This is a genomic window from Vibrio sp. PNB23_22_6, from assembly GCF_052877535.1.
In genome coordinates, this window is record NZ_JBNFXP010000001.1 from 288,357 (window position 1) to 403,699 (window position 115,343).

Consider the following 115,343-nt stretch of genomic DNA (forward strand, 5'->3'; position numbering starts at 1 on the left):
AATCAAGGCCTGAATTTTTTCCCCCATCGTTCGTATATCTAATATCGACACCGTCGGATGAGATCGAGCCATAGAAGTCAGTAAGGTTTGATTGTCTTCATTAATACGATAACTGATGAGATATGAGCCAGGTAAACTCGCCATCACGTCCTTTGAGAAAATGAAATAGAAGTTCGGCTTCATATCTCGCCACTCCACATGGCGGATCGTATCAACCTTCGCCTCAAAGGTTTGGCTATTAATGACAAACGTTAAGCGATCACCGAGTTCAATGCCTAAATCTTGGGCCACCTCAGCTTCTACAGAGACACTGGCTTGATTTGTCCACGTACCGGAAATCACATCGTTGTACTCTGGGAGTTTATCACCCCAAGTTAGATTCAACTCTCGACGAATCGCGTCAGAGCCTTGACCTCCATAGTCTATCTCTTTCACGTTATCGCCATTTATTTCAGTCAAGCGGCCTCGAATGATTGGATAAGCTTGGGAACGTATTACATTATTTTTGTCTAACGTTTCCAAATAGCTACCAAGCTCGTAATCCCCAATGTTCAGTGCAAACACGTTAGGCGCATCAGCAGGAAGTGTTCTCGACCAGTCGGCCAAAATATCGCTACGAACGAGCCAAATGATGGACAATAACATTAACGAAAGCGCAAGCGCACCAAACTGTAAACCGCTCGTCACAGGAGTACGGTTGATTCGACTAAGCGCAAGGTTTAGTGCTGGGTGATTAGACACTCCAGCAAATAATTTCGTCAATGCGACACTCATTGCAGCCAAAACAACAAACAGCACGGCAATTCCACCAAGAACTATCCAGACTAACGTGTTGTTAGCATATAGCAACAGTAACGGCACTAAGGGGACGAGTATCAAAAGCATCCGTTTCCAAGAACGTTGGCTCCCCCCCTGCTGAAGGACTTCTATTGCAGGCGTTTTTATCAATCCAAGTAAAGGAATCCCAAGTGCAGGCACGGTAATTAATACCGCAGAGGCGACCGCCACCAAAAGCGGGGTGACGCCGTAACCTGGCAGCGGATTAGGCAGCAAATCTTTAAGTGGAATTCTAAGTAAGAACTCCAAGCCACTGCCAAGCAACAAGCCGGTAAGACTCCCACTTAACAATAATATCGTGACTTGAATGAACAGCCATTTCTCTATCCAGCGCCGGCTTGCACCGAGGCTTTTCAGCATCGCTATCGTTTGAGTACGGCTGCTAACGTAACTTTGACAGGTTAATACCAAGGTTGTTGCCGCCATAATGATGACAATCGCAACGGTCAAAGAAAGGTACTGAATAGTGCGTTCAAAGACTTCATTACTGCGACTGGCGGTATCTTGTGTGCGCCAACGATCACTTGGAGTCAGTTCTATGTTGTCCTGCAATTGGGCCAACGTTGGGTCGTCAACCTTTAAGAACAGCCGATATTGTACTCGACTACCAACTTGGATTGCTCCGGTCTTTTCCACATCACTCTTGTGAATATAAGCCGAAGGCATTTGTTGGAAAGGATTAAAGCTGAGCCCTGGTTCCATCAGTACCGCACCTGACACTGTAAAGTCAGCATCGCCAATCGTGACAATGTCACCAACATCTACTTCCAATTGCGCCATAATTCGTTCATCAAGCCACAACTGCTGTGGTTTCACGTGCCCAGCAGTTTCATTGCCTAGAACCAAATCGCCCATCAGTGGGTACGCTTCATCCACAGCTCGAACCGAAATTAGCTGCATACCACTTTCGCTAAATGCCATCGACGCGAAGCGGATCATCAATGAACGTTCTAGTTCAGCAGTAGACTCTAACAAGGGGGCAGGAATCGGATTGGCAGACACAAATACGGCGTCGGCCGTGAGAGCATCCTTCCCCTGCTTAACGATGACTTGCTCCATACGTTCAGCCAGTGCAGAAAGCGCAAAAATGCTAGCGATGACCAAGACCAATGCGATAATGATAGGCCAAAGATTTCCTTGACGGATTTCGCCCCAACTCCAACGAATTAAGCTTAGATTGGGGGAGCACTTTGTTTGGCCCCCACGCTTAGGGGATGTGGATTCGCTCGATGACACTATGGACATACCACTTCCTCCTTAATTTCACCCGCTTCCATTCGATAAATACGATCACAACGGCTTGCTAAATGGCTATCGTGAGTGACGAGAATCAGTGTCGTGCCATGCTGCTCATTAAGCTCAAACAGCAATTCAATCACTTTTTCTGCCGTCTGATGATCTAAATTTCCAGTCGGCTCGTCGGCAAATAGAAGTTCAGGCTGGGTCATAAATGCCCGAGCGAGTGCAACACGTTGTTGTTCTCCACCTGAAAGCTGACTTGGTAAATGGTTAAGACGCTTTTCTAACCCAACGGCACTCAACAATTGTCTTGCTCTTGCGTCATCTTCAGCCTCTCCACGTAAAAGACAAGGTAGAGTGACATTACTCAGCGCGCTGAGACTAGGTATTAATAAAAAGCTCTGAAACACGAAGCCAAGAGAGTCTGCACGAATCTTTGCCCGCGCTTCGTCATCCAGTTTAGACAGTGGGTGACCGAGCAATGTAATTTCACCTTCCGAAGGTGTATCAAGGCCAGATAGCAACGTCATCAACGTTGACTTACCTGCTCCTGATGTCCCTACAATGGCAATCTTTTCTCCCTTTCTAATGTCAACATTTACATTTTTAAGGATTGTTAATTGTTCTTGATTAGTAGAGACTTGTTTAGAAACTAAATTCGCTTGAACAATAGGCGCTTTGAGTACAGGTGTTTGCATGATTCGTATACTTTCCTTAGTTCTCGTTTTTTTTCTTTCCGCTACAGCACAAGCGAGCGAGAAACTTCTTGTATTAGGCGATAGCTTAAGTGCTGGCTATCAAATGTCGATTGAAGAGAGTTGGCCTAGCTTACTCCCAGATGCATTGTTAGAACATGGCCAAGATGTAACCGTTGTTAATGGCAGTATCTCCGGAGATACCACCGGCAATGGCTTAGCGCGTTTACCTCAACTCCTTGAACAGCACTCTCCAGACCTCGTCCTTATTGAGCTAGGAGCCAATGATGGTCTTCGAGGCTTCCCTCCTAAACTTATTACGTCAAACCTGTCGAAAATGATTACGATGATCAAAGATTCCGGTGCGAATGTGATCATGATGCAAATTCGTGTCCCACCTAACTATGGTAAGCGCTACAGCGAGATGTTTTATAACATATACCCTACATTAGCTGAGCATCAGAAAATCACATTAATGCCATTTTTCTTAGAGCAACTTGTCATAAAACCAGAGTGGATGATGCCAGATGGTTTACACCCTAAATCGGAAGCACAACCCTGGATCGCTGATTTTGTTGCGCAAGAACTGATTAAACATCTCTAATTTTAATGGTCTAGCTCAATAAGTTTTACTTAATTTTACGTTAATCTCATCCTATTCCACTCACCAGGGTCAGATAATAAAAATGCAAATAGAACCAATAATTCAAGGTGTTGTCGCTCGTTCAGCGCATCCATATGGTTGCCACGCTGCTATTAAAGAGCAAATTAATTTCGTAAAACAAGCCCCACAAATCAAACAAGGCCCTAAGCGTGTTTTGATCATTGGTGCTTCTTCAGGCTTCGGATTGGCCGCTCGTATCGCCCTTACCTTCGGGGGTGCTGCAGCCGATACTATCGGTGTTTCATTTGAACGTGGCCCCTCAGACAAAGGGGTTGGCAGTGCTGGTTGGTACAATAATATCTACTTCAAAGAAGAAGCGATTCATCACGGCCGCACTGCAATAAATATCGTCGGAGATGCATTCTCAGATTCAGTTCGCAATCAAGTCATTGAAGCGATTGAAACCTACTTTGAAGGTGAAGTCGATTTGGTGATTTATAGTTTGGCGACCGGCGTTCGTCCAAAACCAAATTCAGACACGTTTTGGCGCAGCGTTATCAAACCAATTGGCGAGTCGATTTCAGGTGCTTCTATTATTTTAGAAAATGACCAGTGGGTTGAGTCAACGTTAGAACCTGCAACCGAAGAAGAAGCTGAGGCCACTGTTAAAGTAATGGGTGGTGATGATTGGGAGAGCTGGATCGATACCTTGATTAACTCTGAATCCATTGCTCAAGGTTGTAAGACGATTGCTTTCTCCTATATGGGGCCTGAAGTGACCCATCCTATCTACCTAGACGGTACACTTGGCCGCGCAAAGGTTGACCTACACCAAACAAGCCATGCGTTGAATCTAAAGCTTGCCAACTTTGATGGTGGCGCCTACGCCACTGTATGTAAGGCATTGGTAACTAAAGCGAGTGTGTTTATTCCTGCATTGAGCCCTTATCTACTCGCTCTGTACCGTGTTATGAAGAAAAAAGGCACCCACGAAGGCTGCATTGAACAGATGCAGCGATTGTTTACCACCAAACTATATGGACAAGAAAAAATCCCAGTTGACAGCGAACGTCTGATACGAATCGATGAGTTAGAACTTGCTAGCGATGTTCAACTAGAAGTAAGCCACCTACTTGATGAAATGAACGAGTGCAATTTTAAACAAATCGGTGACTACGAAGGATTTAAAGACGAATTCATGAAACTGAATGGGTTCAACTTTGAAAACGTTGATTACTCGCAAGAAATATCTTTGAAATCCTTGAAAACGCTTAAGCCATAGTCGAAGACAATCACCGTCTCAGCAAAGAGAAAATGTCTAACATTAAGAAGTCCTGAAAGGTTTTCAGGACTTTTTTTTGTCACATAACCACCTCACCCTATACTTAAGCTAAATGAACGGTTAAATATTAAGTTTTTTCATCACTCAGAATGTGTTTTGTTTTCACTGGAAGTGAATTTTCGGGAAAGGATACCTACATGGGTACATTTCAAACTTTGGATTATAAAATCCCAGAATCGATGCAAAAAAGTTGGCAAAATATCGTGAATCTCATTGCCACGATTGCGGACGTTCCTACGTGTTTGATTATGCGAATTCATAAAAATCACATCGAGGTGAGTACAAGTAGCGAAACGAAAAATAATCCATATACGGTTGGAGATACTGAGGAACTAGGCCACGGTTTATACTGTGAATATGTCATTGAACACAAACAAGAACTCATCGTTACAAATGCTGTATCAGATAAGTTCTGGTTTAATAACCCCGACATTAAGCTCGGTATGATTTCCTACTGCGGCTTACCTCTATACTGGCCAAATGGTGAAACGTTTGGAACCATTTGTATGCTGGACTCAAAAGAGAATCACTATACAGACACTTACCGACAACTTCTCAACACGTTTAAATACTCGATAGAGGCTCAATTAGCCGTAGTTTTTCAGCAGCATAAATTATTGCGGCTAAACAATGAGTTAAAAAATCGTGTTGAAAATCGTACCTCAGACCTTGCTCAAATGAGTTATTCGTTAACCAAAGAGATAGACCGCAGAAAAGCCGCCGAACGGCAGGTCAACTACCAGAAGACACACGACCAAGGGACTGGCTTTTTAAATCGAGCCGCGTTGGAAGCCATACTTGATGAAACTCTCGAATCCTTTGGCAATAACACTCAATCCCTCGTTATTATCAACATTGGCTTTAGTAACGCGCGCACTATTCAGACTAAATATGGCTTTGAAGCATTTGACGATGTCCTTAAAGAGTTCCGATTTCGTCTCGGTCACAGCGAATCAAGCTACTTTGTTACCGGACGTCCAAGTTCTAATGATTTAGTAATATTGATTTGGGGAGAGGAGATCGAATCCAAGGTACAAAATTTATTAGACGACATTACCCATGTCAGTGTCGGCAATTTCTATATAGATAACACTGAAGTTCACTTACATTCGTATATAGGCATTGTACAAACACAAGAATGGAGTTGTGCGAAACAGTTACTACAAAACGCCTGCTACGCAATGCTACTGTGTAAAGAGTCCGGTGAGCCCTACTGTTATTTCAATGAAAACCATACCCACGAGTTACATAACCATAACCAATTAGAGAGCTATCTTCTTCAAGCTGTACGTAATGACGATTTAATGCTGTATTTTCAACCTAAAGTCCTTCCTCATACTCACAAATGGATTGGAGCAGAAGCATTGATCCGCTGGCGTCACCCTGTTCTTGGTGACATTTCTAACGAAGCATTGATCCATATGGCAGAACAAAATGGGTTAATATTCGAAGTTGGATCATTTGTATTACGCAATGCTATCGACAAAGCAAAACAATGGTCCGAGTTGGTGGATAACTTTAAAATGGCTGTAAATATATCACCGATACAATTGCAAAATGTAAACTTCGCTGAGCAGATCGAACACCTGTTAGAAACATTTCACCTTCCGGCAAAATTTCTAGAGTTGGAGGTGACTGAAAGTGCGTTAATAGCGGATGAGATGATTGCTCGCAATACATTGAATAAGCTGCATGAAATCGGAGTGACACTGTCGCTTGATGATTTTGGTACGGGTTATGCCTCGTTTAGTTATTTGAAGAAATACCCTTTTGATGCCATAAAAATCGACAAGAGTTTTGTTCACCAAATGGACAACTCCGATGACGATCGTGCCATTATCTGTTCCATTATTCATATTGCTAAAAAGCTGGACTTACAAGTTGTAGTTGAGGGAATAGAATCCACGCAACAAGAGCAATTTCTAATTAAGGAAGGGTGTGACATTGGGCAAGGGTATCTTTATGGGAAACCTATGCCATGCAATGAATTCGAACAAAGTTTGTTTAATCAAAACCTATTAGGTGGTCAATATACTTATTCTCCCTAAGCATTTTCTTTACTCTGCTTGCGGTGGTTCCTATAATCGCCGCCCGCTTCCAATAAAAAGGCCAATATCTTAATGGATCAGTTGACTGCCACGCTAAAAAAAATCGAAAAGCAGAACTATCGCGCTTATCAGCAAATCAAGGGGCAATACGACTTTGATGATTTCAACCTGTACATCGATTATGTGCAAGGTGACCCATACGCTTCTGCTTCTCGCCTGCGTGCGACACGAGCTTGGTCATTGACTGGCCTTGAATGGCTGAAAGACGAATCACCTGCATTCCAACGCGCAGCACGTGATTTCATTGCACGTAGCTTCAATCAATTCGCTAAGCAAGAAAACTCGGTGTCTATCGCATTAAGTGGTCAAACCGTTTTAGATAACACATCTGTGCTTTTTACAGAAGAAGGCATAGAGCTTCGTTTTCGTGTTAACCTACCAGCAGATGGCCGCTCTGTTCTTGGGAAAAAAGCCAATAACATTCTAACCTTCCACCTACCTAAGTTTATTCGCCGCGCAACGATTGAACGTGAGCTAGATAAAGAAGCACTGATCAAACACTGCCAAGTAATAGAAGATCAAGCGGCGCTACGTGAGCAACTTGAAGTTAATAACCTGGTTGCTTTCGTTGCTAATGGCAGCATTCTTCCACGCATTGCAGGTAACTGTGACCTACCAATGAAAGAAGCGGTAGAATTTATAGCGCCAGAGTCTTTGCAAGTCACGCTACACGCGCCAAATAAAGGCTATGTAACTGGCTTGGGGATTCCAAAAGGCATTACGTTGATCGTTGGTGGCGGTTTCCATGGTAAATCCACGCTATTAAATGCGATTGAGCGTTCTATCTACGACCACATCCCTGGAGATGGTCGCGAGTACATCGTCACTGACGGTGATGCAATGAAGATCCGTGCTGAAGATGGTCGCTGTGTACACCACTTAAATCTGTCAAACTACATTAACCACCTGCCAATGGGCAAAGATACCGCCGATTTCTCTACGCAGGATGCTTCAGGCTCCACGTCTCAAGCGGCATGGTTACAAGAATCAATCGAAGCTGGCGCAAGCTCGCTGCTGATTGACGAAGACACCTCTGCAACCAACTTTATGATTCGTGACGAACGTATGCAGGCATTGGTAGCCAAAGGCGACGAACCAATCACACCACTGGTTGATCGTATTGGTCAACTACGTGATGAGTTAGAAATCTCTACCATTATTGTTATGGGTGGTTCAGGTGATTACCTAGACGTAGCAGACACTGTGATTCAAATGCATGACTACCAAGCGGTAGACGTGACTGAAAAAGCGAAACAGGTGATTGCTCAGCACCCTACTCAACGTCACAACGAGTCAGAGGAAAGCCTACAAACATTCCGCCCTCGAGCACTGAATCGTGTAGCGTTGATGAACATCCTGACTGATGGTAAGTTCCGTGTCAGTGCAAAAGGTAAAGACTCTCTTCGATTCGGTAAAGAGTTTACCGATTTGAGTGCTCTTGAGCAGTTAGAGTCTGCAGATGAAGTCAATGCGATTGGCTGGCTGTGGTTCCAGCTAGCACAGCTTCCTGGTTGGTGTAATAACCCAGCGAAAGAGATCGAAGAAATGCTTGCTGGTGAGTGGCATGCAAGCTTGCCAAAACAAGGTGACTTGGCGAAACCACGAACACTAGATGTAATGGCTGCGTTAAGCCGTATGCGTAAATCTCAATTTAAGCCATCACACTAATTGATGTCGCATTGAAGAGTGAACAGAGGCAGTCCAGAGTGGCTGCCTCTGTTCACTCGATCCATTAAGTATTTCTCAACACGTTCCATGCTTCACACAACACTCTGAAACGCTCTGCATCGCCATTTTGTCGGTCAGGATGCCAGCGCAGTGCGAGCTTTCGCCATTGTTTACGAATATCACCTGTTGACGCATCTTTGTTAAGTTCAAACAAACCCAGCGCTTTACTACGGTCGATATCGGAAGCAGACTCGCCACCAATAAATCGTTGGTATCGACGCCAAAAATCATTCAGCAACCGACGCACTTCCCCTTGCTCTGCTTCATAGTGTCGCCAGTCAAGATAGTAATCGCGTAGCGGATCCCTTTCATCAATAACATGGTGAGAGGCTTCAGTGGCTCGCATCAACACAATATGCATCGCTTCGACTTGTAACCACCTATCAGGATGCAAAATGCCTTGAAGCTGGTATAACCCATTCATCAACAGAAAATTTCGTTTAAAAAGATCTATGTCTGGCGACTCGTCCAGCGATGTGATGTAGCCTTGCTCACTGAGTTTATGCGCCAAGGTATGCACTTTCCAACCAGATGGTTGTTTGCGTAGAATTTCAAGAATCGGCCACAGTAGTGGATTTTCCAACTCATACTGTTGGCTCAGGCAAACATCATTCCGTTCGTCCATGTGTCCTCGTGCGATGTGTTTTGTATAAAACGAGTTAACCATAAAAACAAAAAGGCCGATAGTCATCAACTATCGGCCTTGGCGGTATGAACACGTTAGGTTAAATGACGCCTAATTCTCTCAGGCGTTCCATTAGATAGCTATCTGCTGTATAGCGTTCTGAAAGCACCGTCTCTGGTTTCGGGTGCAGAAACAACGGAAGTGAGATACGTGAGTTTTCCTGACGTTCACCGGTTGGGTTGATCACACGGTGAGTGGTCGATGGAAAATAGCCACCGGATGCTTCTTGTAACATATCACCGATATTGATGATCAAGTTGCCAAAGTCACAAGGTACATCTAGCCAGTCTCCTTCTTTGCTCATCACTTGAAGGCCCGGCTCATTGGCAGCAGGAAGAACCGTCAGTAAGTTAATGTCTTCATGCGCAGCTGCACGAATTGCACCTGGTTCTTCTTCCCCCGTCATTGGTGGGTAATGAAGTACACGCAGCAACGTTTTATCACTGTTATTGATCATTTCAGACAGCGCAACTGAGAACTTCTCTTGAACCTCTTTTGGTGCGTATTCTTCTACCCAACCAAGTAATTCTTGAGCAAACGCATTGGCACGCTCATAGTATTCCATGATTTCCGCTTTTAGCTGTTCAGGCATTTGTCCCCATGGGTACACATGGAAGTATTCTTTGATGTCTTTTACTGAGTGACCTTTCGCGACTTCAGAAACGGATGGTGGAAAATAACCATCTTGTGTTTCAACATTGAAGTAGAAATCGCTCTTTTGCTCTGAGCAAAAAACGCGTACCAGTTTTTATAAATAGACTCAACCAGCTCTTGTGGGATTGGGTGGTTCTTAAGAACACCAAAACCCGTTTCGCGCAATGAGGTAACGAACTGTTGAGCAGCATCGTCAGCGAGATAATCGACCGTTTCCAGTTTCATGACTTTACTTCTTTATTGTTAGACTGAGCCGTAAATTCTATGGACGGCCATGTTGTAAATCAAACTTTAATGAAATGTTTACATGCAAACGTTTTATTGTTGCGCAGTTTACCAATGTATCAACATAAAAAGTGAGCATCACATCGATAAAAGAAACAATTCACACTGTACAATTAAGTGTAATCATAACCGCAGCATTCAATTGAAGGATCAATGTTTCTATGGGAAGTACTTCGACTTTATTAGGTTTAACGATCATCTACGCTATCGTGTTTCTATACTCTGCGCTAGAGCCAAGTTCACGCGCGGTTTGGTTTGCTGAGATTGTTCCTGCCATTGGCATTCTAATCGCGATTTGGGTGTTATCTATCCGTTATCATTTCAGTCATACCGCCTACGTGCTGATGTTCATCTGGCTTTGTCTTCATACCATTGGCGCAAAATACACCTTTGCCGAGGTTCCGTTTGATTGGTTTAACAACCTGATTGGCTCTGAGCGTAATAACTTCGACCGTGTCGCACACTTTTCTATTGGTCTGTATGCATACCCTATTGCCGAATACTTAATTAATAAGAAGAAAGTGAGTGCAAGTCTAGCGTGTTGGTTTGCACTGTTCGCGATCATGTCGCTGGCAGCAGGTTATGAGATTATTGAATGGTGGTATGCGGAGCTTGTAGGCGGAGATGAAGGGATTGCCTTTCTGGGAGCGCAAGACGATATTTGGGATGCCCAGAAAGACATGTTGTGTGACACCATAGGGGCGATATTGTCGCTGTTTCTACTGACAACTCAGCGTCGACTGGCGAAGCCATTCTAGATACGGGTTAAAACCTTCTACAAATGGGACCTGCACGATTTGAGCGACTTCATATTCGTGTAGGTCTTTTATTTTGTCTTCGACTAACGCATACAAATCTTTTCGGGTTTTAATAATCAATAGCCATTCGTTATCGCTACAGATCTGCTCTTTCCACACGTAGTGGCTTTCAATCGGCATCGTTTGAATGCAAGCCGCAAGCTGTTCGTCTAGTAAGCCTTTGATGATTTCATCTCGGTTCTGCTGAGTACCCGCGGTACTCAAGACCATGCAGTATTCGTGTTGTTCGCTCATTTCGGACTCTATTTCATCGTAACCTTGCCACCTATCATTTTATAGGCAGGGGTTCCTCTCACTAACGTATCTCGTGCAAACTCTTGTCCACAACTCGGGCAAATGCAAGGCTCTTGGGTGCAATCTTCAACAATGCGTTCTTTGAAGCATTTAACCAGCGCGCCTTTGCCCCCTTTTCGGTACTTAAAAAGCTGCGTTTTACATTTGGCACAGTATACCTCGACCGTTCTCGTCGGCTGTTTGTTATTCGGTTTTGCCATCGTACTCTATTTCGGGCTTCACCCACACATTACTGAAATCAAACCAACCTAGCGCATTGCACTTGGCATTTTGTAGTGCGCCACTGTGGTCCTTGTTCACACCAAGCCAACAATGGAACATGGGTATAACTTGACAGCTCTTCACCAATTGCTTGCCTAACTCACGTGCAGGAAAATCGCTGTGTTTTCCGGCACGCCATTGATCCACCAGCGTCGACCAACGAGAAAAATCGTATTCAGCACTAAATTTGTCAATATCACTATAGTCTAATAGCCATCCTGCCAATGCGTCATTACGATTGGTCGCAATTCCCATGGCTTTGATCCAAATATCGACATCTTCTGGGGATGGCGGTTGGGTATCGTAACGAATAAACGCCACATCAACACCATGAGGTTTGAGTAAAGTCTTAATGGCCTTTGCAATGACAGGAAACATTGGGTGTTTCTTTTGGTATGCCACACAAATGCACTTCTCGCGTTGTGGCGCATCCCCAGCACTCACCGGCCTAAGGTCTATCCAGCCCGGCTTTAATCCGAATGCTTGCAGCACCCCTAACTCAATGACTTTATCTTGAGGAACGAGTGAGTAAACTTGATAACTGTTTAACGCCTGGCTTAAAAACTCTGCCCAGCGAGGATCTTTTGCGATCCCTGTATTTTTATTTAGCAATAAAAATGTACAACCAGGATCCAGTTCTACCTCATCGCTGGATGCTTGCTTATCCATCTGTGGCTTAGATAAGCTCGGATAGACCATAGATGAATAGGCTTCATCGATCACCCAGACTTCCACTTGATCCAGTAACGGACGAAAGCCAAAATAACCATCAAAGGCAGTAAGAATTAAGCGTTTATCGTCGTTCACTTTGACTAAAAACGGCCCTGTGCCAATGGGTTTTCTATCAAATTCTTCTGAACGCAGCGCTGTTGGCAACAACACTTTTGCTTGTGACTCACTCAATGCTAATGGCAGGTATTTATCAGGGCGTACAAGGTGAATATCAATCGTCCAAGGCTCTGGAGTGAGCACTTTTTCGATGTGTGAGAACAGATTTAAACTGCCGAGCGCTGAGAGACTCTCAATGACGCAATCCGTAGTGAGCAATTCACCATTATGAAAACGTACCCCTCGACGTAAATAAAAACGCCAATGGGTATCAGAAAGCGCTTCCCAGGTATGAGCTAAATCTGGCTGAAGTTGCTCGCTATCATCCAATTTGGTTAACCCGCTAAAGACTTGGCGTGCGATGTGCTGTTCAGAGCGACGCATTGGCTTTTGTGGGTTGAGCATCGCAAGCGGACGATAATAAGGCAGACGCACGACTTGTTCACCTTGACTGTGTCGCAAACCAAGATAACCTTGGATAACCTGAGTCAGTTTACCAGTGTCATTATCTAGTGCTTCTAATGCTTGACCAATCTTGCCCTCATCCAGATAACGACGAGCAAGGTTCTCGCTTACATCACTACGATTACGTTTAAAGACAAGCTTGGATAACTTACCTCGACCGGCAGCAGGGTGCCACTCAATCCACCCCTCTTCTTCCAGTTTATTTAGAACGATTCGGGCATTTCGGCGGGTACAGAATAACGCTTCGGTTATATCTTCGAGTTGAACTTCTGTATCATTACCAGAAAATTTTTCAAAAAGTGTTTCGAATTGAACACGTAAACGTGGGCTACTCATAAAGAGGAAATTTAGTTTTCTGAACGATAAACCAAGTTTCCTCATTTTTGGCAAAAAGTGCAAACATCGATAGCTAAATTATTGAATATCGATACCAATTTCTTGTGCTATTTGGCGTAATTGCGCTTCATCATCAAGCTTAATTGACCATTTACTCTCTGCGCCATGCGCTAGCACAACGTTGGCCCCACGCCCTAGTAACTGAATCGCATCCGTTTGCGCTTGCAACGTCACCATGCTATTGCCTGACAACTTGATGACAATTTCTCGTTGTGTTGCAATGATTTTTCCAATTGAGAATTCGATAACCATCTGTCTTTATTCAGCCTTTGTCTTTTGTTGCTTAACGGCAATGGTCAGGCGACTAGTACAAACCAAACGCTCTCGCTCATCCGTGATATTGATTTGCCAAACTTGGGTCGACACCCCTAAATGAACGGGTCTTGCGGTACCAACCACTTTACCGCTTCGCATCGCACGAACGTGGTTCGCGTTAATATCCAATCCCACACAGTAACTGCCCTCACCAACACAGAAATTCGCCGCTAAAGAGCCAAGCGTTTCCGCTAAAACGACGGACGCTCCGCCATGCAGCATGCCAAGTGGTTGATGGGTAAAACTACAAACCGGCATCGTGGCGGTGAGTGAGTCGTTCGTAAAATCGGTATAAACAATTTGTAGATGTTCCATCATTGTATTCTTGGACGTCGCGTTAAGAATGTCCAAGTTTATTGGCTTTTTCCAAATACTCATTTTTGTTTGCTCTTATCAAACTTAGTTGTGGACTGGCGGTTTCACCCTTATCAAGCGTGCTCAGGATAGTCTTTCTTCTAGATAGGCTTCAAGCTAAAGTGATATATTGACCTACTCAATTTAAATACCTTAACATCTCACTTGTTAACGCTATTCTACTGTAACAACACAGAAAATATATAGGGAGCCGATTATGAGGACATGGATTAAAGCCTCGACATTGTTGACCATTGCCGGGCTTACTGCATGCAGTGCTTCACCCACTGGACGTAACCAAATCTTGATGTTTTCCGATCAAGAGATGTCATCACTGGGCGCAAATTCTTTCGAGCAAATGAAGAAAGAAATCCCAATAAACAAAGACAAAAAAGTGAACGCTTATGTTCAATGCGTCGCGAAACGGATCACCAATACCATTCCTCCTCAAGCGGGGTTTAAAGATTGGGAGGTTGTCGTGTTTGACAGTAACCAGGTCAATGCCTTTGCTCTTCCCGGCGGAAAAATCGGTGTTTATACTGGTCTACTAAACGTTGCCAAAAACCAAGATCAACTAGCAACAGTTATCGGCCATGAGGTAGCGCACGTCTTGGCTGATCATAGTAACGAGCGTCTTTCTCAAAGCCAACTGGCGAACGCGGGTCTATCCCTAGCAAACGTTGCGTTAGGCGCTTCAGAATACAAAGAGTACCAACAGCTGACCATGTCTGCACTTGGCTTAGGTGTCCAATACGGAGTCATCCTGCCATATGGACGAACGCAAGAGTCAGAAGCGGACATTGTCGGCCTTGAGTTCATGGCAAAAGCGGGCTTCGACCCAAATCAAAGTGTGGACTTATGGAAAAATATGGGTAAAGCCTCTGGTGGCTCACAACCACCTGAATTCTTTTCAACTCACCCATCCCACAACACGCGCATCAAAGATTTGCAAGCAACGATCAAAACATTACCAGCTTACAATGTAAAAGCACCTAAATGCGGTTAGTTTTTGGGGTGATTTTGGTTGATAAACAAAGACCGATTAAGATAAAAAGAAGCGCCATAATGGCGCTTTTCATTTTTCTTAGGTACCAAGAATTTGCAATGGCAAGCTGAGTAAGCTGTCTCCTAAGCCCGCAAAATACCAGATGATGGCAATAAACCCACCCACAGAGAATAGGTACCAAGCAAAAGAGAACAGTTGACCATATCGCGTTAACGGCAGTAAATGACTATGGTGCCGCGTTCGCCACTCCATCACAACTTCTAGCATCCCCATCATCAATAAGAAGCCTAGCAGCGTTAAACCAAAGGTATAACTGATATAGATACCAAGCAGAGCAGCAACAATGCTTCCAGCCAGCCCTACCCATGTATTCATCGAGAACGTGATGCTCTTAAGTACATGACCACCATCCAAAGGCAGGATTGGCAAGAGATTGAAGAGGTTTAGCAAAGCATTAAATACCGCAAGGCCAGCAAAGATCATCTCACCAGTCATCCAGTACAACACGGTAAAGACAATACTTAACACCAAACCAAAAAACGGTCCCATGATGGAGATAACCACATCTTGCCAACGCGTATTTATCTTCTCATCACTCAAGGCTAAACCACCTAAAAACGGAATAAGGTAGATGCCCTTGGTTTTCATGCCAAAATACTTCATCGCCCGAATGTGGCCGTATTCATGAAAGACTAAACACGCCACAAGCGCTAATGCGAACTCAATAGAAAACAGCCATGAGTAGGCGGCTAAGCTAGCAGATGCCAACGCCACCTTTATTACTTTGGCACTTTTTAGCGCCTTCATTCCAAGGGAAACGAGTCCAATTAAGCTGAACCGCTTTTCTGCTGGTGGCGCTTCAACTGGTACTTGGCGTTCGATGTCTTTTTCATTGCGCACCCCTTCTGTTACCGGAACATCGTTGACTGATACTTGATATGAAAAGTCAAAGGGTTGCCAATTTAGTTCACAGTCAAGCTGACAGTGTAAAACCTCTTCGCCTGCTGACAATGTAAACTGATGACGAGTAACACCTGACTCATCGTCACTGGCATCGATTTGGGACACCAGAGTGTTATCCCAAAAAAGTTGTTGCCACCCCGCCATTGAGCCTTCCAGCCTAAGCGATCTTCCTAAAAATTCTATGTGTAGTAGTTCCAACGCGGTTTCCAATGCGACAAACACAAAGTGCGAATTATGCCTGCAATAAAAAAGAACACAAAGCATGTTAACTCGACGTGTTTTAACTTCATTTCTCGTTAAAGTGTCAAAATAAATCTGGTCTAACCAATCTAGATAAAAAATTCACTTAAAAACAGAACATTAAAAATCATCACTTGACCTATGCATCATATTTAAAACATAAAAGGTGTGCAATCTTTGACAAAATAGCATATGGACAATTAACATATCCGTTACATTAGAGTTGTAAGTCTATTCCATAAACGCTGATGTACTCGCCACCCAATAATTACAAAGACTTCGGTCTAGCATAATGACACCCTAGGAGGGTCAAGGATGAACAAGAAGCACTGCTCTCTGCTTACAATTTCAATATTGTTAGCGTGTAAAGCCCATGCTGCAGGTTTTCAGGTTGCTGAGCACTCAGCATCAGGTCTTGGTCGGGCATTTTCCGGTGAAGGTTCGGTCGCCGATAATGCAAGCGTTCTAGCGCGTAACCCTGCTGCAATGACTCTTTTTAAAGAAGCTCAGTTCTCTGGAGCGCTTTCTATCGTCGATCCGGAAGTAAACGTTTATGATACTTTTCATGACGAACACGCTGATGACGTTGCCCCTCTACAAGTTGTCCCTGCTGGCTATTACATCAGCCCAATCAATGACCAGTGGGCTTGGGGTATTGGCATGTTCACCACCTATGGAGTAGCTACCGACTACCCGGATGATATCTCTGCTGGTGACATGGCAGGCGATACCGCCCTACTTTCTGTCAACATCAACCCGAACGTTGCATACCGTATCAACGAGCAATTCAGCATCGGTGGTGGTATTAATCTTGTTTATGCACATGCAGAACTCACTCGTCACAAAGGCGTACTCGCTGGTGTCTTGGGTGGGAAAAAATCAGACAAATTGATTGGCATGGTCGGTGATACATTTGCTTGGGGCTGGAATATTGGTGCTCTCTTCGAGCTCAACGAAAGCAACCGATTCGGGTTTGGTTATCGTTCACAAGTTGACCTTGACTTCGATAACGGTGAGTTCAGTAGCTATGACTCCGGCATTGCTACCGCACCAAAAGTTGATGGACGTTTACAAATCTCTCTCCCATCGATCATCGAATTGTCCGCATTCCACCAACTCAATGAGCAATGGGCTATCCACTACGGTTGGCAACAAACCGATTGGAGCACCTTTAAAGAACTCAAAGCAACGAGTTCAGATTGTGCTGACGGCGTTTGTTTCTACAAGCCTGAAAAATATGAAGACAACAACCGTTACTCATTTGGTGGCACTTACACCCTGAATAGCGAATGGACACTGCGCGCAGGTATCGCTTATGACGAGCAAGCGGGTAAAGCGACATTGAGCATCCCTGACAGCGATCGCTTCTGGTACAGCGCAGGCGTGACTTATGCAATGCGTGAAAACCTCACTTTTGATGCCGGTTTTGCGTTCGTTAAGAGTAAATCAGGGTCATTTACTGAAACAAATGCTCTGGATCAAGAAATTACCTTTAATTCAGAAGGAGCGGCATACATCAGTGCTGTACAGATGAACTACACATTCAAGTAATTGGATTAATGGAGTAAGCCAATGAAACATACATTTAAACTATCACTGCTTTGTTCTGCGATCCTACTTGCTGGTTGTGGTGACAATACCTCTAGCTCTGGCACTTCTGATACCGTAACGTTTGAGCCTGCGGTTCAGGCACTGCTTGATCGCAACACGTCGATTAGCTTTACACTGCAAGGGGCGAATGCCGATGTACCAGTTCCATCATACTTATTAATGGATTCATCAGACGGAACGCTTGGCCTCCCAACTAATGGCGATGACGCACTAACTAACCCAGCCGCGGCAATGAATACGATGGACGGCTGGTCGACCTCAATGCCAATTGTGCTCAACTTTAATGGTGACGGTTTTGCAGATGGCCTTGTGACTTCTGGCGTCAGTGTTATCAAGATCAATCAGCGCTTAACAGACTGGGACGGCACTTCTAATCCAATCGAAAAAGTTCTAACGCTAGGTACGGATTTTGTTGTTCAAGCACGCGGTAACTCGTTATACATTCAGTTCATGAACTCTCTCGATGAATCTGGTGAATATATCTTCGCCGCAACTCAGGCAATCTCGGATGTAAATGGTAATCCAATTGGCACTTCCAACAGCTATGCGACTGGCAAGTCTAACGAGATTATTTACGAGAGTGGCGATTTAGCTTCAGTCCAAGCAGTGACGAAGGCGGTAGAAGGGATCTTTGGTCTTGCAAGCGTTAACCCGGCAGACATCGTTTACTCTTCATGGTTTAGTACTCAGTCAGTGGGTGACACGCTTGCCGCAGTAAAAGGTGTGACCGCGACGGGCTTCGCAACAGGTGCTAATACGCTGAACGCCGTTTACAAGAACGATGAAAGTGATGGTGCTGTTGACCTCGCGACTGCATACACTATGTCGCTGGGTACGACTCAAGATTTCGTTACAGCACTTGATGCAGACGAAGACTTCAACAAGTACATCAGTGACTTGGATGCAGCTAAAACAGCGATTAAAGGTCTCTATGCTGGCTCAGCGGTAAACGTCAATGTCACTCAAGGTGTGGTAAGGCTTCCACATTACCTTGATAAAGGTGCGGATTGGAACATGCAGCCTATGGTATCTGCAATGCCTAGCCTTGCGAAACTGAGCGCTGCATTGGCCGATCCTAATGAGCAAGCAAACATGGTCCAACAGCTATCTACTGGTATCTTCGCTGATGATCCTGTTGATGTAACGAAACTTGCTACTGACCCAACAGAACAACTAAAATTGGTAGGCTCTGAGTTGTTTCTATCGAGCGGCACCCGGTTAGACAGCGAGCGTATTATTACTCGCTACTCGCCAGTCCCTGTTGTTAAGTCATTAGAAGACGTTGAGTTTCTTCTATTTACGCCAGAAACAGGAACGCCAACAGACGTTGTGATTTACCAACACGGTATTACTTCGGCAAAAGAGAACGCCTATTCTTTCGCGTTTAACATGGTGAAAGCAGGCGTTGCGGTTATCGCTATCGACCTACCAATCCATGGTACTCGTAGTCTAGACGAACAACGCTCTGCTAACGCGGATGTATTGGCTTACTTGAACCTGTCTAACCTAGCTGTGGCACGTGACAACCTTCGTCAAAGCGTGCTTGATGTACTGGGTCTTCGTGCGAGTTTAGTGGTTTCAGCACAAGCGGGCCTTCTAGCGAGCACCCCTCTTCAAGCCTTTAACCCAATGGCAGGCTCAAAAGTGAAGATGCTTGGTCACTCACTGGGCGGTATCGTTGGAACTTCAGCGGTTGCAGCTGCAAACAACACATTGGGTAGCCCAACGGCAGACGCGTTGTACACATTTAGTGGTGCATCAATCCAAAACGCAGGTGGCCAAATTGGTAACCTACTGCTTGGTTCGTCTAACTTTGGCCCGCAGATCAAACATAACCTAGCTTACGTAGCATCAGCAGACTACGCGAGCTACGCAGATGCATCTTGTGCAGAGCTATCAGATAAAGCGTGTTACGAGGCGTTTGAACAAATGGCAACTGAAGATCAGCTTAGAGCACTTCACTCTGGCTTCTCTAGCTTTATCTATGCTGCACAAACAACGCTTGATACCGTTGATCCATTCACCAATGCAAGTGACCTGATGTCTACTGGCTCACTATCAACACCGTTCTTCATGACAGAAGTAGATGGTGACGATACGGTTCCGAATAACGTTGCCAATGCACCATTTGCCGGCACTGAGCCTCTAGCAGCGAAGCTGGGCCTAACCACGGTAAACCGTTCTAACACAGCTGTGTCCCCATCTGCTAGCTTTGTTCAGTTTAACGCGACGGCAACGCACAGCACGTTTGCTTCTCCAGCAGGAACACTGGCTGACTTTGATCATCACGTAGAAATGCAGATGGAAAATACGGACTTCCTAGTGGATGACGCGCTCTCAGGTGTAACAAGCACGTCTGTGTTGAAGTAATCCTTCATTGAATACAAAGCCCAGTTTCGATTGGGCTTTTTGCTTTCTGTATCACCAAAGCCCACTCATACTTCCTCTGCTATAGTTAAATCGTTGTCTTTATATATCTAACTCACTCGTTTAAAAAAGGAAGCGATATGCGCATATTGACCGTTATTGTTACTGCACTACTCCTCGCCGCATGCGGCAGCAGCCAATATCTTATGTCAACAAATGAAGGAAAGGTCATCACCTCTTATGGAAAGCCTGATCTTAATGAAGAGACTGGGATGTATGAGTATGAGGATGTAGACGGTAAAGAAATGAGCATTGCTAAAGACGAAATTGTGCAAATTATAGAACGTTAATGATATGCCTAAATTGCCTTAAGATTTTGGGGGTACCGCATGCCTTCTGCTGATGTGGAAGGTATTCTTAGGCTGCTCGCAAGCCAATGGTTGGCTCATGACTGGAGAAAGTGGCGATGAAATCAATTCGTCATTCAAAGTAATTGGCTGTCTTATTTATATTCTTGGCATTAATTGTTTAGCCAATAATTTACATCTTAAACCTATTCAGGTTGGAATATTGTAAAATCTAGTCTTTAATTCGCTAACACGCTTTTATTTCTCAAGATAAAGTGGATAATACCGCCACGAAATAACATTACTAAGGTGAGTCCTTATGTCTATCGAAGCTACTCTGCTTGCTCGCTGCGAGTCAAAATGTGAACTGTGTTCTTCTGAATCTCCATTAACCGCATACGCGGTACCACCACACGACCACGTCACCGTTGATACCGCTATCATGGTTTGTGACAAGTGCCACGGTGAGATCGAAGAACCTAAAGACATTAACCACTGGCGTTGTCTAAACGACAGCATGTGGAGTCAGGTTCCTGCTGTTCAAGTAACGGCATGGCGCCAATTAACTCGCCTAAACACCGAAAGCTGGGCTCAAGACGCTCTTGACATGATGTACATGGAAGAAGAGCTAATGAACTGGGCGATGAAAGGTATGTCTGCTGACGATAAAACGGTTGACTGCAACGGCACTGAACTGAAAAAAGGTGACGACGTAACAGTAATCAAAGACCTACCAGTTAAAGGGACAAACCAAGTAATTAAGCAAGGTACTGTTATTCGCGGTATCAGCCTTGGTGATGATCCTAAACTTGTTTCAGGTAAGGCAAACGGTGGTCAGTCTATGTACGTGATCGCTGAGTACTGCCGTAAGAAGTAATCTCAACATTATTTTCGATATTAAACGGGGTTCCAATTGGAACCCCGTTTTCGTTTTTGCATCCTCTCTTTTTCTCCTTATCCAATTAATCTACGTGATTCGCCGCTTTCGCTCGTAACCATTTTCGATTAAGGTTCTAAAAGGAAAAAATAAGATGGATTGTAGTATGAAGAAGTTAACTATCCTTGATGGCGGCATGGGACGAGAGCTCAAACGCATGGGCGCCCCATTCTCTCAACCGCTTTGGAGCGCGCAAGCTCTGATTGAATCGCCAGAATTTGTTTACCAAGCACACAACAACTTTATCCAGGCTGGTGCAGAGATCGTTATCGCCAACAGTTACGCTTGTGTACCATTTCATCTAGGACAACTCCTTTACGCTCAACAAGGCAGAGAGCTAGCACGCTTTGCCGCCCAAATCGCACGTGAATGTGCAGATAAGTCGCCGAACTCTGTTCAAGTGGCAGGTTGTATTCCACCAGTATTTGGTAGTTACCGCCCTGACCTCTTCGAACCAGTGGAAGGCGAAGCAATCTTCCGCTCTTTACTTAATGCTCAAGACGAGTTCGTCGACATCTGGATAGCAGAGACCATTTGCAGCATAGAAGAACTAAAATGCTTACAAAAGGTATTCAAAGATAACAACAAGCCTGTAGCGTACGCCTTCTCTCTTAGTGATGACGCATTGGAGACGGCGCTTCTACGCTCAGGAGAAACTGTCACACTCGCAATCGAGCATATTGCACAAAGCTTGGCAAATCAGAATACGTTTGGGATTTACTTCAACTGCTCTGTACCAGAAGTGATGGCAAAAGCCGTCAGCGAAACTCAAGCGGTTTTGCAGAAACATGGGAGCGATATAGCGATTGGCGTTTATGCGAATAACTTTACGGCAATCAAATCTGACCACGAAGCCAACAGCGCATTGCAATCGATGCGAGAACTGTCACCAGTGGAATACCTAGCTTTCGCGCAAGAATGGCACCTGCGCGGAGCAAGCGTTGTTGGAGGATGCTGCGGCATTGGTCCAGAACACATCAAAGCTCTGTCTGATTGGAAACGCTCCCTTTAAGAGCAAAGGTAGCGGGCACGACTCCTTAGTGGAAGTGTAAATTGCAGATACAAAAATGCCGGCGATTCAGCCGGCATTTTTAATTCGCTTTTCATTCAGATTAACGGTACATACCGATGTCTTTCTGAATGTGTGCAGATAGGTCTTCTGCGTAGTAACTGCGAGGTGCAGAGTTATCTACGAAAAGAATATCCAGTAAGTGAGCAATCAATCCTTTGAAGTTAACCGCGTAGGTCTTCTTATCCATAGAGGTTGGTAAAGCTACATTTATCATTTGCATTGCTTGTGCCATGATTGCCTCTCTTAAAAGCAGTAATTTGTTTCGTTGGTTGTATATTAGTCATTTTTTCTCTGAGCAAAAAATGACAAATTTTGGTTATTCAGATTAGTTTTTCTAATCAAACAAATCATTTACAAACCGCACGAATACAAAAACAACTTTCATGCATATCCATTCACCAGGGCGAATCTTTAGTTGAATAACTTGGACTTACGTCTATAGAGCCAAGTTAAAAAGCAACATATTTTTAACCACAAACTTTTTTGAGGTTTTTGAATTCACAAAATCATTAAAGATTTTGATTAGTAATTTTAACGCTAGTGGTATTGGTTTCTTTGTTCTTATAGATAGAAGCAATAACTGCGGTTGTCATTACCGTTACCAAGAACGTTAGTGACCAAGCGGTTGGAATTTCGTAATGTGTGCCAACCAACAACATCTTCACCCCAATGAACATCATGATCACTGACAGTGCCGGTTTTAGATACACAAACTTATCCAGCATTGCTTGAAGTACAAAGTACAAAGAACGTAAGCCCAACAGTGCGAACACGTTCGCAGCCAACACGAGGAAAGGCTCACGAGTGACTGCAAAGATTGCAGGAATTGAGTCCAGTGCAAACATCACATCCATTACTGCAATCACACCAACCACGATCAGCATAGGTGTCGCTACCCACTTACCAGCTTGTTTCAAGATCATGTGTTTACCTTGATACTCTTCTGTTACTGGTAAGAATTTGCGGATGAACTGCTCTGGGTATGGGTTCACCTCTTCTTCTTCGCCTTTATCACGTGCCAGTTTGATACCAGTCCAAATTAGAAACACAGCAAATAGGTAAAGTACCCAGTGATATTGGGCTAGCAGTTGAGCGCCAACCGCAATCATGATTGCACGCAATACAAGTGCACCAATCACCCCCCATAGTAGAGCGCGAGGACGCAAATGTTCCGGCACCTTGTATTGAGCAAAGATAATCGCAAATACAAACAAGTTATCAACGCTCAGCGACTTTTCAAGTAAGTAGCCGGTTAAGAAAGAGACCGTTGCTTTTTCGTGAGTGTAACCGCTGTGAGGCGCGTAATAATCCCAAAAGAAGTAGATAGAGCCTGCAAAGACAAACGCTAGCAGGAACCAGAATACGCTCCATCCGATGGCCTTTTTCATGGTTACTGTGTCGCCGCGAGTTTGATAGATATCAAGGGCAACCAAAACTAAAGTAAATAGGCCGAATACACCGTACATCGTCAGTGATTCTTGCATTGCAACGGATTGGCTTAATTGGGTGGTATTTTCGATAAGAGACATGCTTCCTCCCAGGCGGAAGGACATATTCAGGTTGACCTTCCGCAGACAATAAAAACTAGCAGTCACATTAGCCATGTGCCCGCTGTTCAATGAATGCGTTGGTCTCGTTGAAGTGATCACCTGACGAATCAAATGACACCTTTACTTACCGGATAAGCTGACGCTTAACGAGATGACGATAAGTAAACTTGCGCTAACTACTCCCCAAACGCCGCCATCATACGCTTGCAAACCTCGATCTCCAACAAAAAATAGTTATCGATACCTAACGTGAATCCTTATCGTGCCCGTCAATTATTTCTATGAATTCATTGTTATAAAAAACAAAAAAGGAGCACTTTTGGTGCTCCTCATTTCACAATGACGTTAGCCAATTAAAAACCGTTAATAGGTACTAAATAAACTAACGTAGACCATACAGCAATCCAAGCAACGACCACTGCGGCATCTGCCCAATCTGAATTCCACATGCTCCCTTCCCTTCCATTCACGTTCCGCAACAACAAAGAAAGCAAAAATGGAACCAACTACATTGGTTATTTACTCTTCGAGTACAATTTATGATCTTGATTCAAACAATTTGGCTCATCAGTCAGTAACTCTATAAAGCAATCGGCCATAGAGAGATTGCTAATGACTCCTTCACCTCTCATATCAAGTAGTGCTTCGTAGCCCTCTTTACCTTTCATTGTATAGGCGGAAGATGCACCGCGATACCATTGCTCATCTTGAACATGATCCCAGTGTTGACCATCAAAGATTTGAAGGTTCTTTATACGCTCACCTCGTGGTGCCTCAGCATTATAATCAAAACTCAAATTATGCGTGTATGGGTAACTGCCGGACCCTGTCCCTTCAACACCGTTATTAAGCGCATTGTTGATTGCGCCCTCTAACGCATGTCGAATTGTACCACCTTGCACGTCATAACAACCGATCGGCACGGCAAATGGCAACAATCGACCGGCAACATCTGCCACGGTAATGTTACCTGGGTTCAGTGACGTTCGCACTCCACCTGCGTTATGAATGGCAAATTGCACCTGCTGACCACGTTTATTCAAACTATATAAAAAAGAACGTGCAACCGCTGGTGCTATATCGCTACCACCGAACGCATCTGGCACTCTCACGTGTCGCTTTTTAGCATCAACATGTGCAATCACTTGGGACTGCAATTGACGCACTCTAGGGATATATTTGTCGTTAAGAATTGCTTGGATCTGTGGGTGTTTTTTGCACACGACTACATTGGGTTGACCATGAATAAAATCGCAAGCAGTTTCAAACATGCCTCGGTCTAGTTGTTCGCTTAATGTTGAGTCCCAGAATATTCGACGTCCTAATAACAACTCATTTTGGCCGCTTAACATCGTCGCTTTACCATTTTCATCGAACTCCAGGACACAATGTCCGATGGTTAATGCGTGAAAGCCCGATTGCACAACGTAGGTGTCATTTACTCGTCTACCATAAGGGTCATCTTCGCCTAAACCGACCGCTGTAAAGTCACCCTGTAACTTATGGCTATGTCCACCAACAATGATCCCAATACCGTCGACTTGAGCAGCAAGCTCTAAATCTCCTTCGTAGCCCAAATGACTAAGTAGGATAATGTTTTTGATCCCTGCATTGTGAATCTGCTTCACTGTCCACTTTGCCGTTTCAATTGCCGAAACAAATGGCGTGTCGGCATCAGGATTTGCGATATCGCTCATTTTATCAATGGATAGGCCAAAGATAGCCACCTTTTCTCCACTGAACTCTTTCACCAGAAATTGCGCACTTTTCGTTTCCGCTTGATAGCTCAGGACGTTACTACAATTGTTGAGGCGATGGCTCTTCTGTTGACATTCATTCGAAAGATCCCAGTTACCGGCAAGCAATGGAAATTCAGTGCGTTTACAGAACAGCGCGACAGGCTCATTACCCATGTCAAGTTCGTGATTGCCCAATACCATGGCATCTATCTGTAAAGCATTGAGCAGATCTGCATTTGCGATTCCTTTAAACAATGAAAAGTAAAGCGTCCCCTGAAAACAGTCTCCAGCATGTAAAAACAGCATACCTTGTCCTTGCCGTTGAGCGTCATCTCGCAACTGCTCTACCCGAGTCGCAATACGAGAAAAGCCCCCCGCACTCACATATGGTTCAAGGAAATGATCGCTATTCACGTTTAGCTTTAACTGTAATGACGTTGGCTCAAAGTAGGAATGTGTGTCATTGATGTGTGCCAATTTCAGTCTGATTGGCTTATGATTTTTATTCATTATCATCTTCTCTCTTTTCATTCCTTATAATTATTAGAAGCGAATCATGACAGAATCATGAATTTTATGAAACATAGAAAATTTGATTTCATTTTTAAGTGATCTACCTAAGTGACTTAAGATGCTGGATTCAGATCATAGTTGCTATTTTCAAGTTGTATGACGATGCGATTTAACAAAGAAAGTGCTGTTGTAGTGACACGCTCCCTAATGGTGAGTTGCCTTGGTTTGCATACATCGTTAACACAATTTCAATTTAGAAACATTCGAGCTTCAAATCGCTACCTGCCTGCCAAATGATTCTCGCTGCACCAAGCACCTCGAGGTTCTTTGGTTATCATTATTACTTTGCTACACCATGATGAAAGTGGCACCCGGATAAAGCAGTCTTTGTTGTTAAATTGAGTGCTAATCATTTTGTGAACTGAACGTAACCCAGCAATATTAAATTCATATATGCTTAGGGAAGACTCAAGAAATCACAATAATTCAAATAATTGCAAGGAGAAGAGTGATGAGGTTAGAACGAGTTGAAATCTCTGGGTTTCGGGGAATTAAGCGCCTCGCACTCTCTTTTGACGAACTGACGACTTTAATTGGTGAAAATACTTGGGGTAAATCTTCACTTCTGGATGCGCTGTCTCTTGTTCTTCCCGCTGATGGCACTCTGTGTCAGTTCCAAATGACCGACTTCCACGTCGATTACTCCATTTCTCACCCACAAACTCAACATTTACAAATCATTTTGTGTTTCAAAGCTCAGGATAAACAAGAAGCAAACGCTGGTCGCTATCGCCGAATCAAGCCCACTTGGTGTATCAATGAAAACAATGAGCATGTGATCTACTATCGCATTAGTGCATCAAGAGAAGGCGCAAGTATAAAAACCAAATACGCATTTCTTGATTGTAACGGTGAGCCTAAATTACTGCATCACACTGAAAAACTGGCGGTAGAGTTGATGACATTGCATCCAGTGATCCGCTTGCGTGATTCTCGCCGCTTTACTCATCCAAAGCATGTCAATGGCGACAGTAAAAATACACGCATCGAGAAGCGCATTAGCAATACATGCCGCCGTTTGCTCGCGATGCCTGGGCACGTCAATAAAGGCGAGATCCGCAGCAGCCTTGACTCAATGCAAACCTTAGTTGAGCACTATTTCTCTTTTCGTTCAAACTATCGAGGCGATCCAAGAAAGCCACGCGATGGTATGTTTTACGCCAACCCCTCTTCAGAAACAGGGTTGCAGCAGTTTTTACAAGCAACGAATAATAAACAGACACGATTATTGTTGATGGGGTTACTCAACGCATTTCTTCAAGCAAAGGGGCCCACTGACTTGCGACGGTGCGCCCGCCCTCTTTTGATCATTGAAGATCCCGAAGGTCGCTTGCACCCCACTCATCTATCACGGGCTTGGGGATTGTTACAGCTCTTACCAATGCAGAAAATCTTAACAACAAACAGTGCACACTTGCTGGGTTCTGTTCCTTTGTCTTCGATACGTCGCCTTGTGCGTTTATCTGACAGAACAAACGCAACGTCGCTCAATCCATCAAGGTTTAGCGTTGATCAACTCCGTCGGATTGGCTTTCATATTCGATTCCATCGGGCTGGAGCGCTCTTCGCTCGCTGTTGGTTACTTGTCGAAGGCGAAACCGAAGTTTGGCTGTTTAACGAACTAGCACGTCAATGTGGCTACGATCTCGCCGCCGAAGGCGTTCAGATCGTCGAGTTTGCGCAATCAGGATTAAAATCTCTAATCAAAGTTGCAAAAGCATTTGATATTGATTGGCATGTGGTTACTGATGGTGACCAGGCAGGTAAAAAATACGCTCATACTGTAAGGTCAATGCTCGCTCATGACCAAGAGCGCCACCGCTTAACAGAGCTACCAGACAAAGACATCGAACATTTCTTGTACAACCATGGGTTCGAAATTTTCTTTAAGGACATCATCAAAGTTCCTCACGATCATCCAATACCGGCAAAGAAAGTTGTCAATCGAGTATTAAAGAAACAAGCAAAGCCTGATCTCGCCTTAGCCATCGTCTCTCATTGTGAAAAACAAGGCAAAGAGTGCATACCCGTCCTGTTACGTTGGACGCTCAAGCGGGTTGTCACAATGGCTAACGGCAACACATAAAAAACACACCATGTGGGTGTGCTCGTATCAAGAATCAGTAATTTTGATTACCAGTATTTAAGCGGGATAAACTCAAACTCCATACACGATAGATACAAATTATATCGGGGGTACTACTGAACTTGCTCGGAAAGCGAAGAAGTAGTCGCTGATTTCGCATGTAGCCAAAGCCCTGCGGCTTTCATGAGATAACCAAACACGCCTGTCATATTAATGATTAAGCTTTCAGCCAACCCTCTCAAACCACTCGTCGGGGATGCAAAATAGCTAGTACAGCCGAGAAAACCAGCCCAAGGCAGTAGGCCAAAGGTGATAGCAATCCAGCCCCAAACGCCGGACAGAATGCCTGTTGTAATTGCAATTGTTAAAAGTATTGTCATGGTATTCTTACCCGCTTGGTCAGTACCGTACCACTATGGTTCGAATACTGCCTTCATACATATAAAATCAGGCAGACAATACTAGGTCTATTATCCCATCAATTTGGTGACACTGCTGACACTGTTCACGCCAAGTGGCAGAATGCTTTATCATTTGCATGGATAATTTGACGCAATCGTTAAAACAACAGATTTTGGAAATAATAAAATCAAAACGAATCGAACCGAACCGAACAGGAAAACAAATGACAAAAAGGCCCTGCAAAAACACAGAGCCTTTAAAAAATCAGGTTGAAAATGACTTAAAACACGGAAGGTTTGCCCTTCATCATGCGTAAACCTTCACGTTTGATGCAATCTACTAGCGGGTTTTCCGCCATATCGGCTCGCCATATGAACGATAAAGTACGATCCATCTTTAGCTCAGGAACCTTTAACGCGACTAATTCACCCGCTTCAATGTAACGTTCTACATCTAAGTACGGTAAGCAAGTCAAATATTGTCCATTCGCAACTAAGCTACGGAGCACGGGTACGTGTTCGTATTCGCGCCATACATCTAAGTCTTCAATAAGATGATGAATAGAGCTATCAAAAATTTTTCGAGTACCAGAGCCATGTTCTCGCAGTACCCATTTCGCATGCTCTAACTGTGCTAGGCTGACAGAATCGTTACGGGCAAAGGGATGGTGAGACGCTGCAACTACAGTAAGGTGGTCACGACACCAAATCTCTTGGTGTAAACGGTTATCGTCACAGCGGCCTTCAATCACGCCCAAATCGTATTTGTAATCCAGTACACCATCAATAACTGCTTGCGTACTTTGCACACCTAACGAAATTCGCATCTCTGGAAAATCGTTATCAATGATACTGATAAGGTCAGGAACGAGGTGTTCTGCTGGTGTTTGACTTGCCCCTAGTCGGATGTGTCCACTGAGCAAATGCTGCTCGTAAAAGCCCATCTCAATTTGCAGCGCGTCTTGCAGCAAACGCTTCGCTTTTGGCCTTAACCACATCCCCCAATGCGTTAACGCCATTTGCTTGCCTTGCCGTTCAAATAAAGGCCTTCCAAGCATTTTTTCTAATTGCGCAAGCGACATACTTGTCGCTGATTGTGTCAGAGCCAGTTTATCCGCGGCCTGGCTTACACTGCCGGTGTCTGCAACTGCGTCAAAAACCGCTAATTGCTTAAGTGAGTAGCGCAAAGTGTCCTCCCTAATCAGCGAGTATTTTCCATACTCCTGTCCCCAAAAATTAACTGCGTTAATACGCAATAAAGTTCATTTTACCTAGCCTGAAAAACATATCAAATAATTTGATGAGGATTCTAAATATTATCAATTTTACCTCTACTGCTCAGCTGCGTAATCTGGATATGCGGTTCGGGAACACCGCAACAAAAACAAATAACACCTTCACTTTCGAGCGCAACAAACACCTCGATTTCATTAACCAAGGAGTTTCTATGAAACCACAAACTAAGGAGTCAACATGACGGTGACCAGCACTCAAAATCATCAATATTTCTCTCCAAAAGAAATGATGGCTGAAGCCGAGAAGTTTGCCCTTAGCAAAGCGAACAAAACCAGCAGCATGACACTGGGTTTAGCCATCATGGCTGGCGCATTCATCGGTCTAGCATTCTTGTTTTACATCACAGTGACAACAGGGAGTGCAGAAGCCAGTTGGGGCCTTAACCGTTTGGCCGGTGGCTTAGCATTCAGTATGGGGTTGATTCTCATCGTTATTTGCGGTGGTGAGTTGTTTACCAGCTCAGTACTTTCCAGTATCTCTTGGGCCAACAAACAAATTTCGTTTGGCAAGATGTTGTCGATTTGGGGCAAAGTTTATGTCGGTAACTTTATCGGGGCCATGTTCTTGCTCGCCCTAGTCAGCGCAGCAGGCTTATACCAAATGGATGCTGGTCAATGGGGTTTAAACGCACTAAATATTGCACAGCACAAATTACACCACACATTGGTACAAGCATTTGCCCTAGGGGTTCTATGTAACCTATTGGTTTGTCTAGCAATCTGGCTTACGTTCAGTGCTGCAAATGCAATGACCAAAGCAGCGATGACCATCATGCCTGTGGCAATGTTCGTCAGCAGTGGCTTTGAGCACTGTGTGGCCAACATGTTCATGGTACCGCTAGGTATCGTTATCGCGAATTTCGCACCGGAATCATTCTGGACTTCCGTTGGCGTGTCGGCTGCTCAGTACGCAGACCTCAATGTAGGACACTTTATCACTGCCAACCTAATTCCAGTGACGCTGGGCAACATTATTGGTGGCGGAGTATTAGTTGGCTTAGCTAACTGGTGTATCTATCGTCGACCAGAACTAAAAGCTGCAAAAATTTCATCCATCACAACCACTACAACACTCACGTCAGTTAAGGAAAGCACTATGAAAAACGCATCAATTGTAAAAGAGATCATGAACCCGAGTCCAGTGACTCTGAGCGTAGATATGCCAGTATCAACCGCACTAGATACCCTATTGGACCAAAATCTAATCAGCGCACCAGTTATTGACATCGAAAACCGTTTGGTTGGTTTCTTCTCAGCCCACGATGTAATGGTTGAATTGTGGTGCCAAGATTACATCCCTGCTAAAGCGCAAAAAGTGGTGGATTTGATGAGTCGTGACGTTGTCGCAATCGATGCAAGTGACCGATTGGTGGATGTTGTTGAATTCCTATGTATTGATAAAGAGCAACTATACCCAACAACAAGCATGGGCATGGCTACTCGCTTTACCTCTCTTTCTCTAGAAGAACGAGTGAAAAGCATGAAAGTAAGCAAGCCACAAGTACTGCCTGTCCTAGAAAATGGCCACATGGTCGGTGTCATTACTCGTAACGAGGTTCTACAAGCACTACGCCCTGTTTACGGAGAGCGTCTAAATCTAGTTGAAGAAAAAGTCCTAGAAACGGCATAAACACGACAAACTATCAAAACAAGTTGGTACAAAATAAAAAGCGCTCTTGGTTATGAGCGCTTTCTTCGTTTAAGCGATAAAAGATGAAGAATTACTTTTTGATACCTTCAATATGCAGTTCCATATCAACGTAGCTTGAAGACCCCATTACTGGGATTTTAAAATCAGCAAGCTCTAGACGAGTTTGGCCGATAAAACCAGCACGCTCTCCCCCCCATGGGTCGTTACCTGCACCAACAAACTCAGCTTCAATGGTAATTGGTTTCGTTACACCGTGTAGAGTCAGGTCGCCGGTTACATCGAGTTTACCATTACCCTTATCGGTCACTTTAGTGCTCTTAAACGTTGCTTCGCTGTATTTGCTCGCGTCGATGAAATCATTACTACGAATGTGCTTATCACGTTCTGCGTGATTAGAATCAAGGCTAGTTGTGTCTACTACTACGTTTACTTGCGCATCAGCAATGTTGTTTTCATCGAAAGAGAAATCACCAGAGAATGTATTAAAACGTCCCTTGATGAAACTGTAGCCTAAGTGACTAACTTTAAAGTTAATCGATGCGTGAGCACCTTTCGTATCGATAACATAATCCGCAGCATTTGCACCGAATGGTAATGCAAGTGCGAAAGCTAATCCTGTAGCAAAAAGTGACTTTTTCATTGTGAAGCTCCTAGCATTTTTCTTAATGTGTTGTCTTTATCGATAAAGTGATGTTTGAGTGCAGCGACGGCGTGTACACCAGCCATTAGTATCAGAGCCCAAGCGGCATAAAAGTGAATTTCCCCAGCGATGTCTGATTGTCCCGGAAATAACTCTCCTACCCCAAGTATCGTAAACCAGTTAAACACATCGATACCACGACCGTCAGAGGTTGAGATGAGGTAACCTGAAATAAAGATAACAATAAGTAGCAGATACATCACACCATGAACCGCTTTTGCAGCAACCACTTCATAAGGTTTCCCTTCCACTTTAGGTGACGCTGTCACACACTTCCATACGATGCGTGCCAAAGTGAGTATGGCTAATAGAATGCCCACAGATCGGTGATAATGTGGTGCGGTTCGATACCACTCGCTGTAATAGCTAAGGTCCACCATCCACAAACCCACAGCAAACAAACCGATGATGCAAAGTGCAGATAGCCAATGCATAAATCGTGCAGTTAGGTTGTAATTCTTTACTACTGTTCCCATTTCATGTTCCTAGATATCTTTCTAAGTTAATATTATTCGAAAACATAACATTAACTTACCAACCTTGAATGAAACAGATTATTTACCATCATTTACACCCAGCCAACAACCCCCGTTCAAACAACTTGTTCGAAAAATTAGAAGAAGACACAAATTATCTAGAAACCGATAGTTAGAGTTGAACATCTTGCTCGATTTCATACAGTTCATCGGCCATTTCAAGCATCCGTCGTTCAATGAGCGCTTTTGCATCGTCAACCCCTTTATTGTAATAAAGTGGTGCTAGCTTATCGGTGATAAAGTCTATTAAAAACTCGCTATCAAATTGACCGATATCGATACTCAACTCATCTTGCATGTAATCTTGAATTGCATTTGCAAGCGCCTCTTTTTGTGCTCTCTCTAGTTTTATCATGTCATCCCTCTTATGTAATAGTGCCAAAATTGTAGTTTAGATCAAGAAGTTGCCTAACTAAATTAGTCTATCCTCAAAGGACTATGCTAACCTTTTGCAGTTTATATTATTAACTGTGAAGGTATATTCTTTGCTGCTCGACTTAGTCATCCAAAGTGTCAATGATTTTCAAGACGATTGTCTTAAACTGTGCGAGAAGCATTATCCTGCGGTTCATAATCAAGGCATGAGTGAACATCACTTAGGCCTCGCTTTTTCCAGACGTATGGAGCATACCTTTCGACATTTTGGGTATAACAGTATCATCAAGCCTATTGAGGTGCTTAATGCGCCAGATCTACCTCATCACTATCGTATCTCTTCTGAAATAGGCACAGTTTGGGTTCTGAGTCATCATATGGTCAGCGCAGGTAATTCTTGTCGTGAGAATCTATTGTCTTCTATCACAGAATGGCAAAGTGAGTATGGCTATGCGTTACAACCAAACGATTTGTTGTTTTTGGTGACTGATCACTGGATAAGCCGCAGTAAAACCAGTCGTGAGTTACTGCATTGGTGGATGGGGGAACTACCCGTACCCATCGATGAATACACAGAACAAGGCATCACTTTGTATACCAGCGAGTCTCAGTTGACCAATTCACTTGATACACGCTTCGGTATTAGCCCGTGTTACATAAAGTCAGGCCATCCATTACGGCGTTCAAATAAGCAACAGTTGGTTAGAAAGTATCTTCAATTGTATGCCGTGTTACAATGGTAGCCTGCAAGTTCGCTGGACCCGTTATTAACTTATTTATCGATTTGTTTGATATGGGTCGACTATTCTATTTAACTAACACAAACTCTCTTGCTTTTGGTGTATTCGTCAGCGAAAATTTTCTACTCCGTCGTAAAACTAATTGCAAACAATCAGTAAAGTAACGAATGAATAGCATTAGTCTAGGTTGTAACAATAATGATGAGCATCTCGCAGTTGCTTGACTGCATTTTAAAGCAAGTAGATGGACAGTACATCGCACAATACAAGCATCTGACATTGCGAAGTGTCTTCCAGCCTATCTATCATAAAGATCTTTCCATTGTCGGACTCGAAGCATTGGTCCGTATCAGTAATCAAGATGGGTTATTGATAAGACCAGATCAATTTTTTCAATCCAACTGCATTCCAGCCGAAGACCAAATTAATGTCGAACGTCTAAGCCGTTTGATTCACATAAACAATTTCAGTCAATCAAAATTCAATAACAATAAGCTGTTTCTCAATGTATTGCCGACAGCGGCAGAATTACTTGCGCAAGATATCGCTTATCGTAACTTACTCAATCGTACGATCATTCAAGCTAACTTACGAAGGGACCAGATCGTGATTGAGTTGGTTGAGCTGGATGCCCGTAATGAGACACTGCTGTATAAAGCAACCAGAGACTTAAGTAACAATGGCTACTTACTGGCAATAGATGACTACGGCATTGATGCTTCAACAATTGAGCGAGTAAGATCGGTGAAGCCGAACATCATTAAGATCGATCGCTCCTTACTTTTAAGATACGAAAACGGAGATTTTTCTTGCTTGATGGAAGCATTGGCTCTTGCTCAAGAAACCTCCTCAAAAACAGTCATGGAAGGAATTGAAACCGAACATCAACTAAATTTAGTTAAAAAGCTCGGTTTCGATATGTATCAAGGCTACTTATTAGCCATGCCGCAAGCACTTGAAGCATTTCAAAAAGCAAAAACGGCTTAATCAACATTGTTGATAGCCATCATCACCTTTTTATCGGCGCTTTTTCCCACGATTTTTGTGAATCGCGAGTTTCGCCTTTAGTTTACGCTTTTCTGATGAGCGACTCTTACGTTGTCCTAAACCATTGAGTTCGGGCTCAATATCTTCGATCAAGCTCGGCTCAAAGCCTTCTAACCACTCTTGAGGCAGGCGCTGATCGAGCAAGTTTTCTATTGCGTGCAACAGGTACTCTTCATCACGACTCATCAATGAGATGGCTAAACCTGACTTACCTGCACGTCCAGTACGGCCAATTCGATGAACATAATCTTCCGCCTTGAATGGCATATCAAAGTTGACTACCTGCTCTAACTCTTGAATATCTAAACCACGCGCTGCGACGTCTGTTGCAATCAAAGCACGAACTTTACCCGCTTTGAACTCATCCAGTGCACGTTGACGGGCACCTTGAGATTTATCCCCGTTTATTGATACCGCTTTAATACCGTCAAGCTTTAACTCTTTCGCAAGCTCATCACTACCTTGTTTCGTCTTAGTGAATACCAACACTTGTTGCCAGTTGCGAGAGCCAATCAAATACGCAAGTAATTCACGTTTGCGCTTCTTATCCACTGGATAAACCATTTGCTTCACAGTTTCAGCTGTGGTATTCGCCGGGGAGACTTCTACTTCTACCGGAGAATCCATCAATTTGTACGCGATCGTTTTGATGCGCTTTTCAAACGTCGCAGAGAAAAGCATGATCTGCTTGGTTTCTGGTAAGCGACGAAGAATGCGCTGTAAGTCAGGCCAAAAACCCATGTCTAACATTCGATCGGCTTCGTCAAGAACAAGAATGCCTGTTTTTGAGATGTTTACATTGCCGTTAAACAAATGGTCAAGCAAACGACCAGGGGTCGCTATAAGGATATCCGCCCCTTCTCTCAGATTCTTCTTTTGTACACCAATGCTTGTACCACCATACACAGATACGATGCGAAGCTCTGTATTAGCTGCATATTGCGCTAGATTATCAAACACCTGTTGTGCAAGTTCACGAGTCGGAACCAGTATCAACGCTTGTGGGGTTCCGTTAAGTTTCTTTTGCTGTACCGCTTGAATAATAGGCAATCCAAACGCCGCCGTTTTACCGGTTCCCGTTTGCGCAGCAGCAAGTAGATCTTTTCCCGATAATACATGCGGAATCGACTTTTCCTGTACAGGTGTTGGCGACACAATATTCAAACCACTTAGGGTTTCTACCAACTGTTGATCAATGCCAAGATCAGCGAAATTAACGGACATGATAAACCTCATAAATTTTGGAGCGCAGAGTTTACCAGAGCCACCTTAGTCATACTACTTTTAGAAACCGTCAACCTAAGATTTGTTCAGTTGTTGATGGTATTCGTACGCTTGGTTCAGAACATCTTGATAAAGCGACGGAAACTTCGCCTCTAAACTCATATATTCATTTTCTAGCACTTCAAATGTTGTGGTTAAATCCGCCATTCGAGGGCTTCTCTGAGACATTCGATGTAAAGCAAACTCAATATTCTCAAGTGCTCGATACGATAGAAGCCATCCCTCCCTCCACATACGGCTGTGAAGCAGCAAAAAACGAGGTGGTAATGTGTCAACCACTTGAGCGTTGACGTTTTGAAAAGCGAAATAGACAAACTCGTCAAGCGAGTCAGGATGGAATGCATTCCAGTGTTTTGCTAAGCAATGATCCCAAAACATATCAAGGGCGATGGGAGCAAAGCGGCGTGCAACGCCAGTAAAGTGTGGTTTGCACTCTTCGACAATGGCGTGTTGATCGGTAATACGATCGACAAAGCGATGAAGTTTTATGCCATTGGAAATTTCAGTTTGATACTGCTTGCTTGGATCTCCCTTTACGAAATCTCCAAGCAAGTTTCCCATTAAATGGCTATTACAGTGATCTGCAATATGCAGGTGGGCTAGAAAGTTCATTAGACGCTGTGAGTGGTCTTTTAGCTCGTCTTACATGAGCTTAGTATAACGTCTGTTGTGACACGGGGGAGTACTAATTGTACTTATTCGTCTTCTGAGCCAATGTAATCCGACAAGATAATACCGTTCTCAAGAGCATCAAGCATCTCTAGGCATTCATCCTTTTGGTCTTGATCGCTCATTGTGACTTGCTGTATTTTACATCTCCTGAAGCAAATCTGCTTCACACTTCACTGCCACAATTCCAAATTTTCAGTGACAGCTACTCCTATTTTATAGCCTTTATATGACACATATATAACAGTGAGAAATAAAAATTTAAAAAGCTATAACAGGAGTCATAAGTAAACGAATGCATTGTATTGACGACGAATTGCCACCGTTTTATTACACAACGTGAGCAAGTGGCAGGTACGAAGGTAAACCGTTAGTCCAATCCACTCTCAACGAAAAGACGCCACACTGACCCTTTTCGTTGCTAGTAACATTAACTCACCTTTGATGTGATACCTGTTCTCAATCATGTGAGCTGCCCTGCTTGCACATTTTATTTTGAAGTGAATCGAAATAATTTTCTGTATTTGATGAAAAAATGTCTTAAAGGTAAGCCTTCAGCTATTCTTGATGATGCCAAATCCATTTTGCTGCTAGTGAATAATATGAATAATTACAACAACACAAAAAATACTGACGACCTTCAATGCCCACTCTGTCAATGTGATGAGTATATGATCTCATCCAATGGCGAAAAATTCACATGCGCTTCATGTGGGTTCCATACAAAACACTTTTCTTCCATCCAACGTGTACATCACACCCCCTATCTACAAACTAAATTCAAACATGTTCATAGTTTGAGTAACGTGTGCCATTAAACGAGATTAAGAATTAGCGCATCGCTATACCGAGCAGCCTAACAGCTGCTCTTTTAGTTCGTGCAAGTGGTTAATACGAATGACTCGTTCATCGTCAACAAGATTAATAAGTACACCGTTATACAACTGAACCGTCTTAATGCCTGCATTAAGGCCCGCTTCAACGCCTTTTGGTGTATCATCAACGTATAAGCAATCACTTGGCAGGAAGCCCATATTCATCGCACTGTACATGATGAGATCCGGCTCAGGCTTCCAACTGTTTGCATCAAACGCAGAAAAAACCTTACCTTTAAAAATATCAAGTAAGCCCGTTAATTCAAGTGCATATTCAACTTTATCTTTAGGTCCATTCGACGCTACGCAGTATTCAATATGGTGTGAGTCGAGAAAATCGATCAACTCTTTCACGCCTTCCATTGGCTTCAAGTGACGCACAAATAGCTTTTGCACTTCTTCTCGATATTGTGGCTCGAGTACATCGATTGACACATCCATTGCCATTAACTTTTTAGCATCAATCAAGATATCTGCTAATTTACCGCCTTTGAAATGGACGATACAGTCATCGATGGTCATTTCTGTTCCGTGCCGACCGAATACGTTAACTAAGGCCTGGCAACACAAACGCTCACTGTCAACCAATGTTCCGTCACAGTCAAATATGATGCATTTAATCTCGTTAATAGCCATGGCATGCCCCCAAACCTTAATTTTTGTGTCAACCAATCATCTTGGTCTTTTCCACCTGCTGCTCAGATTTCAACATGATATTAAAGTTTAGGTCGCTTTAAACGAGAGAGTTGGCATTTCTCAAAAATGACAAAGAGCAATTCACTTTTTTTCGCACAAGATCACCGAAAGCGCCCTCAAGCTCAAAAAAGATGCGATATAAAACAACATAACCTTATCGTTAGTCTTCACAACCTGGATATAAATAACGCTCCTAAACGAAACGTTCTAAATTATCAAACACGAGTTGACACAAGGCATGGTCAAATGTTGGCCCCTTCCACGTAACAAAAGCTCTGCCGCTTCTGATAAACTTTCATCCCGAATTTCGACAAAATTAATTTGAGGAAACTTCTCCATTTCTACGGTCACGCGCTGGCGAATTAATTCGGAAGTCATACTTCGAACGGCAAGATAATATTGATTTTTAATACTTGGTCGTAGAAGATTAATCAGTTTAATATTTTCCTCTACACGATCGCATTCATACAATACCGTGCCTGTGTGTCGTATTGACTAACGACGCTTGTTCGTCATTTATTCCTACAGCAATCCACTGAGCAACACGTTGAAAATTAGGTAGATAACGCTGAAAAAATGGTAGCGCCGTATCGTCTGAAATGATAATGCCATCAAAAATATAGTCTTGAGATTTGAATAACATGTACTGAGCTATTTACGGTAAATAGCCATCAGAGTGGATTCGCTGTGCATCTAGATATTCGATAAACAGCTTGACTTCGTTATCGGTTTGCTCAAAGCCTTTTACATGACATTGGTCCATTGATAAGATGGTTCATAGGCATGTAGAAGCAGTATTCGTTTGAGTTCCCCTTTCAGAGTCGTGAACATTGACTACTGCCGTCCCTAAGCACAACAACAGCGCCATTACAGGCTCAAAACGCTTAATCGTGTTTTACCCAGCTTAAGAGAAATGTTGCGTCGATGAAATGTTGAATTCCGGACAGAGCTCCACAAAAATCAGTGTTCTAACACAATCGTCTCACACATTTTTTTATCTCTATCGAGTTTTTTAGCTAAATCTGCTGCAAACTGCTGCTTGTCTAAGTGTTGAGAAACAGCAATATCCGAAATTAGGGTGTTCCCTTCCAGATGACTCACAATGGCCGCACCGACCGCCTCTCTATCACTAAATCCGACATACAACTCAAACTCAGGAACCAAAATTATCTGGGTCAAATACTCAATGATCATTTCTTGATCGCGCTGCTCGTCCCAACGCTGTGACTGAAGGATAGAGAACATCACCGTCAGTCTATGAAAATCGACAAGGAAAATATCCTTTGCTTCCAGCACATTATCTTTAGTAAGTAACAGTGATTTATCGATAACCTCATGGCTTAGCGTTTCAAGAGTTTGGAAGTAAATTTCACGCCCTTCGAGACTTTCTTTTGTCGGAAACTCCACTTCGACTAAATCATGTAGCCATGCGTTTTTTCGTTTTATGATATCTAACTGTTGTTCATTCATTTTGTTACCTTAAGTGCCACATTCATCAACCTGCAGCGAGTAAATACGGGACTTTGATTACACTACCCGTTATTGAGAGGTACATTAGCATGAAGCCTCTAACAAACCTAGCTAAACTCCTGAGGTAACGTCAAATTTTGTTTTCAGTTCGTCTGTCTGATAAATTGAACCAATTACTTGCCGATTTTAAGGATATAAAATGAAAAAACGCTTGCTTGCTTTAAGTTTAGTTACCGTCTTAGCGGGATGTGGCGATAACGAGGTTGGTGATGTATCGCTAGGTATGTTCACGATGAAAGATATTAAAATCGGCCACCTACAGGATGAGGAAGTCACTGGTGTTACTTGCCATATCGCCTCTATCGAAGCGAATTTAAGCTTATCCGATCCAAGTGACAGCTCCATATCTTGCCGTCAAACCGGTGATATTACCCCAGAAATGATAGCCAAAATCGACAAAAGTAAATCAGGAGAAGTAGTGTTTAAAAAATCAAAGAGCATCTTCTTCAAAACAATGAAAGTAAGACGCATCTTTGATCCAGAGAGCCAAACATTGCTGTATTTGTCTTACACAACCAAAGAGACCGACGGTAGCTTTAAGCACAGCTTATCAACGGTTCCACTATGGGGCACTAAAGCTTACGTAGAACCGGCTGTAACACAGGAAAAGTAATCCTAAATCGCTTGTAATAACATCAGCCCGCTGCATTTTTCAGCGGGCAAATTTCTTTGTGATTTAGGTAATGAATTTCATTTTTTTGTGATATAATTTCGTCTCTTTTTTTTCTCATTAAAGAACAAGCATGAAGTTTCCTGGTCAGCGTAAATCTAAACACTACTTCCCAACTCACGCTCGAGATCCATTAGTTAACCAAATTCGACCAACTCCGAAATTGTACCGTCCAACGGTTGTTGGTGTTGGTCAAACCATCGTAGATATCGAAGCACGCGTTGACGATGCGTTTTTAGAAAAATACAAACTAAGCAAAGGACACTCGCTCGTTCTTGAAGAGAGCAAAGCGGATGCACTATACGAAGAGCTAGTCGAAAAAGGCCTGATTACCCATCAGTACCCTGGTGACACGATTGGTAACACGCTGCACAACTACTCAGTATTGGCAGACAGCAAATCGGTGCTTCTAGGTGTGATGTCTAAGAACATCCAAGTTGGTTCATTTGCATACCGCTACCTATGCCGCACATCTTCTCGTATGAACCTAAACCACCTCCAAACGGTTGATGGTCCGATTGGTCGTTGCTATACACTCATTACTCAAGATGGTGAACGAACTTTCGCGATTAACGAAGGTCACATGAACCAACTGCTTCCTGAAAGCATTCCAGAAGAAGTATTCAAAAAAGCCTCTGCTCTTGTTGTTTCTTCTTACCTTATGCGTGGTAAAGAAGAAGATCCAATGCCAAAAGCGGTTCAGCGTGCAATCAACTTCGCTAAGAAGCATGACGTTCCTGTAGTTCTGACGCTTGGCACAAAGTACGTCATTGAAGGTAATGCTGAGTGGTGGCAGGAATACATCCGTGAAAACGTGTCTGTTGTCGCGATGAATGAAGAAGAAGGCGCGGCGTTAACCGGTGAATCTGATCCTCTTACTGCCGCCGACAAAGCACTAGAATGGGTTGATCTTGTACTGTGTACCGCTGGGCCTGATGGCCTATACATGGCAGGCTACACCGACGAGATAGTAAAACGCGAAACGACACATGATATTCTTGAAGGCTCCATTAAAGAGTTCAACAAATTCGAGTTTAGTCGCGCGATGCGTCAAGAAGACTGTAAGAAGCCAATGAAAGTGTATTCTCACATCGGCCCATACCTTGGCGGTCCACTTGAGATTAAAAACACAAATGGTGCTGGTGATGCAGCACTGTCTGCACTTCTTCACGATATGGCAGCAAACTCTTTCCACCAGAAGGAAGTACCAAACTCTGAGAAACATGAAGTACGTTGTCTAACTTACTCTTCTCTATCCCAGATTTGTAAATACGCAAACCGCGTAAGCTACGAAGTGCTTACTCAGCACTCTCCTCGTCTATCTCGAGCGCTACCAGAGCGTGAAGATAGCCTAGAAGAGACCTACTGGGATCGCTAAAAACTAAGTGCTTAGAGCAAAAAATTGGTAAAGGCCACCATTTGGTGGCCTTTTTGTTTTGATCTAACGCAGTATTTAGTGTTTTTTGTTATCATGTAGCACGCTACCGCGCATGAACTGCTTTACAGCTTTTATTTTACCAGTATCATCCCCACGCAAACGTTTGCGCAATAACAATACTGTCTATTCGATTGTTTATGTTGAAAGCGACGTGTTAGCCATTTTTTTGGAGTATCCATGCAGTCTGATATTGAAATTTGCCGAAACACACCGTTGTCTTCTATTGTGACCGTTGCTGCAAATGCTGGTCTTTTGCCGCACGAGTTCGATACACACGGAAAACACAAAGCTAAAGTTCATCCCCAATGTCTTGAACGCTTAAATACCAACCAAGATGGTAAATTGGTGCTGGTCACTGCAATTACACCTACCCCTTTGGGTGAAGGAAAAACCGTAACAACCATCGGTCTTGCGCAGGGCCTATCAAAAATCACCCCATCAGTGATGGCGTGTATCCGTCAACCATCCATGGGGCCGGTATTTGGTGTGAAAGGTGGTGCTGCGGGCGGTGGCTACTCTCAAGTTGCGCCAATGGACGAACTTAATCTTCATCTTACTGGTGACATTCATGCTGTCACAGCCGCCCATAACCTTGCCTCTGCAGCGCTTGATGCTCGCTTATACCACGAGCAACGTGAAGGCTACGATGCATTTGAAGCGCGTACCGGGCTCAACGCACTAAAAATAGACGTTGAGCGCATTACGTGGAAACGCGTAATGGACCATAACGACCGTGCGCTGCGCATGGTTAAGATTGGCCTGAACGAAGAAGGCAAAACCATCAATGGTTTTGAGCGCGAAGAAGGTTTCGATATCTCAGCGGCTTCAGAGCTAATGGCGATTCTTGCGCTGTCGCAAGACCTAAAAGATCTCCGCCAGCGTATCGGTCGTATCGTTGTTGCTTACGATCTAGATGGAAAACCTGTCACAACAGAAGACCTGCAAGTTGCTGGGGCAATGGCAGTAACACTCAAAGAGACGATTGCACCAACCTTGATGCAAACACTTGAAGGCGTCCCTACTCTTATTCACGCAGGTCCGTTTGCCAACATTGCTCACGGCAACTCTTCCATCATCGCAGACCAGATTGCACTTAAACTTTCTAGTTACGTTGTCACTGAGGCTGGTTTTGGTTCAGACATGGGCTTTGAAAAAGCGTGCAACATTAAAGCGACGGCAGCCAACCGTGCACCTGACTGTGTGGTGATTGTCGCAACATTACGTGGTTTAAAAGCGAACTCGGGTCACTACGACTTGCGACCGGGAATGGCCATTCCCGATACCATATTCAATCCGGATCCTGCAGCGTTAGAAGCTGGGTTTGAAAACCTTAAATGGCACATCAATAACGTACATAAGTATGGTATCCCTACCGTTGTCGCGATCAACCAGTTTCCACAAGATTCCGCAGATGAGTTGGCGGAGCTAACATCCCTAATCAACAGCTTCAATCCTGGTGTTAAAGTGGCAGTAAGTACGGCGTTCGGCCTAGGTGGTGAAGGCGCGATTGAACTGGCACAACATGTGATCGAGACTTGTGAGCAACCTTCTGAGTTTCGCCCTCTTTACACCAAAGACCAATCTTTAAAAGAGAAATTGATGGCCGTGTGTGAAGCAGGATATGGTGCATCGAGCATTGAGATGAGTGAGTTGGCTAAAAAGCAACTGGCAGATTTTGAAAAACTAGGCTTTGATGATCTCGCCGTGTGTATTGCCAAAACACCATTGTCTATCACCACAGATTCTGCGATTAAAGGTGCGCCAAGCGGGTTTACTGTGCCTATCCGCGAGCTACGCTTATGCGCTGGTGCAGGTTTTATTTATGCGCTTTCCGGTAACGTGATGACCATGCCAGGCCTTCCAGATAAACCTGCATTTATGAACCTTGACCTAGACGAGCATGGCAATATTGTTGGTTTGTCATAATCTATCAGAGAAGATCACTAGTATTTCTTTCTTCCATTCATTCTCCTTTTAATAGTTCATACTAAAGGATAGCTTTGTACCCAAGTGGCTTCATCAAGGCACTTGGGTACTGATCGTCATAACACAGACTTCCTCACCAACTATCGCCCCAATACAGTGCAAGACAAGGTGATCATCCCCTAAATTAGTGCAATTGCCTGATGTCCCCTCTCTACCACATTGATTTTGCTTAATACACTCTATGGCTCGATTCTTGAACTAAAGTTTAAGAAATGGACATTCGATTACCAATTCATCGTGCAGATTTAGGATAAACCCACTCCCCGGGTTTAATGCTGTTTCGAAAATAATACAAGGGAAAGGGAAGATTTATGCAAGATGCACTCGCAGTAATTTTGGCCGGTGGAATGGGCTCTAGGCTAAGCCCCCTTACTGATGACAGAGCCAAGCCTGCCGTACCATTTGGTGGTAAGTACCGAATCATTGACTTCACACTGACTAACTGTCTTCATTCAGGTTTACGAAAGATTCTCGTCCTGACACAGTACAAATCACATTCACTGCAAAAACACCTTCGTGACGGTTGGTCCATATTCAACCCTGAACTTGGTGAATACATCACGGCCGTACCTCCGCAGATGCGCAAAGGTGGAGCATGGTATGAAGGGACGGCCGATGCGATCTACCACAATATGTGGCTGTTATCTCGTAATGATGCGAAGTACGTCGTGGTACTTTCTGGTGATCATATCTATCGAATGGATTATGCAGCCATGCTAGAAGAGCATAAAGAGAATGGTGCAAAACTCACGGTTGCCTGCATGGATGTTCCTGTAGAAGAGGCCTGCGCCTTCGGCGTCATGGGGATCAATGAAGATGGTCTGGTCCAGTCCTTTGTAGAAAAACCTGATCAACCACCAACTCTCCCTGAGGACTCAACGAAAAGCCTTGTTTCTATGGGAATCTACATTTTCGATATGGACGTTCTGCAAGTTGCACTGGAAGAAGATGCCAAATTGGAAACTTCAAGCCATGACTTTGGTAAAGACATCATTCCGAAATTGATCGATACCGAGTCCGTTTACGCCTACAAATTCTGTGGTAGTAAAGGTCGAGTAGACAAAGATTGCTACTGGCGTGATGTGGGCACTCTTGATTCTTTCTACGAGGCGAATATGGATCTACTAGAGCCAGTCCCACCAATGAATCTCTATCAGCCCAACTGGGCAATTCGTACCTACGAGGGACAATTTCCACCAGCACGTACCGTCTCTTCCGCTACGGGGAATGAAGGTATTTTTATTAACTCCATTATTGCAAATGGTGTGATTAACTCCGGAGGCTCTGTGCAACATTCTGTGATTTTTTCAGATGTTAGTATCAACGACAGCGCTACTATTGTCGATAGCATTATCTTTGACAACGTTGAAGTCGGAGAAGGTTGCCAGCTGGTTAGCTGCATCATCGACAAACATGTGAAGATACCACCTCATACCCAAATTGGAATCAATAAAATTGAAGATGCTAAACGCTTCCATGTTTCCGAGAAAGGCATTGTTGTAATACCAGAGGACTACGAGTTTTAGCGCTTCAGATGCCTGAATTAAAGCAGCAAAAATAAAGCGCGCGATGTACATCGCGCGCTTTTTCATCTCCATTTAATTTGGATTAGATATTACACACTGTTGACCAACTACCATCACTACCTGGTTCCGATGCTGTCCACCAGTTCGCCTTGTATACCACACCGTTATGAATCACTTTATCACCTTGGTTTGCGTGGCTTGGGTTACCTTGCCAATCTGTTTGAGGGAAGTCTGGGTAAGTGACCAGTCCAGCCGTGTCACAAGTACCAGGTTCCGCACCGCCAGTGCCAGTGCCAGAGTTTAGCTCACCGATTGGTAATTCTGGTTGCTCAAACTTGAACGCAAACTCTTTACCACCAGAAATCACCGTGTAATTAGCAGGACCAGAGATTGGTAGGTAGTAAACCATATCAAGCTCGTAACTCCCTCCCTCAGGCAGGTCTTTCCATGCAGGTAGAGAGAAGGATGCGCGGTGCATTACACCGTCCAAACCACCGATGTTGTTTGCACGAGTATGCCCAGACGCAATCACACTGAGGCCACCACCAGACTGATCTTTGGCGTTATCCGGTGCAGATACAGGAATATCGAACTGGAACTCTGTACCGCCAGGAATCGCTTGACCCGTGTTGTTTGTGAACGTGATCTTCGGATTAATTGGGTAGTTTTGGTCACCCACTTTGAAGCCACCAATACTCACTGCGATGTCGACTGCTTCTGTCGGGATAGTACCTATTGCGATCTTGTTGCCGTAAGGCGTTGCAGACTTAAACTTGTCGTAAATAGCTTTAGTCATAGTGTTACCCATGTGGTACTCACCATTACCAGCCGCACATGCCTGTTCAGTTGCATCAATCGTCGTACGGTTACCGTTCGCGTCGAGTACGTAACAGCTATAGTCACCTGCTAGTTCCCAGAACATGATACCGCCGATTTCTTTATCGATAACGTAGTCTGCTTTCACTTCAACTGACGCTTTGTCTTCTGTTGACAGGAATACGCTCTTCTCTGCGTTCCATAGCCATGGTGCTACTGCAACATCATCGTAGTTACGCGTGTACGTACCCACCAATTGGTCTGATGGTTCGTTTACTGGATCTAGACCGTACGCTTGAGCGTAAGAACCCCAAATGCCTTTCTCTAGGTTCTTCGCGTGCCATATTGGGTTAGAACCAGCGCCCATTTCGTTACCTTTAGGGTCAGTATCGTGCCACATGTTATCGATACCTAGAGCACCGTGACCACAGTTGTTCTTCTCGCCTTCACCTGTACCTGGTGCACACTCAGTTTGGTTAGGTAGCGCAGCTCGGCCCCAAAGACCATTTTCACCACCTGTTACACCTTGCCAACCACGGGTGTAGTAAGGCACACCAATGTTAATGCGACCAGCAGGCATTGAACCACGGAAGTAATGATACGCCCAGTCAGTGTTCAAGTAACCAATACCACCGTATGCAGCCGTGCCGTAAACGTTCCACTGAGCGAGCTCTGAATCTTTACCTGTATCGAACAGTGCCGCGTTGTGGCCAACGTGATCGTTCCAGGCACCATGCAAGTCGTAAGACATGATGTTCACGTAATCGAGGTACTTAGTTACATCGAAGGTTTCCATACCACGCAGTAGGTAACCTGAAGATGGTGCTGCAATCGTCAGCATGTAATGAATACCGTCTTGATTAGAGGCGACATCTAGCTTCTCACGAAGTACCCTCATTAACTCCTGGTAAGATGCCCATAAATACGGACGACGTGGTTCCATGAAGTCTTTATCGTAAGGGTTACCCGCACCAGCCATAGACGTGGGGTATTCGTAGTCGATATCTAAACCATCGAATTTGTAGGTACGCATCATCTCTACGGCAGACGTTGCAAACTTCTCGATACCTGTGTAGTTGATTGAACCGTCTGCGTTGGTTGTCATCGTGTAGAAACCGCCATCAGCGACACGGTTACCATCAGCGCCGAAGTGACCGCCTGTTTCTGCCCAACCACCAATCGAAATCAGAGTTTTAACGTCATGTTTTTGCTTATAAGTTGCCAGTGCACCGAAGTGACCTTTAAAGCCTAACGCAGGATCAACTTCCACACCCGGCCAAGTTTTACCTGTTGCAGGGTTCGTAGGATCAGTCACGTCACCAACGTTCACTTTACCATCAGAGCCAATGCTCACGAACGCGTAGTTGATGTGGGTAAGTTGCTCCCAAGGAATATCTTTGACGAGGTAAGTCGCTTGCGGATCATCACCACTACGCCAGCTTGTGAAGTAACCAATGACACGGCGTGGGTGATCGGTGCCCATTAATTCACGACCTTCTTCGTCGTAAATTGTACAGTAAGGAACGTCAACGCCCGTTGTTTGGTATAAGCCATCTGGACGACAGCTAGACACGACTGGGCCGCCATTAACGCTTAGAGAAGCAAGCGAAGAATCCGTTGTTGCGCCAAGGTCATCCGTTGCTTTCGCATAAATGGGGACAGAACCCACTTGTTCAGGTGTGAAATCAACAGCGTAAGGAGCAGCGGTTGCCGTACCAACAAGCGTACCTGCTGCAAAGAACTCAACTTTAGCGACCGTACCATCTGCATCAGCTGCGTTAGCTGAAACCGTTACTGTACCGCCAAGTTCAACAGAAGTTGCAGATAGCGCCACGTCTACCGTTGGCGCTTCGTTACTAGGTTGATCCGCAGCGACAGTGAGCGTTACAGCACTTACTGTGCTCACTGCACCTTTATCGTCGTAAGCTTTAGTCGAAAACTCGTGTGCACCTTGCGCGGCTATCCAGGTCGCTGAGAATGGTGCAGACGTTGAAGTACCAACCAAAGCACCATCAACAAAGAACTCAACTTTACTGATGGAGCCATCGGCATCAGTTGCATCCGCTGCCAAGTTGACAACATCACCCGCCATGATAGAAGCCGACGCAGAAGGTGAGGTTAATGTAACTGTCGGTATTTCATTTAATGGGGGATCAATAACGCCACCATCACAAGCGCCAAGGTTTTTCCACTCTCCCCACTCACCAGATTGTGAAGGGTTGTTGTTTTGCGTCCAGTAACGCGCTTGGTATGCGTTGTTTTCAAACTGAACTTGATCGCCGCCATGATAAACTTTTGACGAATCCCAAGTATCTAAAGGGGTACAGTCAACGGCTGCGTAGCTGTTGAATGCCATTAGGTAAGAAGCAGTCAAAGTGCTGAATGTAAAGACACTCTTTGCTGCTTTCCCATTTCTAAGGTGCATAGCGCTCTTCCTTAAGTTATTGTTTACACGTTATTATATGAATTGCATAAGCTGCATTCACACTTTTGTTTTGACGTAAAATAACTTAAGTACAACTTTCCCATTTCACATTAAATATTTATAAATTTTCAACAGCACTTCTCAACATTCCACTAAAACGTTGCAACAAAGTACGGCTTATTTTGCACCGATAAGTAATTTTATAGACCGAATAAATAAGTCGATCGCAAATAAACAAAAACATCTAACCAAAGTTCGATATTGGGTCTATGGGTCAAGTAATTTTTGTCGCTCTCGGCGTTTCATTGAAATGTCTTTTGTATTCTCGACTGAATTGTGAAGGACTGCTGTATCCAACTAAGCGTGCTGCATCGTTTACCCTTCTTCCCTCCAGTTGAATTAATTCTCGTGCTTTGTTTAACCTTACTTTTTTGATGTATTGTAATGGAGATTCGAGCGTTACATTACGAAAAGCCTGATGGAACGCAGAAACGCTCATATTGGCTTCTTCTGCCAAGGTTTGAACATTCAGTTGTTCGTGATACGCCTGATGAACACGGTTTAACGCTTTTGCTACCCTAGCGTAAGATCCTTCCTGATGTGCTAATTCAAACAGTACGTGCCCTGATTCACTTACAAGTGCACGATAAACAATTTCTTCAAGTAACATATCTCCTAGCATCGCAATATCTAGTTCATTGCATAACATGCTCATCAAGCGCTTGCATGCATCAAGCATGGCATCGTTCATACGAACCGACTTCAAACCGCACTGAGCAGAATCCTCGACAACGTTACTAAAACGTTTCGCTTCGAGTTTCTTGACTAACTTTTGTAAAAGTGCTGGTGAGATATCTATTGAGATCCCATATAAAGGTGCATTATTGGTTGCAATTGCCTCACACTCCAACGGCATAGGTACCCCTACAACCAAGTAGTCATCAGGCCCATAACGCACTGGCGTCGTGCCAATATGGATATTTTTGTCCCCTTGACCAAGAACGATGATGCCAGACTGATAAATAAAGGGCTGACGCTGATTGCCCCTACTGCTTCGATAAAACCAAACGCCTTCTAACGCGGTTTCTTTAATACCTTCGAGATCATGCAAGTCATGACTCTCAGCGTATTGCTGCATAAGCTCTGCAAGTGTGTTCATTGCGCTACTCCATCGATTATGGGGCACTATACTTTGAGTTCTGAATAGAGTTCCAGCATAAGACCTGAAATTTTGTAGGAATAGGCAATAAATTTACAGAAATCGACCTACTCCCTCCCCTTTCATCGTACTAATATGCATGCATTCACTCTCCTCACAATGGAAGAAATAGGTAAAGCAATGAACTTTTCATACGTAAACCCAACTCAAATTTTCTTTGGTCAACACCAAATTGCAGCGATCAAAGACGCCATTCCTATGGGTCAAAAAGTACTGGTTATCTATGGTGGCGGTTCTATCAAAAAGAACGGCGTATACGATCAAGTAATACAAGCACTAGAGGGACGAGACTGGTTGGAGTTTTCCGGTGTTGAGCCAAACCCAACGAAAGAGACACTAGACAAAGCGGTTACCATCGTGAAAGAACAAGGCATTGATTTCATTCTTGCTGTAGGCGGTGGTTCCGTTATCGATGGATCTAAATACGTTGCTGCATCTTCTAAGTACGATGGTGATGGCTGGGACATCATGGTGGGCAAACATCAAGTAACACAAGCGACCCCGCTAGCTGCGATTCTGACTTTACCAGCAACAGGCTCTGAGTCGAACATGGGTGCGGTCATCACTAAAGCAGAAACGCAAGACAAACTGGCTTTCATGGCACCTGCGGTTCAGCCAAAATTCGCCGTGCTTGACCCTGATGTCATGAAAACACTGCCTGAACGTCAACTTATCAACGGCATTGTCGATGCTTGGGTTCACGTTTGTGAGCAATACCTAACACAGCCAACCGGTGCGATGGTTCAAGACGGTTACGCAGAAGCACTACTGAAAAACCTACAAGTACTGGGTGAACAGTTCGCTGAACGCGACAACGATCAATGGCGTGCGAACCTCATGTGGACAGCAAACCAAGCGTTAAATGGTCTCATCGGTAGCGGCGTTCCTCACGACTGGGCAACGCACATGATCGGCCATGAACTGACCGCACTGTGGCACGTTGACCACGCACGTTCGCTAGCGATCATTCAACCATCACTACTGCGTAACCAAATGGCGTTCAAGCGTCCTAAACTAGAACAAATGGGACGCAACGTATTCGGTTTGGCTGACGGTGGTGATTTGGCAGAACGCACGATCGAAGCAATCGAAGCCTTCTATCACCAACTGGGCGTAGCAACACAGCTAGAAAACTACGGCGGCGATCGTGACGAGGCAATCAATGCCATTATTGATCAGCTAAGTAAACACGGCATGACGATACTAGGAGAAAACCAATCTATCGACCTAGAGAATAGCCGTAAAATCCTCGAACTAGCTGTCGCATAATCACTATCGGTTAAACCTCTGACGGCATTGTGTCTTTACGGACGCAATGCCGCTTTTTATTGGCGTTGAACACTTTTTAGCCTCACTTTGGTTAACTGGTTATCTCGGCTCATGTTTTCCACGCACTTTATTATTTTGGAGGTGCAATAAGGTAATTAAGTTGTTATTGTTAAAAGAAACGTATTGCAAAAGTTGTCGGCTTTGAAAGAGAGAAACATCGTTGTTGAGTTCAGCGGCGTAAACAAATGGTATGGTGAATTCCACGCTCTTAAGGACATCAATTTTTCGGTCCATACTGGAGAAATCGTTGTCGTCTGTGGCCCTTCGGGTTCAGGAAAATCGACTCTGATTCGTTGTATTAACCATCTTGAATCTATTCAAGAAGGTGAAGTGAGCGTTTTTGAACAACCCGCAGGCTCGAAAAAACAAAAGCCTGGAAAGGTTGTGATGGTGTTTCAACACTTCCACCTTTTCCCGCATCTTACTGTCCTAGAAAACCTCATGCTTGCTCCTGTCCGCACGCTTAAGCTATCCAAGCAAGAAGCAGAACAGCGTGCTCGCCATTATCTAAACCGCGTTAATATCGAAGAGCAAGCCAACAAATACCCTATTCAGCTTTCTGGTGGTCAGCAGCAGCGTGTTGCTATCGCCCGTTCTCTTTGTATGGCGCCAGACTTGTTATTGTTTGACGAGCCAACATCAGCACTTGATCCAGAAATGATCAACGAAGTGCTCGATGTCATGGTTGAACTCGCCCAAAGTGGCATGACGATGATTTGTGTCACACACGAAATGGGGTTTGCAAAAAAAGTCGCAAACCGAGTCGTGTTTATGGATGAGGGTGAAATCATTGAAATGAACTCGCCAGTTGCGCTCTTTGAGACGCCTCAACATCCGCGAACACAAGCATTCCTTGAACAAATTTTGAGTTACTAATCTATGGTGATTCGTATCATCAAACCGGTTCTGCAAGCAATATTACAAATGGCCATCCTCTTGGTTGTCATTGTATGGGTACTCGATTCTGGCGCTCAAGCCATGGGGTATCAATGGCAGTGGGAGCGCGTGCCGGACTACATTGCCTTTTATGAAGATGGCGAATGGTGGCCCGCTGAATTGATTGACGGATTAATCGTCACCTTAAAAATCTCTGCGATAAGCCTCTTTTTTACCTTAGCCATCGGGTTAGTGACGGCGCTTTTGCGACTCAGCGATTCAAAAGTAGGCAACGCAATTGGCTCCGCCTATGTAGAGCTCATTCGTAACACCCCACTGCTCGTCCAAATCTATTTGCTTTATTTTGTATTTGGACCCGTGATCGGTTTAGACCGCTTCAGTACCGCCGTTTTAGCGCTGTCCCTTTTCCAAGGGGCATACACCGCTGAGATCTTCCGTGCGGGCTTAAACAGCATTCCAAAAGGGCAGTTTGAGGCAGCAAAAAGCTTAGGGCTATCCCCTTTCTTTGCCTACAAAGACGTGATTCTTCCTCAGGTACTTCAACGTACTCTGCCACCACTGACGAACGAAGTAGTTTCACTGATTAAAAACTCTTCTATCGTCAGCGTGATGGCGATTTTCGACCTGACAACAGAAGCGAGAAACATTGTATCTGAGACGGCGATGCCGTTTGAAATTTGGTTTAGCGTGGCAGCAATCTACCTTGCTCTCACATTGTCACTATCTGGCTTATCCGCTTGGCTGGAACACAAACTGGGAGCCAGTTGGCGCAAATTATAAGGAGATAACGATGAAGTTATTCAAAGCGACCATCATCGCATTATTGGGACTTGCTATTGCTTTGCCTTCGCTTGCACAAGAAGAAGCAACGACCCCAAATGTGGACCAAATTAAAGAGCGCGGCACGCTTCGCGTCGGTATGTCGACTTTCGTACCTTGGGCAATGCGTAACAAACAAGGCGAATTGATCGGTTTTGAAATTGATGTAGCAAAACGCCTCGCCGCAGATTCGGGCTTGAAAGTGGAGTTTGTACCAACCGCTTGGGACGGGATCATCCCTGCTCTACTTTCTAAAAAGTTTGATGTCATCATTGGTGGCATGTCGATCACACCAGAGCGTTCCAAGAGCGTATTGTTCACCCAACCTTACTCTCATTCTGGCGTTCAAATCGCTGCAAACAAAGAGTTAGCTTCAGGCTTTAGTGAGTTTTCAGACTTTGATTCTCGCCGTGTAAAAATTGCAGCTCGACGTGGTGCGTTCACAGTGCAAGTCGCACGTGAGACATTCCCGAAAGCGAAAATTCTTCAATTTGATGATGACGCTCAAGCATTCCAAGAAGTCCTGAACGGTAATGCTCACGCTGTCATTGCTTCAAGCCCGAAACCAGAACATGAAGCAATCAAGCACGCAGACAAACTGTTTATTCCGTTTACTGAGCGCCTATCAAAAGGGAACGAAGCGTTTGCGGTTCGCTTAGGTGAAGAAGATAAAAAAGCACTCTTCAACCAATGGATTGAAGATCGTACACAAGATGGCTGGCTAGATGAACGTTACGAATACTGGTTCTCTACATTAGATTGGCAAGATCAAATCGCACAAGGTCAGTAACCCTTGATGGCTCGTTGTTTGAGCGAGCCACTCTTTTACCACGTTCACATCGGAGTTTAAGTTTTTGAGCGGACAAACCACCACACGCCTTGCACCTAACAAAGTAAAATCAGGCTTTTTCTTGAGTCGTTTTAATCTACTTGATTGGGTGCTGCTTGCCATCTGTGCATTAGTTGGGGGTTGGCTCTATCATCGCTCCACCGTAGGGGTGAACTACATCTGGCATTGGAAGGAAGCGCTGGAACTGCTATTGACGCCAAGAGCAGACGGCAGCTTACCCTACTTCTTCCAGGGGTTGATTTCGACTTTACGTCTGAGTTTATGGGGCATTGCCCTGGCAGTCGTATTTGGTACCGTTCTTGGTTTGGCGCGTTTTTCTGATTCTGTTTGGTTACGCACACCTGCGAATACATTCATTCAATTGGTGAGAAACATACCTCCATTGGTGTTTGTATTCATTTTCTATTTCTTTATTTCCAACCAATTAATTCCCCTGCTCGGATTAGAAGATCGGTTGCGTAACTATCGTGGCGAACCTAACGCGCTTCAACTCTTCTTATTTGGTCCTGCTAACCTTTGGGAAAACCTCGCGTCTGGGGTGTTATGTGTTGGCTTACTTTCTTCTGCTTACATTGCAGAAGTCGTGCGTGCTGGATTGCAAAGCGTCGATAAAGGCCAATGGGAAGCCGCAGATTCACTTGGCCTTTCTCGCTGGGTAAAATACCGCTTTGTCATTGCGCCACAAGTGCTAAAAGCCATTACACCCGCACTTGCCGGGCAAACTATCGCCTTGGTGAAAGACACGTCAATCGTATCGCTGATCTCAATTCAGGAGATGACTTTTGTTGGCACAGAAATAGCGAACTCGTCTGGCTACATTTTTGAGATCTGGCTTATAGTGGGATTGGTTTATTTCCTCATTTGCTTCGGGCTATCCCTATTTTTTAGATACATCGAGAAAAAATCAGCATCCTATTCCAATTAGCAATTAGCAATTATCGCGTGTTTAGCATCTGTAATTTTCGAAAGTAAAACTTATCAAAAAGACTAATTTCAAGGGATTCATTTTTACATTAAGTCATTACTTTCACCTCATCAAGCCAATAAACATCTGCTAATAATTGAATGTCTTTGGCCAATAATTCACATTCTGCCGTAGTCATTTCCTCTAGCCTCTGACTCCAGCAGCGTGATATGTCTACTATCAATACCCTTTCCAACTCCAAGTACAAATGGCTATAGCTATAAAACAAGGATTCGACATCATCAGAATAGGTAATGACCAAAGTGCATTCCCCTTCCCCGATATCACAAATTCGGTATTTTCTATCATTTAAGTAGATGGCACGTTCCATAGTTATTTCCTCAGTAAGCGTTGTTTACCCCCTTATTATTATTTTTTGTTTTTCAACGATACGAATTAGAGAAATTCATAATTGATGATGCAGATATGAATTTCTCTAAACCATTTCAACACGATTTCATTGCCTTTATTGTTACCACATCGTTTTACCGCAGAGGAATTGCAGTATTCATCCGATATCTCCTCGTTAAAGGAACATAACGAGCCTTCGGCAACGCAATAAAGACTCAACATGCTTAACCTACTCAAACAAGAATACAAATTGCCTTTAGGTATTCTCGCCGTACTGTTTTTTAAGCTTATTGGCGACAACCTTCTGACTGGCGGTTTAGCACCAATTTCCTACGTACTGACAACGGGTGTCCTGTTCTATGTGGTCATGGTCGCGATCTTCTCGGTGGTACGCCACTCTGACGCGCTTGCCATCAAACTAGGCGATCCTTACGGCACTCTCATCCTTACCCTTTCCGTTGTACTGCTCGAAGTCATCATGGTCTCATCCGTCATGCTTACCGGTGATTCAAACCCGTACTTAGCAAGGGACACTATGTTTGCTGTTGTTATGGCAGTGTTGAATGGCTTTGTAGGTATTACCTTGCTGATCGGAGGTTTGAAGTATCACACTCAAACCTACAATCTAGATGGCATCAAGGCCTACTTGGTAGCAATTATTCCACTGGCGCTACTTTGTTTGGTGCTGCCTAACTTCACCAGTACGGATGCCTTCGGCAACATGTCGACTAGCCTAACGTGGACATTGGTGCTCGCTTCGATTGCGCTCTATGCCGTGTTCCTCTTTGTTCAGACACGAAGCCATACCAGTTATTTTATCGATGCGGATAATGAGGACTGTCACGATCACCATGGGCCACTTCATAGCAATGCATTCCATACCATCATGCTCGTCAGCTATCTCGTCGTGATCATCTTACTTGCGAAAAGCCTGGCGATTCCAATCAATGATGGTATCACCGTCATGGGCGCACCAGCAGCATTAGGTGGATTGGTGGTTGCGTTGATCATTCTTGCTCCAGAAGCCGTCGGCGCAGTCAAAGCAGCGGTAACCAATCAACTGCAGCGTGCGATGAATCTCTTTTTCGGTTCAGTACTTGCGACGATAGCGCTGACCGTCCCAGCGGTACTGCTGATATCTGGCGTAATGAACGAGCCAATTCGTTTGGGCCTTGCACCTGCAGAAATGGTATTGCTCGGCGCAACGCTCCTCATGACCAGTGTGAGCTTCAGTAACGGTAGAACCAATTCACTCAATGGGGCCACGCACCTCATTCTATTCTTCGCCTACATCATTTTAATGTTTGATTAATCATGAAAAAGGGCTTTGGCACTCGTACGCCAAAGCCCCACGATAAATTGGAGAATGCTATGCAAGATATTCTTAGCGCAATTTGGTCACAAGATTTTGATGCGCTTCTTGAAATCAATTCCCTGCACATCTTATTGCTGTTACTCGGCGTGGTTCCATTCTTGGAGTCGAGTCTGGTGTTTTTGCCACTGCCGGGCGACGGCTTAGTCCTTTTTGTCGGTGGTCTTGTTGGGTTAGGTGCACTCGATTTTTCAAGTGCGTTAATTGTCCTCTCCCTTTGCGCATTTGTTGGTAGTGTCATTGCTTATCTGCAGGGGCGTTGGCTACACAATTCAAAGTTCATGAATAAAGCGGAACAAACTCTACCAAAAGATGCACTGCCAAAAACTCGCTCTCTATTGAATAAATACGGTTTCTTGTCCCCGTTTATTTCACGATTCATTCCTTTTGTTCGGGTACTCACGCCGATGTTAATGGGCGTGGCTCAACTTAGTTTTTGGCGAACGGTTGTTATCAGCTTCACCAGTTCTTTAACGTGGGTAGTAACACTGCTATTCATCGGCAAATGGGTGATGAGACATCCATTTATCGAACAGTATCAAGCATTACTAGCAAAGTGGTTCTCAATTGGCAGCCTCCTTTTGATGGTGACAGCAACGATCACTCTCTTTGTTCGTTTAGCCATAAACAACAACGACATGAATACCCAAGGGTAACTCCCTGTTATCAAGCCAAAACTTACTTCTAGGGCCAAAGTTATGACCTTTATAAACTTACCTTTTCAGGATAAAAGTACCCAAAACCTGTATTTCAAACTAGGTGAATGCCTCTCAAACGACAATGCGAAAAAACTGCACAACTGATTAGTCAGGCAGAGTCTCAGCAACTCGCCTCGATTTTCCACAAGCTCACAAACGAAGAACGTATCGCGATTTGGGAAATGCTCATAGATGTTAACCCGAGTTTAGCGGCCAATCTGCTCGATCATTTTTCTAACTCGGAGTTGGTCAGTTTGATGAGTCAACTCACTACGAGCACAACGATTTGTTTGTTTCAATACATACATTCAGCAGATCGTCGATTGCTTATCAAAGAATTGCCTCACGATTTACAGGTGCAGTTAAAAGCCTCATTGCCAGAAGCATGGAAGTATGAAGAACGCGCTGCGTTAAGTTACCCGCTTTACTCGGCAGGCGGTATTTGTAAAAGCGAAGTACTCAAAATCGACTCAAACGCAACAGTCGACACCTTAAGCACCATGCTAAGCGCGGAAGAACAAAATCTGGATAGATTAGAATGGCGTTACGTTGATTGCGACCTTTACTCTAACCATGGCGTACCCTCTACTTAAAGCGCTAGGCCAAAACGGAATTGATGCATTTACGCGTATCATGGGCTTTCTTCTAATTTGTATGGGCGTACAGTTCTTCACTCTAGGCATTGAAGAAATCGTTCTAGAAATAAATCATTTGCTGTAACTTTAAAAATACAAAGACGAATCTCCATAAAATATTACACCCAAATAATTAAACCATATATACCCCGTCGATAATTCGTCGGGGTATTTTTAATTAAAAAGAAAAACATGAAAATTTGAACCGCTGTAATTCATAGATTATCAAGTACCAAACCAATAATTCCTCACTCATTAAATTTTGCTCCCAGCCTAGTTTCAGTGATTACCTTGTCGATTTATCATCATCTTTTGTTATTCATTGCTTACAAAATGAACCATTGAGTTTGTCAACGATTCACATATGCTAATAAGCACGATTCCTATTTATTGCTGTGAGGGTTTATGATTGATTTAAAAGATTTGGATCTCAATCTTCTCAAAATACTGAAAGCTGTCGTCGAGACTCAAAATACTCATGCAGCGGCAGATATGCTCGGCATCTCTCAAACAAGCGTGAGTCGAGGTCTGGCTAAATTAAGAGATACATTTGGAGACCAACTTTTTATCCGCAAAGCACATGGTGTTGAACCATCGGAACTGGCAGAGAAACTTGCTGAGGCATCTGATGAAATGCTCAACCCTATAATGAAAGTCGTTGAGTCGTACCATCACTTCGAGCCATTAGAATTTACAGGCGAAGTGACCATTGCAATGAATGTTTTTTTACTCGAACAATTTGGTGACGGGGTATTTAGCGCACTTAGAGAAGCGCTTCCTAAAGCAAGCTTTAAAATGCTGTACTGGCAAGAGCACAGTTTGTTAGATGTCCTTAGTGGGAATATTGACTACTTAATTCATTTTGCAGGCATGCCGTTGCCACAAGATATCTATCAACACAAACTTCAAGACATCAAAATTAGCCTTGTCGCACGCAAAGATCACCCGATCTTAAGCCAAGGTCAAGACTGGGAGGATATTCATGATATCCCTGTCGCTCGAATACTCCTAGACGGTATTAATACCAAGCGTTCACCGATTGAAGAACTATATCTCTCTAAAGGGTACCAAGTACAAGTCACACTCGCGACACACAGTGTCTCTGTCTTAATTAACAAAATCAAAAGCTCTGATGCTTTGTGTTTTGGTAGCACCTTTATGACAGTGAATGAACCTGAATTGCAGTGCTACCCTCTTCCAACGCTCCCTAAAGAAATGCACCAAGTTCAGCTTAACGGGGGTTACTTGCAATCTAAGCGCGGCTTTCCGCTTAACCAGCATCTACACCAAGCAATACAAAGCTACTTCGATTCCATTGAGCAGCCTGATTGCCTCCATGGTTAAAAAGTACCGTTGGAACTCACATTTTACCTACACGCTAAAAAATAGTAGTGATACGCAATCACTACTCTTTTGAAGATAACAAGCCAGAAGCTTATCGAACTGAAGAGGTTTTTTGGGGGTATAAAATGGTGTCTTTGATTTCATGTTTGTATTCATAGCTGAAATCAGGAAACGGAAACGCACCCTCTTCATGCCATTTTGCTACAACTTGAGCGGCTTTTGTCTTTCGCTCCTCATCATCCGAGCCCTGCTTCTTCACTAACTGGTATTGGTTGGAGTGTGCGATTTTCGCTCCAATACTTTCTACCTGCGCTAATACGGCAAAAAGAATATCTTCTTGCACGGCCATAAACTCTTCATTGTCTCGGCATCTAATATACGCCATGATGTTGATGTTGATTGAGAACTCCCCAACTCCAATTAACCTCACACGAACAGGTTCCGCTTCTGTCATTGGATGTTGGAGTAACAATCTCCGAATATTAACTATCAAAACGCGCAATTGCTCTAAACTGATCTCCGAACGTAACCTCAATACATGATCCATCCGACGTTTATCGCGCCTTTCTAAATTATCAATTTCCATATTGGCGAACTCTGAGTTCGGTATCGTAATCAAAGATCGCTCTAACGTTCGGATCCGAGTCGATCTCAACCCGATGCTTTCGATTGTTCCAAGTTTTTCACCATAACGGCAAAGTTCACCAATTTTGATTCCACCATCGGCATAGAGCGTCAACCCGTTGATCACATTCTCCAACACCGGGCGAATTGCAAGCGCGACCGCCAAACCACCCACACCTAAACCAGCAAGTATGGGCGAGATTGAGAATCCCATATACTCAATGACATAAACACCAAGCACCACAATCGTCAATCCACCGACAATTCTCGCCAAGACAGTGATGAGAGAAGAATCTACGTGCTTCCCATTGTGTTTTTTAAATACATAGATCTCTGCAAAATAGTTAAATATTGCCATGATCAACCAAGACACAGAAACGAACTGCGCAACTAAGAAAGAAGTAGCGAAAAACTGATAAATACCCCCGGTTAACCAAACACCATCATCAATGAACTTTCTGGTCATCATCAGTAGCAATACCACTGACACCAATGAAATTAACCTGCCTACTCGCCACTTGAGCCCTTTACTTTCCCACTTATCGTTCCAGCGATCGCCAAACATAAAGCTGATTTTAATCATTACTTTACATAATGACAGAACACAGGCTAATGCAAACCACTGCCACAATGGAAGTGGTCCATACAACTGGTTAAACAAAGATGGCAACGCCTGTATGTACCGCTTAGAAATCAAAGGGCCTGGGCTGGCTAAAAACGTTTGATAGTGATCATCTCTCGGCTCCACGGCGTAATCATTCGAAGCTAATGTCCGATACCAACGGGGTAAGCTCTGAACCGTCGCGGCTGAAAACAAAAATTGGTCAACATTATCTCCACTCAATTGCTTGGAGATAACAATATCGGAGTTTCCAAGACGCCAATACGACAAATCATTCTCTCTGACTTGATTAAGATCTGGCGAGCTTTCACGAACATCCAAATCAAATCGGTCAATAACCTCTCGCAGTAAAATGATTCTTTCCATCGTTACGACGGTGCGGCTGCGGTTAGGTACCAATGAGAGATCCATGGTTCTTAGAGCCTGAGCATAAGCCTGTTGAGCTTCAGGAAGTTGTAAGGTCTCATCTTGCCAATGTTTGATCACCACATCCGATGCGTACATAAAACTGGCTAATGTATCACTTGGGCTCGATGTGTCAGCCAACTTCACCGGTTCATTTGCTCGGGAGGATAAACTGATAGAAATAAGCAAAGCATAGAATAAGATTGCAATATAACGATTTAACACTATTTCTCTTCCTCCCCGTTGACTGGCTGTTTTAGACCACCGCTAGGTGCACCCTGAGTCTTATTGGCTGGCTGTACCTTGGCTTGTTCCATTGGGGTTATGGAATAACCATGATCAATCAAAGATTGGTGGGTGGAATAATGGCTGACCGCTTTTAATAAAGTCGATGTACAAAAAGAGAAAAATTTACGTACTTGTTTCATGGCTGCCTCCATCAAACGAGTCACGTCCTTGTGATATGAAAAGTCAATTAGTCGAACTCAAAGCTTCAACTCTCACTAGTTAATGTACTTATCGAAGAACAAACCAAGCTCTTTCAGTGCATCGTCTGATTCTGGCATATCCACAATAAGGCCATTCATGTAATCACCGTGGGCTTGACCATCGTATACATGCAAGTGCGTGTCAACGTCTGCACTACGCAATAACCGATGCATTCGAACGGTGTCACTCAATAGAAGATCGCGAGTACCTGAGATGAAAATCGTTGGTGGAAAAGATTCTATTTCTGCATTGATTGGTGATAACAGCGGGTTATCCAAAGGCTCCCCATTGGCGTACAGATCAAATGTGCCTTGAATCACGCCTTCGCGTTGGCCAAGTGGATCAAGCCCTTTCAATGTGTGCCATGTGTCTGACGTCTCTTTTAGATCGACTGCCGGCGTCCCTGCGAACAAAGCACCTGGAGTAGGCAACCCAAGTTCTTGAAGCTTAAGTGTTGATGCCAGGGTCAAATTACCACCAGCGGACGTACCAAACATGGCAGTCGCTTCAGGAGCCTGCGTCTTTATTAGCTCTTTCCATACCGTCACCACATCATCGATAGCCGCTGGGAACGCGTGATGTGGCGGCTGGCGGTAGTCTATCGAGATAACTTGAGCACCTAAGCCGTTTGCAACCCAAATCGCTTCTCTCATTGCAGACTCTCCACCACCAAGGACAAAAGCACCACCATGGATGTGGACAAGCCACTTATCTTTGTATTCTGGTGCTATATTTTTTGGGGTCACAAGGAAGGTATCTACACCTCCAATCTGCTTCGTTTCAAACGTCGTCCCTGTCTGCTCTAGCGCGTAATGCGCAAGCTCGATACCAGATTGGTCATACATCGTTTGAAACTTTATCCATTCTTCTTTTGTGGTTGGTACAGAAACATTAAGTAGTGATTGAGTGCCTCGTTGTTCTATTAGGGCGGAAAACTCATTAGAAACACCAGTCGGGGTAGGAATAGTACGTTTGTCCAACACAGTATTTGCAAATACTGCAGAACTTGATAGTCCGATTAAAAGAGTAGGAATAAGAGTTGCTAGTTTAGATTTCATGGTCGCTCCAGTTGTTGGTTTTGGTTAACTGAAGCCATTATTCATTGAGCAAACCATAATGCCCATGAATTAGAGAAATTCAAATTTGCCCTGTCAAACCCTGCAATAATGAATTTGTCTAATTCATTAAATTTAAGGGATTCTCATGAGATAACGAACACCTAGCTTATGAGGAGGTTCCATGAAATATCTACCGATCATCACCATATTTTCTGCGTACTTAGTATTTTTCTTTTTGCTTGTAATGAGGCTTAGTCGCTAATCACATGAGTTGTTGCCTTTGATGCAGAACTCACACTCCTACATTTACCAATAAACTATCGGCGTTAATACCAGTCCAAATAAAAAACGCCGAACTGATGTCGGCGTTTTTGTTTTGATTTGCAGAAAATGGCTTAGAAAAAGTCGATCGAGTTACGACCACTCTTCGGATCGCGCACGGCTTGAGGCTTTTCTGCTTTCTTGCCTTTTTTCGCAGATTGAGACAACGCGTTTTGTTGGTCTTTCCATTTTTTATCCGCCGCTTTACGACCCGTTGATTGAGGGCCAGTACCCTTTACATTAGGTTGCTTCTCTTTACGTGGCTTTTCTTTACGAGCAGGTTGCGCTTCTTTCTTCGCTTTCTTTTGTGCTTTTTGCTCTGCGGTTTCTGGTTCTGTTACTGGTGCGTCACACACAACCACGTAGTACTCTTGATTGAACTCAAAGAAATCACCATCGTACATCTTGCGGCGTTTACGCGTTTCTAGCTCACCATTTACAGCCACGTAACCTTCATCGATTACATGTTTAGCTTCGCCACCACCACTGACCAAGTTTGCGATTTTGAAAAGCTTGTACAGCTCAATTGGGTGCGCGTCAACGTCGATGCCAATCGCTTCGATCTCAATCTCTTCGCCTTCTAAATACTCTTCGTTTTCGTAATCTTGGGTCATGTTGTTTACTCATTTGTCTTGATGCACGGAGTTTAAACGGAATACGGCCAAATAGAAACGTGATCTTGGCGTATTCTCGCACCTAGCGGTTACTTGAGTATATACTGACCCAATAACTCTTTGAACGAGCATAAATTTTGTCCAACCCCTGCCAAATGACTTTTGCAACTGCGAACCTGTTTAATTTTATCGCACCACCGAATGCGTATTATGACTTTGAGAACATCTACTCATTTGAGCAGTGGCAAGACAAGCTCGCTTGGACCGCATCACAAGTTAACCATCTGAATCCCGACATCATTGGCTTACAAGAAGTATTTAGTATTGACGAAACCAAAACATTTTTCGCTGAGATGGGTTATGAATATTTTGCCACGGTAGACACACCACATATCGAAGGGGATTACATATACTCTCGCCCTGTTGTTGCAGTAGCGTCTCGCTTTCCTATTGAACATTTTGAACCGGTAACATTCGATGAAGAGACGCTCGATGCCTTCGGTGAAGTCGACGCGCCTCTTTTCAGTCGCAAACCGATTCGAGCAATCATCCTTCACCCTATCATGGGGCATATCGCTGTTTATGTTACGCATCTAAAATCGCAACGCCCTGCCGATTCTGACACACCAGAAGAAGCAAGTAGACCCATTGCTCGCTGGCTTTCCACGCAACAACGCGGCTGGGAGGCAGCAATGCTGCGCGATGCCATGCAAAAGCAATATGCTCTCACCCCAATGCCGACTGTGTTGATGGGCGACATGAACCAACCCATCACATCAACAAGCGTAAATCGTGTCTTAGTCGAAAAATTCGGTGACAGTGTCATCGACCTAAAGCTTAGTGATGGTTGGGAACTGCAAATCGCGCCAACATTAGAACCACGCCCAGCAACCCATTACCACTTCGCAAAAGGAAACGTGTTGGATTACATCTTATTGTCGCAAGAGTTCAACTCGCATGCAGATGTATCGATTGCAGAAGTGACGAGTTACCAAGTACTTGATGCGCACTTAATCAATCCGTCTTTTGAGAGAGATAAGAACGCCAGCGACCACGCATTTGTGGCGCTGACGGTAGAGATTAAGCTTTAAATTGCATCTCGATAACGCTTAACAATCCTACGAGGGATAAGCTCAATACCCGCTTTATAGCGTTTTGCCGATGCATTTAAAGCCAACTCCATCGCGCTGTCGGCAATCAGTTCGAATTGCTGAGGCAACGAGTTAATTTTGATTGGTAGGAAGTCCAGTAAACGGTTGTCGCCAAACGTCGCTAAACGCACTTTTCCCATGAGATCCGGCTTTTCTAACATCACGTCTAATACACCTTCAAGCAAGGTGTAAGACATGGTCACAACCGCATCTGGAAACTTGCCTTGGGCAATCCAGCCTTCGAGCACTTTCTTACCTTCTTCCCGAGAGAAGTGCTGGCCGTAGCCAACCGAAACGGTTTTACCTTCTTGCTGGCATGCTGAACGAAAACCCAACTCACGCTCTTTCGATACTTGTAGCTCTTCCAATGCACCGATAAGGCCGATCGTTTCAATATCAGAAGAGAGGACCGATTCGGTAAGTTCAAACGCCGCATCAAAATCTTCACTGATCACGCAGCAGAAATGCTCATCGTCCATCGGGCGGTCAAGTGCGATAACGGGCGTGCCTGAGTTTTGTAACTTCAAATAGAATTCACTTGCGGCTGGCATACTGCTCGCAACGAATAACGCATCGATTCGGCGACTCACTAGAGCTTCAGCCACCTTTTCTTCGGTTTGCGGATCATCATCTGAGCAACCAATTAAAATCTGGTATCCCGCTTTACGCGAGTTTTGTTCAATCAGTTTCGCCAACCTTGCATAACTGGTGTTCTCTAAGTCGGGAATGATTAACCCAAATGAGCGTGAGTTCCCCGCACGTAAAGAAGAGGCCGCGTGATCTGGTTTGTAATTATATTGCTCAACAACCGCCATCACTTTCTTTTGTGTCTTCTCGCTGATGCGGTACTTCTGCGCTTTTCCATTTATTACATAGCTTGATGTGGTCTTAGAAACCCCTGCTAATTTCGCTATTTCATCCAGTGTCATATCCTAAGCCTTACTATGTGCGCCGGATCATATTAATACATCAACGATCCTAAGATAAGTTGAATTATACGCTGAACCGATTCAGTATAAAAGCTGAAAGGATTCAGCAAAACTTAAAAGTTGACGGGAGTCACCTAAATCAATCGTTAAGCACTGACAGGTTAACATCTGATTTTAAACAGTTTCGCTGAATGCTTTAAAAATTTAATTACCTGCTGAATCGATTCAGTTTGATATTAAGCGAATAGACACGTTCAGCAAAAAATACACTCTCGGCGTTGCGCGCTGCGTAACCAAGATGAATTAGAAATAGAGACCTTAAGGCTGGAGAAGCACCATGCTTAAGCTAAATAAGAACGATATTACCCTTTCACAATCTGCGACAGATAAATTTGAAGCGATCAAAAGCATCGCTCAAAGCCTAACTAACAAAGGTCTGGTTGAACAAGGTTATGTAGAAGGCATGCTAAACCGAGAAAACCAAAACTCAACATTCTTGGGTAACGGTATCGCGATTCCACACGGTACAACCGATACACGTTCAATGGTGAAAACCACTGGCGTAGCCGTTCATCACTTCCCTGAAGGTGTTGAATGGGGCGATGGCAACCAAGTCTTCGTGGCTATCGGTATCGCGGCAAAATCCGATGAGCACTTGGGCATTCTTAAGCAGCTAACCAAAGTATTAGGTGCTGACGGCGTGGAAGCGCGTTTACGCAATGCGAAAAATGAAGACGAGCTCATTGCCCTACTTCATGGTGACGTTCAGCTAGAAGCCGATTTCGATGCTTCCCTTATTCAGCTGCTATTCCCAGCAAGCGACATGGTTCAAATGAGCGCGGTTGCCGGTGGTTTACTAAAGAATACTGGCTGTACCGGTAATGAGTTCGTCGCTGATCTAGTAACCAAAACACCAACGCATCTTGGTCAAGGTCTATGGCTAGTCGGTAGCGATAAGCAAGTGACTCGCACTGGCGTTTCTTTTGTTTCTACTGCTAACGACTGTGAGTTTGAAGGCGAGAAAGTACGTGCGCTGATTGCATTCGCCGCTTGCAACAATGCTCACCTATCTATCCTAAGTACGATCTCAAAGCTTGTGTTCAACAACGAACACAACAAACTACTGGATGTGACTGTAGAACAAGTTTTGGCGCTATTCAAAGGTGAGGAAATGGCAACCGAAACAGCTGAAGATGGCAACACGGCAACATTTAAGATCAAAAACGCACACGGTCTACACGCTCGTCCAGGCGCAATGCTGGTTGCAGAAGCAAAGAAATTCGAATCAAACATTCGCGTAGCAAACCTAGATGGAGATGGCAAAGCCGTCAACGCGAAAAGCTTAATGAAAGTGATCGCTCTTGGTGTGAAACACGGCCACCAGCTTCAATTCTCTGCTGACGGTTCAGATGCAGCGCAAGCACTTGAGTCTATCGGTAAAGCGATCGCGTCTGGTCTTGGTGAAAGTTAAGGAGCGGATTCATGACAGCAACATCTCACTCTATAACGGCAACAACAACTGCAACAAATAAGGTCGTTACCATCACGCTTAACCCAGCGCTTGATCTAACAGGTTCGCTAAACACGTTAAAAGTCGGTTCAGTAAGCCTTGTAGAAAACAGCAACCTACACGCAGCAGGCAAAGGCGTAAACGTCGCCAAAGTGCTGAGCGATCTTGGTGCTGATGTGACGGTGACCGGTTTCCTAGGTAAAGACAACCCAGAGCTCTTCCACCAGCTATTTGCGGAAATCGGTGTGAACAATGAGTTTGTTGAGGTGGAAGGTGCGACGCGCATCAACGTAAAACTGGTTGAAGCCGATGGTCAAGTCAGTGACATCAATTTCCCTGGCGTTCAAGTAACCGCAGAAGAAATCGTGCGCTTTGAACAAACCCTATTCCGTCTTGCAGAAACACACGACTACTTTGTGCTTGCTGGCAGCCTTCCAGGTGGTGTGACTGCTGAGCAATGTGCAGAGTGGATTGAAAAGCTGCGTCAACTGGGCAAAAAAGTGTTGTTCGATAGCAGCAAAGCCGCTCTTCGTTCAGGTATCGATGCACATCCATGGCTTATTAAACCAAACGATGAAGAGCTAAGCGACTTTGTAGGCGATCACCTAGAAACACCAGAGCAATGCCAAGCTGCCGCGCAAACGCTAAGCGACAAAGGCATCGAAAACATCGTGGTTTCAATGGGAGCAGACGGCGTAATGTGGCTAAACCAAGGTGAATGGCTGCGCGCACAACCACCTCGTATGAATGTGGTAAGTACAGTAGGTGCAGGTGACACGCTCGTTGCTGGTCTGTGCTGGGGCCACATGCAGGTGATGCCAAAACACGATTTGCTGCGCTTCGCGACGGCGCTTTCTGCCCTAGCAGTGAGCCAAGTTGGCGTTGGCCTAACCAGTCAGGAAGAACTGGAGAACATTAAGCTCCAAACACAAGTAACCGAGCTTTACCCTAATACGAACTTAGACAATAACTAAGGAACAGAAGGTTATCAGTATGAATATTGCCATTATTACAGCTTGCCCAAGTGGTGTTGCGAACAGCATCATTGCGGCAGGCCTACTAGAACAAGCAGCAGCTAAGTTGGGTTGGAACGCAAAAATTGAGTGTCAATCAAGCGTGGTTGAGCCAACACGGCTAACAGACGCTGACATTGAACAAGCAGAAGTGATCGTCATTGCGGCTAACACAACCGTTGATACTTCTCGTTTCGTAGGTAAAAAAGTCTACCAAGCAGATATCAGCACCGTTGCAAAAGACGCATCTGCATTCCTACAAACTGCGGTAGAAAACGCAGCAACGCTAGAGCAAGCAATCACCGTTGCAGCGACAGTAGAAAGCGCATCAGCAACAAAGAAAATCGTTGCGATCACCGCATGTCCAACAGGCGTTGCACACACCTTCATGGCAGCAGAAGCGCTAGAAGAGGAAGGTAAACGCCGTGGTCACCAAATCAAAGTGGAAACGCGTGGTTCAGTAGGTGCGAAAAACCAACTGACTGACCAAGAAATCGCAGACGCGGATTTAGTTATCATTGCGGCTGACATCGAAGTGCCGCTTGATCGTTTTAATGGCAAAAAGATGTACCGCACGAAAACCGGTCCAGCTCTGAAGAAAACCGCAGAAGAGTTGGATAAAGCATTCGAACAAGCGACCGTGTACCAGCACTCTGGCGCATCTAGCGCTTCATCAGCCACAGACGAGAAAAAAGGCGCATACAAACACCTAATGACAGGTGTATCACACATGCTTCCTGTTGTGGTTGCTGGTGGTTTGATCATCGCCCTATCCTTCGTATTCGGTATCGAAGCGTTTAAAGAACAAGGTACGCTTGCAGCCGCGCTAATGAAAATCGGTGGTGACTCTGCATTCGCTTTAATGATTCCTGTACTTGCTGGTTACATCGCATTCTCTATCGCTGACCGTCCGGGTCTGGCTCCGGGTCTGGTTGGCGGTATGCTAGCAAGTTCGACTGGCGCGGGTTTCCTAGGTGGTATCGCTGCGGGTTTCATTGCAGGTTACGCAGCGAAGTTCCTTGCAGATAAAGTAACACTTCCCCAATCGATGGAAGCGTTGAAACCAATTCTGATCATCCCATTTGTTGCAACGCTATTTACAGGCCTTGTGATGATTTACATCGTAGGTGGTCCGGTTTCTGGCATCATGAATGCCCTGACTGACTTCCTGAACAACATGGGTTCTGACAGCGCAGTGCTACTAGGTATTATCCTTGGCGCAATGATGTGTTTCGACTTGGGTGGTCCGGTGAACAAAGCGGCTTACGCGTTCGGTGTTGGTCTGTTAGCTTCTCATACTTACGCACCAATGGCAGCAATCATGGCGGCGGGTATGGTCCCTGCGCTAGGTATGGGTCTGGCGACGTTTATTGCGCAGAACAAGTTTGAACAAACTGAACGTGAAGCAGGTAAAGCATCGTTCGTGCTGGGTCTGTGCTTCATCTCTGAAGGTGCAATCCCATTCGCTGCGAAAGATCCAATGCGTGTTATTCCTGCGTGTATGGCAGGTGGCGCTCTAACCGGTGCTCTATCAATGCTGTTTGGTGCAAAGCTGATGGCACCACACGGTGGTCTGTTCGTACTGCTCATCCCTAACGCTATCTCTCCAGTATTGATGTACTTGGCAGCCATCGCAGCAGGTACAGCGGTAACGGGTTTCACTTACGCATTCCTAAAGAACAAAGCAGAAGCAAAACAACAAGCAGCCGCTTAATCAATACTGAGCAGCTTATGCTTACCTAGTTTACGAGTGCTTAGCCTTTATAATGCCTCTCTCGATTTGGCATTCGACACCTCCCTCTAGCTTCGGCTTAGGGAGGTGTTTTTTATTGGGTGCATAAAACACAAAGGGCGACACACTTTTCACTATTAGTGGTCGCCCTTTTCTTATGCTCTCTATGCAGTGGTCGGTTTAATCCTGAACAGTGGCAAACATGACTGGCACAACGATCAGTGTCAGCACGGTAGAAAAACCAAGGCCCGCCGTAATCGTAATCGTAAAGGTTGAAGCTTCTAATCACCCAAATGCGAGAAACGACGTTACTCCGCCAACCGCGAGGAGATCGATGAACAGCTGGCTTTGACCATATCAGCCGCGACAAGATCGTTAACGACAAATAACTTTACCGGTTTGATGAGTGGTTCCTATGGTTCTGATACGGCTTTATTACAACCCGCTAGCATCACTGAGAGGCCCAATGATGCAAGAGACCTGGCCACAAGACGCCCAGCACCGTGATAAATTGCTGAACAATCACTGAGGTCTGTTCAATACGATCATGGCAAACCAGTTTGGCATCGCAAAAGAAGACATGCTTCAGCCAGCGAAACTAAGCGATATTGTTATTGAAGTACGCTGCCCTATTGATGAGTTAATCGCTTAATCAACGTCTTTCAAACGAACATAAAAAATGCCGAGCTTGCTGCTCGGCATTTTTATGTATTTATCATTTCAGAGAGTGCGACACGGCGGTTATACAGCGCGTGGAGAGTAGATTCCTAGTCTCGCTTGAGCTCGCTGGAATGACAACACTAGTTTAATAAATCAATAAATTAAGCTAATTAACCGCGGTAGTAACGTTGTGGTACGAATGGCATTTTCTCTACCGTCATTGGTAGCATTTTGCCGCGTACTTCTGCAAACAGCTCAGTGCCAATAGCGGCTAAATCCGCACGCACATACCCCATTGATACTGGCTTGCCCGCATTAGGACCCGCTGTACCACTGGTTACCACACCAACCTTGTTGCCGTCCGAATCAAACAACTCAGCACCTTCACGCACTGGCGCTTTAGTTTGACCAACCAAGCCGATGCGCTTACGTGCCACATCTTTCGTCTCTATCTGCTTAAGAATGATGTCTGCCCCCGGGAAGCCCCCCGCACGTTCACCGTCCGTACGACGCACTTTTTGAATACCCCATAGCAGGCTTGCCTCTACAGGTGTCGTTGTGGTGTCTAGGTCGTGACCGTATAAGCACAGACCACACTCAAGGCGTAGTGAGTCACGCGCGCCAAGGCCGATCCACTCGACTTCTTCTTCGCCCGTCAGTTTACGTGCAAGTTCTTCTGCTTTGTCAGCTGGTACCGAGATTTCGTAACCATCTTCGCCGGTGTAACCACTACGAGAAACAATGCACTCTACGCCAAGCAGTTCAACTTTACGTACATCCATAAACAACATCTCTGCCACTTCTGGAGCAAAACGCGCCAGCACTTGTGCCGCTTTAGGACCTTGAATCGCAAGCAGTGCGCGATCATCAATGATTTCCAGCTCAATACCAGATGGAAGATGCGCTTGAAGGTGTGCAATGTCTTGCTCTTTACAGGCAGCGTTCACAACAACAAACAGATGATCGCCAAGGTTCGCCACCATCAAGTCGTCCATGATGCCGCCTTGCTCATTGGTAAAGAACGCGTAACGCTGCTTGCCTGCACCTAAATCAACAATATCCACCGGAACCAATGTTTCTAGAAATGCTGCTGCACCATCACCAATCAAACGAAGTTGACCCATATGAGAAACATCAAACAGACCTGCCGCGTCGCGCGTGTGTAAATGTTCTTTCTTTACGCCCAGTAGGTATTGAACAGGCATGTCGTAACCCGCGAACGGGACCATCTTTGCGCCTGCTTCAACATGAAGTGCATGCAGTGGTGTTTTCAGAAGTTCTTGAGTCATTTTCGTCTCCATTTAGATAGACCCGATGATGCTGTCGGCATTCATTGTATTTCCAATAATAAACACGGCTGATTCAATTTTGCACGAACAAGACATCACTCGACGTTCAAAAATGTGATTTTTAACATTTTTATCACAACAAAACGCACAAAAAATACGCTTTTATGAGTGATATACCATCAACAGAGCGTAATATTAACGTATTCAAAACGAATAGCAATCGTTTGCTTTCACTATAGGAAATTTACAACTACTTATCACTATTTGGCCGTTACCCACAAAATGTGCGCATCTTCCTCACTCACACTGGTCAACATATGGCCCATGTTCGCATCGTAATACACACTGTCGCCTTCGCTTAATACAACAGGCTCATAGAACTCAGAATAAAACATAACCTCACCGGATAAGATGAGCAAAAACTCTTCTCCATCATGGCGAACCCAATCTTTGTATTCATCAAAACTGCGAGCTCGAATTTGGCTCTTAAACGGCATCATTTTTTTATGGGAAAGTTGCGTCGCCAGCAGCTCATGTTCATAGGTTTGCGTTGGGTGCGGTTTACCCTCTTTCTTTTTAGTGACATCCCTACGCCCTGTCGCCACCTTTTTTCTCGGCGGTTCAAATAGTTGCGGCATGTCAATTTGTAAGCCATGCGCCAATTTTTGCATTGCTTGGAAGGTAGGAGAGATCTGCTCGTTTTCAATCTTACTCAGTGTAGAGCGCGCAAGACCAGTACGTTGGCTCGCCTCTTCTAAAGTAATACCAAGTTTTGAGCGGATATCTTTAATGCGCTGACCGAGCTTAAGCGGCTCTATGTTCTTATCATTATGCTCTTTCGCCAACGTCATCGACGGGTATTCATCGTATACACTTTCTGCCATAAATCCCTCTTTAAAAATTCCATTATCCCTTCCTATTTAGCATTGTGCATGAACCCTATAGTGGATAAAAGTCCACCACGTTAATTAAAGCGTGCTCTTGTTAACAAAACCAGAAATCTTGTTTCCTATAGGAAATTTCGGGTTGATTATTCATACTGCAAACGCTATGTTACCAACTTGTTAGATGCGGAGATGCACATTTCTGTAAGAGATTGGATACGAGAAAGCACAATCCGACGGCGTGTGCCCACTTATTTCGGGCCGAAGTTCACTCTGTTCTGCTTTGCAGTTCAGCTGTTTTGAGGATAAATGAGCCACCATCGCAATCAAACAACTATTTCTACTGCGGGTTCATTTTACAATTTGGAAGGTCAACTACCATGAACAAGAGTTACCCTAACTACAGCTTGGAAAACTTTTTCTCTACCAACCTCTCTGCGACAGATGATGCGGTTTTTGCAGGCATTCAGGCAGAATTCGCTCGCCAAAACGAACAAATCGAACTTATCGCTTCTGAGAACATCGTGTCTAAAGCGGTAATGCAAGCTCAAGGCACATGCCTAACCAACAAATATGCGGAAGGTTATCCAGGTCGCCGTTACTATGGTGGCTGTGAGCACGTTGATACTGTGGAAACCATTGCTATCGAACGTGCAAAAACGCTTTTTGATTGTGAATACGCAAACGTTCAACCACACTCAGGCGCACAAGCAAACGGCGCAGTAAAACTGGCACTGCTACAACCTGGCGACACCATTCTTGGTATGTCTCTTGACGCTGGCGGCCACCTCACTCACGGAGCACGCCCTGCGCTTTCTGGTAAATGGTTTAACGCAGTGCAATACGGCGTGGATCGCGAAACACTCGAAATCGACTACGAAGACGTTCGCCAACTGGCACTTGAGCACCAACCTAAAATGATCATCGCAGGTGGTAGTGCTATTCCACGTACTATCGACTTCGCAAAATTCCGTGAAATCGCCGACGAAGTTAACGCGATTCTAATGGTCGACATGGCCCACATCGCCGGTCTTGTTGCGACAGGCGCGCACCCTAGCCCACTTCCTTACGCACACGTCGTAACAACGACCACACACAAGACACTGCGCGGTCCACGTGGCGGTATGATTCTGACCAATCACGAAGACATCATTAAGAAAATTAACTCAGCGGTATTCCCAGGCTTACAAGGCGGTCCACTGATGCATGTCATCGCGTCTAAAGCGGTCGCATTTGGAGAAGCGCTTGGCCCTGAATTTAAAACTTATATTGATTCGGTGATCAATAACGCAAAAGTTCTAGCGGAAGTATTGCAAACTCGCGGGTGCGACATCGTAACTGGTGGTACTGACACGCACCTCATGCTGGTTGACCTTCGCCCTAAAGGCTTGAAAGGCAACCAAGCAGAAGAGGCGCTAGAGCGTGCAGGCATCACATGTAATAAAAATGGCATCCCATTTGATACAGAGAAGCCTATGATTACATCGGGCATTCGTTTAGGAACGCCTGCGGGGACAAGCCGCGGCTTTGGCGCTGAAGAATTCAAACTCATTGGTAACTGGATTGGCGATGTGCTGGATGGTTTGGTTAACAACCCTGAAGGTGACGCAGAAGTCGAAAAACGCGTTCGCAAACAAGTCAAAGAACTTTGCAACCGTTACCCTCTTTACCAATAAAACGATTTATTAGATCAGAATATTCCTGACAAGTTATTTGGAGATTAAGCAATGGACAAAACACTGAAGTTTACAGATAGCCATGAGTGGGTACGTGACAACGGTGACGGCACAGTAACTATCGGTATTTCAGAGCACGCGCAAGAGATGCTAGGTGACGTGGTATTCGTTGACCTGCCAGAAGTGGAAGATGAAGTCGAAGCAGGCGAAAGCTTTGCTTTGGTGGAATCTGTAAAAGCCGCTTCAGACATCTACTCACCAATCACAGGTGAAGTCGTTGAAATCAACGAAGAACTAGAAGACAGCCCAGAGCTAATCAACGAAGAACCATACGAAGGTGGTTGGATTGTGAAAGTGAAGCTTTCAGACCCATCTGAGTTGGATGACTTAAAAGATGCGGAAGAATACCTAAGCTCTATCGAAGAAGAGTAATTAGGACAATACGAAAGCTGTCCCCTTAACACCAAGTGGGCAGCTTTTTTTCTAGGTTCGGACGTATAATTAAATGTGTCAGATGACCATTTCCGATACCCGAACCAAGGAGTAGGTAAAGGACAATGACTGAATTACTTCAAAGCCTCAGCACACAAAACGAGTTCGTTGCTCGCCACAATGGACCAAACAAATCTGATCAACAGAAAATGTTGGAAGCGATCAACGCCGTTAGCCTTGATGCGCTTATCGACGAAACCGTACCAGCGCAAATTCGCCTAGAACAACCACTCACACTGGCAGAAGCAAAAAGCGAAGCCGACATGCTGGTTGCAATGCGCAAGTTCGCTGATCAGAACCAAGTTAAACGTACCTTCATTGGTCAGGGTTACTACAACACCTTCACGCCTAACGTGATTCTACGTAACGTGATGGAAAACCCGGGCTGGTATACCGCTTACACCCCTTATCAACCAGAGATCTCACAAGGCCGTCTAGAAGCCCTTCTAAACTATCAACAAATGGTGATGGATCTAACGGGAATGGAAATCGCGAATGCGTCATTGCTGGATGAAGCAACGGCAGCGGCAGAAGCGATGACACTTTGTAAGCGTGCGGGTAAGAGCAAGAGTAACGTATTCTTCGTTGCTGACGACGTTCATCCACAAACCATCGAAGTGGTAAAAACGCGTGCGAAATTCATCGGTTTTGAAGTCTTAGTTGGTTCTCTAGACTCACTACCAGAGCAAGATGTATTCGGCGCACTCGTTCAATATCCTGGCACAACGGGTGAAGTTCGTGACCTAACGGATATCATCGCAAAAGCACAAGCGAATAAAACGCTGGTAACTATCGCGACCGACCTATTGGCTTCTGCCCTACTAAAACCTGCGGGTGAAATGGGCGCAGACGTGGCAATTGGCTCTGCACAACGTTTCGGCGTGCCTATGGGGTACGGCGGTCCACACGCAGCCTTCATGGCAACACGTGACAAGCACAAGCGTACTATGCCAGGTCGTGTTATCGGCGTTTCTATCGATACTAACGGCAACCAAGCACTGCGCATGGCAATGCAAACGCGTGAGCAGCACATCCGCCGCGAAAAAGCGACATCAAACATCTGTACCGCTCAAGCACTGCTAGCCAACATGGCTTCTTTCTACGCGGTTTACCACGGCGCAGAAGGTCTACGCACTATTGCACGTCGTACGCACCACATGACAGCAATCCTAGCGGCTGGCCTAACAAAAGGCGGCTTCGAGCTTGCTCACAACAGCTTCTTCGACACCATCACCATCAACACAGGTGCACAAACCGAAGATCTATACGCGAAAGCACTAGCCGCAGACATCAACCTGCGTAAGCTTGGTACTCAGCTAGGTGTAAGCTTCGACGAAACCACAACTGTGGCAGACGTAGAAGCCCTATTCGCGGTATTCGGTGTGAAAGAAGACGTGGTAGCACTATCCACTGAAATCGCAGGCAACGAGTTTGCAGCCATTCCAGAAGCTCTGCGCCGCACAACAGAGTACTTAACTCACCCTGTGTTTAACACGCACCACAGCGAAACACAGATGATGCGTTACCTGAAACAGCTAGAGAACAAAGACTTCTCGCTCACGCACGGCATGATCCCTCTGGGCAGCTGTACGATGAAGCTGAACGCAGCAGCAGAGATGATTCCGGTAACTTGGCCTGAGTTTGGTTCGATCCACCCATTCGCACCAGCAGAACAAGCCGCTGGTTACGCAGCGCTAGCAAAAGATCTTAAAGAGAAGCTATGTGAAATCACAGGCTACGACGCATTCTCACTGCAACCAAACTCTGGTGCATCGGGTGAGTACGCAGGTCTTATCGCGATTCAACGCTACCACGAAAGCCGTGGCGAAGGTCACCGCAACGTATGTTTGATCCCAAGCTCTGCGCACGGTACGAACCCTGCGACAGCGTCTATGGTGTCAATGAAAGTTGTCGTGGTTAAGTGTGATGACGAGGGCAACATCGACATCGACGACCTAGCAGCGAAAATCGAAAAGCACAAAGACAACCTATCAAGCATCATGATCACTTACCCTTCTACGCACGGCGTATATGAAGAGCAAGTGAAAGAAGTGTGTGAAATGGTTCATGCTGCGGGCGGTCAGGTTTACCTAGACGGCGCAAACATGAATGCACAGGTTGGTCTAACAACGCCGGGCTTTATCGGCTCAGACGTTTCTCACCTAAACCTACACAAAACCTTCTGTATCCCACATGGTGGTGGCGGTCCGGGTATGGGGCCTATCGGTGTGAAATCACACCTAGCGCCTTTCCTACCAGGCCACATTGAAAATGGTGCAGACGGCGAAAACTTCGCAGTATCGGCAGCGGATATGGGTAGTGCATCTATCCTGCCTATCTCTTGGGCTTACATCGCAATGATGGGGGAAGCAGGCCTTACTGACGCAACAAAAGTGGCGATTCTGAACGCCAACTACGTGATGGAAACGCTGCGCCCACACTACCCTGTTCTTTACCGTGGTACGAATGGCCGCGTCGCGCACGAATGTATTATCGACATTCGTCCACTGAAAGAAGAAACAGGCATCAGCGAAGAAGACATCGCCAAGCGTCTTATGGACTACGGTTTCCACGCACCAACCATGTCGTTCCCTGTAGCAGGCACGCTAATGGTTGAGCCAACGGAATCGGAAGACCTAGAAGAGCTAGACCGCTTCTGTGATGCGATGATCGCAATCCGTGAAGAGATGACGATGGTTAAGAACGGTGAATGGCCGCTGGATAACAACCCGCTTGTTAATGCGCCACACACTCAAGTTGACCTTGCTAAAGAAGAATGGAATCGCCCTTACTCTCGTGAGCTTGGCTGCTTCCCTTCTAAAGCAACCAAATCTTGGAAATACTGGCCAACAGTAAACCGCGTAGATAACGTATACGGCGACCGTAACCTAATCTGCTCGTGCCCAAACATCAATAACTACGAAGATTAATTTTTGTAGTGATCACAGATAACCAAGTTGGAAACTGTGATAACCGAGTTGGAAACCGATAACTAAGTTGGAAACTAACTTGAATAACAAAAGGCGAACCAAATGGTTCGCCTTTTGTCTATGTGCCGTTTTTAGTCTCGTATGACTTCATATTTGAGGTACTAAGAACTCAGGTCGTTCTACCCCATAATCATAATCAGTGAAAGAAACTAATCCACAGCTAACAACCTGATTATAAACTTCATCACTTAAGAGTATCGACGCGTCTTTAATAAAATAAGCGCTCTCTTCAATAACAACTGACAAATTAAATTCAAGAAAATAAAATCATTAACGCTCAGTGTTAATAAATAACCTATGTCCATTATATCGTTCAAGATTAGTAATCTTATCTCATTTCAAGAGCTCATTCTGGCACAATCTGAACACTTAGAGTAAAATATGGAAAGAGAAAAAGTATTGGTTCAGGTGTTCGGAATCAACCGTAAATAATCGCTCGCAATCACCGAAATACGCAACAAAGTTGCTTAAAGGGGATGATAATAATATGGCCACCGTCTATGTAAGCATTGGAAGCAACATTAACCGCGAACATCACATCACAGAATCTATCCATGCATTAAATAATCGCTTTGCACCTCTGCGCATTTCTAATTTCTACGATTGCCAGTCTGTTGGTTTCGAAGGGGATAACTTTCTAAACCTCGTCGTTGGATTCGAATGTGACCTCCCTGTCGCACAACTGGCTAAGGTTTTACATCAAATCGAATTAGAGAATGATCGCAAGCGTGAGACGAAAGCGTATGCTTCACGTACTCTAGATATCGATATCCTTCTTTATGGTAATCAAGTAGGCATTATCGACGGAGTAGAGCTGCCTAGATGCGAAATCACCGAGTACGCTTTTGTGCTTCGACCTTTAGTCGATGTTGCCGCGCAAGAACTTCACCCCACTCTAAACATCTCTTTTCAGCACATCTGGAATAACTTCGATCAGTTGAGTCAGAAAACCGAACTTATCCCTTTTAAGCTCAGTTTCACTGAGTCCTTGCAACTGCCGTAAGAAAGAACGACTGACATTTACTTCTAAGGATCGGAAACTGCTATGAATCACAACGCCATTATTACCATTACAAATCTCAGACTAAGAACTTTTATAGGTTTCAACGAAGAAGAGAAAACTAAGCAGCAAGACATCATTATAAATGCAGAAATCCATTACCCCGCGAACAACCTTTGTCTCGCAGACGATGTGGACCATGCACTTAACTACAAAAACATCTGCAAAAGAATTATTCAACATGTCGAATCCGGAAGATTTTTGCTTTTAGAAAAGTTAACCAGCGACGTACTCAGCATTTGTATAGATCATCCATGGGTACGATACGCTCAAGTTAGAATTGATAAACCTCATGCTTTACGTTTTGCCGACTCCGTCTCGCTCACCCTGAGCTATGAGGCAGACCACGACAATAATTCAAAAGGAGCGAATAAATGCTAACCACTGATGCTGAAAAAGTAAGAGAAGCTTTGCTCGCAAGAGGACTAGAAACACCGATGACACCAAGCAAAATGGACAATGATGAGAAGTACAGCCGCATCAAAGGACTTTTAACTGAAGTTGTCAGTACTCTTGGACTGGATTTAACCGATGACAGTCTCTCTGAAACACCTCACCGCATTGCAAAAATGTACGTTCATGAGATATTTTCAGGGCTCGATTACAATAACTTTCCAAAAATCACTGTGATAGACAACAAAATGTCTCTTAATGAAATGGTTAAGGTATCAGACATAGATTTAACATCGACGTGCGAACATCACTTCATCACCATCGATGGTTTAGCACAAGTTGCCTATATCCCTGAATCCAAGATTCTCGGGCTGTCTAAAATAAACCGTATTGTTCGATTCTTCGCTCAACGCCCTCAGGTCCAAGAACGCCTTACTCAGCAAATTCTGGTCGCGATACAGACTCTAGTTGAAACAGAAAATGTTGCCGTAACTATAAAAGCAACTCACTATTGCGTTAAATCCAGAGGCGTCATGGATGCAAACTCAGAAACCTCAACAACCGCTCTCGGTGGTATTTTCAAAACTAATCCTCAAACTAGAGCTGAGTTTTTACGATGAATGAAACGATTCTAGTAACTGGTGTGGGAAAGCGACTAGGCTTCGCACTGGCGCAGCAACTGTTATCGGACGGTTACAATGTCGTTGGTACCTACAGAAGCTGCTATCCTCAACTGCAACTATTGCGCGACAATGGGGCAGACTTGCAACAGGTAGACTTTTATCAACAAGGTAGCTTAGAGGGCTTTCTTCATTACGTTGGTCAAGAATATAAAACACTTCGAGCCATCATACATAATGCATCCGACTGGAAGTCGGAGAACAAGAATAATCCCATTGAGAACGCATCACAAATCATGAGCCAGATGATGACGCTTCACGCTACCGTGCCTTATCTGGTCAATTTAACACTCAAAGACAATCTGATGTCTGGCGATAAAACTTCGGACATTATTCACATCAGTGATTACGTTGTGGAAAAAGGCAGTAAGAAACACATCGCTTACGCTGCAAGCAAAGCCGCACTCAACAACCTGACGCTTTCGTTCTCAGCGATGCTGGCTCCAAAGGTGAAAGTCAATACTATCTCTCCAGCCATGCTTAAGTTCAATGAACATGACGACGAGACGTACAAGTCCAAAGCTCTGCAAAAAGCACTGATCCCCAAAGAGGCGGGCTTTGAAGAAGTGATAGATGGCATCAAGTTTGTTTTGGCTAGTCACTACATGACAGGAAGAACTTTGCACCTTGATGGCGGCAGACATTTGAAGTGAAGAAGTCCTTGTATTTTAAGCTTACGGTCAACATCTCTGCGAAAACCTAATTCTGGATAAGGCTTTACTGATGCCGTAGAAATGTATAGGAAGCAGAGAGCAGATTACATCATGGCGCGTGCAGTAAAAGCTCATAGGGACATCGTATATATGTCAGTGAACCGAATCAGTTCTTGCAATCACATGGGCGTCCATATATATCCAACTGCGATTTATGCCTTTCAATGATATTGTTTATCAATGATACCGCATAACAATGCAGGTGGAATTTGGTGGTTAGAAATGCCGATTTTGCGCGAGAATGGGAGAAAGCGAGCATCGATGTGCGTAGTCTGCCATTAGCACAAGTCGGGTTATTTTCTGACAGGGATTATCAGTGTTCTGTTGCGCAAGTTTGAAAAGGGGCAAATATGAGTTGAAAGTACAAGCATCGTTAGTCAGTTGTTTGGATCTCGTTATTCTGAACCGCAAGGGAACGTGCATGATTGAAAATCTACTAACCACATGCTGTGTGGCTCAGTTTGCCTATTAGCTTGGAAGCGCGTTTTCTGATATTCCTTGTCTCGCTTAGACTCGCTAGAATACCCGAGAATAGATCAAACAAGGCGACCCAAATAACTCGCCTTGCACAAAACTCGGTTTTGGGTAAAGCCCCATTGCGCGCGATAAGGTTAATTAGCTTTTGATGCCGCGTGCTGCTCTAACATGAACCCGATCACTTCTTCATTTAAGCAAGATTTACTGACGTATTGACGTTGCTTACCCAGATGGAGGATAAGGCCCAAATCGGTTTGTTCTAGTTGGTCGATTTCTTTCCAAGCAATCCTGCGATCGATTTTACCGCTTTTGTAATTCACACCGTTCTCGTTCACTTGAAACACCACTTTTTTGCCGCGGTTTGAGCTGATGGTTTGTCGCCATAACCACCAAGTTCGCTTAAAATAAACACTGAACGCTTCAATAACACTCAATACGATAAAGAACCAACCGACGTAACCGTTAGGTAGCAGCTCAAATTCCAATAACACCACACCGAAGATAAGAAAGAGGATCCCTTTCAGATAAGCTTGTGGGAACTTAGGTGGCTGACTAGTTTGATCATAACACTCCGCAAAGAAAGGCTTGTCGAGTGTGTATTCTGTGGTGAATTCGAAATCTTTAGACATGTAGGGTTACTTTAAGTTTTCTGTGAATGAGAATTCTTGGTTATGCTATTGCAATACGAGCATTGTAGCGCTTCTCGAGACTAATCTTTAGCTATTTTGATTCTGTTTTGTAAGTCAATAATACCGAAAGCGCTAGAAGACCGTGTTGAACTTGCCAAGAGCAAACAAGGCGAACCATTCGATTCGCCTTGTCACCACTCATCATGATTTTATTTTAGTGGGTCATTGTCTGGCAACGCACTATGAATCCAAAGAGCCAGTCTGTGTTTGATGTTTGCGCCGTCGAGCTTGTTATCAGGTAATGGCGTGATCTGCTTGGCATCGACCAAGAATAGGTAAATCGCTTTTACTCTAACAGGTTGTGGTGACTGAGGAAGATCAAAGCCTTGCAACTTCGCCATCTTCCCGCCAATCTCTAGTGCCTTTTTAACCAGTTTGTCTTCATTGTGAAGCTTGGCGCTTTTTGCCATTAATAGAATCCTCTTCTTCGCTTGGACTAAGCATACATTAAGTGTCGCCAACGGCGTGTTATTAAGCTCTCATATTGATAAGATTTCGCCACATTATTCAGTAAGCGATTAAAACGCCCGAATCAATCAACTTCTCTATCGGGAAGAACGCGTTAAGTTGCAACAGTCATCAAATACCGGACACAGTTTTTATCGATAGCTTAGAAGCGCGCTGTGTGAGATTCCTAATTTCGCTTGGACTCGCTTGAATGACCGCCTTGAGTAGTGCGGTGTTGACTCCTCAAGAGTGCGCCGTGAGCTTTCTTTTTCTATCGCTTTCGATGATACTCTGCACATTCTTGATTAATTGGAAAACGTCATGCCTCAAGCAAATTCCGTGGTCGTACTCGACTTTGAAACCACTGGCCTCTCTCCTAATATGGGCGATCGTGCCATTGAAATTGGTGCGGTGAAATTAGTCGATGGTGAGGTTATCGATAGTTTTCAGCAGTTGATGAATCCGGGCTTCAGAGTAAGCTCATTCATTGAAAATTACACTGGTATCACCAATAACATGTTACGCACTGCACCCGGTTGTGATGAAGTAATGGCATCGTTTAGTGAATTCATTGCCGGGGAGAACCTTATCGCTCACAATGCATCGTTCGATAAACGATTTTTAGATGCCGAGCTTGAGAGAATCCACTCTGGTTATTCCGGCGAGTTCGCTTGCTCCTTGCTGGTGGCAAGACGATTGATCCAAGATGCGCCATCACACAAACTGGGGGAGCTTATTCGTTACAAAAACATCGTCAATGACGGTGTTTTTCACCGCGCTTTAGCCGATGCCCAAATGACCGCCAACCTTTGGCTGAAAATGATAGAAGGCTTAGAGCAATCAGGCATCGCCAAGCCAAGTTTTCAGTTTATGCAGACCATTAGCAAAACAGCAAAAGGCAAAGTAGATCTGCTACTCGCTAAACACCTCGCTTAATTCATTCCCACTCAAACGCTTCTCTAGTAAGCATTAGAGGGCGTTTGAGTTACCTTCTCAGGCGTTAATGTGAATTTCAAGGTGCTTTTGGGGAGTAATGTTTTAGAGCATTCATACCTATCGCAGCAAGTACATGATCAGAATTCGCGTTCCAGCAATCTAGGGTGAGCAGTTATGTACTTCAATTGGTATCACTTAGTATTTAACGGTTTTTCGCCACTCATTGGGGGTGACTTGGCATTTTTTTCTTGAATTGCTCGCTGACTACAATTTTTGCGCTAGCCTCCTAATTTTACTGCTATTATTAGAACGGATGTCTTTTTCGTTATTAGTATTGATTGATGAAATTGCCTAGCCCCTAGGCACTTTGATAATAATGCAACCTTAACCGAAAGGTGCGCAATATGATTGGCAAGGGATACAAAAACTACATTAAATCAGCTCAAACTAGAGACGCTCGCACCTTTGATATTATTATCATTGGCTCAGGAACCGGAGGCATGAGTGCAGCCTCCTTTTTAGCCCAGACAGGAAAACGCGTCCTTCTGTTAGAGCAACACAACGTACTCGGGGGATATACCCATACGTTTGGCCGCAAGGGATATTCCTGGGATGTGGGTCTGCACTATGTGGGCCAAGTTCATATCGAGGGAACGACATTAAACAAGGTCTTTCGCTATATTTCGAAAGACACGCTCAAATGGGCTCCCCTTGATGACATTTATGACCGAGCGGTCTTTGGCAAAGATGAATTCCAGTTCCCTAGAGGGCGAGAGAACCTTAAGAGCAAGCTAAAGCAATACTTCCCAGAAGAACAGGATAAAGCCTCAATCGATACGTACTTCTCTTTACTCGATGAGGCACAAAAACTCGGTAGCGGTTATTACATTGAAAAAACCCTCCCTCCATTTCTGTCAAATCTCTTTGGCGATTTTCTTCGTCGCGGCACGCTCAAATTCTCCGACAAAACCACATTAGAAGTATTAAGTGGGATTACCGACAATCCCAAACTGATTGGGGTATTGACCTGTCAATATGGCGATTATGGTTTAGAACCGTCAAAAAGCAGTTTTTACATGCATGCATTGCTTGCTAATCACTATATCGAAGGGGCCGCTTATCCAGTAGGCGGAGCATCGAAACTTGCCGAGTGCATCGTTCCGATTATTGAGCAATCGGGAGGTGTGGCCTTAACACAGGCCGACGTGCGTGAAATTATCATCGAGAACAATAGAGCTGTTGGCGTGCGTATGAATGACGGGGAAAGGTTTTACGCCACGACGATTGTTAGCGCCACTGGTATTGTGAACACCTATTCGCATTTATTGCCCAAAGAGGTGTGTCAGAAGCATCAGTTAGACAAGCTTATTGACAAGTTAGAACCTTCAACGGCGCATGTCGGATTATATATTGGTATCAAAGAGTCCTCTTCAACGTTAAATTTACCCAAATGCAATTACTGGATTTTCCCGCAGCAGTACAATCATGATCAAGGGCGAGCCGAATACAAGGATTTTGCCTCCACGCTTCCAGTATCTTTTGTCTCATTCCCTTGGGCAAAAGACCCATCAGCAGAACAAACTCATCCCGGAAAAAGCACTGCTGAAGTTGTGATTTTGGTGCCCTATAACTGGTTTAAACAATGGGAAGCGACCAAATGGCATAACCGTGGCGAAGAATATAACGCACTTAAAGAACGATTAGCGCAGCAAATGTTGAAGCAGCTCTACCGCGTGGCACCGCAGCTTGAGGGCAAGGTCGATTATTACGAAGTCTCTACCCCACTCAGTACGCGTCATTTCTCGTACCACGAGCAAGGAGAGATCTATGGTATTGCCCATTCACCGCAGCGCTTTAGGCAAAAGTTCCTGCGCGTTCAAACACCGATATCTGGACTATTTCTTTCGGGGCAGGATGTCATGACAGCAAGTATCGCGGGGGGCACCATGGCAGGGTTGCTGTGTGCGTCGACAATTTTAAAGAAAAACCTTCTATGGACAGTCCACAAAACAATAAGATAGATCTCAATCAGCGTATTGCCATCCTTGGTGCGGGTGCGGCGGGGCTCAGTGCTGCAGAAGCCCTGAAGCAAAAAGGCTATAAACACATCACGGTCTTCGAGCGTACCGATCACGCTGGCGGAAAGTGCCTGAGTGTCGAGCTCGGCTCAAAAACCTACGAACTCGGGGCGGGTATTGTCACGGAGAATAACACCGTACCGCTCCAGCTAGCCAAACAATATGGGATCCCCATCGAGCAGGTTCGTTTCGGCCAAAGTATTTATGTCGACAAAAACGGCCAACAAATCGCGACACAGTCACTGACGTTCAAGCTCAAAGTGCTCTGGCAACTGTTTTTCCGTTACCGGCGTATTCTCAAGCAATACAGAGCGCTGGAATCACCCGGGTTTCACAATCTTTCCCCGGAGATTACTGTGCCGTTCGACCAATTTGCCAAAGAGAAAAAAATGACTGACTTGGCCAACATCTTCAGTCTGTTTCTTTCCGGGTTCGGCTATTGCTACTCCGATCATGTGCCAACGGCTTATGTATTGAAATATGTCAACAGGAAGACCATCGTAGCTTACTTAAAAAGCCAAGTTTATCTCTTTCCCGATGGTATCCAGGAACTATGGACACGAGTCGCAAAAGAGCATGATGTCCGATTTGAGGCTGAGATTACCCAAATCAACCGAGGTGAAGTCATCACCATTCATTCGCAGGTAGGTGAAGAAGAGTTCGATAAGCTTATCGTTACCTCACCATTGGATGAGACGGCGTTATTTATGGACTTGAGTGTTCAAGAGCAGATGCTATTCGAAAAAATCATGTATCTTGATTATCAAACCATTCTTTGCACGGTGAACCATTTCGTTGAAAAGACAGGCTACGTACCTGAGAACTTCATTCGGGAGCGAGAGGGTCATCCCGTTTTCTGGTATTACAGACAAGCCGGACAGCCAATCTATTCTTTTTATGTTCTAACCGATAAAAACATCAGCGAAAAAGATGTCACTGATAACCTAAGAACGTTTGTTCGCCAAATGGGCGGGGAGATAGAGTCTATTCATCAATTTATTCATTGGAAATACTTCCCTCATGTCGATTCCGCTGAAATGAACGACGGGTTTTATGACAAACTCGATAAGATGCAAGGAAATCAGCACACCTACTATGCTGGCGAAATACTCAATTTTAGCTGCGTGGGATTTACGAGCGAATATGCTGACTATATCGTACACCGATATTTTTAATTGAACGGTTCTTAATGGCCAATCAAACCTTATCCCCAAGTAACCTCGAGATGCTAAGTTCATCGAGAATGCGTTGCTTGTAGACGAGGCAACGATTTGAAGATCTAGGGATTCTAAATTAAAAATCGTTAACAATGTATACAAGCCAAAGTAACTCATCCCATCACTTAATCGTGGGTGCTCACTGGTCTAACTCTCCAAAGTCGCATACTATGCCAAGTACCTACAAAGCTTTGTGAGCCACTCATGGGCAGTAAAAATAAAAAGAACCTCGGTATTCTCCTTAAACTCAACGCCTTTGTGTCACCCTATAAATGGCGGGTTTCCGCTGCCTTAGTAGCACTGGTTGCGACGGCAAGTCTCACCTTATCGGTTGGCTATGGCGTACGCATTCTGATTGACCAAGGATTTGCTCAGCAATCATTGCAAGAGCTCACTAATGCGATTCAGTTTATTGTGGGTGTCACGCTGTGTATTGCGGTAGGTACGTTCTTCCGTTTCTATCTTGTTTCATCGGTGGGTGAACGCGTCAGCGCCGATATTCGCCTTGCGGTGTTTAACCATGTGATCACACTGCACCCTAGCTACTTTGAGACCAACAGCAGCGGCGATATTATGTCGCGCCTCACCACGGATACCACGTTGCTACAAAGCATTATTGGCTCGTCGTTCTCTATGGCGATGCGCAGCGCCTTAATGTGTTTTGGCGCGATCATTATGTTGTTTGCGACCAACTTTAAGCTCACGTTGATTGTGCTTGCTTCCGTGCCATTCGTGTTGGTTCCTATTTTGGTTTACGGACGACGAGTACGTGCCCTATCTCGCCAAAGTCAAGACTCCATGGCCAATGTCGGCAGTTATGCGGGTGAAGCGATAGAACATATCAAAACGGTGCAAAGCTTTAGCTCAGAACAACATGAGAGAGCCGCCTTTGCCGTTGAAGTAGAAAGAGCCTACGAGGTAGGTAGACAACGAGTAAAGCAGCGCGCGATTCTGATCTCTGGCGTTATTGTGATTGTGTTCAGTGCCATTGCTGGCATGCTTTGGGTTGGCGGTAGTGACGTAATTAATGGCAAGATGTCGGCGGGTGATCTAGCCGCATTTGTGTTTTACGCCATTATGGTGGCCTCTTCTACCGCAACCATTTCAGAAGTGTTAGGCGAACTGCAACGAGCCGCAGGCGCAACCGAGAGATTGATTGAAATTCTACAAGTGGAGAGCGATATCAGCGCGCCAATCAACCACTTGCCAATCAGCGAAGATATGCCTGCTGAAGTGAGATTTCACTCAGTGAACTTTAACTATCCTTCTCGCCCTGACCAACCTGCTATCAAGGGGTTAAACCTGACGGCAGAACAAGGCAAGGTGTTGGCGTTGGTTGGCCCTTCTGGTGCGGGTAAAACGACACTATTCGAGTTACTGCAACGTTTTTACGACCCGCAGCAAGGGCAAGTGCTATTTGGAGGAGAAGACATTCGACAGTTCGATCCAAACGATCTTCGCCGTCAAATGGCGTTGGTACCTCAGCAACCAGCGTTGTTTAGCCACGATGTGTTCCACAACATTCGCTACGGCAACCCAGACGCCACAGACGAGCAAGTGATTGAAGCGGCAAAGAAAGCCCATGCGCATGAATTTATCGAGAAGCTGCCTGATGGCTATCGTAGCTTTTTAGGTGAGCGCGGCGTAAGACTGTCTGGCGGCCAAAAGCAGAGAATTGCCATTGCTCGTGCGATTCTTAAAGATCCGAAAATCTTATTGCTTGATGAAGCCACCAGCGCACTCGACAGTGAAAGTGAACACCATGTCCAGCAAGCGCTTGAGGCGTTAATGGAAGACCGTACGACCTTGATCATTGCACATCGCCTATCCACCATCCAACATGCGGATAAGATTGCGGTATTAGACGGTGGCGAGCTGATTGATATCGGCAATCACCAATCATTGATGCAAAGCTGTGAGTTGTATCAGCGATTGGTCGCGTTGCAATTTAAACATTTAGATTAACACTTGCTTAAGCTCGCTATAAACAATCCAAATTTAAAAAGGCGAAACCAATTGTTCGCCTTCGTTCTAAGTTTATATATAACGCATTAAAAATACTCATCTTTATTTCTGCCCTCCCATAGCTCATAATTTTTCATAACTCTGGAAAACTGCGGACTTTGTATGTAACCATTCAGCCAAACTTTTAACTTCACGTATGGGCTTTGACGAAACCACTGCTTATCAATGCGAGCATATTTACGTAGAAATGGCAGTAGTGCGATATCGACTAAACTCTCTTGATCCGAGAACAGAAATGAATGCTCAGTTAAACGCGCTTCAAGCTTGGCAAGTTCGATTTCACACGCTTTACGTAATTTATCCGTATTGTCTTCATGGTAGCGTTTAGCACACCCAAAGATATTGAGTGCCGGGATGAAAGTTCGTTCGAAGTCTTCGATTATAGAGCGCATTATAGGCAAGGCTTTTGGATTATCACCTTGTAACAAGCCATCCGGATCGTTTTGAGAAAGCGCCCAAATCATGATATCTAGACTTTCTTCCAACACCTCAGTTGCTTTTGGTGTATTTCTATTCCCTAATGTGGATTTGGGCATGACTAAAACGGGCACACTCCCCTTTGGTGATGCTTCTAACATCTCTGTTGGTTTGTTATCGAGCTTGATTGACCGAATGAGTACGCTCTGATGCGCCTTAAGCAGAGCAAACCGAGCGCGAATGGCATAAGGGCAATTGTGCAGTGAATAGAGAATGGGGGCCGAGTTGTTCTCCATATGGGGCTCCGTCAACAGTTGCATCTCTCAATTTAACACCCACATCAATCAAAGTCGGTGAGCATACCGAGAAAAGCTTCTCGTGATTCTGAGCTATTATCACGATGCGTTTTGTATTCGGCGTGTGCATGGGCCGTTGCGATTGGTGATAACTGAATGCTCCATAGCGCATTGACCTCATTTGGTACGACTGAATAACGTACATCAATGATCCGCAGTTTATCGCTAGGATCTTGCGCAACATAGCCATTAGAAAACCATCGAAAGCGTTCGATGTCTTTGGCTTGTTGTGATTTTGGGTCAAGCCACGGGAAGTCTCTATTGACGTCTAGCTTGGCAACGGATTCTCCAGGATAGGATTTGACTGTCGCTCCTACCCTTACTGCATCGATGTGGTAGTGCCCTTCCGTTTCATACACGATTTTCCAAACCAATATGTTGGCAAACGTAGGTTTTGCCGCCAGCCGTATCGGTGTATGCTGCCTTTCTTGCGCTAACTCCCATCCTGCGACTTCAGCTTTGTCTCGCTGAATCATCCCTAACGTTAGGTAAACCAGAGCCCAAAGAAAAGCGATACGAGCATACCAAGGGTTTCGCTTCAATGTTGCAAAAGAAACGAGTATCAATATGGGCAATGTAAATGCAGGATCGATAACCGAGACGGTATTCCATGCATAACGTAGGTTGCTTAGCGGCCAAAATAGTTGGGTGCCATAACTGGTGCAAGCATCCAGCAGCGCGTGAGTGCCATAGCCTAACGTGCAATAAAACCAACTTTGTTTAAACGTGAGTCCACGCCTTTTTGCAAATAACGGATGTAAAACCAAAGTGCAAATTAAGCTACCAATGGGAATAAACAACAGTGAATGAGTAAACTGTCGGTGATACTCCAACACTAACAATGGGTCACTCGATGAACGGATAAGTACATCTAAATCCGGAGCCATTCCAGCAAACAATCCTAAAACGCCAGCGATAACCAACTGTCCCCTTTTACTTGCCGACTGTGGTAACGATGCACCCAGTAAACCCTGCGTTAATGGATCCATAACTTACTCACGCCAAGGCTATCTCTGTATACACAGATAAAAGCGCTGCAGTAATAAATCGAGCGTAAAAACTGGGGGAGTCTTTGGGCATAAGTTTTCCGTATTTAGTTGAATAGCCATCACACATTAAAGGGATTGAAAAAAAACATTTCCATTTTAGTGTAAGAAGGAATGGTGCTGTTCGCTAGTTGGTGATCATCCGAAGTGGGTACTGTCGCTCTAACACGCAGCGTTATTGAGGAGGCCACCAGCTGAGATTCTGGCCAAATCAGTATTTATTCATTTAAAAAGGCGAAAGCAGGTTCGTTTCTAGCCCCGGAATAGAACAAGGCGAACCTTATGGCTCGCCTTTGTTTGCGGTCAACGTCTAAAAACCAGATCAAGCTTAGTCTTGAGAATTCTCTTTCGCGTTGATTTCAGCGTAAGTGTGTAGAAGCTCGGTCAGTGTTTTAACCCAAACAAATACGTCTGTCGGTGTGTTTTTGAGTAATTTTTCAACTTGCGCACAGTGTGTTTCAAGCGTGATCGCTTCTTCCAAGTTAAATGAGATCGCGTAGAAATGCCAAAGAACGAGACGTGTCATTCGCTCGCTGTTTTGCTTCGCGTTGTCTGAGTCATCGAACGCTTGTTGAATTTCACTCAATGCGATTGCCGTCATACGTAACATGGCATCAAGGCGTGCTGTCAGCATGCGCTCTTCACTATCCACTTCTTCTTGTTCAAAAGTAAATAGCTCATTCATCACGTCTTCTGGTACCATTTTACTGATCATGCGAGCACTAAACTCTTCCAGTTCATGGCGAGGCATGGTTACAAGACAATCAAAGGTGTAATCACGAAGCATAAAATCACTCTACATCAGTTATAACTTTTAGTTTGCGCATTCTAAGCGCTGAGATTTCAATTACCACTTTTTATTCTTATCTATCGCACGAAACGTATCAAATTTCGTGTGAACGTCTCTCTGCGCCCAGCTTAGATAAAGCTGGGCTAAAACTATGTAGAGATATGTTGTATATCCCAAATCGCCATAAGTGAATGAAGCGTTGATTCGCTCTACATCACCATAGCATAATAGCCCCACTCCCCTGAGCATTGGTAAAGTACAGTCTTGTTCTTACAATGTACTTACGACCTTTATGCAAATGAGTTTCGATTCTAGCATTAACGTCAAAACCTGAATCATCATCGCCTTCGATGTATTCTTCGACACCATCTCTAAGCTCAAACAACACCATTACGGTGTCCATTTTGCCAAATGTTTGCAATGTATATTTTCTAGTCAAAGACGGTTTAATAATGAAATCAACTTGCTCTCCTGCTTTAATAGTAATCCTTTGAGACTCATATTGACGAAGCTCTGGGAGCGTTGCTTTCTGCTCAGGATATAAGGTTGTCACAGTTTGTATGTCGATTGGTGATAACCCCCCCTGAGGAACCAATGGTTGTGTTTTATATATTGCTGGATCTTTGATTAGGCCTGCCTCAAATTGATAGTGCATAATTGAATCTTTATCCCAATCGGAACCATCAACGGAGTTAGGTGGTATTTTTCGAATAATATTCCTATAGGTTGTTTCTCTTGACCAAAAGTTAGGAGACCCCCCTAAACTTTCATACACTTTTTCCTCATCCCACACGATCCCAGCACGCGGGTTTTGATGCTCATGCGGAAACCCAAGTATATGTCCGATTTCATGTAAAGCTGTGTCTCTCCCATACGGGGTTGTTAAGTCCCAACCATAATTCGTTGTTCTTTGGTTAGGGCTCGTTACAAAATCAATGCAGTCACGCCCAACGTATGACCAAGAACCATCCGATTGATCAAAACCAATCCGAATCATTGCTTCTTCAGCATGCTGGACTTCTCTGAATATTAGGCCAATTCCTAACTCTTTCCACATAGCAAAGGCATCCCTCACGGCATCTTCTTGGCCACTTCCTCCTCTCCATATTGCTGGCTCTTTAAAAAAGTAGTAAGTAAGTTGAGTTCCATTAACCCACATCCGGTCCAACTTGGCGATGAGACGGGCCCTACTACCATCTAATACATGACTCAGTTCTCTGCTTCGAACTTCGGGAGCTGAACAAAACCTCTGTTTATGCAGTTTCGATTTTGATGATTTTCCTGCCTTAGTCATAAGTAGTCTCCATAGTTAACATGTAGACAGTGCCTTGCGTTCTCCTAGGCCTGAGATTTAAGAATAGATTCGTTAAGGGCTTCGTTCGTTCGCAAAAATGCGAAATTTACAGATTCATAAACATAAGGCCAATCCAATCCCAATCACGCACAACGATGAAGTAGGAAAGCTCACTGCTTGCTTCAACGAAATGGTTGAAAATCCCATTGAGAGAGAACAGCAATCACTACTTCAATTTCACAACGTGACAGGTCAAGCGATCGCGGAACAGCGCAGTAAGTTACTGGAATTGATGTTCGACCAGAATCAAGGCGGTATTTTCGTACTTGATCGACGCTTAAATGTGACGACACAAAATGCGGCCGCAATGGATTGGTTCGGCAAGTTAAAGCATATTAAGGGCTTACCTTTGAGATCACCACTCCTACTATCCCAGAAGCAAACAAGGCGCCTACTCAAGAATGGTTTTGTGGTTAACAATGTTGAAATTGAGCACAGAACAAAGTATTGGCTCTTTTATGAAATGAAAGCGAGTGTGTTTAAGGGATTAGCTGATGGCGTCGAGGCGTTTGTGATTAGCTTAACGAATCTATCGGTAGGTATAGAACTCAAACGGTTAAGTTTTAAGCCAACCATGACCCGCTGACAACATTAGCCAGTCGTTCTAAAGCATTGAGGGTATTGCAAGCCAGGCATGAGCAAGGTCGTTCGCTAGGTTTTATCCGTTTTTGATTCACTATTTTCAATAACGTTGGCGACATCTTGCGTCTCTGCATCCACCCACTTCATAAACACTTGGTATCCTGCTGCTAAGAACGCCGCGCCAATAAACATACCCAAAATACCGCCCGACATCATACCGCCAATGGCACCTATAAGAACAATTGGCATCGGCACTTCCAACCCTCGACCTAAGATCAATGGTTTTAAAAAGTTATCAACTAAACTCGCAACGATCAGTAATATGGTAAAAATCACATTGTGCACTGTGCCACTATCACCAGACCACAATAAGCCAACTGCAACTAACGCGATGATGGTGACGGGCAATTGAACAATCGCAAATATCAGTGCGACAACGGCAAATAACGCAGCAGCTGGCACACCAGATAAGGCAACAACAGCACCAAACACCATCGCGGTTAAAAATGCGATACCGATAATGCCCACTGCCACTTGTCTGATGGTGGCGGTTGTCAGCTTGTGTAGCTCTGGGCCTTTGGCTTCGTCCGATAAGCTGATAAAAATTTTACGAATGGATTTGGCGGCAGGTTCTGCCCATGCCAACATGATACCCGCGATAATAATGGCACCGATCAGCAATAATACGTTCTTTGCCGCGCCACTTGCTGCATCCACAAACCAATTCAACGCCCCTTTCACCTGAGGTTGACGTTTTTCAATAAACTGCGGCAAATCATTCGATGCCTCAAACCACACTGCATGCAACTTTTCCCCCACAACCGGCCACTCTTTGACACTCTGCGTTGGGGGGGTGATGACTAACGTTCCCTCTTGGTAGGCATTAAATGAACCAAGAGTTTTGGATGCTAGCGAGTTGCCAACCATTGCGGTTGGCGTACCCAATATTAGTGCGCCAATAAGTGCTATCACGGTTGCTGAACGCGCTGATGTCCAACCTAATTTAGCTTGTATAAATTCACTAAGGGGATAAAGCGCAATCGCCAATACCAAAGCCCAAAGTAAGATTGGAAGAAACGGTAAAAATGCCCAACTACAGACAATCACAATAAACGTAATAACCGAGAATCGGATCAGAGAAGCTGTAAACGCTTTTGACAGTATTTTCTCTAAATGCTCATTTGAATTATTCAACTGCTTATCCTTTTGGTTTATATCCAACACAGTATTTGACGATGTACAACGAAGCGCAGTAACTGACACAACCTTTTATCACATTACGATATTAAAAATAGTACATATCGACTTATATCCAACAAGTTACTTAACTTCTTTATCATTTCATTTGAGTGGTTGAACGCACACTTACAAACTTCTCCATGATGTTTGCAATCACACCCATTGTGTTTCTCTCTCCAATTCTAGCTCGCCAGCCTAGATTGAAATTTCACGCAATATTTCAAACCCTGTCAGCGAAAAACCAACTGAATCCACAGTATGCACACATAACAACGCGATATCGTCACCCTTTTTATTTTTTTATGGATTTTATTATGCGTCTTTCCGCGCGTTCGCTTCTGCTGGCTGATTCTTTGTCTGTGTTTTTCTTCTTCGTCATTCGCTGAGCAGAAGGCTCGCTTTCCAACCACCGAGGATTGGCTAACTCATGCTTCAAGCGGATTAGCACCCTACTGGATGCAAAAACAAGCCCTTGGCGTACCTATCGGGAACTTTTCGATGTGTTGATGGCAAGTTCCTTGACGTGAACAATGTCTGTTCTGAACTCAACCACAGTTCGATTACACCGCACTTCGACTGTGAATATACACGCATGAAGTCTCGGCAAACGTACGCCTACGGTGTACTGTTTCATTTAACTGGCGATCCCAGGATGGCAGAGCCGGCCTAATAAGAATAGAAGTTCATCTTGGGAATGGGCGGAACTAGACCACGCGGCAATGACATTGGCGATGCAGAATGGTCAAGTCGGGGGACATTGCCCTACACCACTCGTAGTTTGATGGATGTCTGGGTCGACCATCAATATGGGGGGAGTGAACCCAAAAACAACCAAAGCATTCCATTGGGGAAAGGGCTACTACCAATTTGATCATGCGCTAGTAGGAACACTTGCATCAGGGTCACTCAATAAAACACCTGTCACTCTGTATTATGCGATTAAGGACGCTCACCAACCCTAATCCCGTATTACTTCCAAAGGCAGGTCAATGGCATAAATAAAACGGAAACGGGAGTGATTGAATCCGTCACTTATCGCCACATCACTCCTTAATACTCGCACTCTAGGCTCACTAACGAACCATGCTATTTAATGACTGCTGACTTCTAAAGCGGTCATAGTCTTCAACTAACAGCTGATGCTGATAACGTCGGTATGACAACGCTTCATTTGAAACGACGATTTGATTCTCTTTTTCAATCAACTGCGCTTGAAGCACTTCAATTTGTTGGTGCTGTTGGCTGTGATTCTGATACATCGCAACCAGACCACATACCGATGCCACGAGCAACGCGAACAGCACAGCGTTAATGGTTTTAATTTGAAGCCCCATAACCTCTCCTTGTTCCTTGATGTCCTTAATTTCCGGTGAAATGCCATGATGAAAAGAACGTCTACACACTAAGAGCACAAAACTCTAAAACGCCTTAAAACCAATTGAGGTAAACTCTATTTTTAAATTTAATTATAGGCTAACAGCAGAAAAAGTAAGAAAAACTTCAAGAAATAGAAGATGTTTGGTGAATGAGAGGTGAGAACAGCGAGTGTAGACCCCCCCGCAGGTTCATAAAAAACAGTCCTGAAATGCTTGGCGTGTGGCCAGCCGCTCATACCAACGAGTAATATGAGGTGATGTTTCTGAAGGCTTGAAACGCCGTATAAAGCCCTTGAAACTCAACGACGCGATGCCACATTTCCACTTGAGCGCATTCTAGTGGGTTTGCACCAAACAGTGCCAAGTCATTTTCAAACACCTCACCGAGGTAACGACAAATGGCCACGCTTTCACACAGCGTCGTTCCATCATCGAGCTCTAACACTGGTACTTTACCGTTTACGCTTTTTGTTTTAAATGCATCGGTCAGGTTGTCACCTTCACGAACATTCAGCACCAATCGCTCAACCTCGCCTCCAATTTCCTTAAGAAAAAGGTTAACTCGCTTACAACTCGGCGTCATTGCGGTTTCATAAAGCTTCATTTCACATCCATTTATCTTTTTCTAACTGACTGGTTAGGTTATACTACAGTGAGTTTATAAACGATCAGTCAAGAACTTCACTATCAAAAAATTTCAAACCGTTTTGGGTCTGTTTGCTAGGCGAAATTTTTGATGCCATTTGTGGGTTCACATGAATTTGGGGTCATGCGCTAACGCGATTTTGGTTCAGTTAGAACGCCTTTAGGTTCTCTGTCCATCCCTCCAAAATAGTTCAATTACTAAAAACAGGCCCAGGTAGGTAATATATGGCAAGAAAGGCCAACTTCGATCGAGATGTAAAGCTTCTCATGGCTATGGATGTGTTTTGGCGCAAGGGCTTCGCGAACACCTCCATCTCGGATCTCACTGACGAGTTGAACATCAATCGCTTCAGTCTTTACAACACCTATGGTGATAAACAGCAGCTTTACTATGAGGCGCTCGATACGTATTTAAAAAAAGTCTCACTGCCCTCTTTAACGGATTTAGAAAATGAAGGTGCGTCACTTTCAGAATTAGAATCATTTTTGAGGGCATTTGCTAAGCTACAACGCAAACGCAGCTGTGGTTGTTTTATTCAAAATGCATTGATAGAGCACGCCGGAGAAGACGACGATGTACTACGTAAAGGCCATTACCTGTTTGACTACCTTATCGATGTCTTTTCTGATGTGTTAAAAAACGCACAGAAGGAAACCTTGATTCCGAAAACACTGAAACCAGAAGACCTGGCTCGATTTATTCTTAACAACATGCAAGGCATGCGTGTGCTCGGAAAAGCAAAACGTTATACAGATCTAGATACAGCTCTCTCCTGCTTGCTAGTTTTGATTAGGAAATAACATGTCGATTAAAGTGATCGCGGTTCGTCTAACCAAAGGCATGGATTTAAAACAGAACCTTGAACTGCTCGTCAAAAAACATGATATCAAAGCAGGTTCGATTGCTTCTTGTGTTGGTTGAATCTCTGACCTCAAACTTCGTTTGGATGGCGTAGAAGGTACGTTAACGAAACACGCGCCATTTGAGATTGTGTCCGTGATGGGAACGCTTACACCAGAACATCAACACGCTCATATCTCAGTGTCTGAGCAAGAAGGATGTGTTTGGGGCGGGCACTTGATGGAAGGTACTCTCGTTGATACCACGGCAGAGTTGATCATCCATTCTTATTCGGAGCTCCAGTTTACAAAAGCCATGGACGACTCGACTGGCTATACCGAGCTAGAAGTTCACTCCTTAAACTGCAAATAAAGGAAACTCCAGAGCCATATTCTTGTGATCCCTGGAGCTTTATCTAGTATTCAGTGGAAGGTAAGTCTCATTGAAAACATAAACCCGTTCCAAATCGCTCTTTATTCCTAGATTAGATAACAAACCTCATCACTTTCGACTGTCATTTTACAAGCATTCAAACAATACGCTTCATCTTCCCAAAAGGGTCACTAAACCCGATAAGTGCATCTGTACTTGGGCTAACTTTGTTCTAAATGTTCTTTAAAGAACCTTACCGTACGCTCCCAAGCGAGCGCCGCTTCTTCTGGTGCATAACGTGCCGTCGAGTCGTTATGGAAACCGTGATTGACATTCTCATACATTAACGCCTGATACTGAGCATCGGTCGCGATCAGTTGCTGCTCATAAGCAGGCCAAGTCTCGTTTACGCGTTTATCGAGTCCCGCAAAGTGAATCAACAAAGGGCCTTTTACTTGTTTCTGTAGTTCTTGCGCGGCAGGCGTTCCATAGAAAGGCACCCCAGCATCAAGCATATCAGGCATCACTGCGGCAAGCATGTTGACGATATAGCCACCAAAACAAAACCCTACCGCGCCAAACTTACCGTTGCCACTTTTATGTTGTTTAATGAAATTCGCTGCAGCGATAAAGTCTTGCTCCATCTTGGATCTGTCCAATTCTTTTTGCATTGCTCGGCCTTCATCATCGTTACCTGGGTAACCACCAAGTGGATAAAGCGCGTCAGGAGCAAATGCAATAAAACCGTCTTTACCGAGTCGTCTAGCGACATCTTTGATGTAAGGGTTTAAGCCTCGGTTTTCATGAATCACCAACACCGTTGGCGATTTTAATGTCTTCTTTTGCGGCATGACCAAATAACCACGCCCTTCTCCGTGTCCATTCGGTGACGGGAAAATTGCGTAACTGGCTTTTATTTCTGGGTCATTAAAGGAGACTTGCTCGGCAAGAGCGTAATTAGGCGTCAGCGCACCGACAAGAGTCGTCATGCTAAAGCCTAATATAGCAAGGCCGCTAAGCCTGTTGAGAAACTCACGGCGAGAGATCTTTCCATGCGCGTATTCATCGTACCAATCGAACGCTTCCTGTGGAATAGGATGAGAAGCCTTTTCACTCGAAGTGGTATGCTTTAGAACCATTATCCATGTCCTCTGTATCTACCATTATCGGATTTCAAAATCTCAATCGAGCTTAAAACGAACGCGATTGAGGCTAGAACTGCAATTCGCCCCCTCATATAAAACAAAGCGATAAAAATATCATTGGCGAGCTAGGATCTTTTACCTTCTTCAAACAATAGATAATGGATTCAGATTCAACAACTTTGCGCTGTGGGTTTTACAAGCTTTTACACTTTGGTTTTACGTATTTAAACAGTACGCCTGCCAATATGAGAATGCACGTTCAAACGATTTTTCTCTGTCATGCATTTGTGCAAACAAAACTACTGTCATAGTCGCCAGTACCGTATTCCCCATTTGATTCATGTCGGCTAAGGATGTGCCAAACGGACAACGTTTCGGCATTGTCACATCAGACAACATTTGCTCCGTCCAGTAATGCGAAGTTACGCCGCTCGTTTGGCTCAGCCATACCGTTTGGCTTACTTTGGGATTGTATTCCGATTCACCCGATTGCCCTTTGAATGAGACTACAGCGTGAGCGGTTTGACCTATTTCATATTCGACTTCAGCATGAAGTTGTTGAAACCCTGGATGGAAGCTACCACGAATACCAATCGTTGCCTGTCCAGGATTCAGCGCTCGAACCACAGTATTAATCGGCGTTCTGAGCCCATAACGATTCTTCCAACCGATCATGGTTTCAGCTTGAGGCGCAAAGGCATTAAGCGGCAAGTAAACAATGTTCTGCGTTTCTAACACACGCTTTGCTTCTTCAGCTGAGTTGGCCTTGGTAATGGCAAACGTGTCGAGGTAATCTTCAGCGTGCAAGCGTTCTGATTGACGATCGTGATAGCCGTGCATCAACACTTTATGTCCATTTTCAGCAAGGATCTTCGCCGCCAACAAATGCCAAGGCTGGCCTGCCGCTGCTCGCTTACCTGCGTAACATGGCCAGTCGATCTCTGCACCAATAGCGGGCATACGGGATTGGAATGCTTTTACAAAGCCAGCGATTTCTTGTTGAGTCTCGTTCTGTACGCGGATCAGCATCAATAACATCGCCATCTGATCGTCATCGCATTCACCGTTTAGGTATTCATCCATCACACGAAACGCTTGGTCAAAGTTAAGTGGCCTTCTACCACGTTCACCACGACCGACTGTTCTGATACATTCCAAAATGCTGCTCATATTTCCTCGTATTCCGACACTGACTGTACGGTTTCTATTAATTGTTAGCGCAGTTTGACGACTTCTTCCATCACAATCAATGCTGGGCGCACACCTTTAAGTATCATCAATAAATCCTTGAGCTCATTGAATTGTGTAACGTGAACCTGTTGCTGTGGGCTGCATCCATGAGTAATAACTTCCACAGGGAAATCGCGCGTCAAACCAGACGGATTAAACCCGTTTCTATCTGCGATGACTTTTCTAAGCCCATGCAGAATAGCCGATTACAGCGGTAATGTCCGGTATCAACTCTTAAGCAATGAAATGTTTGACCAGCTACAAGCAAAAAAAAACCTCTCCCGAAACGAGAGAGGCTACATTGCCTATAAAGCTCAAAAAAGTAATACCCTATCCGCTTAACCGCCTGCTAAGGAAAAGCGGCGCATCGAGTTAACGATGAACATAAGAATGCAAACCCGATGCCAATTTCAAACACCCTTAATTTTCAACAACCTAATAAATTCAGATCTCACTTTATATTTAGCAATGCACTGATTAAGTGCGGATTTGTATCACAGAAGTGCAGGATTAGCGGCCTAGTTGCATGACCAAGCGCAGCTCTTCATCACCGAAATAGTTTTCATCTTCCTCCACGGCAATAAAGCCTAATGAGCAATAGAGTATGTAAGCTAGTGCATTATTTGGATCAACGGTTAATTTCACTACCGATTCCGCTCCCACTTTCGCCAACACCTGCTCCACAAGTCAACGCGCAACACCCTTGCCTCGATGTGCTGTATCTACCGATAATGAAAGGATCCATTGGGTATTATTTTCACTACTTGCTTCCATTAGAGCGTTACCCGCGACACGCACTTCTTTCATTCTACTTGATTCCAAACTGGAGCATACCTGTACTGGAAACCCCAGATCTGTCGTCACTCGCTAGTACAATGTGGCTTGCTATTCCTGTCGTGATCTTCTCATTCAGCCATGCGGCTGCGATCTCAAGTTTCGCGAATGTTCAGCGTCGTCACTATGGTAAAAACGCAGATGTAAAATACGAAATGATCCTACGCCGTACCAGTGTCATGTTGATAGCGTTTGTTCTACTGTTTGTCTTCTCATGCGTTCTCGCTCTTTCACCAGAGCAGCTTTCAGAGGCTAAATCGCTAAACGTATCCGTGATCTCTTATCTTGCGAACGCAACTGACAACCCGTTTATTGCGATGCTTGGCCCACTTGTCGCGTTTGTGGCGATTACGTCGTCTTTCCTAGGCCATTTTCTCGGCGCGTGCGAAAGCTTAAATGGTTTGATTACAAAGCATTCAGACATGCCGAAACAACGAGTTGATCGCCTTAGTGTGGTAATACTATTTATCTCAATTTGGATCGCTGCCATTCTGAATCCAAGCATTCTCGGAATGATGGAAGCGCTATCAGGCCCAGTGATCGCCATGATTTTGTTCATTATGCCGATGCTGGCAGTCTACAAAGTGGAAGCCTCAAACAATATCGTGGAAAAGCGTCGACTTACTTTGTAATGATGACGGGTGTTGTTGCGGTAAGTGCGTTTATTTATAGCCTATTGAGCTAATTTAGTTGATGTGAGTTTGATTTTCAGGGGAATACCTTATCTCTCGATGGTAGTTCCCTGAATTTCTCTCATTTAATAAGGCATGCTTAATAGGATTCGTTCCGCTATTAGAACAGAACGAAAGCGACCGCTATCATTGCAATTGACGCGATACAAGTACGTCCAATAATACCGAAGTGGGATGGTTGAATCATTTCATTGTGCATAGGAAAACTCCATTCTTATGATAACAGCCAATTTTTTCTGGCTTACTAACACTATGTATAAAAACACTATTCTTCACAACCACAATAAGATGAAACTTTTATGACAGTAAGATGATATTTTGTATAAAGATAAAAGGTATCCGATGCAACTCCCCTTTCTTCCTTAAGTATACCCAAGTAACCTCAGGTGCTAGGTTCAGCGAGAATGGCTTGGTTTGAAGGCGAGGCAATACTTTGAAGATCTAGTGGTTTTAAATCAAAAATTGTTAACAAAGCATACGAACCAAGGCCCTTATTATCCGCAAATAGGGCCCTTTGAGAGCGTGTCACGGAAGCTCGTTCTTTGTTGAATAAATAGCATCGTCAAACAACTTGGAAAGAGCTTGCTATTACGCTGCGTTGTTTTCCTTGCTTACTTTCGGTAAACAGGCAATCAGTGACAACGCTCTGAATCCTGCATCTTGAAGTCACTTGGGTATAACACACTATCAACAACTGAAAACGTGGTTTTCCCTAATTCCACATTGACAGTTGCACGCTTCGGCTCTCAAAATGTATCTTGAAAAACGCCTACACGATATCCTAACTAAGCGTCGGAAAAAGCATGAATAAATATAAATCTCTTATTATTGCAATTGCATCACTGTTTTCTACTGCCTGCAGTAACCAGCAGGCTGCGCAACTGGGGATGAGAAGTAGCAGTGTTAATGTTTATGCACAGCAGATGAGCAGCATGCAATTGTGTGAGACGCTTTATTACAAACGTCCATCTAATCAGACGCGTGTTGCCATTGGAGCCGAGTTCAACCGTCGCGGCCTGAGTAAGCGTTGGTGTGATCAACAATATCAGCAACTTTACGTTGAAAAGATCGTCAATGAAATGCTCCTGCGAAAAGAACAAGCCAAGACAAAACCAGAGGTAACCATACAACCTGCCATATAAGACAGCGCATTGCATAAAAATCAGGAAATAGCGCTAGCTTTACTGATTTTTATATATTCATCTACCTTTCAATTATCTAGATTTCTATTTCCCTTCAATTCGTTAACGCAAAGTTAATGTCATGCGTCGGAATACAAACGTAAACAGAATATAAACGGTTTTCGTTTTCCTCTTTAACCGCTAGCTTTGTTTAGATCTGTATCAAGGAGTATCAAACAGGGTTAACAATTCCAAACAAAGACATGAGGTCAAAGATGGAAACACGCATTAATCAAAATACAAACTATTCCACTTAACTGAAAGTGTCACTCAGTGTTAAGCAGGAAAGCGTGATGCACTCAACGATACAACTCCTTTCCCTATGGCAACCTACTGGATAAATTCAATCAATTGCTTTGCAATATCGGTGTTGTTCTGAGAACCCACAAACTTTTGCGATCCTTTACCATAGGCAAAAACTTGCACATCCACCGCGGTATGACCCTTTGTCGTCCAGCCGGTATAGCTCTGCTTATTAATCACATCTTTCACTTCTTGATACAGTGCCTTGACTGGCTCTTCACTTTGCTTAGCTTGCTTCAATTGTTGGTATTGTTCGTCTGACAACCCCCAATCAACAGACTCAGACCATGCTTGTCTAATATCCGTCGATTTTGCTAAAGCCATTGCCAACGGCCATGCGGTTTGGCGTACGCCTTTGATTACCTCCGTATCCCATCGGTATTTGCCGTCAGACCCAATTGTTAAGCCGCCCGTTGAGTGATCAGCCGTCACTACCAGCAAGGTATCAGGATGCGCATCAACATACGCTTTGGCGAGTGCAATAGACTTCGCGAAATCATCCATTTCAGCCATCGCACAGGCGATATCATTAGCATGGCCACACCAATCAATTTGACTGCCTTCAATCATGACGAAGAAACCATTATCTGTACGTTGCAGCAAAGACAACGCTTTGTTCGTCATCACTTCTAAACGCGTTGGGTTCTCATCCAATGCAAATGGAAAAGCTTTATCCGCAAACAACCCCAAGGCAGGCAAGGTTTGCAAAGATGGTAGAGCTTCAAAGTCCGTTAGGTACTGGTAGCCTTGCAGCTTAAATTCTTCCGCCAAATTTCGATCTTCACGCTCAAAATAACGAACCCCACCACCTAACAATAAATCGACCGGCAAATGGCCTTTAATTTCATTGTCTAAGTAATCATCGGCAATTTCATCGTAGTTACGGCGTGATTCGTTGTGAGCGGCGAAGCTTGCAGGTGTTGCATGGTTAATTTGAGAAGTCGCGATCAATGCCGTCGTCATGCCCTGTTCTTTTGCTATTTCTAGCATGGTTTTGACTGGCTTTTTATCGCTATCCACCGCGATCGCACCATTATAACTTTTAACACCGCTGCTCAATGCTGTTGCACTGGCGGCGCTGTCAGTGACAAAAGTATCGTCATCTGGATAGGTTTTTGCCATACCAACCAAAATCGCGTCATAAACAGTGGGCTCAATTTCTTTGGTATCTGGGTTATCTTGGTAATAGCGGTACGCCGTGGTAAAAGCAGGCCCCATGCCGTCACCGATCATATAAATGATATTTTTAGGAGTATCGTCTGCGTAAGCAAAGCCAGCAAAAATGCAGGCTACAATTAAGGCGTATTTCGTTTTCATATCTCATCCATGACATAACGCGATGTTGCCATTGAGGCATTCATCATTCTGTATACCTAATACTATCATGCAGTTAGGATGAAAAGGGATGTTAGTTAATATTTTTACAACGAGTATAACCAAGTGACCTCGAGATGTTTGGTTCCGCGGCAATGACTTTGGGGTAATCATCTTCGAAAGAGTATCACCTCAGTACGAAGCTTCGCTTTCTCCGTGTCGTTAGGATTATTCAGGTAACGCTCAATACCAAGCGGTTTACTCTTCACCTTAATACCGTCATACCGTGTAAGGCTCATCGCCATCGACCAAGCATTGCCCAAAAACACATATTCTCCTTGATGCTCTACCACAAAGGTATCGCAGGCCGGGATAGTACCAGTCACAACGTCACCGATTGCACTGGTTCCTTCTTCAACAGGTAAGCAAGTAATAAACTCGAAGTAGCCTCGCTTCATATCCATTGATAAGTAGAAACTGAACAGCTCACCTGTCACTCGCACATTATTTTGTTCGACGAGTTCATATAAGCGCGCGACATTCTCTTGCATTATTGGGCCAATTTCTTGAGTGACTCCAGCTCCAGATAATCCAATGTAATTGATTTCTCCTTGCTTTCGACTCCCTATTTCGATGAGTTCTGACAGCACTTTTCCAGTTTCCAACTGACTTTTGAGCATACGCAACCCTCGGTCATAATCCATTTCCACCATCGATTTAAACATGCCTCTCAAGAAGAACAAGAACCAAGGAACACGCGACTGCATTCGCCATTCAACAAGACAGCCTTTATTTAACGGTGTCACGAGAAACGTCACTTTTGCTTGGCTTTTAAAAGGACGAAAGAAATGCAGCTCCATATCCAGTCGATGAGCCTGAGTGCTTTCAAGCACAATAGCTCCGGTACCGATACGTGTACCATTCCACTGGAACCCTGACCCAACTCGCCCTTGTTCAGGGCTGTAAGTGAGATCGCAGTTGGGTTCGAGTATGAGCCAAGGGGACCACTCAGGCCAACTCTTGAAATCCTTTATATAATTAATGATTTCAACCTGAGTTTTATCGATTTCAATGCCTCTACTGACCTGATACGAGAGCATAGTCACTCCTTGCGCTTTTTCTTTCACTTACTTAGTCTAATTCAAATCTTAATTTTTTATTCTTTCACTCAGGGTTAGAACAAAAAAGCCAGAGGACAGGCTCTGGCTTTGGGTAATAGACGAAGTAAAATGAGATGGCTATCGGTTTTGCAATGAAATGAAATCAACTTGTGCGGAGAACCTAACGCCATCATCAGCAAGGTCAAATTGCCAGTTCATACGTTCACAAATCCGTTCAACAATAACCAGCCCACATCCATAACCTGCATTGTAAGTCTCATTACCATCATGGCGATTAACAATCGTTAACTTCGTACCATCCAGCTCGATTTGGATATCACCGATACTGTAGCTAAACGCATTCTTAATCAGGTTATTGATGACGATAGTTACAAAGCTTTCTGGCGCATGTACTTGTCCACTATTCAGTTCAACCAGTTGATACGACGAGTCCTGTTTTGCAAACAAAGGCGACAGTTCTTCAAGCTGCGCATTGAGGCAAGCTATCAGCGCGTGATCACCAAAATGCTGCGACTCAACGCTCTCTTTACCCAAAAGAAGAAAGGCTTCTGTGAGCACTCGCATTTCTTCGCACGCCAACTGCATTCGCGCAATGGCCTTCTGCGCAACTCTTGGTTGTTCCGGTATGCGACTTAAAATATCCGTCGAACCTTGGATGACCATAATTGGTGTGCGTAACTCATGAGAAGCAAATCGACTGAATTCTTGCTCACGACGGAAAAAACCAGCAATGTCACTTTTGCTATCCAACAATGTTTGCTCGATATGGCGCGTTTCACTGAATTTCGTATCCACCTCAAACGCTGGGCGATCTGGTGGCATTTGGCCAATTTTTTGTTCAATTTGAGACAGCGGACGCGATAGGCTGCGCACCATGTAAATGCTGTAACCCATAATGAAAAATAAGAACACGCCACCAAGAAGAAACGTCAGTTGATGCAGAGAACTTTCATATTCATCCAAGTAATCATCTGAGTCATCATGAAAAACGATATACATAAGCCCTTTACCTGATGGATGTTCAAGCACCACAAAGTGCTTATCCTCATCGCCTAAAAGGTACTCGTAAAAACCTGGCGTTTTAAAGGCCAGTAGCCAACTAGGCGTCGGCGCCTCACTCCAGTAAGAGTCAAACTCAAGCACATTCGGCAAAGGTGCGTCCCAGCCCAGTTTTTGGTAATTATCCTCATACAGTGCTGCTTCAGTATCGAGCCAGTGATGTAAGCTAAGAATTTCTAATTTGTTCTCTGCCACATAAATCAGCGACCAAAATAACGTAAACATCACAAATGTCATAAAGCCGAAGCCCCAACGTATTTTGCGATAAATACTTGGGTATTGGCTATGCTTTGAGTCGGTAACCTTGTCCATGAATGGTCTCTAATCTGGAATCGTCAAAACCTTTATCTAGTGCTGTTCGGAGGCCATAAATGTGGCTACGTAGCGCATCACTACCTGGGGGCTCATCTCCCCATACACTCTCTATCACTTCATTGCGAGAAACCGTTGCGGGTGCACGCTTAATCAACAGTTTTAGGATTTTGGTTTGAATGCGGCTGAGCTTAATTGCCTTGCCCATGCGCGTTACTTGATCGGTACGGGCATCAAGCTGGATATCAGCAAATTTCAGTGTACCGATATCTTGTCTCGGCCCACGGTTCGCTAACGCATGCACTCGTAAACTCAACTCCTGCATGGCAAATGGCTTCATCAGGTAGTCATCTCCACCCGCATGAAATGCCGCTACCTTGTCGTCCAAAGTATCTTTCGCGGTTAAGAATAAGATTGGGGTACCACAAAGGTGATCTTGGCGAAGTTTCTGTACGGTGCTGATACCGTCTAACTTCGGCATCATGATGTCCATTATGATCACATCATAATGATTTGCTTGAACTAAATTTAGCGCTGCTTCTCCATGATAAGCGCAATCAATCGTCATTCCCTCGAGCTCTAGATAGTCCGCAATGGTCTCGGAAACATTGTGGTTATCATCAACAATCAAAATTTTCATAGGGCTCACGTTTCTTCACGATCACTTCACGATACAAAACATAAGATACAACCAAATTAATAAATAAGCTTTCAAATTTAGGTCGATATCATGAAAAAACTATTACTTGTCTCTGCTGTAGGTCTTGCGTTGTCTGGTTGTGGCGGCGGTTCAGGTGGTGGCAATGGTGACAACAATGGTGGTTCAGTGAAGCCACCTGTAACCGAACCAACTGTTGCGTCAGTGACTGGTTCTATTGAGGACGTTAATGGAAACGAAATTACCGTAAACGGGCTCAAATTCACCGTTTCAAATGTGAAGTTTAACAACATCGAATTGGAAAAATTTACTTTCACTGATGCTATGAAAAACATGGTAGTTCGAGTTGACACTGCGCAGAAAATCAATACAGCAACAGTTACACTAGAACCGACAATGGCAGGGAGAATCAACTTTATTGATGAAGATAAAGGAATATTCTCTATCAACGGTATTCAACTCGTATACTCTGATTTAAAAACTTCTGGTATTGATGATGGAAGCTGGGTTTTAGTTTCTTCTTTACCAACAGCAAATGCCGGTTACAAGGTTCTTTCCGTTGTTGAGATTGATGTAGAACATGAGTATCCGGGACTAGCAAATCACTATGAAATTGAAGGTCGAATTGCACAAATGAACGCAAACGAAGCGATGTTTGTGCTTGGCTCAAACATAAACGTTGACTACAGCAACGCAGCCCTGCCTCATGCTGGCTTGAAAGTGGGACAATGGGTAGAGGTTGAAGGCCACAGCTCAGGTGACCACTTCGTCGCAACGGAAGTTGAGTTAGACGGCTATGACATTGATGATGCATTTGATGACAGTGATATCGAAGGTATTGTCACTTCAGTTGAGGACTTGCATACAAGTACGCCAAGCTTCACTCTAAACTACCGTGGCTCATTCGTGACTGATTCATCAACGTGTTACCGCTTAGATGATAGTTACCGCTGTGATGCGAACCTAAAGAGTAAACTAAAACAAGGCGTGGAAGTTGAAGTAACATCTAAGTTTGTATCAGATCAGCGTATTGCGTCTATCATCGAATTTGAACAACCAGATTGGGATGACAACCAAGGCAACTGGCAAGGTAAAGAATTTGAATGTGAAGGTCGAGTTTCTAACGCCATTTACAGCGCAGATACTAATGAACTAGTATCGTTCACAGTTTCTCATTGTGAAAATAACGCAGAACAAATTATTGCAGACAATGAAGTGATCATCGATGCACAAACTCGCTTTGAAAATATCGATAAGATGAACATCAACGATGCATGGGTTGAAGTGGAAGGCATCATCATCAATGACCAAAACGTTGCTCGCGAAGTTGAACTAGAAGACTAACCCCTTATCAAAGCACCATACACGTGGTGCTTTTTCGTTTGTGCGTATTCCCCTTTTCTCTACTATTCTCACTCAAATACGTATAATCAAATGAGGGATTAAGCAATGCGTAAAATAACACTGCCACTGATTATGCTTTTTGGTGTTTGTGCTTCAGCAAGTAGTTTCGCGGATTCACATGCCGTGGATTCACATGCCGCCGATTCGCATGAAAGATTACTAAAGTTTGGTTGTACAGGCTTAGTGAACAGTTACGACGCTTCAACTCGTAGTTTTGTGCTCTCCTGCCAAGCCGAGCATGTGCCAGACTTTCAAACAAAAACAGTGATGATTGATGACAATACTCAAATTACTGGTATCCAAGAATCTAACCTAGCAGGTGCCACTGTCGAAGTTGAAGGCGTGGTTGTTCACGGTAAAAACTTAGCAAAAGAAATTGAACTTGGTGGCGACTAAGCTGGATGACGTCCACCCATATTCAGGATAAAAAAAAAGAGCATCGCTTTATGAAGAGATGCTCTTTTTGGTATTGATTGATTCGAAATTAAGCCGTTCCCGATCCAATCCAATGGTAATGATGATTGGCTTTTTTACCGACAAGTCCCAGCTCGCTGAGTTTTTCAAAGACCTTGTCTACCTCTTCTGCTGACAATCTAAATTGCTTAGAGACTGCCTTCTTCGTACAGGTAATTTGACGCTCCCCTAGTGCCTCACTCACTTGTTCTATCAACGTTTTGGACTCTTCAGGTTCCGTTGGTTGTGCCGCATCAACCTGCTCGTCCTCTTTGATATGAGGAAGGTAACCCGCCGGTTCTGGTTCGATATCTCGAACATTCGCGAGCGTGACGCCACCGTAGCGATGAAAGAATTGACGGAAGCGCTGCTCCTCACCAATCAAGCCCACGAAGAACGCAGCAAAGAAGTCCAATAATATTGACAGGAACACAACCAACCCCAATTGCGCTTGCGAAGACGTTGTGCCGAACGCCTTTGCCAAGCTATCAATGAGTCCAATAACGGAACCTTGTGCAACTGGTGGCAAGCTATCTCGCTCCATTGCTAAACGTTGTTGCTCTTCACGTAGCTTCTTATTTTGTTCTTGAATACGCGTTACACCAGTGGCAATTCGCTCCATCTCAATGTACTTCTGCGCCGCCATATTATTAAGCTCAATCTGATTGTCGATTGACGTAATTTGACGGTTGTACCCTTCGACTTTTGCTTGCTCAGCAGAGATATGGCTTTGTGCCGTATTGGTTGCACTGTTAATGCCACCAATACTCCCCCCAATCGAAATCGCTGCCAGTACCAAATAAAATACTAACGCGGTAAGTGCGCCTGTGTAATTTCGGTGTGCACGACGCTCACCGTATTCATACCAAGCGTAAAACTTACCAGCTTCAAATATGATGGCCAGACCACCAAATAACGCCTGCATCATCGGGTTTTCATCGATAGACAAAAACAGTAAAAGAGAAAAAATTGTCGATGCTAAAATCGCAGCCCCTGTGAATGCATAGACACTCACCATAGCAAATCGACCTTTAGGATATCGATATCCGATCTGTTGTTCGTATTTCATTTTTGGAATTTCTTAATTATCCGTGAAACCCTGATAAAACGGAGCTTCAGGCAATGATAAAGGTGCGAGAGAATACCGCATCCTCGACGAGATTACTGTCATATTTCCGTTAACGACAAGCAACTGAAGATTAGATAGTCACTTTGAACTCATATCCCACAAAACTAGCACGTAAAACCACCACCACAACTATCGATATGACGAGCTAGCAACACGCAAACATGACGATTGTCGAACAACCTACTCTCTGAATTAGGGTATTGCTATTTGAAGCACACCTCGGCCCAACGAGCCAACCCTGCGGTGACTGAGCCAAAGTAGTTGCCACTCACCACGGGTATATTCGGTAAGACCGTTTGCACAGCATCACGAAGAATTGGTGAGCGCGCTGAACCACCGGTCATAAAGATAGCATCAGGTTTTACCCCTGCTTGCTCGACTGCCTCTGTCACTAATGCGGTCATTTTATTCTTAGGAGATTCAATCGCCTCTATCATTTCATCACGCAGTACATCGACCTCAATCAATTCAGAAAGAAGATTGATGCCTGCACGGTAAGAGGATTGATCTGAAAGCGCGACCTTGGCCTCCTCCGCTCGACGTACAATGTTATAGCCAAGAGACTCGTGGTACACCTCCAGAAGACGCGCGAGTTTCTCTGGTTCTTGCGCTTGTTTTTGCAACAACTTTAATGCGGCAAGGTTTTCACGAGAATAAAAATCACTTTGTGCTTCTACATTGTTGATCGCGATTGGATTCCAGAACTGAGTCGTTGGCATCAGAATGCCCGACTCCATCTTACTTTCCATGCCGAATGGGAACATCAATTGTTTAAATGCTAATGCAATATCCAGATCGTTACCTCCGACGCGCTGGCCGCTATGCGCTAGCAAACTTGCCGTTCTGTCAGCTTTACCACGCCAAGACGGCCCCATTTGAATCAATGAGCAGTCAGTGGTACCACCACCAATATCGACAACCAAAATGGTTTTATCTTCCGTCAGCGTTGCTTCGTATTCTAAACCTGCAGCAACTGGCTCAAATTGAAATTCTACATTTTGAAAACCCGCACGCTTTGCCGCTCTCAGTAGAATGCCTTCCGCTTGAATGTTGGCCGCTTCACCGCCGCGACCGTGGAAGTTGATCGGACGACCGATTACCGCATCGGTAATGATTTGCTGTGCATCATGTTCAGCTTGCGACTTGATGTTATCCATCATGGCGCAAACGAGATCCTCAAAGAAGCTCAGTTGAACATCACGCAGACCTGACGCCCCCAAAAACGACTTGGGTGACTTCACGTAATAGATATCACGCGGGTCTTCCAAGTAGCGTTCTAACGCGGCTTGACCAAACACCATATCTTCAGGCTCAAGTTCAATGCTCTCTTCACGGTTGAAGTTGATGGCGCGGCGCAGGACTTGCTCGCCTACCTGATCAAAAGGTTTGATGCTGCGATGACGAAACAGATGCTCAGATACCGATTCACGAGTTGGTGCCGCTAAAGTGGAAGGAATGTAAGGGCTACTCCCTTCAAGGTTTAGCAACTGAGGCTCACCTTGTGCCATTTTTGCTACCGAACAGTTTGCGGTGCCATAGTCAAAACCGATATACATAAGTCCTCCCACTGACGGAAAAAAAGGTCGGCAATGCTAACTCAACATCAATGGAATTTCTATACCCAAATAACCTCAAGATGCTTGGGTATACAGTAACAAAACAGAATGCGTGGTGTTTATTCTTTCTTCATGGATGGCACAACCACGGCAATCAACAGAGCAAGTAGCAAGAACACTGGCGTTAGTTTCAGTCCTTGCCAAATAGAATAATCATCATGGAATAACCAAAAAATCCCAATCGTAAGTAAGTAGGAAAAGTAACAGCAAAACACCAAACTTATCGCAACAAAACGAGTTCGATTGATCACTAATACACGAACTAAATATTGGCTGAAGATACCGGCACAGTGTACCGCGAATTGCCAATTTATAATAAAACATGCCAATGCGACAAACCCTGCCACTAGTAAGGTATCATGGGTATTGAGAATAAAATAACTGCCAAATCGACTCATAATGATCGGGTAGTCACCTTCGTAAACTATCGACCAAGAGATCGCATTTGCCGCAGCGACGAAATTAGCGAAATACGCAATGGCGTAAAAGGTAGTTTGTGAGCTGAATGGTCGAAATACTTCAGAGCAATAGCCTCGCCACTCTTCTTGGTTGGTAGTAGGCCCAACCCAATTGCGTTTTTTGCTTGGCATGCGCTCAGAAAAAGCAGGGCCGTTACGAAACAGCAGCCAAAAAATGGTCAGCGCCAATGCCACTAAGAGTATTGCTAACATACCCACCCCCCTTCAGAAATGTCCTTTCCACTGCCAATGGCGTTGGGGTCGTAAACTGCACTTCCCTAGATTATCGTGCTTAATCTCGTTTTAATGCACTGTTAAACATCAAATAATATTTTTTTCTCTTTGTTAAGGTTTAGCACACGATGGAAGGAGTTGCTGAATCTGGGTAGGACAAACAGGCGGGAATATCATCGCCTACCCAATAAATCTAAGCCTCGAGCTTTTCCTCAAAAACACCGAGCTCGCGGCCAAGCCAAATCGCGCGCTCAGTATGGTCAAGCAGCTCTTCATTACTCACAGGGTGGATGAGGGCAGAGAAAACCCCGCGATGGTTATCTAACCAAGCAACAAATTCTTCGCTCAGCGATTCTAAGTGCATTTCGAACATGGGCATTTTATGCGGGCCAACTAATTTGCATACAAGTGGGAATACGTGCAACACATCTTCGCGCTCTCTGCGAATAATGTCATTTAAAGCCTGCGCTTCTTCCTTTCGTTGCAACGGAAAATAAACGTGAACGTGATACATAACTTCTCCATGATATTCTCAGGGTATGCTCCCTTTAATGAGTCGCTACACTACCTCTATCTCCTAATGACTTCAAGAAGCAGGCTGTCTCACTGCCTCGTAACGCTTCGATTTGAGTAGGCAATTTTGTTGCAACATTCCTGTCAAACTCAGTGATTCCATTCAATTTAGAAAACGTATAACGCTAAAAACCAGTGCATTAGCCTACCAACTCACGGTGTAAGCAAAACTTTACTGTTGGACTCAGCCCGGATTAAAGCATAAATTAACATTTTGTTTACACTTACTGTATCTGGTTATACCAAGAATCATTACTGGATTAGGCGGTGTAAACAGCAGTAATAAGTAACGCATTGCGTTTTCCAAAGCACAAGTTCGTTAAACGCAGCATTGGTATAAGTGCGTACTATTAGAACACTAACCCTAGGTATAGCCTTTTGCGCTGATATCAATGCTTGAGTACTCATATTGGCTTTGATTTAACAATGAGCAGCTGCAGTCCAAAAGACCCGCAGCGTCAAAAGGAGCTTGAGATGAACGTTCAGGCATTACCCATGCATCGGTTTATCGACCATGATGGGAATCTCGTTAGCCAACTACCCAATTGGGCTGACTTAAAAACCTTGGTCGGGTTCTATCAAGATATGGTATTAACTCGCACCTACGATAACAAAGCCGTTGCCTTGCAACGCACTGGTAAACTGGGCACCTACCCTTCGCACCTCGGCTCAGAAGCCATTGGCATTGCGGTGGGCAGAGCACTAAAAACCAGCGATGTGTTTATCCCTTATTATCGCGACATGCCTGCATTGTGGTGTCGTGGCATCGGTATGGAAAAAAACCTGCAATACTGGGGAGGTGATGAGCGAGGCAGTGTTTTTACCCCAGAAGGTAGCCCGATACCTAGCCGAGATTTACCTTTCTGCATTCCTATCGCAACACAGTGCACCCATGCTGTCGGAGTCGCTTCAGCATTGAAGATCCACGGTAATCACGACGCTGCTTTAGTCATGTGTGGTGACGGTGCGACTTCCAAAGGCGACTTTCTTGAATCCATTAACTGTGCTGGTATCTGGAATATTCCATTGGTGTTTATGGTGAACAATAACCAATGGGCAATATCCGTCCCGCGTAGTTTGCAATGCGCCGCTGAGTTTTTATCAGAAAAAGCCAAAGGGGCTGGTATACCCGGTATTACTGTCGATGGTAACGATGTTGTTGCCGTATTCGATGCGACAATGAATGCCCTCGACCGAGCCAGAAAAGGCAAAGGCGCGACGCTTATTGAAGCGATCAGCTACCGTTTAAGCGACCACACTACAGCAGACGACGCTACTCGCTATCGTAACGAGGATGAAGTCCAAACCGCATGGCAATACGAACCAGTTCGTCGCCTCAAAGTCTTCCTCACTAACCAAGGCGCTTGGAACAACGAGCAAGAGCAACAGTGGCAAGAGCACTGTAAAGAGCAAGTTGAACTTGCGGTCGAACGCTATCTCAAGATGCCAAATCAGGCACCAGAAACGGGCTTTGATTTCCTTTACGAATCTCTTCCACAAGAGCTTCACGCGCAAAGGGATGAACTGATCAACAAAGCAATGCGTATGCAGGGAGGAAAACATGGCTGAACTCACGTTAGTTGAAGCGGTGAACCTCGCGCTGCATCATGAAATGGAACGCGACCCTCATGTAGTCGTCCTCGGTGAAGACGTAGGTGATAACGGCGGTGTATTCCGTGCGACCGTTGGGCTAAAACAAAAATACGGCCTTAAACGTGTTATCGACACCCCCCTTGCCGAAGCCCTAATTGGTGGCGTAACGGTCGGTATGGCAACGCAAGGATTACGCCCTATTGCAGAATTCCAGTTCCAAGGCTTTGTCTTCCCCGCATTGGAGCATTTGATGTGTCACGCCGCGCGAATACGTAACCGAACTCGAGGACGACTCACCTGCCCTG

102 protein-coding genes and 5 pseudogenes (2 of these 107 cut by a window edge) are annotated in these 115,343 nt (G+C 44.5%); 55 read left to right on the plus strand and 52 right to left on the minus strand.

Going from position 1 to position 115,343, the window contains the following annotated elements; genetic code table 11:
* Together ACVA54_RS01245 and ACVA54_RS01250 are read right to left on the minus strand one after the other, a co-directional pair.
* On the minus strand, positions 1-2,082 hold the 5' portion of the coding sequence (locus ACVA54_RS01245; protein WP_446649344.1) for an ABC transporter permease. 375 nt of this gene lie to the left of the window's left edge; only the first 2,082 of its 2,457 coding nucleotides appear in the window; the start codon lies at positions 2,080-2,082; its stop codon lies off the left edge, out of view.
* Positions 2,073-2,774: an ABC transporter ATP-binding protein gene (locus ACVA54_RS01250; RefSeq protein ID WP_446579587.1), complete on the minus strand. Its 702-nt coding sequence runs from the start codon at positions 2,772-2,774 to the stop codon at positions 2,073-2,075. The genes ACVA54_RS01245 and ACVA54_RS01250 overlap by 10 nt, the downstream gene beginning before the upstream one ends.
* On the opposite strand from ACVA54_RS01250, the gene ACVA54_RS01255 reads away from it, so the two are divergent.
* The 4 genes from ACVA54_RS01255 to ACVA54_RS01270 all read left to right on the plus strand — a co-directional run bounded on the left by ACVA54_RS01255 (position 2,773) and on the right by ACVA54_RS01270 (position 8,493).
* Positions 2,773-3,375 (plus strand): arylesterase, encoded by a 603-nt coding sequence (locus tag ACVA54_RS01255; RefSeq protein WP_099077740.1) that lies wholly within the window; start codon positions 2,773-2,775, stop codon positions 3,373-3,375. The two genes, ACVA54_RS01250 and ACVA54_RS01255, sit on opposite strands and share 2 nt — an antisense overlap.
* An 82-nt stretch (positions 3,376-3,457) precedes the next feature.
* Positions 3,458-4,657, plus strand: a complete 1,200-nt coding sequence (fabV, locus tag ACVA54_RS01260; protein ID WP_119463895.1) for an enoyl-ACP reductase FabV — start codon at positions 3,458-3,460, stop codon at positions 4,655-4,657.
* Positions 4,658-4,854: 197 nt separating this feature from the next.
* The gene (locus tag ACVA54_RS01265) at positions 4,855-6,765 is read left to right on the plus strand and encodes a bifunctional diguanylate cyclase/phosphodiesterase (RefSeq protein WP_119463896.1); all 1,911 of its coding nucleotides are present in this window, start codon (positions 4,855-4,857) and stop codon (positions 6,763-6,765) included.
* Between the two features lie 72 nt (positions 6,766-6,837).
* A complete protein-coding gene (locus ACVA54_RS01270; RefSeq protein WP_446631930.1) occupies positions 6,838-8,493 on the plus strand; it encodes a P-loop domain-containing protein in 1,656 nt (551 codons plus the stop codon).
* 64 nt (positions 8,494-8,557) lie between these two features.
* Here ACVA54_RS01270 and ACVA54_RS01275 read toward each other — a convergent pair whose 3' ends face one another.
* Positions 8,558-9,178, minus strand: coding sequence for a DNA-J related domain-containing protein (locus tag ACVA54_RS01275; protein WP_446608487.1), 621 nt, complete (start codon positions 9,176-9,178; stop codon positions 8,558-8,560).
* 100 nt (positions 9,179-9,278) lie between these two features.
* Positions 9,279-10,117: pseudogene (locus tag ACVA54_RS01280) on the minus strand (isopenicillin N synthase family dioxygenase).
* Between the two features lie 221 nt (positions 10,118-10,338).
* Here ACVA54_RS01280 and ACVA54_RS01285 point away from each other — a divergent pair.
* Complete coding sequence (locus ACVA54_RS01285; RefSeq protein ID WP_099077735.1) at positions 10,339-10,935, plus strand: DUF2238 domain-containing protein; 597 nt, start codon at positions 10,339-10,341, stop codon at positions 10,933-10,935.
* Here ACVA54_RS01285 and cutA read toward each other — a convergent pair.
* The 5 genes from cutA to ACVA54_RS01310 all read right to left on the minus strand — a co-directional run bounded on the left by cutA (position 10,897) and on the right by ACVA54_RS01310 (position 13,932).
* The gene (gene cutA / locus ACVA54_RS01290; RefSeq protein ID WP_099077734.1) at positions 10,897-11,229 is read right to left on the minus strand and encodes a divalent-cation tolerance protein CutA; all 333 of its coding nucleotides are present in this window, start codon (positions 11,227-11,229) and stop codon (positions 10,897-10,899) included. The genes ACVA54_RS01285 and cutA overlap by 39 nt on opposite strands.
* 8 nt (positions 11,230-11,237) lie before the next feature.
* The gene (locus ACVA54_RS01295) at positions 11,238-11,489 is read right to left on the minus strand and encodes a hypothetical protein (RefSeq protein WP_099077733.1); all 252 of its coding nucleotides are present in this window, start codon (positions 11,487-11,489) and stop codon (positions 11,238-11,240) included.
* A complete protein-coding gene (locus ACVA54_RS01300; RefSeq protein ID WP_446649345.1) occupies positions 11,473-13,179 on the minus strand; it encodes an SgrR family transcriptional regulator in 1,707 nt (568 codons plus the stop codon). The genes ACVA54_RS01295 and ACVA54_RS01300 overlap by 17 nt, the downstream gene beginning before the upstream one ends.
* A gap of 78 nt (positions 13,180-13,257) precedes the next feature.
* Positions 13,258-13,491, minus strand: coding sequence for a DUF3389 domain-containing protein (locus ACVA54_RS01305; RefSeq protein WP_099077731.1), 234 nt, complete (start codon positions 13,489-13,491; stop codon positions 13,258-13,260).
* A gap of 6 nt (positions 13,492-13,497) precedes the next feature.
* A complete protein-coding gene (locus tag ACVA54_RS01310; protein WP_099077730.1) occupies positions 13,498-13,932 on the minus strand; it encodes a hotdog fold thioesterase in 435 nt (144 codons plus the stop codon).
* Positions 13,933-14,125: 193 nt separating this feature from the next.
* Between ACVA54_RS01310 and ACVA54_RS01315 the strand changes: the two genes are divergently transcribed.
* Positions 14,126-14,914: a M48 family metallopeptidase gene (locus tag ACVA54_RS01315; RefSeq protein ID WP_099077729.1), complete on the plus strand. Its 789-nt coding sequence runs from the start codon at positions 14,126-14,128 to the stop codon at positions 14,912-14,914.
* A gap of 78 nt (positions 14,915-14,992) precedes the next feature.
* On the opposite strand, the gene ACVA54_RS01320 is transcribed toward ACVA54_RS01315, so the two are convergent.
* On the minus strand, positions 14,993-16,021 hold the full coding sequence (locus ACVA54_RS01320) for a site-2 protease family protein (RefSeq protein WP_172438025.1): 1,029 nt from the start codon (positions 16,019-16,021) through the stop codon (positions 14,993-14,995).
* Positions 16,022-16,432: 411 nt separating this feature from the next.
* Between ACVA54_RS01320 and ACVA54_RS01325 the strand changes: the two genes are divergently transcribed.
* The 5 genes from ACVA54_RS01325 to ACVA54_RS01345 all read left to right on the plus strand — a co-directional run bounded on the left by ACVA54_RS01325 (position 16,433) and on the right by ACVA54_RS01345 (position 22,391).
* Entirely contained in the window at positions 16,433-17,668 is a 1,236-nt protein-coding gene (locus ACVA54_RS01325) for an outer membrane protein transport protein (protein ID WP_099077728.1), read from the plus strand.
* Positions 17,669-17,689: 21 nt separating this feature from the next.
* A complete protein-coding gene (locus tag ACVA54_RS01330; protein ID WP_446644715.1) occupies positions 17,690-20,098 on the plus strand; it encodes a VolA/Pla-1 family phospholipase in 2,409 nt (802 codons plus the stop codon).
* Between the two features lie 137 nt (positions 20,099-20,235).
* Positions 20,236-20,445, plus strand: a complete 210-nt coding sequence (locus ACVA54_RS01335) for a YgdI/YgdR family lipoprotein (protein WP_099077726.1) — start codon at positions 20,236-20,238, stop codon at positions 20,443-20,445.
* A gap of 316 nt (positions 20,446-20,761) precedes the next feature.
* Positions 20,762-21,319, plus strand: a complete 558-nt coding sequence (locus tag ACVA54_RS01340) for a PhnA domain-containing protein (protein WP_099077725.1) — start codon at positions 20,762-20,764, stop codon at positions 21,317-21,319.
* A 166-nt stretch (positions 21,320-21,485) separates the two neighbouring features.
* On the plus strand, positions 21,486-22,391 hold the full coding sequence (locus ACVA54_RS01345) for a homocysteine S-methyltransferase family protein (RefSeq protein WP_446617125.1): 906 nt from the start codon (positions 21,486-21,488) through the stop codon (positions 22,389-22,391).
* Positions 22,392-22,491: 100 nt separating this feature from the next.
* Here ACVA54_RS01345 and ACVA54_RS01350 read toward each other — a convergent pair whose 3' ends face one another.
* The 3 genes from ACVA54_RS01350 to ACVA54_RS01360 all read right to left on the minus strand — a co-directional run bounded on the left by ACVA54_RS01350 (position 22,492) and on the right by ACVA54_RS01360 (position 26,256).
* Positions 22,492-22,683: a hypothetical protein gene (locus tag ACVA54_RS01350; protein ID WP_099077724.1), complete on the minus strand. Its 192-nt coding sequence runs from the start codon at positions 22,681-22,683 to the stop codon at positions 22,492-22,494.
* A 277-nt stretch (positions 22,684-22,960) separates the two neighbouring features.
* Positions 22,961-23,980, minus strand: a complete 1,020-nt coding sequence (locus ACVA54_RS01355; protein WP_446579572.1) for a TerC/Alx family metal homeostasis membrane protein — start codon at positions 23,978-23,980, stop codon at positions 22,961-22,963.
* A gap of 536 nt (positions 23,981-24,516) precedes the next feature.
* Entirely contained in the window at positions 24,517-26,256 is a 1,740-nt protein-coding gene (locus ACVA54_RS01360; RefSeq protein WP_446579570.1) for a bifunctional metallophosphatase/5'-nucleotidase, read from the minus strand.
* A 508-nt stretch (positions 26,257-26,764) separates the two neighbouring features.
* Here ACVA54_RS01360 and ACVA54_RS01365 point away from each other — a divergent pair.
* Complete coding sequence (locus ACVA54_RS01365; RefSeq protein WP_099077721.1) at positions 26,765-28,399, plus strand: ATP-dependent endonuclease; 1,635 nt, start codon at positions 26,765-26,767, stop codon at positions 28,397-28,399.
* A gap of 113 nt (positions 28,400-28,512) precedes the next feature.
* Here the strand turns inward: ACVA54_RS01365 and ACVA54_RS01370 are convergent, their stop codons facing one another.
* Complete coding sequence (locus ACVA54_RS01370; RefSeq protein WP_099077720.1) at positions 28,513-28,779, minus strand: DUF1097 domain-containing protein; 267 nt, start codon at positions 28,777-28,779, stop codon at positions 28,513-28,515.
* A gap of 302 nt (positions 28,780-29,081) precedes the next feature.
* Positions 29,082-29,987 (minus strand): LysR substrate-binding domain-containing protein, encoded by a 906-nt coding sequence (locus ACVA54_RS01375; RefSeq protein ID WP_099077719.1) that lies wholly within the window; start codon positions 29,985-29,987, stop codon positions 29,082-29,084.
* 286 nt (positions 29,988-30,273) lie between these two features.
* Between ACVA54_RS01375 and focA the strand changes: the two genes are divergently transcribed.
* The gene (focA, locus tag ACVA54_RS01380) at positions 30,274-31,725 is read left to right on the plus strand and encodes a formate transporter FocA (RefSeq protein ID WP_446649346.1); all 1,452 of its coding nucleotides are present in this window, start codon (positions 30,274-30,276) and stop codon (positions 31,723-31,725) included.
* 91 nt (positions 31,726-31,816) lie between these two features.
* On the opposite strand, the gene ACVA54_RS01385 is transcribed toward focA, so the two are convergent.
* From ACVA54_RS01385 to ACVA54_RS01395, 3 genes are all read right to left on the minus strand, one after another.
* Complete coding sequence (locus ACVA54_RS01385; RefSeq protein ID WP_099077717.1) at positions 31,817-32,386, minus strand: YceI family protein; 570 nt, start codon at positions 32,384-32,386, stop codon at positions 31,817-31,819.
* Complete coding sequence (locus ACVA54_RS01390) at positions 32,383-32,922, minus strand: cytochrome b (RefSeq protein WP_099077716.1); 540 nt, start codon at positions 32,920-32,922, stop codon at positions 32,383-32,385. The genes ACVA54_RS01385 and ACVA54_RS01390 overlap by 4 nt, the downstream gene beginning before the upstream one ends.
* A 172-nt stretch (positions 32,923-33,094) precedes the next feature.
* Positions 33,095-33,337, minus strand: coding sequence for a DUF2164 domain-containing protein (locus tag ACVA54_RS01395; protein ID WP_119463904.1), 243 nt, complete (start codon positions 33,335-33,337; stop codon positions 33,095-33,097).
* Between the two features lie 130 nt (positions 33,338-33,467).
* Between ACVA54_RS01395 and ACVA54_RS01400 the strand changes: the two genes are divergently transcribed.
* Positions 33,468-34,100: a hypothetical protein gene (locus ACVA54_RS01400; RefSeq protein ID WP_099077714.1), complete on the plus strand. Its 633-nt coding sequence runs from the start codon at positions 33,468-33,470 to the stop codon at positions 34,098-34,100.
* Between the two features lie 195 nt (positions 34,101-34,295).
* Complete coding sequence (locus ACVA54_RS01405) at positions 34,296-35,084, plus strand: EAL domain-containing protein (RefSeq protein ID WP_119463906.1); 789 nt, start codon at positions 34,296-34,298, stop codon at positions 35,082-35,084.
* Between the two features lie 30 nt (positions 35,085-35,114).
* Here the strand turns inward: ACVA54_RS01405 and ACVA54_RS01410 are convergent, their stop codons facing one another.
* The 4 genes from ACVA54_RS01410 to ACVA54_RS01425 all read right to left on the minus strand — a co-directional run bounded on the left by ACVA54_RS01410 (position 35,115) and on the right by ACVA54_RS01425 (position 40,138).
* Positions 35,115-36,368 (minus strand): DEAD/DEAH box helicase, encoded by a 1,254-nt coding sequence (locus ACVA54_RS01410; RefSeq protein ID WP_172438023.1) that lies wholly within the window; start codon positions 36,366-36,368, stop codon positions 35,115-35,117.
* Between the two features lie 75 nt (positions 36,369-36,443).
* On the minus strand, positions 36,444-37,040 hold the full coding sequence (locus ACVA54_RS01415) for an acyl carrier protein phosphodiesterase (protein ID WP_099077711.1): 597 nt from the start codon (positions 37,038-37,040) through the stop codon (positions 36,444-36,446).
* A gap of 899 nt (positions 37,041-37,939) precedes the next feature.
* Complete coding sequence (locus ACVA54_RS01420) at positions 37,940-38,608, minus strand: HAD-IA family hydrolase (protein WP_099077710.1); 669 nt, start codon at positions 38,606-38,608, stop codon at positions 37,940-37,942.
* Between the two features lie 1,020 nt (positions 38,609-39,628).
* Positions 39,629-40,138, minus strand: coding sequence for a flavodoxin (locus ACVA54_RS01425; RefSeq protein ID WP_446649347.1), 510 nt, complete (start codon positions 40,136-40,138; stop codon positions 39,629-39,631).
* 199 nt (positions 40,139-40,337) lie between these two features.
* On the opposite strand from ACVA54_RS01425, the gene ACVA54_RS01430 reads away from it, so the two are divergent.
* From ACVA54_RS01430 to glgC, 4 genes are all read left to right on the plus strand, one after another.
* The gene (locus ACVA54_RS01430) at positions 40,338-40,811 is read left to right on the plus strand and encodes a CreA family protein (RefSeq protein WP_099077707.1); all 474 of its coding nucleotides are present in this window, start codon (positions 40,338-40,340) and stop codon (positions 40,809-40,811) included.
* Between the two features lie 130 nt (positions 40,812-40,941).
* On the plus strand, positions 40,942-42,246 hold the full coding sequence (locus ACVA54_RS01435; protein WP_099077706.1) for an inosine/guanosine kinase: 1,305 nt from the start codon (positions 40,942-40,944) through the stop codon (positions 42,244-42,246).
* A gap of 237 nt (positions 42,247-42,483) precedes the next feature.
* Positions 42,484-44,232 (plus strand): formate--tetrahydrofolate ligase, encoded by a 1,749-nt coding sequence (locus tag ACVA54_RS01440; RefSeq protein WP_119463908.1) that lies wholly within the window; start codon positions 42,484-42,486, stop codon positions 44,230-44,232.
* A gap of 371 nt (positions 44,233-44,603) precedes the next feature.
* Positions 44,604-45,818 (plus strand): glucose-1-phosphate adenylyltransferase, encoded by a 1,215-nt coding sequence (glgC, locus tag ACVA54_RS01445; RefSeq protein WP_099077704.1) that lies wholly within the window; start codon positions 44,604-44,606, stop codon positions 45,816-45,818.
* Positions 45,819-45,900: 82 nt separating this feature from the next.
* On the opposite strand, the gene ACVA54_RS01450 is transcribed toward glgC, so the two are convergent.
* Positions 45,901-49,059: a chitinase C-terminal domain-containing protein gene (locus tag ACVA54_RS01450; RefSeq protein WP_446649348.1), complete on the minus strand. Its 3,159-nt coding sequence runs from the start codon at positions 49,057-49,059 to the stop codon at positions 45,901-45,903.
* A gap of 274 nt (positions 49,060-49,333) precedes the next feature.
* The gene (locus ACVA54_RS01455; protein WP_099077702.1) at positions 49,334-50,218 is read right to left on the minus strand and encodes an AraC family transcriptional regulator; all 885 of its coding nucleotides are present in this window, start codon (positions 50,216-50,218) and stop codon (positions 49,334-49,336) included.
* 180 nt (positions 50,219-50,398) lie between these two features.
* Here ACVA54_RS01455 and ACVA54_RS01460 point away from each other — a divergent pair, with 180 nt between their 5' ends.
* The 5 genes from ACVA54_RS01460 (at position 50,399) to ACVA54_RS01480 (ending at position 55,098) form a co-directional block, all read left to right on the plus strand.
* On the plus strand, positions 50,399-51,547 hold the full coding sequence (locus ACVA54_RS01460; RefSeq protein ID WP_446609060.1) for an iron-containing alcohol dehydrogenase: 1,149 nt from the start codon (positions 50,399-50,401) through the stop codon (positions 51,545-51,547).
* 192 nt (positions 51,548-51,739) lie between these two features.
* Complete coding sequence (locus tag ACVA54_RS01465; RefSeq protein ID WP_446649360.1) at positions 51,740-52,483, plus strand: amino acid ABC transporter ATP-binding protein; 744 nt, start codon at positions 51,740-51,742, stop codon at positions 52,481-52,483.
* A gap of 3 nt (positions 52,484-52,486) precedes the next feature.
* The gene (locus ACVA54_RS01470; protein WP_099077700.1) at positions 52,487-53,284 is read left to right on the plus strand and encodes an amino acid ABC transporter permease; all 798 of its coding nucleotides are present in this window, start codon (positions 52,487-52,489) and stop codon (positions 53,282-53,284) included.
* Between the two features lie 10 nt (positions 53,285-53,294).
* Entirely contained in the window at positions 53,295-54,113 is an 819-nt protein-coding gene (locus ACVA54_RS01475) for a transporter substrate-binding domain-containing protein (protein ID WP_099077699.1), read from the plus strand.
* Positions 54,114-54,177: 64 nt separating this feature from the next.
* Entirely contained in the window at positions 54,178-55,098 is a 921-nt protein-coding gene (locus tag ACVA54_RS01480; protein WP_099077698.1) for an amino acid ABC transporter permease, read from the plus strand.
* Between the two features lie 88 nt (positions 55,099-55,186).
* On the opposite strand, the gene ACVA54_RS01485 is transcribed toward ACVA54_RS01480, so the two are convergent.
* A complete protein-coding gene (locus ACVA54_RS01485) occupies positions 55,187-55,468 on the minus strand; it encodes a hypothetical protein (protein WP_446596386.1) in 282 nt (93 codons plus the stop codon).
* A gap of 240 nt (positions 55,469-55,708) precedes the next feature.
* Between ACVA54_RS01485 and ACVA54_RS01490 the strand changes: the two genes are divergently transcribed.
* The 5 genes from ACVA54_RS01490 to ACVA54_RS01510 all read left to right on the plus strand — a co-directional run bounded on the left by ACVA54_RS01490 (position 55,709) and on the right by ACVA54_RS01510 (position 59,537).
* A complete protein-coding gene (locus tag ACVA54_RS01490; RefSeq protein WP_119463914.1) occupies positions 55,709-56,800 on the plus strand; it encodes a calcium:proton antiporter in 1,092 nt (363 codons plus the stop codon).
* A 59-nt stretch (positions 56,801-56,859) separates the two neighbouring features.
* Positions 56,860-57,516, plus strand: a complete 657-nt coding sequence (locus ACVA54_RS01495) for a DedA family protein (protein WP_446649349.1) — start codon at positions 56,860-56,862, stop codon at positions 57,514-57,516.
* 107 nt (positions 57,517-57,623) lie between these two features.
* Complete coding sequence (locus tag ACVA54_RS01500; RefSeq protein ID WP_446649350.1) at positions 57,624-58,151, plus strand: magnesium transporter MgtE N-terminal domain-containing protein; 528 nt, start codon at positions 57,624-57,626, stop codon at positions 58,149-58,151.
* On the plus strand, positions 58,132-58,278 hold the full coding sequence (locus tag ACVA54_RS01505) for a MarC family protein (RefSeq protein ID WP_446596388.1): 147 nt from the start codon (positions 58,132-58,134) through the stop codon (positions 58,276-58,278). Before ACVA54_RS01500 ends, ACVA54_RS01505 begins: the two co-directional genes overlap by 20 nt.
* 320 nt (positions 58,279-58,598) lie before the next feature.
* Positions 58,599-59,537, plus strand: a complete 939-nt coding sequence (locus ACVA54_RS01510) for a LysR family transcriptional regulator (RefSeq protein ID WP_446596389.1) — start codon at positions 58,599-58,601, stop codon at positions 59,535-59,537.
* A 91-nt stretch (positions 59,538-59,628) separates the two neighbouring features.
* On the opposite strand, the gene ACVA54_RS01515 is transcribed toward ACVA54_RS01510, so the two are convergent.
* The 4 genes from ACVA54_RS01515 to ACVA54_RS01530 all read right to left on the minus strand — a co-directional run bounded on the left by ACVA54_RS01515 (position 59,629) and on the right by ACVA54_RS01530 (position 63,670).
* Entirely contained in the window at positions 59,629-61,413 is a 1,785-nt protein-coding gene (locus ACVA54_RS01515) for a mechanosensitive ion channel family protein (protein WP_099077696.1), read from the minus strand.
* Complete coding sequence (locus ACVA54_RS01520; RefSeq protein ID WP_446617134.1) at positions 61,413-61,616, minus strand: hypothetical protein; 204 nt, start codon at positions 61,614-61,616, stop codon at positions 61,413-61,415. Before ACVA54_RS01520 ends, ACVA54_RS01515 begins: the two co-directional genes overlap by 1 nt.
* Before the next feature lie 75 nt (positions 61,617-61,691).
* Complete coding sequence (locus ACVA54_RS01525; protein ID WP_446649351.1) at positions 61,692-62,735, minus strand: alpha/beta hydrolase; 1,044 nt, start codon at positions 62,733-62,735, stop codon at positions 61,692-61,694.
* A gap of 395 nt (positions 62,736-63,130) precedes the next feature.
* Positions 63,131-63,670 (minus strand): RNA-binding S4 domain-containing protein, encoded by a 540-nt coding sequence (locus ACVA54_RS01530; RefSeq protein WP_446579530.1) that lies wholly within the window; start codon positions 63,668-63,670, stop codon positions 63,131-63,133.
* A gap of 155 nt (positions 63,671-63,825) precedes the next feature.
* On the opposite strand from ACVA54_RS01530, the gene ACVA54_RS01535 reads away from it, so the two are divergent.
* Positions 63,826-64,761, plus strand: a complete 936-nt coding sequence (locus ACVA54_RS01535; protein ID WP_446579528.1) for an endonuclease/exonuclease/phosphatase family protein — start codon at positions 63,826-63,828, stop codon at positions 64,759-64,761.
* Here the strand turns inward: ACVA54_RS01535 and cra are convergent.
* Positions 64,758-65,750 carry a catabolite repressor/activator gene (cra, locus tag ACVA54_RS01540; RefSeq protein ID WP_446649352.1) on the minus strand — a complete coding sequence of 331 codons (993 nt, stop codon included), beginning with the start codon at positions 65,748-65,750 and terminating at the stop codon, positions 64,758-64,760. The two genes, ACVA54_RS01535 and cra, sit on opposite strands and share 4 nt — an antisense overlap.
* A 337-nt stretch (positions 65,751-66,087) precedes the next feature.
* On the opposite strand from cra, the gene fruB reads away from it, so the two are divergent.
* From fruB to ACVA54_RS01560, 4 genes and pseudogenes are all read left to right on the plus strand, one after another.
* Positions 66,088-67,221, plus strand: a complete 1,134-nt coding sequence (gene fruB / locus ACVA54_RS01545; RefSeq protein ID WP_446617135.1) for a fused PTS fructose transporter subunit IIA/HPr protein — start codon at positions 66,088-66,090, stop codon at positions 67,219-67,221.
* A gap of 11 nt (positions 67,222-67,232) precedes the next feature.
* The gene (gene pfkB, locus ACVA54_RS01550; protein WP_446617136.1) at positions 67,233-68,234 is read left to right on the plus strand and encodes a 1-phosphofructokinase; all 1,002 of its coding nucleotides are present in this window, start codon (positions 67,233-67,235) and stop codon (positions 68,232-68,234) included.
* 19 nt (positions 68,235-68,253) lie between these two features.
* On the plus strand, positions 68,254-69,987 hold the full coding sequence (fruA, locus tag ACVA54_RS01555; RefSeq protein WP_446639837.1) for a PTS fructose transporter subunit IIBC: 1,734 nt from the start codon (positions 68,254-68,256) through the stop codon (positions 69,985-69,987).
* A 481-nt stretch (positions 69,988-70,468) separates the two neighbouring features.
* Positions 70,469-70,657, plus strand: a pseudogene (locus tag ACVA54_RS01560) (TetR/AcrR family transcriptional regulator); the annotation flags it as partial.
* A 178-nt stretch (positions 70,658-70,835) separates the two neighbouring features.
* On the opposite strand, the gene gcvT reads toward ACVA54_RS01560, so the two are convergent.
* On the minus strand, positions 70,836-71,954 hold the full coding sequence (gcvT, locus tag ACVA54_RS01565; protein ID WP_099077688.1) for a glycine cleavage system aminomethyltransferase GcvT: 1,119 nt from the start codon (positions 71,952-71,954) through the stop codon (positions 70,836-70,838).
* Between the two features lie 260 nt (positions 71,955-72,214).
* On the minus strand, positions 72,215-72,838 hold the full coding sequence (locus tag ACVA54_RS01570) for a helix-turn-helix domain-containing protein (RefSeq protein ID WP_099077687.1): 624 nt from the start codon (positions 72,836-72,838) through the stop codon (positions 72,215-72,217).
* 380 nt (positions 72,839-73,218) lie between these two features.
* Here ACVA54_RS01570 and ACVA54_RS01575 point away from each other — a divergent pair, with 380 nt between their 5' ends.
* The 7 genes from ACVA54_RS01575 (at position 73,219) to folM (ending at position 80,782) form a co-directional block, all read left to right on the plus strand.
* On the plus strand, positions 73,219-74,514 hold the full coding sequence (locus tag ACVA54_RS01575; RefSeq protein WP_446579520.1) for a serine hydroxymethyltransferase: 1,296 nt from the start codon (positions 73,219-73,221) through the stop codon (positions 74,512-74,514).
* Between the two features lie 51 nt (positions 74,515-74,565).
* Positions 74,566-74,946, plus strand: a complete 381-nt coding sequence (gene gcvH, locus ACVA54_RS01580) for a glycine cleavage system protein GcvH (protein ID WP_099077685.1) — start codon at positions 74,566-74,568, stop codon at positions 74,944-74,946.
* 125 nt (positions 74,947-75,071) lie between these two features.
* Entirely contained in the window at positions 75,072-77,936 is a 2,865-nt protein-coding gene (gene gcvP / locus ACVA54_RS01585; protein ID WP_446579517.1) for an aminomethyl-transferring glycine dehydrogenase, read from the plus strand.
* Positions 77,937-78,483: 547 nt separating this feature from the next.
* Positions 78,484-78,999: a 2-amino-4-hydroxy-6-hydroxymethyldihydropteridine diphosphokinase gene (gene folK, locus ACVA54_RS01590; RefSeq protein WP_099077683.1), complete on the plus strand. Its 516-nt coding sequence runs from the start codon at positions 78,484-78,486 to the stop codon at positions 78,997-78,999.
* Positions 79,000-79,041: 42 nt separating this feature from the next.
* Positions 79,042-79,437 (plus strand): dihydroneopterin triphosphate 2'-epimerase, encoded by a 396-nt coding sequence (gene folX / locus ACVA54_RS01595; protein WP_119463924.1) that lies wholly within the window; start codon positions 79,042-79,044, stop codon positions 79,435-79,437.
* Positions 79,431-80,069, plus strand: coding sequence for a GTP cyclohydrolase I FolE (gene folE / locus ACVA54_RS01600; RefSeq protein ID WP_446649353.1), 639 nt, complete (start codon positions 79,431-79,433; stop codon positions 80,067-80,069). The genes folX and folE overlap by 7 nt, the downstream gene beginning before the upstream one ends.
* Positions 80,066-80,782, plus strand: coding sequence for a dihydromonapterin reductase (folM, locus tag ACVA54_RS01605; protein WP_099077680.1), 717 nt, complete (start codon positions 80,066-80,068; stop codon positions 80,780-80,782). Before folE ends, folM begins: the two co-directional genes overlap by 4 nt.
* A 671-nt stretch (positions 80,783-81,453) precedes the next feature.
* On the opposite strand, the gene ACVA54_RS01610 is transcribed toward folM, so the two are convergent.
* Together ACVA54_RS01610 and ACVA54_RS01615 are read right to left on the minus strand one after the other, a co-directional pair.
* Entirely contained in the window at positions 81,454-81,948 is a 495-nt protein-coding gene (locus ACVA54_RS01610; RefSeq protein ID WP_446609074.1) for a YcxB family protein, read from the minus strand.
* 209 nt (positions 81,949-82,157) lie between these two features.
* Complete coding sequence (locus ACVA54_RS01615; RefSeq protein ID WP_099077678.1) at positions 82,158-82,418, minus strand: DUF5062 family protein; 261 nt, start codon at positions 82,416-82,418, stop codon at positions 82,158-82,160.
* Positions 82,419-82,776: 358 nt separating this feature from the next.
* Between ACVA54_RS01615 and ACVA54_RS01620 the strand changes: the two genes are divergently transcribed.
* From ACVA54_RS01620 to ACVA54_RS01635, 4 genes are all read left to right on the plus strand, one after another.
* Entirely contained in the window at positions 82,777-83,391 is a 615-nt protein-coding gene (locus ACVA54_RS01620; RefSeq protein ID WP_099077677.1) for a 3'-5' exonuclease, read from the plus strand.
* Positions 83,392-83,795: 404 nt separating this feature from the next.
* Positions 83,796-85,412 carry a phytoene desaturase family protein gene (locus ACVA54_RS01625; RefSeq protein WP_099077676.1) on the plus strand — a complete coding sequence of 539 codons (1,617 nt, stop codon included), beginning with the start codon at positions 83,796-83,798 and terminating at the stop codon, positions 85,410-85,412.
* Complete coding sequence (locus ACVA54_RS01630) at positions 85,385-86,644, plus strand: FAD-dependent oxidoreductase (RefSeq protein WP_446619970.1); 1,260 nt, start codon at positions 85,385-85,387, stop codon at positions 86,642-86,644. Before ACVA54_RS01625 ends, ACVA54_RS01630 begins: the two co-directional genes overlap by 28 nt.
* A 246-nt stretch (positions 86,645-86,890) precedes the next feature.
* Positions 86,891-88,651: an ABC transporter ATP-binding protein/permease gene (locus ACVA54_RS01635; protein WP_119463927.1), complete on the plus strand. Its 1,761-nt coding sequence runs from the start codon at positions 86,891-86,893 to the stop codon at positions 88,649-88,651.
* An 86-nt stretch (positions 88,652-88,737) separates the two neighbouring features.
* Here ACVA54_RS01635 and ACVA54_RS01640 read toward each other — a convergent pair whose 3' ends face one another.
* From ACVA54_RS01640 to ACVA54_RS01655, 4 genes are all read right to left on the minus strand, one after another.
* Complete coding sequence (locus tag ACVA54_RS01640) at positions 88,738-89,424, minus strand: glutathione S-transferase (protein WP_446617141.1); 687 nt, start codon at positions 89,422-89,424, stop codon at positions 88,738-88,740.
* A 44-nt stretch (positions 89,425-89,468) separates the two neighbouring features.
* Positions 89,469-90,473 (minus strand): metal-dependent hydrolase, encoded by a 1,005-nt coding sequence (locus ACVA54_RS01645; protein WP_099077672.1) that lies wholly within the window; start codon positions 90,471-90,473, stop codon positions 89,469-89,471.
* A 385-nt stretch (positions 90,474-90,858) separates the two neighbouring features.
* Positions 90,859-91,317 (minus strand): exoribonuclease R, encoded by a 459-nt coding sequence (locus tag ACVA54_RS01650; protein WP_099081080.1) that lies wholly within the window; start codon positions 91,315-91,317, stop codon positions 90,859-90,861.
* Positions 91,318-91,534: 217 nt separating this feature from the next.
* Positions 91,535-92,614: a M12 family metallopeptidase gene (locus ACVA54_RS01655; protein WP_099081079.1), complete on the minus strand. Its 1,080-nt coding sequence runs from the start codon at positions 92,612-92,614 to the stop codon at positions 91,535-91,537.
* Between the two features lie 97 nt (positions 92,615-92,711).
* Here ACVA54_RS01655 and ACVA54_RS01660 point away from each other — a divergent pair, with 97 nt between their 5' ends.
* Positions 92,712-93,260, plus strand: coding sequence for a hypothetical protein (locus ACVA54_RS01660; protein WP_099081078.1), 549 nt, complete (start codon positions 92,712-92,714; stop codon positions 93,258-93,260).
* A 65-nt stretch (positions 93,261-93,325) separates the two neighbouring features.
* Here ACVA54_RS01660 and ACVA54_RS01665 read toward each other — a convergent pair whose 3' ends face one another.
* Positions 93,326-94,450 (minus strand): AI-2E family transporter, encoded by a 1,125-nt coding sequence (locus ACVA54_RS01665; protein WP_099081077.1) that lies wholly within the window; start codon positions 94,448-94,450, stop codon positions 93,326-93,328.
* Positions 94,451-95,280: 830 nt separating this feature from the next.
* On the opposite strand from ACVA54_RS01665, the gene ACVA54_RS01670 reads away from it, so the two are divergent.
* Positions 95,281-95,457, plus strand: a complete 177-nt coding sequence (locus tag ACVA54_RS01670) for a hypothetical protein (RefSeq protein ID WP_446639839.1) — start codon at positions 95,281-95,283, stop codon at positions 95,455-95,457.
* 111 nt (positions 95,458-95,568) lie between these two features.
* Here the strand turns inward: ACVA54_RS01670 and ACVA54_RS01675 are convergent, their stop codons facing one another.
* On the minus strand, positions 95,569-95,829 hold the full coding sequence (locus ACVA54_RS01675; protein WP_099081076.1) for a hypothetical protein: 261 nt from the start codon (positions 95,827-95,829) through the stop codon (positions 95,569-95,571).
* 286 nt (positions 95,830-96,115) lie between these two features.
* Positions 96,116-96,475 (minus strand): annotated as a pseudogene (locus ACVA54_RS01680) (glutathione S-transferase N-terminal domain-containing protein); the annotation flags it as partial.
* Positions 96,476-96,741: 266 nt separating this feature from the next.
* On the opposite strand from ACVA54_RS01680, the gene ACVA54_RS01685 reads away from it, so the two are divergent.
* Both ACVA54_RS01685 and ACVA54_RS01690 read left to right on the plus strand, forming a co-directional pair.
* Positions 96,742-97,317, plus strand: coding sequence for a TetR/AcrR family transcriptional regulator (locus ACVA54_RS01685; protein ID WP_446649354.1), 576 nt, complete (start codon positions 96,742-96,744; stop codon positions 97,315-97,317).
* 1 nt (position 97,318) lies between these two features.
* Positions 97,319-97,729: pseudogene (locus tag ACVA54_RS01690) on the plus strand (PPC domain-containing DNA-binding protein).
* A 221-nt stretch (positions 97,730-97,950) separates the two neighbouring features.
* Here the strand turns inward: ACVA54_RS01690 and ACVA54_RS01695 are convergent.
* The 3 genes from ACVA54_RS01695 to ACVA54_RS01705 form a co-directional block, all read right to left on the minus strand.
* Positions 97,951-98,868, minus strand: a complete 918-nt coding sequence (locus ACVA54_RS01695; RefSeq protein WP_446609078.1) for a dienelactone hydrolase family protein — start codon at positions 98,866-98,868, stop codon at positions 97,951-97,953.
* A gap of 222 nt (positions 98,869-99,090) precedes the next feature.
* The gene (locus ACVA54_RS01700; RefSeq protein WP_446581536.1) at positions 99,091-100,044 is read right to left on the minus strand and encodes a glycosyl transferase family protein; all 954 of its coding nucleotides are present in this window, start codon (positions 100,042-100,044) and stop codon (positions 99,091-99,093) included.
* Positions 100,045-100,614: 570 nt separating this feature from the next.
* Complete coding sequence (locus tag ACVA54_RS01705; RefSeq protein WP_446617148.1) at positions 100,615-100,776, minus strand: hypothetical protein; 162 nt, start codon at positions 100,774-100,776, stop codon at positions 100,615-100,617.
* Between the two features lie 122 nt (positions 100,777-100,898).
* On the opposite strand from ACVA54_RS01705, the pseudogene ACVA54_RS01710 reads away from it, so the two are divergent.
* A pseudogene (locus ACVA54_RS01710) lies at positions 100,899-101,623 on the plus strand (amino acid permease); the annotation flags it as partial.
* Positions 101,624-102,433: 810 nt separating this feature from the next.
* Positions 102,434-102,772, plus strand: coding sequence for a hypothetical protein (locus ACVA54_RS01715; RefSeq protein ID WP_099081071.1), 339 nt, complete (start codon positions 102,434-102,436; stop codon positions 102,770-102,772).
* A gap of 369 nt (positions 102,773-103,141) precedes the next feature.
* On the opposite strand, the gene ACVA54_RS01720 is transcribed toward ACVA54_RS01715, so the two are convergent.
* From ACVA54_RS01720 to ACVA54_RS01735, 4 genes are all read right to left on the minus strand, one after another.
* Complete coding sequence (locus ACVA54_RS01720) at positions 103,142-104,431, minus strand: alkaline phosphatase (RefSeq protein WP_446649355.1); 1,290 nt, start codon at positions 104,429-104,431, stop codon at positions 103,142-103,144.
* A 167-nt stretch (positions 104,432-104,598) separates the two neighbouring features.
* Positions 104,599-105,528 (minus strand): SRPBCC family protein, encoded by a 930-nt coding sequence (locus ACVA54_RS01725; protein ID WP_099081069.1) that lies wholly within the window; start codon positions 105,526-105,528, stop codon positions 104,599-104,601.
* 138 nt (positions 105,529-105,666) lie between these two features.
* A complete protein-coding gene (locus ACVA54_RS01730; RefSeq protein ID WP_119463932.1) occupies positions 105,667-106,920 on the minus strand; it encodes a sensor histidine kinase in 1,254 nt (417 codons plus the stop codon).
* On the minus strand, positions 106,892-107,560 hold the full coding sequence (locus tag ACVA54_RS01735; protein ID WP_446581533.1) for a response regulator transcription factor: 669 nt from the start codon (positions 107,558-107,560) through the stop codon (positions 106,892-106,894). Before ACVA54_RS01735 ends, ACVA54_RS01730 begins: the two co-directional genes overlap by 29 nt.
* A gap of 90 nt (positions 107,561-107,650) precedes the next feature.
* Here ACVA54_RS01735 and ACVA54_RS01740 point away from each other — a divergent pair, with 90 nt between their 5' ends.
* Together ACVA54_RS01740 and ACVA54_RS01745 are read left to right on the plus strand one after the other, a co-directional pair.
* Entirely contained in the window at positions 107,651-108,922 is a 1,272-nt protein-coding gene (locus ACVA54_RS01740; protein ID WP_446649356.1) for a DUF5666 domain-containing protein, read from the plus strand.
* 105 nt (positions 108,923-109,027) lie between these two features.
* A complete protein-coding gene (locus ACVA54_RS01745; protein ID WP_099081065.1) occupies positions 109,028-109,378 on the plus strand; it encodes a DUF5666 domain-containing protein in 351 nt (116 codons plus the stop codon).
* Positions 109,379-109,466: 88 nt separating this feature from the next.
* On the opposite strand, the gene ACVA54_RS01750 is transcribed toward ACVA54_RS01745, so the two are convergent.
* From ACVA54_RS01750 to ACVA54_RS01765, 4 genes are all read right to left on the minus strand, one after another.
* Positions 109,467-110,504, minus strand: a complete 1,038-nt coding sequence (locus tag ACVA54_RS01750) for a Preprotein translocase subunit SecY (RefSeq protein WP_099081064.1) — start codon at positions 110,502-110,504, stop codon at positions 109,467-109,469.
* 263 nt (positions 110,505-110,767) lie between these two features.
* On the minus strand, positions 110,768-112,120 hold the full coding sequence (gene yegD, locus ACVA54_RS01755) for a molecular chaperone (RefSeq protein ID WP_446649357.1): 1,353 nt from the start codon (positions 112,118-112,120) through the stop codon (positions 110,768-110,770).
* 119 nt (positions 112,121-112,239) lie between these two features.
* The gene (locus ACVA54_RS01760) at positions 112,240-112,851 is read right to left on the minus strand and encodes a hypothetical protein (RefSeq protein ID WP_099081062.1); all 612 of its coding nucleotides are present in this window, start codon (positions 112,849-112,851) and stop codon (positions 112,240-112,242) included.
* A gap of 214 nt (positions 112,852-113,065) precedes the next feature.
* The gene (locus ACVA54_RS01765; RefSeq protein ID WP_119463936.1) at positions 113,066-113,386 is read right to left on the minus strand and encodes a DOPA 4,5-dioxygenase family protein; all 321 of its coding nucleotides are present in this window, start codon (positions 113,384-113,386) and stop codon (positions 113,066-113,068) included.
* 533 nt (positions 113,387-113,919) lie between these two features.
* Between ACVA54_RS01765 and pdhA the strand changes: the two genes are divergently transcribed.
* Positions 113,920-115,014, plus strand: coding sequence for a pyruvate dehydrogenase (acetyl-transferring) E1 component subunit alpha (gene pdhA, locus ACVA54_RS01770; RefSeq protein ID WP_446642966.1), 1,095 nt, complete (start codon positions 113,920-113,922; stop codon positions 115,012-115,014).
* Positions 115,007-115,343: the 5' portion of an alpha-ketoacid dehydrogenase subunit beta gene (locus ACVA54_RS01775; RefSeq protein WP_446609083.1), read on the plus strand. It continues 647 nt past the right edge of the window; 337 of the gene's 984 nt are visible here — the first part of the coding sequence; its start codon is at positions 115,007-115,009; its stop codon lies beyond the right edge, outside the window. The genes pdhA and ACVA54_RS01775 overlap by 8 nt, the downstream gene beginning before the upstream one ends.

Bases quoted from the DNA above. Each gene is read 5' to 3' on its own strand.
- ACVA54_RS01485 (WP_446596386.1), bottom strand. From the start codon at position 55,468: ATGGAACGTGCCATCTACTTAAATGATAGAAAATACCGAATTTGTGAT.
- ACVA54_RS01735 (WP_446581533.1), bottom strand. From the start codon at position 107,560: ATGAAAATTTTGATTGTTGATGATAACCACAATGTTTCCGAGACCATT.
- pdhA (WP_446642966.1), top strand. From the start codon at position 113,920: ATGAACGTTCAGGCATTACCCATGCATCGGTTTATCGACCATGATGGG.
- ACVA54_RS01360 (WP_446579570.1), bottom strand. From the start codon at position 26,256: ATGATAATGAATAAAAATCATAAGCCAATCAGACTGAAATTGGCACAC.
- ACVA54_RS01295 (WP_099077733.1), bottom strand. From the start codon at position 11,489: ATGGCAAAACCGAATAACAAACAGCCGACGAGAACGGTCGAGGTATAC.
- ACVA54_RS01525 (WP_446649351.1), bottom strand. From the start codon at position 62,735: ATGAAATCTAAACTAGCAACTCTTATTCCTACTCTTTTAATCGGACTA.
- ACVA54_RS01650 (WP_099081080.1), bottom strand. From the start codon at position 91,317: ATGCTTCGTGATTACACCTTTGATTGTCTTGTAACCATGCCTCGCCAT.
- ACVA54_RS01695 (WP_446609078.1), bottom strand. From the start codon at position 98,868: ATGGTTCTAAAGCATACCACTTCGAGTGAAAAGGCTTCTCATCCTATT.
- ACVA54_RS01765 (WP_119463936.1), bottom strand. From the start codon at position 113,386: ATGTATCACGTTCACGTTTATTTTCCGTTGCAACGAAAGGAAGAAGCG.
- ACVA54_RS01670 (WP_446639839.1), top strand. From the start codon at position 95,281: ATGTCTGGGTCGACCATCAATATGGGGGGAGTGAACCCAAAAACAACC.
- folK (WP_099077683.1), top strand. From the start codon at position 78,484: ATGGCCACCGTCTATGTAAGCATTGGAAGCAACATTAACCGCGAACAT.
- ACVA54_RS01255 (WP_099077740.1), top strand. From the start codon at position 2,773: ATGATTCGTATACTTTCCTTAGTTCTCGTTTTTTTTCTTTCCGCTACA.
- ACVA54_RS01335 (WP_099077726.1), top strand. From the start codon at position 20,236: ATGCGCATATTGACCGTTATTGTTACTGCACTACTCCTCGCCGCATGC.
- focA (WP_446649346.1), top strand. From the start codon at position 30,274: ATGACGGTGACCAGCACTCAAAATCATCAATATTTCTCTCCAAAAGAA.
- ACVA54_RS01350 (WP_099077724.1), bottom strand. From the start codon at position 22,683: ATGGCACAAGCAATGCAAATGATAAATGTAGCTTTACCAACCTCTATG.
- ACVA54_RS01750 (WP_099081064.1), bottom strand. From the start codon at position 110,504: ATGAAATACGAACAACAGATCGGATATCGATATCCTAAAGGTCGATTT.
- ACVA54_RS01655 (WP_099081079.1), bottom strand. From the start codon at position 92,614: ATGACTAAGGCAGGAAAATCATCAAAATCGAAACTGCATAAACAGAGG.
- ACVA54_RS01625 (WP_099077676.1), top strand. From the start codon at position 83,796: ATGATTGGCAAGGGATACAAAAACTACATTAAATCAGCTCAAACTAGA.
- ACVA54_RS01450 (WP_446649348.1), bottom strand. From the start codon at position 49,059: ATGCACCTTAGAAATGGGAAAGCAGCAAAGAGTGTCTTTACATTCAGC.
- ACVA54_RS01305 (WP_099077731.1), bottom strand. From the start codon at position 13,491: ATGGTTATCGAATTCTCAATTGGAAAAATCATTGCAACACAACGAGAA.
- ACVA54_RS01275 (WP_446608487.1), bottom strand. From the start codon at position 9,178: ATGGACGAACGGAATGATGTTTGCCTGAGCCAACAGTATGAGTTGGAA.
- ACVA54_RS01405 (WP_119463906.1), top strand. From the start codon at position 34,296: ATGATGAGCATCTCGCAGTTGCTTGACTGCATTTTAAAGCAAGTAGAT.
- ACVA54_RS01575 (WP_446579520.1), top strand. From the start codon at position 73,219: ATGAACAAGAGTTACCCTAACTACAGCTTGGAAAACTTTTTCTCTACC.
- ACVA54_RS01490 (WP_119463914.1), top strand. From the start codon at position 55,709: ATGCTTAACCTACTCAAACAAGAATACAAATTGCCTTTAGGTATTCTC.
- ACVA54_RS01315 (WP_099077729.1), top strand. From the start codon at position 14,126: ATGAGGACATGGATTAAAGCCTCGACATTGTTGACCATTGCCGGGCTT.
- ACVA54_RS01330 (WP_446644715.1), top strand. From the start codon at position 17,690: ATGAAACATACATTTAAACTATCACTGCTTTGTTCTGCGATCCTACTT.
- ACVA54_RS01645 (WP_099077672.1), bottom strand. From the start codon at position 90,473: ATGGATCCATTAACGCAGGGTTTACTGGGTGCATCGTTACCACAGTCG.
- fabV (WP_119463895.1), top strand. From the start codon at position 3,458: ATGCAAATAGAACCAATAATTCAAGGTGTTGTCGCTCGTTCAGCGCAT.
- ACVA54_RS01395 (WP_119463904.1), bottom strand. From the start codon at position 33,337: ATGATAAAACTAGAGAGAGCACAAAAAGAGGCGCTTGCAAATGCAATT.
- ACVA54_RS01500 (WP_446649350.1), top strand. From the start codon at position 57,624: ATGCCTCTCAAACGACAATGCGAAAAAACTGCACAACTGATTAGTCAG.
- ACVA54_RS01320 (WP_172438025.1), bottom strand. From the start codon at position 16,021: ATGGCGGGGTGGCAACAACTTTTTTGGGATAACACTCTGGTGTCCCAA.
- gcvT (WP_099077688.1), bottom strand. From the start codon at position 71,954: ATGACTCAAGAACTTCTGAAAACACCACTGCATGCACTTCATGTTGAA.
- ACVA54_RS01495 (WP_446649349.1), top strand. From the start codon at position 56,860: ATGCAAGATATTCTTAGCGCAATTTGGTCACAAGATTTTGATGCGCTT.
- folX (WP_119463924.1), top strand. From the start codon at position 79,042: ATGAATCACAACGCCATTATTACCATTACAAATCTCAGACTAAGAACT.
- ACVA54_RS01520 (WP_446617134.1), bottom strand. From the start codon at position 61,616: ATGAAACAAGTACGTAAATTTTTCTCTTTTTGTACATCGACTTTATTA.
- ACVA54_RS01285 (WP_099077735.1), top strand. From the start codon at position 10,339: ATGGGAAGTACTTCGACTTTATTAGGTTTAACGATCATCTACGCTATC.
- ACVA54_RS01365 (WP_099077721.1), top strand. From the start codon at position 26,765: ATGAGGTTAGAACGAGTTGAAATCTCTGGGTTTCGGGGAATTAAGCGC.
- ACVA54_RS01745 (WP_099081065.1), top strand. From the start codon at position 109,028: ATGCGTAAAATAACACTGCCACTGATTATGCTTTTTGGTGTTTGTGCT.
- pfkB (WP_446617136.1), top strand. From the start codon at position 67,233: ATGACAGCAACATCTCACTCTATAACGGCAACAACAACTGCAACAAAT.
- yegD (WP_446649357.1), bottom strand. From the start codon at position 112,120: ATGTATATCGGTTTTGACTATGGCACCGCAAACTGTTCGGTAGCAAAA.
- ACVA54_RS01570 (WP_099077687.1), bottom strand. From the start codon at position 72,838: ATGGCAGAAAGTGTATACGATGAATACCCGTCGATGACGTTGGCGAAA.
- glgC (WP_099077704.1), top strand. From the start codon at position 44,604: ATGCAAGATGCACTCGCAGTAATTTTGGCCGGTGGAATGGGCTCTAGG.
- ACVA54_RS01300 (WP_446649345.1), bottom strand. From the start codon at position 13,179: ATGAGTAGCCCACGTTTACGTGTTCAATTCGAAACACTTTTTGAAAAA.
- ACVA54_RS01370 (WP_099077720.1), bottom strand. From the start codon at position 28,779: ATGACAATACTTTTAACAATTGCAATTACAACAGGCATTCTGTCCGGC.
- ACVA54_RS01435 (WP_099077706.1), top strand. From the start codon at position 40,942: ATGAAGTTTCCTGGTCAGCGTAAATCTAAACACTACTTCCCAACTCAC.
- ACVA54_RS01700 (WP_446581536.1), bottom strand. From the start codon at position 100,044: ATGAGCAGCATTTTGGAATGTATCAGAACAGTCGGTCGTGGTGAACGT.
- ACVA54_RS01440 (WP_119463908.1), top strand. From the start codon at position 42,484: ATGCAGTCTGATATTGAAATTTGCCGAAACACACCGTTGTCTTCTATT.
- ACVA54_RS01675 (WP_099081076.1), bottom strand. From the start codon at position 95,829: ATGGGGCTTCAAATTAAAACCATTAACGCTGTGCTGTTCGCGTTGCTC.
- ACVA54_RS01475 (WP_099077699.1), top strand. From the start codon at position 53,295: ATGAAGTTATTCAAAGCGACCATCATCGCATTATTGGGACTTGCTATT.
- fruA (WP_446639837.1), top strand. From the start codon at position 68,254: ATGAATATTGCCATTATTACAGCTTGCCCAAGTGGTGTTGCGAACAGC.
- ACVA54_RS01715 (WP_099081071.1), top strand. From the start codon at position 102,434: ATGAATAAATATAAATCTCTTATTATTGCAATTGCATCACTGTTTTCT.
- ACVA54_RS01530 (WP_446579530.1), bottom strand. From the start codon at position 63,670: ATGACCCAAGATTACGAAAACGAAGAGTATTTAGAAGGCGAAGAGATT.
- ACVA54_RS01470 (WP_099077700.1), top strand. From the start codon at position 52,487: ATGGTGATTCGTATCATCAAACCGGTTCTGCAAGCAATATTACAAATG.
- ACVA54_RS01410 (WP_172438023.1), bottom strand. From the start codon at position 36,368: ATGTCCGTTAATTTCGCTGATCTTGGCATTGATCAACAGTTGGTAGAA.
- cra (WP_446649352.1), bottom strand. From the start codon at position 65,750: ATGACACTGGATGAAATAGCGAAATTAGCAGGGGTTTCTAAGACCACA.
- ACVA54_RS01730 (WP_119463932.1), bottom strand. From the start codon at position 106,920: ATGGACAAGGTTACCGACTCAAAGCATAGCCAATACCCAAGTATTTAT.
- ACVA54_RS01355 (WP_446579572.1), bottom strand. From the start codon at position 23,980: ATGTCTCTTATCGAAAATACCACCCAATTAAGCCAATCCGTTGCAATG.
- gcvP (WP_446579517.1), top strand. From the start codon at position 75,072: ATGACTGAATTACTTCAAAGCCTCAGCACACAAAACGAGTTCGTTGCT.
- ACVA54_RS01610 (WP_446609074.1), bottom strand. From the start codon at position 81,948: ATGTCTAAAGATTTCGAATTCACCACAGAATACACACTCGACAAGCCT.
- ACVA54_RS01740 (WP_446649356.1), top strand. From the start codon at position 107,651: ATGAAAAAACTATTACTTGTCTCTGCTGTAGGTCTTGCGTTGTCTGGT.
- fruB (WP_446617135.1), top strand. From the start codon at position 66,088: ATGCTTAAGCTAAATAAGAACGATATTACCCTTTCACAATCTGCGACA.
- ACVA54_RS01425 (WP_446649347.1), bottom strand. From the start codon at position 40,138: ATGAATGAACAACAGTTAGATATCATAAAACGAAAAAACGCATGGCTA.
- ACVA54_RS01340 (WP_099077725.1), top strand. From the start codon at position 20,762: ATGTCTATCGAAGCTACTCTGCTTGCTCGCTGCGAGTCAAAATGTGAA.
- ACVA54_RS01430 (WP_099077707.1), top strand. From the start codon at position 40,338: ATGAAAAAACGCTTGCTTGCTTTAAGTTTAGTTACCGTCTTAGCGGGA.
- ACVA54_RS01345 (WP_446617125.1), top strand. From the start codon at position 21,486: ATGAAGAAGTTAACTATCCTTGATGGCGGCATGGGACGAGAGCTCAAA.
- ACVA54_RS01505 (WP_446596388.1), top strand. From the start codon at position 58,132: ATGGCGTACCCTCTACTTAAAGCGCTAGGCCAAAACGGAATTGATGCA.
- ACVA54_RS01760 (WP_099081062.1), bottom strand. From the start codon at position 112,851: ATGTTAGCAATACTCTTAGTGGCATTGGCGCTGACCATTTTTTGGCTG.
- ACVA54_RS01720 (WP_446649355.1), bottom strand. From the start codon at position 104,431: ATGAAAACGAAATACGCCTTAATTGTAGCCTGCATTTTTGCTGGCTTT.
- ACVA54_RS01390 (WP_099077716.1), bottom strand. From the start codon at position 32,922: ATGGGAACAGTAGTAAAGAATTACAACCTAACTGCACGATTTATGCAT.
- ACVA54_RS01385 (WP_099077717.1), bottom strand. From the start codon at position 32,386: ATGAAAAAGTCACTTTTTGCTACAGGATTAGCTTTCGCACTTGCATTA.
- ACVA54_RS01325 (WP_099077728.1), top strand. From the start codon at position 16,433: ATGAACAAGAAGCACTGCTCTCTGCTTACAATTTCAATATTGTTAGCG.
- ACVA54_RS01270 (WP_446631930.1), top strand. From the start codon at position 6,838: ATGGATCAGTTGACTGCCACGCTAAAAAAAATCGAAAAGCAGAACTAT.
- gcvH (WP_099077685.1), top strand. From the start codon at position 74,566: ATGGACAAAACACTGAAGTTTACAGATAGCCATGAGTGGGTACGTGAC.
- folM (WP_099077680.1), top strand. From the start codon at position 80,066: ATGAATGAAACGATTCTAGTAACTGGTGTGGGAAAGCGACTAGGCTTC.
- ACVA54_RS01640 (WP_446617141.1), bottom strand. From the start codon at position 89,424: ATGGAGAACAACTCGGCCCCCATTCTCTATTCACTGCACAATTGCCCT.
- ACVA54_RS01685 (WP_446649354.1), top strand. From the start codon at position 96,742: ATGGCAAGAAAGGCCAACTTCGATCGAGATGTAAAGCTTCTCATGGCT.
- folE (WP_446649353.1), top strand. From the start codon at position 79,431: ATGCTAACCACTGATGCTGAAAAAGTAAGAGAAGCTTTGCTCGCAAGA.
- ACVA54_RS01635 (WP_119463927.1), top strand. From the start codon at position 86,891: ATGGGCAGTAAAAATAAAAAGAACCTCGGTATTCTCCTTAAACTCAAC.
- ACVA54_RS01535 (WP_446579528.1), top strand. From the start codon at position 63,826: ATGACTTTTGCAACTGCGAACCTGTTTAATTTTATCGCACCACCGAAT.
- ACVA54_RS01250 (WP_446579587.1), bottom strand. From the start codon at position 2,774: ATGCAAACACCTGTACTCAAAGCGCCTATTGTTCAAGCGAATTTAGTT.
- ACVA54_RS01510 (WP_446596389.1), top strand. From the start codon at position 58,599: ATGATTGATTTAAAAGATTTGGATCTCAATCTTCTCAAAATACTGAAA.
- ACVA54_RS01725 (WP_099081069.1), bottom strand. From the start codon at position 105,528: ATGCTCTCGTATCAGGTCAGTAGAGGCATTGAAATCGATAAAACTCAG.
- cutA (WP_099077734.1), bottom strand. From the start codon at position 11,229: ATGAGCGAACAACACGAATACTGCATGGTCTTGAGTACCGCGGGTACT.
- ACVA54_RS01630 (WP_446619970.1), top strand. From the start codon at position 85,385: ATGGACAGTCCACAAAACAATAAGATAGATCTCAATCAGCGTATTGCC.
- ACVA54_RS01415 (WP_099077711.1), bottom strand. From the start codon at position 37,040: ATGAACTTTCTAGCCCACCTGCATATTGCAGATCACTGTAATAGCCAT.
- ACVA54_RS01615 (WP_099077678.1), bottom strand. From the start codon at position 82,418: ATGGCAAAAAGCGCCAAGCTTCACAATGAAGACAAACTGGTTAAAAAG.
- ACVA54_RS01420 (WP_099077710.1), bottom strand. From the start codon at position 38,608: ATGGCTATTAACGAGATTAAATGCATCATATTTGACTGTGACGGAACA.
- ACVA54_RS01620 (WP_099077677.1), top strand. From the start codon at position 82,777: ATGCCTCAAGCAAATTCCGTGGTCGTACTCGACTTTGAAACCACTGGC.
- ACVA54_RS01660 (WP_099081078.1), top strand. From the start codon at position 92,712: ATGCGAAATTTACAGATTCATAAACATAAGGCCAATCCAATCCCAATC.
- ACVA54_RS01310 (WP_099077730.1), bottom strand. From the start codon at position 13,932: ATGAGTATTTGGAAAAAGCCAATAAACTTGGACATTCTTAACGCGACG.
- ACVA54_RS01460 (WP_446609060.1), top strand. From the start codon at position 50,399: ATGAACTTTTCATACGTAAACCCAACTCAAATTTTCTTTGGTCAACAC.
- ACVA54_RS01455 (WP_099077702.1), bottom strand. From the start codon at position 50,218: ATGAACACACTTGCAGAGCTTATGCAGCAATACGCTGAGAGTCATGAC.
- ACVA54_RS01265 (WP_119463896.1), top strand. From the start codon at position 4,855: ATGGGTACATTTCAAACTTTGGATTATAAAATCCCAGAATCGATGCAA.